At 54.5% G+C, this 115343-nt stretch carries 105 protein-coding genes and 3 pseudogenes (1 of these 108 running past the window's edge); 31 read left to right on the top strand and 77 right to left on the bottom strand.

Annotated elements, in window-relative coordinates:
- The 8 genes from ABIE48_RS32610 to ABIE48_RS32575 form a co-directional block, all read right to left on the bottom strand.
- Nucleotides 1–25, bottom strand: partial view of a hypothetical protein gene (locus ABIE48_RS32610; RefSeq protein WP_192716811.1) — the 5' portion only. 119 nt of this gene lie to the left of the window's left edge; only the first 25 of its 144 coding nucleotides appear in the window; the start codon lies at nucleotides 23–25; its stop codon lies off the left edge, out of view.
- A gap of 21 nt (nucleotides 26–46) precedes the next feature.
- Nucleotides 47–922, bottom strand: a complete 876-nt coding sequence (locus ABIE48_RS32605; RefSeq protein ID WP_192716812.1) for a diguanylate cyclase domain-containing protein — start codon at nucleotides 920–922, stop codon at nucleotides 47–49.
- Nucleotides 923–1127: 205 nt separating this feature from the next.
- A complete protein-coding gene (locus ABIE48_RS32600) occupies nucleotides 1128–1490 on the bottom strand; it encodes a winged helix-turn-helix transcriptional regulator (protein ID WP_192716813.1) in 363 nt (120 codons plus the stop codon).
- A gap of 128 nt (nucleotides 1491–1618) precedes the next feature.
- The gene (gene hxlB, locus ABIE48_RS32595; protein ID WP_192716814.1) at nucleotides 1619–2185 is read right to left on the bottom strand and encodes a 6-phospho-3-hexuloisomerase; all 567 of its coding nucleotides are present in this window, start codon (nucleotides 2183–2185) and stop codon (nucleotides 1619–1621) included.
- 1 nt (nucleotide 2186) lies between these two features.
- A complete protein-coding gene (hxlA, locus tag ABIE48_RS32590) occupies nucleotides 2187–2819 on the bottom strand; it encodes a 3-hexulose-6-phosphate synthase (RefSeq protein ID WP_192716815.1) in 633 nt (210 codons plus the stop codon).
- Between the two features lie 206 nt (nucleotides 2820–3025).
- Entirely contained in the window at nucleotides 3026–4303 is a 1278-nt protein-coding gene (locus ABIE48_RS32585) for a DUF4129 domain-containing protein (protein ID WP_192716816.1), read from the bottom strand.
- On the bottom strand, nucleotides 4300–5391 hold the full coding sequence (locus tag ABIE48_RS32580; RefSeq protein ID WP_260869497.1) for a DUF58 domain-containing protein: 1092 nt from the start codon (nucleotides 5389–5391) through the stop codon (nucleotides 4300–4302). Before ABIE48_RS32580 ends, ABIE48_RS32585 begins: the two co-directional genes overlap by 4 nt.
- Before the next feature lie 5 nt (nucleotides 5392–5396).
- Nucleotides 5397–6371, bottom strand: a complete 975-nt coding sequence (locus ABIE48_RS32575) for an AAA family ATPase (protein WP_192716817.1) — start codon at nucleotides 6369–6371, stop codon at nucleotides 5397–5399.
- Between the two features lie 418 nt (nucleotides 6372–6789).
- On the opposite strand from ABIE48_RS32575, the gene ABIE48_RS32570 reads away from it, so the two are divergent.
- Nucleotides 6790–7419: a hypothetical protein gene (locus ABIE48_RS32570; RefSeq protein ID WP_260869496.1), complete on the top strand. Its 630-nt coding sequence runs from the start codon at nucleotides 6790–6792 to the stop codon at nucleotides 7417–7419.
- A 72-nt stretch (nucleotides 7420–7491) separates the two neighbouring features.
- A complete protein-coding gene (locus ABIE48_RS32565; RefSeq protein WP_105445472.1) occupies nucleotides 7492–7857 on the top strand; it encodes a DUF423 domain-containing protein in 366 nt (121 codons plus the stop codon).
- A 128-nt stretch (nucleotides 7858–7985) separates the two neighbouring features.
- Here ABIE48_RS32565 and rlmN read toward each other — a convergent pair whose 3' ends face one another.
- Nucleotides 7986–9083, bottom strand: a complete 1098-nt coding sequence (rlmN, locus tag ABIE48_RS32560; protein ID WP_192716818.1) for a dual-specificity RNA methyltransferase RlmN — start codon at nucleotides 9081–9083, stop codon at nucleotides 7986–7988.
- A 272-nt stretch (nucleotides 9084–9355) separates the two neighbouring features.
- Here rlmN and ABIE48_RS32555 point away from each other — a divergent pair, with 272 nt between their 5' ends.
- Entirely contained in the window at nucleotides 9356–10420 is a 1065-nt protein-coding gene (locus ABIE48_RS32555) for a bifunctional transcriptional activator/DNA repair enzyme AdaA (RefSeq protein WP_145027784.1), read from the top strand.
- A gap of 112 nt (nucleotides 10421–10532) precedes the next feature.
- Here ABIE48_RS32555 and ABIE48_RS32550 read toward each other — a convergent pair whose 3' ends face one another.
- Together ABIE48_RS32550 and ABIE48_RS32545 are read right to left on the bottom strand one after the other, a co-directional pair.
- Nucleotides 10533–11654, bottom strand: a complete 1122-nt coding sequence (locus tag ABIE48_RS32550) for a DNA alkylation repair protein (protein ID WP_192716819.1) — start codon at nucleotides 11652–11654, stop codon at nucleotides 10533–10535.
- A gap of 159 nt (nucleotides 11655–11813) precedes the next feature.
- Nucleotides 11814–12272, bottom strand: coding sequence for an SRPBCC family protein (locus ABIE48_RS32545; RefSeq protein ID WP_145027780.1), 459 nt, complete (start codon nucleotides 12270–12272; stop codon nucleotides 11814–11816).
- A 579-nt stretch (nucleotides 12273–12851) separates the two neighbouring features.
- Between ABIE48_RS32545 and ABIE48_RS32540 the strand changes: the two are divergent.
- Nucleotides 12852–13370 (top strand): annotated as a pseudogene (locus tag ABIE48_RS32540) (DinB family protein); the annotation flags it as partial.
- Nucleotides 13371–13484: 114 nt separating this feature from the next.
- On the top strand, nucleotides 13485–14006 hold the full coding sequence (gene tpx / locus ABIE48_RS32535) for a thiol peroxidase (RefSeq protein ID WP_145027776.1): 522 nt from the start codon (nucleotides 13485–13487) through the stop codon (nucleotides 14004–14006).
- Between the two features lie 631 nt (nucleotides 14007–14637).
- Here tpx and ABIE48_RS32530 read toward each other — a convergent pair.
- The gene (locus ABIE48_RS32530) at nucleotides 14638–15051 is read right to left on the bottom strand and encodes a MerR family transcriptional regulator (protein WP_192716821.1); all 414 of its coding nucleotides are present in this window, start codon (nucleotides 15049–15051) and stop codon (nucleotides 14638–14640) included.
- 431 nt (nucleotides 15052–15482) lie between these two features.
- On the opposite strand from ABIE48_RS32530, the gene ABIE48_RS32525 reads away from it, so the two are divergent.
- From ABIE48_RS32525 to ABIE48_RS32515, 3 genes are all read left to right on the top strand, one after another.
- Nucleotides 15483–15809, top strand: a complete 327-nt coding sequence (locus tag ABIE48_RS32525; RefSeq protein ID WP_145027772.1) for a hypothetical protein — start codon at nucleotides 15483–15485, stop codon at nucleotides 15807–15809.
- A 99-nt stretch (nucleotides 15810–15908) separates the two neighbouring features.
- Entirely contained in the window at nucleotides 15909–17072 is a 1164-nt protein-coding gene (locus ABIE48_RS32520; protein WP_354520425.1) for a winged helix DNA-binding domain-containing protein, read from the top strand.
- 254 nt (nucleotides 17073–17326) lie between these two features.
- Nucleotides 17327–18220 carry a helix-turn-helix domain-containing protein gene (locus ABIE48_RS32515; RefSeq protein WP_397342502.1) on the top strand — a complete coding sequence of 298 codons (894 nt, stop codon included), beginning with the start codon at nucleotides 17327–17329 and terminating at the stop codon, nucleotides 18218–18220.
- Nucleotides 18221–18259: 39 nt separating this feature from the next.
- Here ABIE48_RS32515 and ABIE48_RS32510 read toward each other — a convergent pair whose 3' ends face one another.
- A complete protein-coding gene (locus tag ABIE48_RS32510; protein ID WP_145027770.1) occupies nucleotides 18260–18637 on the bottom strand; it encodes a winged helix-turn-helix transcriptional regulator in 378 nt (125 codons plus the stop codon).
- Nucleotides 18638–18899: 262 nt separating this feature from the next.
- On the opposite strand from ABIE48_RS32510, the gene ABIE48_RS32505 reads away from it, so the two are divergent.
- Nucleotides 18900–19439 carry an NAD(P)H-dependent oxidoreductase gene (locus ABIE48_RS32505; RefSeq protein WP_192716822.1) on the top strand — a complete coding sequence of 180 codons (540 nt, stop codon included), beginning with the start codon at nucleotides 18900–18902 and terminating at the stop codon, nucleotides 19437–19439.
- Nucleotides 19440–19556: 117 nt separating this feature from the next.
- On the opposite strand, the gene ABIE48_RS32500 is transcribed toward ABIE48_RS32505, so the two are convergent.
- On the bottom strand, nucleotides 19557–20204 hold the full coding sequence (locus ABIE48_RS32500) for a FusB/FusC family EF-G-binding protein (RefSeq protein ID WP_192716823.1): 648 nt from the start codon (nucleotides 20202–20204) through the stop codon (nucleotides 19557–19559).
- 699 nt (nucleotides 20205–20903) lie between these two features.
- Between ABIE48_RS32500 and ABIE48_RS32495 the strand changes: the two genes are divergently transcribed.
- On the top strand, nucleotides 20904–22439 hold the full coding sequence (locus ABIE48_RS32495; RefSeq protein ID WP_192716824.1) for an ABC-F family ATP-binding cassette domain-containing protein: 1536 nt from the start codon (nucleotides 20904–20906) through the stop codon (nucleotides 22437–22439).
- 131 nt (nucleotides 22440–22570) lie between these two features.
- On the opposite strand, the pseudogene ABIE48_RS32490 reads toward ABIE48_RS32495, so the two are convergent.
- The 11 genes and pseudogenes from ABIE48_RS32490 to ABIE48_RS32440 form a co-directional block, all read right to left on the bottom strand.
- Nucleotides 22571–24398, bottom strand: a pseudogene (locus ABIE48_RS32490) (APC family permease).
- A gap of 196 nt (nucleotides 24399–24594) precedes the next feature.
- Nucleotides 24595–26013 carry a hypothetical protein gene (locus tag ABIE48_RS32485; RefSeq protein ID WP_192716825.1) on the bottom strand — a complete coding sequence of 473 codons (1419 nt, stop codon included), beginning with the start codon at nucleotides 26011–26013 and terminating at the stop codon, nucleotides 24595–24597.
- 76 nt (nucleotides 26014–26089) lie between these two features.
- Complete coding sequence (locus tag ABIE48_RS32480) at nucleotides 26090–27064, bottom strand: aldo/keto reductase (protein WP_192716826.1); 975 nt, start codon at nucleotides 27062–27064, stop codon at nucleotides 26090–26092.
- 98 nt (nucleotides 27065–27162) lie between these two features.
- Nucleotides 27163–28032, bottom strand: coding sequence for a DMT family transporter (locus tag ABIE48_RS32475; protein ID WP_192716827.1), 870 nt, complete (start codon nucleotides 28030–28032; stop codon nucleotides 27163–27165).
- Between the two features lie 216 nt (nucleotides 28033–28248).
- Nucleotides 28249–29655: a YfcC family protein gene (locus ABIE48_RS32470; protein WP_145027753.1), complete on the bottom strand. Its 1407-nt coding sequence runs from the start codon at nucleotides 29653–29655 to the stop codon at nucleotides 28249–28251.
- Nucleotides 29656–29659: 4 nt separating this feature from the next.
- A complete protein-coding gene (locus tag ABIE48_RS32465; protein WP_192716828.1) occupies nucleotides 29660–30856 on the bottom strand; it encodes a M20 family metallopeptidase in 1197 nt (398 codons plus the stop codon).
- A 232-nt stretch (nucleotides 30857–31088) separates the two neighbouring features.
- Complete coding sequence (locus tag ABIE48_RS32460; RefSeq protein WP_192716829.1) at nucleotides 31089–31979, bottom strand: LysR family transcriptional regulator; 891 nt, start codon at nucleotides 31977–31979, stop codon at nucleotides 31089–31091.
- A 225-nt stretch (nucleotides 31980–32204) separates the two neighbouring features.
- Entirely contained in the window at nucleotides 32205–33800 is a 1596-nt protein-coding gene (locus ABIE48_RS32455) for a PTS sugar transporter (RefSeq protein ID WP_192716830.1), read from the bottom strand.
- Nucleotides 33801–34140: 340 nt separating this feature from the next.
- On the bottom strand, nucleotides 34141–35814 hold the full coding sequence (locus tag ABIE48_RS32450) for a class I adenylate-forming enzyme family protein (RefSeq protein WP_354520419.1): 1674 nt from the start codon (nucleotides 35812–35814) through the stop codon (nucleotides 34141–34143).
- 80 nt (nucleotides 35815–35894) lie between these two features.
- A complete protein-coding gene (gene fabF, locus ABIE48_RS32445; protein WP_192716831.1) occupies nucleotides 35895–37136 on the bottom strand; it encodes a beta-ketoacyl-ACP synthase II in 1242 nt (413 codons plus the stop codon).
- Nucleotides 37137–37192: 56 nt separating this feature from the next.
- A complete protein-coding gene (locus ABIE48_RS32440) occupies nucleotides 37193–37654 on the bottom strand; it encodes an acyl-CoA thioesterase (protein ID WP_192716832.1) in 462 nt (153 codons plus the stop codon).
- Nucleotides 37655–37922: 268 nt separating this feature from the next.
- Between ABIE48_RS32440 and ABIE48_RS32435 the strand changes: the two genes are divergently transcribed.
- On the top strand, nucleotides 37923–39836 hold the full coding sequence (locus ABIE48_RS32435) for an S-layer homology domain-containing protein (protein ID WP_192716833.1): 1914 nt from the start codon (nucleotides 37923–37925) through the stop codon (nucleotides 39834–39836).
- Nucleotides 39837–39877: 41 nt separating this feature from the next.
- Here the strand turns inward: ABIE48_RS32435 and ABIE48_RS32430 are convergent, their stop codons facing one another.
- From ABIE48_RS32430 to ABIE48_RS32415, 4 genes are all read right to left on the bottom strand, one after another.
- Nucleotides 39878–40660 (bottom strand): GNAT family N-acetyltransferase, encoded by a 783-nt coding sequence (locus ABIE48_RS32430; RefSeq protein ID WP_192716834.1) that lies wholly within the window; start codon nucleotides 40658–40660, stop codon nucleotides 39878–39880.
- Nucleotides 40661–40807: 147 nt separating this feature from the next.
- Nucleotides 40808–41176 carry an LSm family protein gene (locus ABIE48_RS32425; RefSeq protein WP_192716835.1) on the bottom strand — a complete coding sequence of 123 codons (369 nt, stop codon included), beginning with the start codon at nucleotides 41174–41176 and terminating at the stop codon, nucleotides 40808–40810.
- A gap of 17 nt (nucleotides 41177–41193) precedes the next feature.
- A complete protein-coding gene (locus ABIE48_RS32420) occupies nucleotides 41194–41940 on the bottom strand; it encodes a class I SAM-dependent methyltransferase (protein WP_192716836.1) in 747 nt (248 codons plus the stop codon).
- 162 nt (nucleotides 41941–42102) lie between these two features.
- Complete coding sequence (locus tag ABIE48_RS32415; RefSeq protein WP_354520415.1) at nucleotides 42103–42459, bottom strand: hypothetical protein; 357 nt, start codon at nucleotides 42457–42459, stop codon at nucleotides 42103–42105.
- A 678-nt stretch (nucleotides 42460–43137) separates the two neighbouring features.
- On the opposite strand from ABIE48_RS32415, the pseudogene ABIE48_RS32410 reads away from it, so the two are divergent.
- Both ABIE48_RS32410 and ABIE48_RS32405 read left to right on the top strand, forming a co-directional pair.
- Nucleotides 43138–43444 (top strand): annotated as a pseudogene (locus tag ABIE48_RS32410) (antibiotic biosynthesis monooxygenase family protein).
- Nucleotides 43445–43847: 403 nt separating this feature from the next.
- Nucleotides 43848–47513, top strand: a complete 3666-nt coding sequence (locus ABIE48_RS32405; protein WP_192716838.1) for a CheR family methyltransferase — start codon at nucleotides 43848–43850, stop codon at nucleotides 47511–47513.
- Between the two features lie 253 nt (nucleotides 47514–47766).
- Here ABIE48_RS32405 and ABIE48_RS32400 read toward each other — a convergent pair whose 3' ends face one another.
- Together ABIE48_RS32400 and ABIE48_RS32395 are read right to left on the bottom strand one after the other, a co-directional pair.
- Nucleotides 47767–48828, bottom strand: a complete 1062-nt coding sequence (locus tag ABIE48_RS32400; protein WP_192716839.1) for an LLM class flavin-dependent oxidoreductase — start codon at nucleotides 48826–48828, stop codon at nucleotides 47767–47769.
- Between the two features lie 155 nt (nucleotides 48829–48983).
- On the bottom strand, nucleotides 48984–49571 hold the full coding sequence (locus tag ABIE48_RS32395) for an NAD(P)H-dependent oxidoreductase (RefSeq protein WP_192716935.1): 588 nt from the start codon (nucleotides 49569–49571) through the stop codon (nucleotides 48984–48986).
- Nucleotides 49572–49695: 124 nt separating this feature from the next.
- Here ABIE48_RS32395 and ABIE48_RS32390 point away from each other — a divergent pair, with 124 nt between their 5' ends.
- Nucleotides 49696–50133, top strand: coding sequence for a MarR family winged helix-turn-helix transcriptional regulator (locus tag ABIE48_RS32390; protein ID WP_192716840.1), 438 nt, complete (start codon nucleotides 49696–49698; stop codon nucleotides 50131–50133).
- A gap of 84 nt (nucleotides 50134–50217) precedes the next feature.
- Here the strand turns inward: ABIE48_RS32390 and ABIE48_RS32385 are convergent, their stop codons facing one another.
- The 4 genes from ABIE48_RS32385 to ABIE48_RS32370 form a co-directional block, all read right to left on the bottom strand.
- Nucleotides 50218–51234, bottom strand: a complete 1017-nt coding sequence (locus tag ABIE48_RS32385; RefSeq protein WP_163882115.1) for an SDR family oxidoreductase — start codon at nucleotides 51232–51234, stop codon at nucleotides 50218–50220.
- Between the two features lie 87 nt (nucleotides 51235–51321).
- A complete protein-coding gene (locus ABIE48_RS32380; RefSeq protein ID WP_192716841.1) occupies nucleotides 51322–52065 on the bottom strand; it encodes a hypothetical protein in 744 nt (247 codons plus the stop codon).
- 117 nt (nucleotides 52066–52182) lie between these two features.
- Nucleotides 52183–52491 carry a DUF6944 family repetitive protein gene (locus ABIE48_RS32375; protein ID WP_145027721.1) on the bottom strand — a complete coding sequence of 103 codons (309 nt, stop codon included), beginning with the start codon at nucleotides 52489–52491 and terminating at the stop codon, nucleotides 52183–52185.
- Between the two features lie 187 nt (nucleotides 52492–52678).
- Nucleotides 52679–53629, bottom strand: a complete 951-nt coding sequence (locus ABIE48_RS32370; RefSeq protein ID WP_145027719.1) for a bile acid:sodium symporter family protein — start codon at nucleotides 53627–53629, stop codon at nucleotides 52679–52681.
- A 182-nt stretch (nucleotides 53630–53811) separates the two neighbouring features.
- Between ABIE48_RS32370 and ABIE48_RS32365 the strand changes: the two genes are divergently transcribed.
- Together ABIE48_RS32365 and ABIE48_RS32360 are read left to right on the top strand one after the other, a co-directional pair.
- Nucleotides 53812–54309, top strand: coding sequence for an RNA polymerase sigma factor (locus tag ABIE48_RS32365; protein ID WP_313958244.1), 498 nt, complete (start codon nucleotides 53812–53814; stop codon nucleotides 54307–54309).
- A complete protein-coding gene (locus tag ABIE48_RS32360; protein WP_145027717.1) occupies nucleotides 54306–55016 on the top strand; it encodes a zf-HC2 domain-containing protein in 711 nt (236 codons plus the stop codon). The genes ABIE48_RS32365 and ABIE48_RS32360 overlap by 4 nt, the downstream gene beginning before the upstream one ends.
- Before the next feature lie 57 nt (nucleotides 55017–55073).
- Here ABIE48_RS32360 and ABIE48_RS32355 read toward each other — a convergent pair whose 3' ends face one another.
- Both ABIE48_RS32355 and ABIE48_RS32350 read right to left on the bottom strand, forming a co-directional pair.
- A complete protein-coding gene (locus ABIE48_RS32355) occupies nucleotides 55074–55793 on the bottom strand; it encodes an SDR family oxidoreductase (protein ID WP_145027715.1) in 720 nt (239 codons plus the stop codon).
- A gap of 27 nt (nucleotides 55794–55820) precedes the next feature.
- Complete coding sequence (locus tag ABIE48_RS32350; protein WP_145027713.1) at nucleotides 55821–56378, bottom strand: NAD(P)H-dependent oxidoreductase; 558 nt, start codon at nucleotides 56376–56378, stop codon at nucleotides 55821–55823.
- Between the two features lie 169 nt (nucleotides 56379–56547).
- Between ABIE48_RS32350 and ABIE48_RS32345 the strand changes: the two genes are divergently transcribed.
- Nucleotides 56548–56886: a winged helix-turn-helix transcriptional regulator gene (locus tag ABIE48_RS32345; RefSeq protein ID WP_145027711.1), complete on the top strand. Its 339-nt coding sequence runs from the start codon at nucleotides 56548–56550 to the stop codon at nucleotides 56884–56886.
- Between the two features lie 49 nt (nucleotides 56887–56935).
- Here ABIE48_RS32345 and ABIE48_RS32340 read toward each other — a convergent pair whose 3' ends face one another.
- Entirely contained in the window at nucleotides 56936–57925 is a 990-nt protein-coding gene (locus ABIE48_RS32340; RefSeq protein WP_145027709.1) for a sensor domain-containing diguanylate cyclase, read from the bottom strand.
- Between the two features lie 30 nt (nucleotides 57926–57955).
- On the bottom strand, nucleotides 57956–58765 hold the full coding sequence (locus tag ABIE48_RS32335) for an alpha/beta fold hydrolase (protein ID WP_145027708.1): 810 nt from the start codon (nucleotides 58763–58765) through the stop codon (nucleotides 57956–57958).
- A gap of 285 nt (nucleotides 58766–59050) precedes the next feature.
- Between ABIE48_RS32335 and ABIE48_RS32330 the strand changes: the two genes are divergently transcribed.
- Nucleotides 59051–60088: a C40 family peptidase gene (locus tag ABIE48_RS32330; protein ID WP_145027706.1), complete on the top strand. Its 1038-nt coding sequence runs from the start codon at nucleotides 59051–59053 to the stop codon at nucleotides 60086–60088.
- Nucleotides 60089–60207: 119 nt separating this feature from the next.
- Here the strand turns inward: ABIE48_RS32330 and ABIE48_RS32325 are convergent, their stop codons facing one another.
- From ABIE48_RS32325 to ABIE48_RS32260, 14 genes are all read right to left on the bottom strand, one after another.
- The gene (locus ABIE48_RS32325) at nucleotides 60208–61602 is read right to left on the bottom strand and encodes a sugar porter family MFS transporter (RefSeq protein WP_192716842.1); all 1395 of its coding nucleotides are present in this window, start codon (nucleotides 61600–61602) and stop codon (nucleotides 60208–60210) included.
- A 286-nt stretch (nucleotides 61603–61888) separates the two neighbouring features.
- Nucleotides 61889–63238, bottom strand: a complete 1350-nt coding sequence (locus ABIE48_RS32320; RefSeq protein ID WP_192716843.1) for an AraC family transcriptional regulator — start codon at nucleotides 63236–63238, stop codon at nucleotides 61889–61891.
- The gene (locus ABIE48_RS32315; RefSeq protein ID WP_192716844.1) at nucleotides 63213–64694 is read right to left on the bottom strand and encodes a sensor histidine kinase; all 1482 of its coding nucleotides are present in this window, start codon (nucleotides 64692–64694) and stop codon (nucleotides 63213–63215) included. Before ABIE48_RS32315 ends, ABIE48_RS32320 begins: the two co-directional genes overlap by 26 nt.
- On the bottom strand, nucleotides 64691–65686 hold the full coding sequence (locus ABIE48_RS32310; RefSeq protein WP_192716845.1) for a substrate-binding domain-containing protein: 996 nt from the start codon (nucleotides 65684–65686) through the stop codon (nucleotides 64691–64693). The genes ABIE48_RS32315 and ABIE48_RS32310 overlap by 4 nt, the downstream gene beginning before the upstream one ends.
- Before the next feature lie 301 nt (nucleotides 65687–65987).
- Nucleotides 65988–66995, bottom strand: a complete 1008-nt coding sequence (pdxA, locus tag ABIE48_RS32305) for a 4-hydroxythreonine-4-phosphate dehydrogenase PdxA (RefSeq protein ID WP_145027695.1) — start codon at nucleotides 66993–66995, stop codon at nucleotides 65988–65990.
- 2 nt (nucleotides 66996–66997) lie between these two features.
- Complete coding sequence (locus ABIE48_RS32300) at nucleotides 66998–68296, bottom strand: four-carbon acid sugar kinase family protein (RefSeq protein WP_192716846.1); 1299 nt, start codon at nucleotides 68294–68296, stop codon at nucleotides 66998–67000.
- Between the two features lie 39 nt (nucleotides 68297–68335).
- Nucleotides 68336–69298, bottom strand: coding sequence for a 2-keto-3-deoxygluconate permease (locus tag ABIE48_RS32295; RefSeq protein WP_192716847.1), 963 nt, complete (start codon nucleotides 69296–69298; stop codon nucleotides 68336–68338).
- Nucleotides 69299–69475: 177 nt separating this feature from the next.
- Nucleotides 69476–71170 (bottom strand): PrpR N-terminal domain-containing protein, encoded by a 1695-nt coding sequence (locus tag ABIE48_RS32290; RefSeq protein WP_354520405.1) that lies wholly within the window; start codon nucleotides 71168–71170, stop codon nucleotides 69476–69478.
- 211 nt (nucleotides 71171–71381) lie between these two features.
- Nucleotides 71382–71873 (bottom strand): GNAT family N-acetyltransferase, encoded by a 492-nt coding sequence (locus tag ABIE48_RS32285; RefSeq protein WP_354520403.1) that lies wholly within the window; start codon nucleotides 71871–71873, stop codon nucleotides 71382–71384.
- The gene (locus tag ABIE48_RS32280) at nucleotides 71854–72228 is read right to left on the bottom strand and encodes a MerR family transcriptional regulator (protein WP_192716849.1); all 375 of its coding nucleotides are present in this window, start codon (nucleotides 72226–72228) and stop codon (nucleotides 71854–71856) included. Before ABIE48_RS32280 ends, ABIE48_RS32285 begins: the two co-directional genes overlap by 20 nt.
- A gap of 63 nt (nucleotides 72229–72291) precedes the next feature.
- Nucleotides 72292–73032 carry an SDR family oxidoreductase gene (locus ABIE48_RS32275; RefSeq protein ID WP_192716937.1) on the bottom strand — a complete coding sequence of 247 codons (741 nt, stop codon included), beginning with the start codon at nucleotides 73030–73032 and terminating at the stop codon, nucleotides 72292–72294.
- A gap of 64 nt (nucleotides 73033–73096) precedes the next feature.
- Entirely contained in the window at nucleotides 73097–73501 is a 405-nt protein-coding gene (locus tag ABIE48_RS32270; protein WP_192716850.1) for an ester cyclase, read from the bottom strand.
- Nucleotides 73502–73548: 47 nt separating this feature from the next.
- Nucleotides 73549–73899 (bottom strand): ester cyclase, encoded by a 351-nt coding sequence (locus tag ABIE48_RS32265; RefSeq protein WP_192716851.1) that lies wholly within the window; start codon nucleotides 73897–73899, stop codon nucleotides 73549–73551.
- Nucleotides 73900–74013: 114 nt separating this feature from the next.
- Nucleotides 74014–74565, bottom strand: coding sequence for an NADPH-dependent FMN reductase (locus ABIE48_RS32260; RefSeq protein WP_192716852.1), 552 nt, complete (start codon nucleotides 74563–74565; stop codon nucleotides 74014–74016).
- 193 nt (nucleotides 74566–74758) lie between these two features.
- Here ABIE48_RS32260 and ABIE48_RS32255 point away from each other — a divergent pair, with 193 nt between their 5' ends.
- Together ABIE48_RS32255 and ABIE48_RS32250 are read left to right on the top strand one after the other, a co-directional pair.
- The gene (locus ABIE48_RS32255; protein WP_260869492.1) at nucleotides 74759–75529 is read left to right on the top strand and encodes an ArsR/SmtB family transcription factor; all 771 of its coding nucleotides are present in this window, start codon (nucleotides 74759–74761) and stop codon (nucleotides 75527–75529) included.
- Nucleotides 75530–75832: 303 nt separating this feature from the next.
- Complete coding sequence (locus tag ABIE48_RS32250) at nucleotides 75833–76066, top strand: hypothetical protein (RefSeq protein WP_145027678.1); 234 nt, start codon at nucleotides 75833–75835, stop codon at nucleotides 76064–76066.
- Nucleotides 76067–76159: 93 nt separating this feature from the next.
- On the opposite strand, the gene ABIE48_RS32245 is transcribed toward ABIE48_RS32250, so the two are convergent.
- The 8 genes from ABIE48_RS32245 to ABIE48_RS32210 form a co-directional block, all read right to left on the bottom strand.
- Nucleotides 76160–78205, bottom strand: a complete 2046-nt coding sequence (locus ABIE48_RS32245) for a bifunctional diguanylate cyclase/phosphodiesterase (RefSeq protein WP_354520399.1) — start codon at nucleotides 78203–78205, stop codon at nucleotides 76160–76162.
- Nucleotides 78206–78362: 157 nt separating this feature from the next.
- Entirely contained in the window at nucleotides 78363–78788 is a 426-nt protein-coding gene (locus ABIE48_RS32240; RefSeq protein WP_192716854.1) for a DUF1801 domain-containing protein, read from the bottom strand.
- A gap of 70 nt (nucleotides 78789–78858) precedes the next feature.
- Nucleotides 78859–80637 (bottom strand): DUF5050 domain-containing protein, encoded by a 1779-nt coding sequence (locus ABIE48_RS32235; protein ID WP_192716855.1) that lies wholly within the window; start codon nucleotides 80635–80637, stop codon nucleotides 78859–78861.
- A 134-nt stretch (nucleotides 80638–80771) separates the two neighbouring features.
- Entirely contained in the window at nucleotides 80772–81137 is a 366-nt protein-coding gene (locus tag ABIE48_RS32230) for an MmcQ/YjbR family DNA-binding protein (protein WP_192716856.1), read from the bottom strand.
- A 14-nt stretch (nucleotides 81138–81151) separates the two neighbouring features.
- Nucleotides 81152–81817: a YdeI/OmpD-associated family protein gene (locus ABIE48_RS32225; protein ID WP_192716857.1), complete on the bottom strand. Its 666-nt coding sequence runs from the start codon at nucleotides 81815–81817 to the stop codon at nucleotides 81152–81154.
- Between the two features lie 202 nt (nucleotides 81818–82019).
- Entirely contained in the window at nucleotides 82020–84473 is a 2454-nt protein-coding gene (locus tag ABIE48_RS32220) for a carbohydrate-binding domain-containing protein (protein WP_192716858.1), read from the bottom strand.
- Nucleotides 84474–84492: 19 nt separating this feature from the next.
- Complete coding sequence (locus tag ABIE48_RS32215; protein ID WP_145027665.1) at nucleotides 84493–85173, bottom strand: DUF4956 domain-containing protein; 681 nt, start codon at nucleotides 85171–85173, stop codon at nucleotides 84493–84495.
- Nucleotides 85170–85919 carry a polyphosphate polymerase domain-containing protein gene (locus ABIE48_RS32210; protein ID WP_192716859.1) on the bottom strand — a complete coding sequence of 250 codons (750 nt, stop codon included), beginning with the start codon at nucleotides 85917–85919 and terminating at the stop codon, nucleotides 85170–85172. Before ABIE48_RS32210 ends, ABIE48_RS32215 begins: the two co-directional genes overlap by 4 nt.
- A 299-nt stretch (nucleotides 85920–86218) precedes the next feature.
- On the opposite strand from ABIE48_RS32210, the gene ABIE48_RS32205 reads away from it, so the two are divergent.
- The gene (locus ABIE48_RS32205) at nucleotides 86219–86896 is read left to right on the top strand and encodes a response regulator transcription factor (RefSeq protein ID WP_145027661.1); all 678 of its coding nucleotides are present in this window, start codon (nucleotides 86219–86221) and stop codon (nucleotides 86894–86896) included.
- Nucleotides 86896–88290 carry a sensor histidine kinase gene (locus ABIE48_RS32200; protein ID WP_192716860.1) on the top strand — a complete coding sequence of 465 codons (1395 nt, stop codon included), beginning with the start codon at nucleotides 86896–86898 and terminating at the stop codon, nucleotides 88288–88290. Before ABIE48_RS32205 ends, ABIE48_RS32200 begins: the two co-directional genes overlap by 1 nt.
- Nucleotides 88291–88462: 172 nt before the next feature.
- On the opposite strand, the gene ABIE48_RS32195 is transcribed toward ABIE48_RS32200, so the two are convergent.
- The gene (locus ABIE48_RS32195) at nucleotides 88463–88750 is read right to left on the bottom strand and encodes an alpha/beta-type small acid-soluble spore protein (RefSeq protein ID WP_192716861.1); all 288 of its coding nucleotides are present in this window, start codon (nucleotides 88748–88750) and stop codon (nucleotides 88463–88465) included.
- A 137-nt stretch (nucleotides 88751–88887) separates the two neighbouring features.
- Nucleotides 88888–89787: a LysR family transcriptional regulator gene (locus ABIE48_RS32190; RefSeq protein WP_192716862.1), complete on the bottom strand. Its 900-nt coding sequence runs from the start codon at nucleotides 89785–89787 to the stop codon at nucleotides 88888–88890.
- Between the two features lie 157 nt (nucleotides 89788–89944).
- Here ABIE48_RS32190 and ABIE48_RS32185 point away from each other — a divergent pair, with 157 nt between their 5' ends.
- Nucleotides 89945–91036 (top strand): oxidoreductase, encoded by a 1092-nt coding sequence (locus ABIE48_RS32185; RefSeq protein WP_192716863.1) that lies wholly within the window; start codon nucleotides 89945–89947, stop codon nucleotides 91034–91036.
- 56 nt (nucleotides 91037–91092) lie between these two features.
- Here the strand turns inward: ABIE48_RS32185 and ABIE48_RS32180 are convergent, their stop codons facing one another.
- The 4 genes from ABIE48_RS32180 to ABIE48_RS32165 form a co-directional block, all read right to left on the bottom strand.
- The gene (locus tag ABIE48_RS32180) at nucleotides 91093–92571 is read right to left on the bottom strand and encodes a protein adenylyltransferase SelO (RefSeq protein ID WP_192716864.1); all 1479 of its coding nucleotides are present in this window, start codon (nucleotides 92569–92571) and stop codon (nucleotides 91093–91095) included.
- Between the two features lie 295 nt (nucleotides 92572–92866).
- Entirely contained in the window at nucleotides 92867–93076 is a 210-nt protein-coding gene (locus ABIE48_RS32175) for a twin-arginine translocase TatA/TatE family subunit (RefSeq protein WP_076172284.1), read from the bottom strand.
- Between the two features lie 66 nt (nucleotides 93077–93142).
- A complete protein-coding gene (locus ABIE48_RS32170) occupies nucleotides 93143–93703 on the bottom strand; it encodes a RidA family protein (protein WP_192716865.1) in 561 nt (186 codons plus the stop codon).
- Between the two features lie 28 nt (nucleotides 93704–93731).
- On the bottom strand, nucleotides 93732–95336 hold the full coding sequence (locus ABIE48_RS32165; protein ID WP_145027650.1) for a flavin monoamine oxidase family protein: 1605 nt from the start codon (nucleotides 95334–95336) through the stop codon (nucleotides 93732–93734).
- A gap of 280 nt (nucleotides 95337–95616) precedes the next feature.
- On the opposite strand from ABIE48_RS32165, the gene ABIE48_RS32160 reads away from it, so the two are divergent.
- From ABIE48_RS32160 to ABIE48_RS32140, 5 genes are all read left to right on the top strand, one after another.
- Nucleotides 95617–95868: a MerR family transcriptional regulator gene (locus tag ABIE48_RS32160; protein ID WP_076172288.1), complete on the top strand. Its 252-nt coding sequence runs from the start codon at nucleotides 95617–95619 to the stop codon at nucleotides 95866–95868.
- A 32-nt stretch (nucleotides 95869–95900) separates the two neighbouring features.
- On the top strand, nucleotides 95901–96671 hold the full coding sequence (gene tatC / locus ABIE48_RS32155) for a twin-arginine translocase subunit TatC (protein ID WP_192716866.1): 771 nt from the start codon (nucleotides 95901–95903) through the stop codon (nucleotides 96669–96671).
- Between the two features lie 309 nt (nucleotides 96672–96980).
- Entirely contained in the window at nucleotides 96981–97556 is a 576-nt protein-coding gene (locus ABIE48_RS32150) for a TetR/AcrR family transcriptional regulator (RefSeq protein WP_192716867.1), read from the top strand.
- Nucleotides 97557–98057: 501 nt separating this feature from the next.
- Nucleotides 98058–98594 (top strand): NAD(P)H-dependent oxidoreductase, encoded by a 537-nt coding sequence (locus tag ABIE48_RS32145; RefSeq protein WP_192716868.1) that lies wholly within the window; start codon nucleotides 98058–98060, stop codon nucleotides 98592–98594.
- Between the two features lie 290 nt (nucleotides 98595–98884).
- Complete coding sequence (locus ABIE48_RS32140) at nucleotides 98885–100066, top strand: MFS transporter (protein WP_192716870.1); 1182 nt, start codon at nucleotides 98885–98887, stop codon at nucleotides 100064–100066.
- Nucleotides 100067–100175: 109 nt separating this feature from the next.
- Here the strand turns inward: ABIE48_RS32140 and ABIE48_RS32135 are convergent, their stop codons facing one another.
- The 4 genes from ABIE48_RS32135 to ABIE48_RS32120 all read right to left on the bottom strand — a co-directional run bounded on the left by ABIE48_RS32135 (nucleotide 100176) and on the right by ABIE48_RS32120 (nucleotide 105679).
- Nucleotides 100176–101204 (bottom strand): SMI1/KNR4 family protein, encoded by a 1029-nt coding sequence (locus ABIE48_RS32135; RefSeq protein WP_192716871.1) that lies wholly within the window; start codon nucleotides 101202–101204, stop codon nucleotides 100176–100178.
- A gap of 269 nt (nucleotides 101205–101473) precedes the next feature.
- A complete protein-coding gene (locus ABIE48_RS32130; RefSeq protein ID WP_145027644.1) occupies nucleotides 101474–101974 on the bottom strand; it encodes a DinB family protein in 501 nt (166 codons plus the stop codon).
- Nucleotides 101975–102186: 212 nt separating this feature from the next.
- The gene (locus ABIE48_RS32125; RefSeq protein WP_192716872.1) at nucleotides 102187–104289 is read right to left on the bottom strand and encodes a TerD family protein; all 2103 of its coding nucleotides are present in this window, start codon (nucleotides 104287–104289) and stop codon (nucleotides 102187–102189) included.
- Between the two features lie 310 nt (nucleotides 104290–104599).
- Nucleotides 104600–105679 (bottom strand): ankyrin repeat domain-containing protein, encoded by a 1080-nt coding sequence (locus ABIE48_RS32120; RefSeq protein WP_192716873.1) that lies wholly within the window; start codon nucleotides 105677–105679, stop codon nucleotides 104600–104602.
- A 161-nt stretch (nucleotides 105680–105840) separates the two neighbouring features.
- On the opposite strand from ABIE48_RS32120, the gene ABIE48_RS32115 reads away from it, so the two are divergent.
- Entirely contained in the window at nucleotides 105841–106215 is a 375-nt protein-coding gene (locus ABIE48_RS32115; protein WP_192716874.1) for a hypothetical protein, read from the top strand.
- Nucleotides 106216–106413: 198 nt separating this feature from the next.
- Here ABIE48_RS32115 and mqo read toward each other — a convergent pair whose 3' ends face one another.
- A complete protein-coding gene (gene mqo, locus ABIE48_RS32110) occupies nucleotides 106414–107922 on the bottom strand; it encodes a malate dehydrogenase (quinone) (protein WP_192716875.1) in 1509 nt (502 codons plus the stop codon).
- 454 nt (nucleotides 107923–108376) lie between these two features.
- Between mqo and ABIE48_RS32105 the strand changes: the two genes are divergently transcribed.
- Complete coding sequence (locus tag ABIE48_RS32105; RefSeq protein WP_145027635.1) at nucleotides 108377–108868, top strand: pyridoxamine 5'-phosphate oxidase family protein; 492 nt, start codon at nucleotides 108377–108379, stop codon at nucleotides 108866–108868.
- A 105-nt stretch (nucleotides 108869–108973) separates the two neighbouring features.
- Here ABIE48_RS32105 and ABIE48_RS32100 read toward each other — a convergent pair whose 3' ends face one another.
- From ABIE48_RS32100 to ABIE48_RS32080, 5 genes are all read right to left on the bottom strand, one after another.
- Nucleotides 108974–109711 carry a GntR family transcriptional regulator gene (locus ABIE48_RS32100; RefSeq protein ID WP_145027633.1) on the bottom strand — a complete coding sequence of 246 codons (738 nt, stop codon included), beginning with the start codon at nucleotides 109709–109711 and terminating at the stop codon, nucleotides 108974–108976.
- Between the two features lie 70 nt (nucleotides 109712–109781).
- Nucleotides 109782–110564 carry a fructoselysine 6-kinase gene (frlD, locus tag ABIE48_RS32095; protein ID WP_145027631.1) on the bottom strand — a complete coding sequence of 261 codons (783 nt, stop codon included), beginning with the start codon at nucleotides 110562–110564 and terminating at the stop codon, nucleotides 109782–109784.
- A 63-nt stretch (nucleotides 110565–110627) separates the two neighbouring features.
- Entirely contained in the window at nucleotides 110628–111641 is a 1014-nt protein-coding gene (locus tag ABIE48_RS32090) for an SIS domain-containing protein (RefSeq protein WP_192716876.1), read from the bottom strand.
- A 79-nt stretch (nucleotides 111642–111720) separates the two neighbouring features.
- A complete protein-coding gene (locus ABIE48_RS32085; protein WP_192716877.1) occupies nucleotides 111721–113091 on the bottom strand; it encodes an amino acid permease in 1371 nt (456 codons plus the stop codon).
- Nucleotides 113092–113116: 25 nt separating this feature from the next.
- On the bottom strand, nucleotides 113117–113935 hold the full coding sequence (locus ABIE48_RS32080) for a TIM barrel protein (RefSeq protein ID WP_192716878.1): 819 nt from the start codon (nucleotides 113933–113935) through the stop codon (nucleotides 113117–113119).
- Nucleotides 113936–114219: 284 nt separating this feature from the next.
- Between ABIE48_RS32080 and ABIE48_RS32075 the strand changes: the two genes are divergently transcribed.
- Entirely contained in the window at nucleotides 114220–115293 is a 1074-nt protein-coding gene (locus tag ABIE48_RS32075) for a hypothetical protein (protein WP_192716938.1), read from the top strand.
- Nucleotides 115294–115343 lie beyond the last annotated feature (50 nt).

The raw sequence follows: 115343 nt of genomic DNA, 5'->3' as shown, positions 1-115343 counted from the left end.
GTATAAACCACTGGGCATACGACATGCGGGCGCCCCTCCTTTCTCCTTATACATACTCACCGATCAGATCGGTCTCCGTATTGCGCTCCAATGCGGCAATGACCGCATCGATATGTTCATATTCGCTGAACTGCTCCGGCTGGAACACGAGCGCCCCCGTGCGGACGACGAGCTTCAGCGGGCTCCCGCTCCGGTCGACGGCTTCAACATTCATCATAGCCTGCTTAATCCGGGCAGTGAGCTGCTGCAAATGCTCCTGATTCGTCATCGGATACAAGACCACAAAGCGCCCTTGGTCGATGAAAAATTTATAATCCTCGTAGCGGATCTGCTTCTGGATCGTGTGCGATAACTCGAGCAGCAGCCGGGCGTACCGTCTGGAACCGAGCGACTCTTTGACGAGCGGCAAAAATTCGATTTTAAACATCGCCATACAGAAGTCGTAACGCTGCGGATAACGCTTGGCGAGATTGGAGTGTTTGATGACGGCATCCTCCAGGGACAGCTTGTTCCCGAGGGACGTATCGAGGTCCAGCTGCGGGCTCATGTCCTTCAAATCCTCCAGCCGCTCGATCAGTCTCCGGTTGCGGATCAACCCGGAATGAATCACGGAGGCCAGAATCATGTTGGCGGGAACGAGCAGCAGCCAGGAGAAAGATAAGATATCCACATGTGCATAAGTGTTCAGCCACACAAAATAACTCACAAGATAAAAGAAGACGGCCACCGCCGTGACGCCGACCGGCATAAAGAAGCCGATCAGCAGCGCAGCCAATGTCCCCAGACTGAACAGCAGCTCCTGAGTGGTATAAACTTGATCTGCATATACCTTGATAAAAATAAGCAGCTCCTGAATCATGATGACAAACACAAGGATGAGATAGCCTGCTTCAATGCGTCGTGTCGGCGTTTGGTCTTTCATCGGCATCCTTCCTTTACAGCAGCTGCAGCAGCCAGAATTGGAATCAATTTCTAATTATTACCCCATTTACAGGCGATGTCACAAAAAAATACCCCCGCAAAGCGGCGGCTTTTTACTCAGCTGCCTTGGGACTCTGCGAGGGATTGAACTTCATATTTTTTTAAGTACATGAAAAAATCATTCCGATGAAGAGAATGCAGACCTGTTAAAGATCGTCCTTCCAAATGACCCGGTCCCCATAATGACTGCCCCAGTCGTACATCATCTTCAGCACCGGCATCAGCGAGCGGCCGTATTCGGTCAGCGAATACTCCACCCGGGGAGGGACCTCCGGATATACCTTCCGTGAAATCAGCTGATCGTCTTCCAGCTCCCGAAGCTGGTTGGTCAGCATTTTTTGGGTCACATTGGGGATCAGCTTCTTCAGCTCGCCAAACCGCTTCGTCCCCTCAAGCCCCAGATGCCACAATATAATCAACTTCCATTTGCCGCTGATCACGGCAAGGGTCAGTTCCTTCGCGCAATTGATTTCTTTTAAATTGATACGGTCTTTAATTTCCGTTGCCACGCTGCCACCTCCTTCTTATAGGATACTACACGATTCGCTTTTTCGCTTGATGCAAAAAAGAACCATCCCTCGGTCTGCGACCTCCGGGATGGCTCCTGTTTGGATTGGTATCTTTTTCAGGTGAAGCTTTACTCCAGGTTGGCGTGTCTGCCGAACATCTGGGAGGAATCTTGATCCCGCTGCTCCATCAAGCGGAGAACGACGGCATCGTACAAAATGATCAAGGTTTGCTCAAACAGCGATCCCATCGGCTGAATAGTCGCCTTTTCCCCGTTGCCTGCTGCCTGCTGTTCCTTGGGCGTGCCCGGGAGACGGACCGGGAGATCAGACAACCGGCCCAGCGTGGAATCCGGGTGAATGGTTGCGGTGACGACCGCTGCTCCGATATCCTTGGCTTTTTTGGCCATTGTGACCAAGCTTTGCGTCTCGCCTGAACCGGATCCGATGACAAGCAGGTCCCCCGGGCCGATTCCCGGTGTCACCGTTTCGCCGACCACATATGCGGTAATTCCGAGATGCATTAACCGCATGGCCAGCGCCCGGCCCATCAGGCCCGACCTGCCGGCTCCGGCCACAAATACATTTCCGGCTTCAAGAATCATGTCAGCCAACTGGTCCGCTTCTCCATCCGAGATGCGGGCAATCGATCGCTGCAGCTCCTTCGTAATTTCGAGAGCATAATCGGCCGTGTTCATCTTAGACCTGACTGACCAGCTGCTTCATCTGCGATGCCGCAGCCCGCTTGTCATCCTGACCGGTGATTCCCCCGCCCACAATAACCAGATCCGGGCCGGCCGCAATCACCTGAGGCAGCGTACTCAGCTTGATCCCGCCGGCAATGGCCGTTTTGGCGCGGTTCACCACCCGTTTGATCGTCAGCAGATCTTCAAAGGAGCTGATGCCTGCAGCCTGATGATCGTACCCTGAATGCACGCAGATATAATCCACGCCCATTTGGTCAATTTCCTTGGCGCGCTGTTCAATATCCTTCACATTGATCATATCGACCATGACTTTTGTGTTTTGCTTTCTAGCTTCTTCCACGGCCCCGCGGATGGTGGAATCGTCTGAGACGCCGAGCACAGTAATAATGCTCGCCCCGGCCTCGGATGCCTTCATGACTTCGTATCCGCCGGCGTCCATGATTTTCAGGTCTGCCAGCACGCGCAGGGAAGGGAAGGCTTTTTTCAGTTCTTTCACCGCCCGAAGCCCCTCATTGATGACGATCGGCGTTCCGATTTCCAAGATGTCTATATATTCAGCAACCTCGTTTACGATTTCCTTGGCTCCGGGAATATCGACAAGATCAAGTGCCAGTTGAAGTTCCATAGTGCGTTTGTCTCCTTTATGATCGATTTGGTTCGTGAACCACAACCCCATTGTAGTGGCTCTATTTCGCTTGCGTAAGTAGGCACTTTATCGTAATGAAGTTACCTCGGCGTAACTATTGGAAGTCCAAGAGCACAAAAAAGGCCCCCTTTAGGGGACCTTCACGACCAAAAGTGTACGGCATCATGCTGGCCGGAGCAGGGCTTCTACTGCTCCTTTTTCCCGCCGTACCGCACGGCATTATACCGCTCGATGAGCGTATGAACCGCTTCCGGCGCCATGCCGGTGAAGCTCTCTCCCGCCGCAAGCTCGGCGCCGTTCTCCGCAGGCGTCCGGCTCGCCCGGAACGCGAATCCTTTCTTGACCGCACGGCGGATCAGGCTCTCGTAAGCCTGACGCGGGTCGCTGCCGCTGATATCCTGCTCCTTGCGGAAGCGGCGGAATCGGCGGGGCTTCGCGGCAACGCGGTCGATTCGCTCGACCTCATCCACAAAGTCCGCCGCCTCCTCGGAAATGTGCCGGATCTGGCGCAGCAGCCCGAGCCGGTAAGCGAGGCGCCGGACCCAGCTTCGGATGCGCTCCGGAAGCCAGCGTCGGAACAGCTTATAAAGCAGCATCCCCAGCAAAACAAGCGCAGCCAGGCAAAGAATGCCCAGGACGACATAGCCTATGACTTTCAGCCACATCGGGTGCTGCACCGGACCCTGATCCATTCCGGACAGATCGGGCATCATCGGATCGGCCGGTGCTTGCGGAGGCTGTTCCACAGACTGTCCGTCTCCTCCCAAGCCTTGGAGGAGAGACCGGAGGCCGTCCCGCAGGAAGAGGAAGATCGCACCAAGGCCCTTCCATCCGCTGAGCAGGGCGATAACGGCAATGACGATCCACGTCATCGAGCGGTTTGCTGTCAGAATCCGGCCGAACAGCTGACGGTCGGCCTGCTCGGCATGCGAGGCGTCCCGGACCCGCTCGCCGTTCATGCGCAGCAGGAGGGCGAACAGCGTAATCATCGCCATCACGTACAGCGACGTGCGGTGCGGATGAAGAGCGCTGACCTGGCCGGCCGTAATGTAGAGCACAAGCGAGGCGCCAAGGCCGATCAGCGGCAGCCGCTGCACCGCTGTCTTCCACCACTGCTTGCGCCCGGCGATCAGCCCGCGGATGGCAGCCGCCAGCAGAGCCACAGCGGCCAGCGCCGCGGCGAGCCGCAGCCCGAACACGGCCAGGGGCAGCAGGACTGCGGCCGCCAGCGGGATCGGCGTCCACAGGCGGCCGCCCCCGCTGCTGCGGGACTGCTCCCGGCCGGCCAGCACGCCTGCAGCGTGAACAACCCCCGCGAGCAGCCAGATGAGCAGCGGATGGAGCGGCAGCGCATATGCCGCAAGCAGCACGGCCACAGGGTACAGCGAGGCGGACTCTAGCAGCGAGAAGTATAATGCTTCCCCGGCTCCCCGGTAACGGGCTTGCGCTTGCTGACGTATCATACCGCCGCCTCCCTCGCATCCGGCCATTCCGCAACCGATACGCGGTGACCTTTGTTCTCGAGTCCGTGGATGCTCTCCCGGACCGCTTCCGACAGATGGGCCGTTATGAGCAGATAGTCGACCGTCTCTTCCGACTCGCGCTCCGCTTCAAGACGCAGCATTTCGTGGAATGACATCCGCGTCTTCATATCCACACCGGCCATCGCCTCCAGAACGTTCTCCAAATGGGCCGTGCCGTAATCCGGATCGAGCCGGAGCATGGCCTGGCTCTCCGGATTAACCGACGCATTATGGGTGAAACCGGCGGCCATACCCTGGTGGATCAGCGAAGCCGCACAGGTGGCCGCATAGGACAGCGCATCCTCGACCATCTCCGGCCGGGTCACCACGTTCCACATCTGCTCGGACACCTCGATGTTCAGGCAGATCATGACCCGCGGATCGGCGGTATAGCCGTGCTTGTGCACCTGAAGCTCGCCCGTTCTGGCGGTGGCTTTCCAGTGAATCCGGTTCATCGGATCTCCTGCGGCGTATTCCCGGATTCCGGTAATGAGGAATGGATCCTCAACGACCCAGCGCCGCACCGCGAGCTCCCCCTGCCAGGTCTTCCAGGAGGAAGGCAGCCGGTCATCGCCCAGCAGCTCCGGGTAAACGACAAGCCGTTTGCTGAGCGTAATTTGCCGTGACGGGGTGTAGACCGCAAACAGGTCCCCGCCGGTCATCGTGGCCGAGTCCATCCGATAGATTCCCCGGCGGGTACACTGGATTTGATGCGTCCGGGTAATCCGGGTCCGGGGACGGAGCATAAATAAACTCGTATGATTCTGATAAATATTCCCCTCGCTGATCGAGGTTTCCCGGCTGCGCTTAAACATCAGGGACGAGGGAAGCATCGCTTCCAGGCGCAGCCAGGGCACCGGAAACATTTTGCCGTTTTCGATCACCTCGACCATTTCAATCCGGTCCCCCACGTAACAGGTTTCCGTGCTGAAATGGCGCTCGTACGTCAGTTTCCGCAGCGATCCCCTGCCCAGGACCAGGCCCTGCAGCACCAACACGCCGCCGCAGGCCAGAAGCAGCCACAGCATCGCCATTATCTCACGCCGCTTTCCAGTCCCGCTTCACTGGGAACTGCGATGTGATCCAGCACCTCAAGCAGAATGCGCCGGGCGGCCTCATGCTGCCCGCCGTAGCGCTTCTTAAGCACCAGTCTGTGAGCGCAGACCGGCACCAGCAGATGCTTAATGTCATCGGGGAGTACGTACTCCCGTCCATTTAACGCAGCATAAGCCTGCGCCGCGCGCAGCAGCGCCTGGGTTCCACGGGGGCTGATGCCAAGAGCCACTTCCGCATGGACGCGGGTCGCTTCGGCCAGAGATACGATGTATCCCATCAAGTCCTCGCTCACGTTCACCTGCGTGCACAGCTGCTGGGCTTCGAGCACCTCGTCGGCTGTTGCCGTGCGCTCGGCCCGCTCTGCGGTTAAGCCGGCCGGTCCCTGCGTCCGCTTCAAGATCTCCTTCCCTTCCGCTGCGGATGGGTACCCCAGCTTCATGCGGATCATAAAGCGGTCCATCTGGGCCTCGGGCAGCGGAAAAGTGCCCTGGTTGTCCACCGGGTTCTGGGTGGCCAGCACCATAAATGGCCGCTCCAGCGCCATCGTCTGCCCATCAATGCTGACCTGCCGCTCCTCCATACACTCCAGCAGGCTGGACTGGGTTCTGGGCGTGGCCCGGTTAATTTCATCCGCAAGCACGATCCGCGAGAACAGCGGACCCGGGCGAAACTGAAACTCGCCGTCCTTCTGGTTGTAGAAATGGATGCCCGTCAAATCCGACGGCAGCAGATCGGGGGTAAACTGAATCCGTTGAAAGCTGAGCGACAGGGACGCCGCCAAACTTTTAGCAAGCAGCGTTTTACCGGTCCCCGGCACATCCTCCAGCAGCACATGTCCTGACGCCAGCAAGGCCGTTAGCAGCAGCTCCACTTCTTCCTCTTTGCCGACAATGACTCTCCCGATATTCTCTTTCAGTTTCACAGCCAACTCGCGAACTTGATTCACCTGCATTGCATTCCCATCCTCTCCTGTATGACTGCCCGCGCTTTAGGCAAAGCAATCTACGGTTTATGATTAAAGCGTTTACAAGTGTCTTTGATACCCCCGGCAGACTGGACCTTTACGCCGGGAACAGTTCAGCTACAGATCTTCCGGCAGGCCGTTCTCTATGACCGGACGGTTTTGCTATATTTTATCACCGACAGAAGCATTAATCACCTATCCGGTGTAAAATCCGGCTAAATCGATTGAATTAACGTCTTGCATTGATCTACCTGTTATAACAGTCTAATAGAGGCTTAAAACATTCATTTCTTTAGTTCATCCTATATAAAACGCCCTATTTTTTGCCCCTACGAGACAGTTGTCCCTCACAAGATCCGGCAAACATCACTAGGATAAACCATACCACAGACAAAGGATGGTTGATATGAGGAGGTATCTTAAAAGCCACGGCTGCGGTCATGCCCGCCGGCATATGGCAAGACGACTGAAGAGGCACTCTCGTTCACGGTCACAGGGCAAGCTCATCGTCAGCATCGTCCGGGGCGAAAAACGGCTGACGACCAAAGTTCCGCTCCGCAGGTTCGATAAGTTCGTATTTGTCATTAACGATCAATTCACCAACGCCCCGAATACGACGCAGATCGCCAGCGGCGCAGGTCACAGCAGCGCGTCGGGAAGCAACGCGGCCATCGGTTCCCCGAATACGGACCAGCAGGTCAGCGTCGGAGCCGGAGGCACCGCCGATAACATCAGCATCCTCCGCGAGCCCGCCCACGCCTGCCGCGGTAAACGGAAACGCTCGCACCGCCGGAAGAAGGAAGCCATCTTCGTTCTGAATCACCAGCGGGTTCAAATGCCGGAGGGAAGCGAGGAGGCTGCCGCCACCCAAATTGCCAGCGGCTCCGGCACACACAGCACGAGCGGCACCAATTCCACCATCGACAGCCCTTGCACCAGACAGCAGGACTCGGTCGGCGGCGGACCTGGCGCTAGCGGCACGAACAAGTTTGTAAGGAAGAAAAAACGGAGTCACCATATCCGCCGGCATTATTAAGAAAACAGATCAAATCCAAGTCGTTGACGGCCGCCGCGCCAGAACGTATGATGACGCTTAGAGGTGATTGATGTGAACACGCTGCTCATTCTAGGCGGAATCATGATGTTTTTGGCCGTGGCCATCGGTGCATTCGGGGCGCACGCCCTGAAGGAAAGACTCGACGATAATCGGCAGAAAACCTATCAGACGGGAGTCCAATATCATTTGGCTCACGGACTTGGCCTGCTGTTGATGGGCCTCTATGCCCCATCCGCCGCACATGCGGGCACCATCCAGCTCGCAGGATGGCTGCTGTTTGCGGGAATTCTGTTATTCTCGGGAAGCCTGTACGCGCTGAGCGTGACCGGCATCCGCAAGCTGGGGGCGATTACGCCGATCGGCGGAGTGGCCTTTTTGGCGGGATGGGTCGTATTCATCGTGGCTGTGGCTGGCTAACCGGTCGAGGATAGGGATGTTTCGTATAAATGCCCCTAGGCATGACAAAAGCCTGCAGATCTGCAGGCTTTTTCGTGTTATGCATGTTTAAAAAAATGGGGGAATCCCCTGAAAACAGGATGCCGGCCTCAACCGTTTACCGCGCTGGCCTGGCCCGCACCTCTGCCGTTTTCCTTACGGATTTGCTTGCTGCGCAGCTGTCCGCAGGCCGCGTCAATATCGGTTCCATGCTCCAGCCGGACACTGACGCTGACCCGGTTCTTCTTGAGCGTGTCATAGAAAGCCAGGATCGACTCCTGCGCGCTTCTCTGATACTGGCTGTGCTCATCGACCGGATTGTACGGGATCAGGTTGACGTTGACCAGCTGTCTGCGGTCACCGATCAGCTCCGACAATTCAGCCGCGTGTTCCCTGCCGTCATTGACGTCCTTGAGCAAAATATACTCGAGCGTCACTCTGCGCTTCGTTTTCGCCAGATAATAATCCATGGCCCCCAAGACCTCCTCAATCGGATAAGCCTTGTTAATCTTCATAATCCGGGTTCTGAGCTCATTGTTCGGCGCATGCAGCGAAATGGCCAGGTTCACCTTCAAATCGCGGTCGGCAAATTCCATGATCTTCGGAGCCAGTCCGCTGGTCGATACGGTAATATGGCGCCCGGCAATCGCCAGCCCTTTGCGGTCCTTGACCACATTGATGAAGTCGACCATGTTCTCGAAATTATCAAACGGCTCCCCGATGCCCATTACGACAATATGGCTGACGAGGTCGCCCGGCTTGTTCTGGTCCAGGAACAGCTGCACCTTCATGAGCTGCTCCACAACTTCCCCGGCGGACAGGTCCCGGCTTTTCTTCAGCAGTCCGCTCGCGCAGAAGCTGCAGCCGATATTGCAGCCGACCTGGGTCGTCACGCAGACGGAAAGGCCGAACTTATGGCGCATCAGCACCGTCTCGATCAGGTTGCCGTCCTGCAATCGGAACAGAAACTTGACCGTCCCGTCGGCCGACTCCTGCTTTACATGCTCTTCGAGCGTCTGGATAACGTAATGCTCCGCAAGCAGCTTTACGCAGTCCGGATTGGCATCCGTCATATCGGCAAAATCGGTGACCCGTTGTACATATAGATAGTCCCACACCTGAGAAGCGCGGAATGGTTTATGTCCATATTCAAGCAGCCATGCAGACAGCTGATCGAACGTTAATCCATAGATGGATGGTTTGTTCATCGTTTTTCCTCTTTTCAAAAGCTTTAAAATGCATTTAATTCTACTTTACCAGATCCGGCAGGCAATCTGTCTATTATTGTCCCAAATTTTTTTTGTTAAAACAAGGGATGCAGCGGGAATTTAGCCACGGATGGGGGCTGCTGGCTCCGCCATTACGGCGTCCAGTTGAAAAAGAACGATGATTTAAAAATCAGTGCCCGATTTTCGGCGGCGGAGATCTGCAGGGCTGGTCTATAATAAGAGTAAAGGATGATGAAAAAAGGAGGCCGGTCATGATTACGGCTGAACATAAAATGGAGTATTATCAGGCGCTGCTCGATAAAAAGTCGGAGTACGAGGGGATTTTCTATGTCGGGGTCAAAACGACGGGAGTGTTCTGCCGCCCGACGTGCCCGGCCAGAAAGCCCAAATATGAAAACTGTGAATTTTACGAGACCGCACAGGAGGCGCTGCTCGCTTCTTTCCGGCCCTGCCAGCGCTGCCGTCCGCTGTCCCATCCGAATCACGTTTCGCCGGTCGTCCAGAAGCTGGTCGAGGCCGTCGAGACCCATCCGGAAAAACGGTGGAAGGAACAGGATTTTGATGAGCTCGACATCGACGCCTCGACGGCGCGGAGGCAGTTCAAAAAACGGTTTGGCATGACCTTTGTGGAGTATGCCCGCGCCCGCCGCATGGGGCTGGCATTCAAGCAGATCCGGTCCGGCCAGGCAGTGATCGACGCCCAGCTGTCGAGCGGGTATGAATCCGGAAGCGGATTCCGGGACGCCTTCTCCCGCATCATGGGGGCGGCTCCGGCGAAATCCGCAGACAGCTTCATCCTGCGCGCGGCATGGATCGATACGCGCCTCGGTCCGATGGTCGCGATCGCCGACGAGGAGGCGCTGTATCTGCTGGAGTTTGTGGACCGACGGGGCCTCGAGCGCGAAGTAGAGCGGCTGCGCCAGCGGACGAAATCGGCGATCATCCCGGGCGTCACCGCTCCTATACGCTCCATCGAGCAGGAGCTGACGGCTTATTTTGAAGGGGGGCTGTCCGTATTCACCACACCGCTGCATCTGATCGGCTCTCCGTTCCAGAAGTCGGTCTGGGCGCAGCTGGTGCAAATTCCGCCGGGTGAGACCCGTTCCTACTCCGGGCTGGCCGGGGCTCTCGGCAAACCGAAGGCCTTCCGGGCCGTGGCCCAGGCCAACGGCGCCAATCAGCTCGCCCTTGTCATCCCCTGTCACCGCGTCATCAATGCGAGCGGCGACTTGGGCGGTTACGGCGGTGGACTGACGCGTAAAAGCTGGCTGCTTCAGCACGAGAAGCAGTTTCTTTCAAACCAGCGGCCGCACTGATTCGGAGCGTCCCCTGCTAGATTAAAGTATGCCGATAACGAAAAACAGGAGTCCCCTTGAGGTCCAACGACCGCACGGGTACTCCTGTTTGGTTTGTCTTCGCATGCTTCGCCTATGCCTGCTGCTCCCCTCCGCTGTCCGTAAGCACGAGGCTGGCGGAGGCCGCCTCCCGGCCGTTGACGAGCAGCACGATCCGGTGCTCGCCCGGATAATGTCGGCGCGTCGTCAGATCGGCCCAGGAATGGGTTCGCGTCCCCGACAGGCGGGAGCCTCCGGGTACGGTCTTATCCGACAGCAAAAACGCTTTGCGCGATATTTTGCCGCGGGCTTTGACAAAGTCGATCCCGTATTCCACCCGGATATGGGCCGGCTGCCCGTCCCGCACGCGGATCTCGTAGTGAAGCTCTGTGCTGCCCCCGACCGCTACTTCGGACGGCTCTACCGTCAGCGAAGCGGCGGACGCCAGCGGTTCCTCCGCGGATGACTCCGCATAGCCAAACAGAGCCATCGCTTCCGGATGGGACTTCTTGATCAAGGTCCGGCAGCCGTGACGGATAATCCAATCGGTATGCGGATGCGTACCTTTCCAGCGCCGCGCCGTCTCCAGCACCACGTCAGAATGGTCCTTCGCGATGTCGTTCAGGTTGTTGGCGACGCTCTTGCGGACATAGAGCGACGGGTCCTGCTTCAGCAGCTCCAGCACGGGCAGCACCGGCGCCGGATCCTTCTTGAACATCGGCAGGGCCTGTCCCCACGGCAGCCGCGGCCGGCTGCCTTCGCTGGCCAGACGCCGGACATGCTCGTCCGGATGCTGCGCCCAAGCCGTCATCTGGCGCATCATCCGTTCCGGGTCCCGCAGCAGAAAAGGCCTGACGGCAAACTCCGCCGACGATTTGGACGTGAAGCGCTCGAGGGCCTTCATTGAAAGGTCCCAGTGCTCCGGCGCCTGCCCGAACACTTCCACGAAATCGGGAAAGAACAGGTACGGAAACCCCGCACAGTGCTCGTCGATCGCGAAGAGCACCTCGAGCGCCTCTTCATATCGGGCGGGCAAGTGATCGCCCAGCTTTTCGCTGATCCGCCGCATACGGGCTTTCAGTTCAAGTTCCTGCCATGTGTCGTCCATGACATCTTTGACAAACTTATCTGTATCAAACGCGGCGTGGGCCGTATGAACCTTCGCCCCGAATCCGCGCAAAAATTCCTCATTGTATACTGCCTTCAGCTCAGCCATCAGCAGACCTCCTCCTGAAGTTATTATAGTAAGCCGCAGCGGAGGAGGAAATCAACTCTCCAAGTCGTCTTACCGGCCTTACGGCTCCTTCGATTCAATCAAGCGATTCAAGTGGCGGAGTTTTACTCAATGATCAATTCGTTGAGGCCATGCCTTCGATCAGTCCGCAGCCAGCTGCTGCCGGATGTGGTCCGCCGCCTCCTCCCAATATGCCTTCATCTGCTCACGCTGCTGGATATCCGTCAGCTTTTCCTGATGGAAGCTGATCGTCGTTCCGGTCTTGGCCTCTAGCAAGCGGATCTGGACCGTGGAAGGATGGGGCCAGCCGGGCCGCTGCCAGGTCAAGCGGATTTGCTCCCCGGGTTTGACGACCCGAATCTCGCCGTGGTTTCCTTCCTTGGACGTATACGTCGTTCCCGGCTTGAATTCAAGGGCCGGAAGTTTCCCAAGCCATACCATCATACCCTGTGGGGAAGTCAGCAGCGACCACGCCGCCTCCCGTGATACCGGAAACGTTCTCCGGACGCCGACCTGAAACCCGGCAGCGGCGGTCAATCCCACGGGCTTCGCTGCATCATCCGCAATGGGTACCGCCAGCTTGCTTGTTGATTTGCTCATTGTCACCGCTCCTCGCAATGTAAAAATAGTTGCCTGGCCTGGCCCGGCCGATCGAGCAACCATTGCTACGAATCAGCCAGGTAGATGTTAACCCGCTAACATGTTGTTGCCCTCATTGTAGAGCCTTCACCCGGCCTTGTAAATAACTGGTACAAACCCGTTACAAGCCTCAGCTAGGAGCATCCTATTGCGATGATTCGCCCTGCAGCGTCAAAGCCAGGGGCGCGCATTTGCCAGACCTCAGAAAAATACGAAAGTATGCATTGACTTTGACACTGTGTCAACCTTTTAAGATAAAGGAGAAAGGAGATGAGATATCCAAATGAACAAACATTGAAAGGCAAAGTCATCCTCATACTGGCGGCTCACGCGACCATGGCACCGCTACGGTATAAGCGTTTGCCGATCACGGAGTGCGGATGTTGTGATCAGCTATGCGGCCTCTGCCGAAAGCGAGGCTGTCATGGAGAAGCTCATGGGCAAGGGTGTTGGTGCATCGGCAATCAAAAGCGATTAAGCGGACCTTCGTTCGAAGTATAATAAGTTTCCAAATTCAACGAAAAGCAGGGTGATTAGCACATGTTTACTAGTTTGCATCAGTTTATCGATGAGTGGAAAATGGAAGCTGACCTCACACAGAAGGTCCTCCAAGTCCTGACGAACGAGTCTCTTCAGCAACAAGTGGCTCCAGATCATTTCACTTTGGGGAAACTGGCGTGGCATATAACACTATCGGTTCATTACTTTTTGTCCGCAGCGGGGCTGGAATTCCAAGCGGAAGGAAATTGGCTGGAATTCCAAGATCAAGGAAAAGATAGCGATCAGCCAACATCGGCGGCTTCAATCACAGAGGCCTATGATCGGACGAGCCGTGCGATGCTAGATGCGCTGCAGACGCAATGGAACGATGCGACGTTAAGCAAAACCCGGAATATGTGGGGCACGATAGTGCTACCTATTTCTGCAGTGCTGCGTTTGCTGATCCAGCACCAGGCCCATCATCGTGGACAAATGTTCGTGCTCATGCGTCAAGCTGGATTGGTGGTACCTGGCGTTTACGGCCCTAGTCGCGAAGAGCGGGCAGCAGAGAGATCGGAATGCAGGTGCCTAAAGCTTAAGCTCGAATATTTGGGCGAAATGACAGAGCATCCTACTACTAATCTTAGTTAAATACCAACTATATCCATTGAACAATAAGGAGGCACGTATACAATGGCACAAGAGCGTACCGGTGTAGCAACAGCGCAAGGCAACCCGCTTACTTTAGTAGGACCTGAACTGAAGGTCGGCGACAAAGCCCCTGACTTCAAAGTTAGCAAAAATTTGATAGAGCAAGCATCCTTGGCTGATTATGCCGGGAAAGTCAAACTAATCAGTGTCGTTCCTTCCCTGGACCATACAGGTGTATGCGACGCTCAAACCCGGCGTTTTGACGAGGAAGCCGCAAAGCTTGGCGATAACGTGGTTGTCCTGACCGTCAGCGTGGATCTTCCTTTTGCACAATCCCGTTGGAGCCGTGCTGAAGGCATTGACAATGTAATCATCTTATCCGATTATAAAGACCGCAACTTTGGCCAATCATACGGCGTTCTCATTAAGGAAATTCAATTGTTGATGAGATCCGTCTTTGTAATCGATGCTGACAATACCGTTCAATACGTTGAGTATGTAAGCGAAATGACAGAGCACCCTAACTACGAAAATGCAGTTGCTGCCGTTAAAGCGCTCGTTTAATTACAACTTCCATAAGAAAAACGTCTATCGACGTACCTTCAAAGAAGACAGACCGCGTTTTAAAGGTAATTTTTCTTGCAATATCAGGGAGCAATGGCTCTGAAGTTTATACTTTGATATTATAAGAAAACGTCTATCGACGTACCTTCAAAGAAGACAGACCGCGTTTAAAGGTAATTTTTCTTGCAATATCAGGAGGCAACGGCTCTGAAGTTTATACTTTCTGATATTATAAGAAAAACGTCTATCGACGTACCTTCAAAGAAGACAGACCGCGTTTAAAGGTAATTTTTCTTGCAATATCAGGAGGCAACGGCTCTGAAGTTTATACTTTCTGATATTATAAGAAAAACGTCTATCGACGTACCTTCAAAGAAGACAGACCGCGTTTTAAAGGTAATTTTTCTTGCAATATCAGGAAGCAATGGCTCTGAAGTTTATACTTTGATATAAAAAGAATAGCGGAGAAGCCCGGCTTCCCCGCTGTTCTTTTTGCTAAATAAATTAAAGCCTGAACACGAATGCAGCCGGTACATTTTTATGTGCTTCATATCTATCGTTCATTCATCTATCTTATACATGCAAGCCGTTTATCCATATTGTAAATCGGCCCTTCCTTAAACCTTTTTGTTCATGAAGATTGGTTTGATTGCTCGGCTGAGTTGCTCACTGTTCCTCTCAATGTTCTCTGGCGTCTCATTTGTTCAATACGCTGTTCCAATTTCTGTTGTGCTACAGTCAGCGATTGAATTTGCTGTAAGATTTCTGCATGTTTTTCCTCATAGGCACCGAGCAATTCCTCACAGAAATCATCGCTGTCGTAAGCATCATAATTCTCATGACAATTCAATATTCCATTAATTTCCCTCGTCGACAGACCGATGTCTAAATAAATCTGTATCGTTTTGATCCGTTTAACATCAGATTCGTCGAATTCACGATAATCATTATCCATACGTTTTGCTGTCAACAGATTTTTCTTTTCGTAATATCTGATCGAACGAGTGCTTGCACCGGTCGCTTTGGATAGCTGGCCTATTTTCAAGATATCGCCCCTTTCAATGTAGTAAACAAATTCCCCAATTATATAGGATCCCCTTTTCCACTATTTCCCCATTATACCGCATCGTTGTCTACGCAGAGAGCGCCCCACCCACTGCACTGCGATATACTACAAGTCCTTTTGTTCATTGCGTGATTTCAGGTTTATCGGCAATATACCAGCTTTAAAGGAACGCTGGAGTTAAACTCCACTGCCTTTTGCATCACTCCCCAATAGCGTGTTAATGTGGAGACATCTGTCCCAAGGGTACCAATAATTGGATATTGCGCTCATTCCCTGCCCCATTTCCTAAATCGGGAGGGATTTATATTTTTAGGGTTTGTTATGTATTGTGGATAGGCTTGTCTCTGGCCTTGTGCGCTTTCGGCCTACTTGCCTTCTGGCCATGGTACGGTCCGGAGCAAGAGTTTCCCTTGTTTCAGGATATCGTCACGGTCATGCTGTTCCTGAACTCTGTTTCGATTTTGTGCTACTCGCTGCTTCTGCAAGCCGTTTCCAGGTTAGTTGCAGCTTATTGGAAGCTGCGGCCTGGAGTACTGCCGCTTGTATGGTATGTTCTGGTGTCCTGCCTATTGCTGTTCTATCTGAATCATAGAAGCATATCGGCCCGACCGCTGCTGATTCTGCTTCTCTCGGTACCCGGCCTGCTGCACTATTGGATTTCCACCATGCTCCGTATTTTGGCTTCCGTCCCGAAAACCCACAGCGATCCACGGGACGAGGATCACAAATTCCTTTGACCGTACTCTCCAAACCCTGACATATTGTTGTCAGCGTTGATGGCTATACTGAGGATATAAGAACGTATAGACCATGAACCTTAAGGAGGCGCTGCCGTCGTGACCGAGCCGATGCCCAAGCCAACCGATACATCCCTTTTTACGAAAAATGTTCCCAAGGTGCTCAGCCGCCGAGCCTTGAACCGGGCCCTGCTCGAACGGCAGCTCCTGCTGCGCCGGACAGAGATGCCGGTGCTTGACGCGCTGCGGCATCTGGCCGGCATGCAGGCCCAAGCTCCGATTCCGCCGTATTACGGCCTGTGGGCCAGGCTGGCCGGTTTTCGGCACGAGGAGCTGTCCCGGCTGATTGAAACGCGTCAGGCCGTGCGCATCGCGATCATGCGGTCGACGATCCACCTCGTGACGGCCGAGGACGCTCTTGCGCTGCGCCCGGTCATTCAGCCTGCGTTGGACCGCGGCCTGAAGGGAGGCTACGGCAAGGAGCTCGCCGGCCTGGATACCGGCGCGGTCGCCGCAGCCGGGCGGGCCCTCGTGGAGGAGGCCCCGCTGGCCTATGGCGAGCTCGGCGCCCGCCTGCAGGAGCGCTGGCCGGACCGCAGCCCGGCCGCGCTCGCCAACACGGTACGCACGCTCGTGCCGCTCGTGCAGGTGCCCCCAAGGGGCCTGTGGGGCGCCAGCGGCCAGGCCCTGCACACCACCGCGGAGGCGTGGCTGGGCAGCCCGCCCGCGGAAGCTTCCAGCTCCGGACTCGAGGAGCTGGTCCTGCGTTACCTGGCCGCCTTCGGTCCGGCCTCGGTCAAGGACATCCAGGTCTGGTCCGGATTGACACGGCTGAGCGACGTCATCCGCCGGCTCGGGCCGCGTCTCCGGACCTTCCTGGATGAAAAGGGCGTCCTGCTGTACGACCTGGCGGACGCCCCCCTGCCGGCGGAGGATACACCCGCACCTCCGCGCCTCCTCGGCGAATTCGATAACATGCTTCTCTCCTTCGCCGACCGCTCCCGGATTATGGATGAGCGCTACCGCCGCCGCATCTTTACGGTGAACGGCATCATCCGGGCAGCGGTGCTCGTCGACGGCTTCGTTTGCGGCATGTGGATCCTGGAGCGGAACAAGCAATCTGCCGAGCTCGTGATCAAGCTGTTTGAGCCTATCTCGGACGCCGATCAGGAGGCATTGGCCAACGAGGGCCGCCGCCTGCTGGATTTCGCCGCAGCGGATTGCCCAAACCGGGAAGTCCACTTCAATCTTTCCGAGCTCTAACAACGAAGCCTAGCTAGTGGCTGCCGTGGTGTGTCTTCTTTGAACAAAGGGGAGCGCGACGGCCCTTAATTTGTCCGAATTTATTCACCACGTGGACACCGCCCCGCAACTTTCCCGTTCGCAGCCGACGATTCCCACGCCTCCCATATTCCAGCCCGAATGGCCTGCCCATCCCGGGCTTTTTCGCATGTTAGCAAGAACGGTCAAAACGCACCCTCTCCCATCTGCTATGCTGATATCAAAGGAGGGGCACGCTGGTGTATTCAAATCGGATTCAACACAGCATCCGGTTCATGGAGGAACAGCTTCACGAGCCGCTGACACTTGAGCAGATCGCGGCGGAAGCCGGATTCTCGCCGTTCCATTTTCACCGTCTGTTTCGCAGGGAGACCGGGCTGAGCATCGCGGAATATTTGCGAAGCCGCCGGCTGTGTCTCGCCTCGCGGATGCTCCTGTACTCGGAGGAGCCGATCATCGGCATTTCGCTGCAGTGCCATTTTGAGAGCCAGGAGGCGTTTACCCGCGCCTTTAAAAAAATGTACGGCATGCCGCCAGGGCGATACCGGAAGATGTTCAGTCTTCATACCCAGGCCCATGCCGCTCAAGGAGGAGAAAAGAACATGATTGAGGAATCGATGGTAAAAGGCTGGATGCTGAGCGGCAGCCACCCGCATCAGTATGAAATCGGCCTGGACCGTCACAACGTCCATCAAGGGAACGCCTCGGGTTATTTGAAAGCCGTCACCCCGGAAGGCCCGAACGTGTTCGCCACGATGATGCAGCAATTTAAAGCCGATCGGTACCTGAAACGCAGAATGCGCTTCTCCGGCTTCGTTCGGACGGAAGGGGTTACCGAGTTCTGCGGACTGTGGATGCGGGTTGATAATCAAGCCGAAGACGTGCTGCGGTTTGACAATATGAACAACCGCCGAATTGTCGGCGACACGCATTGGAACCACTACGCCATCGTGCTTGATGTCCCGGACAATGCTGCAACGATTTCGCTCGGGGTGCTGCTGATGGGGCCGGGGCAGGTATGGGTGGACAGCTTCCGGTTTGAAGAGGTCGACGAGAGCGTGCCCACCACGAATTTGGAGATCGTCTACGAGCTCCGGGACGAGCCGTCTAACCTGACATTTGAAGAGTGACATCCAATATACAGTAAGGGAGGGCCCTCAGGCCCTCCCTTACATATTTCCGTCCGCTTCGGAGGCGGTATCCTCCTTGGCGGCATTCGCCTTGAATTCCATATGCTCAAAACCCCAGCTGCACATATCGTGGAGCACGGATCTCAGCGACTCCCCATGTTCCGTCAAGGAGTATTCTACCTTGGGAGGAACCTCCTGATATACCTTCCGGTGGATCAATCCATCCTGCTCAAGCTCACGCAATTGGTTGGTCAGCATGCCCTGTGTAATATGGGGAAGTTGTCTGCGCAGCTCCCCGAACCGTTTCGTCCCCTGGTGCAGCAGTATAAACAAAATGAGCGGCTTCCACTTGCCTCCGATCGCCTGCAGCGTCGTGATGATTCCTCCCGTGTTTCCCGTCCCGTGGTCCTTACTCATCTTGCTAGCCCTCCCCTTTCCCACCGAAGCGGCAGTGCTGTCTTTGCTGCCATTGTACCAGAGTACACGGAATGGTGACAGTACTCTTTTAAATCGTACATAGTATGATTTTTCGTACTACTCGGCAATACGCTGTCCTGATCAAGAGTACGGTTTGCAAGACTTAGTCTGTTAAAACTGCGTACTTTTCAAGAGTATCGGCCCTGAACCATACTAGAGGTGCAACATTCATAACGCATACCGCCCGAAAGGATGATTTGAAATGAAAACCATGGTCATTGTATCCCACCCGGATCTGTCCAAGTCCAGAGCGAACCATGCGCTTCTCGAAGCGCTGCCGAAGCATACCAATATCCACGTCCGCGATCTGTATCAGGAATATCCGGATTGGCAGATCGATACGGACCGGGAGAAGCAGCTGCTGCTTGCTTACGACCGGATTGTTCTCCAGTTCCCTTTTTATTGGTACAGCTCACCGCCCCTACTCAAAAAATGGTTTGACGATGTACTGACTCCCGGCTGGGCTTACGGCCCCGGAGGCGAGCATTTAAAGGGCAAAGAATTCATCGTCGTCACTACCGCGGGCGGCACAGTTAAGTCATTTCAGGCCGGAGGAGACAACTGGTTTACGATCAGCGAGCTGTTAAAACCGATCCACCTTACGATTGCCCACTGCCACGGCACCTTCCTTCCCCCGTTCGTGGTGTACGATGCCAACCGGGCCAGTCAAGAGCAACTGAAGGCGGAAGGCATCCGGTACGTCGAGTATATCCAGACGCCTTCGCCTGTGCTGATTCACTAAACCGTCTCCTGATAGCTCAAAGGGAAAATAAAAACGGGCAAGGCCCCTCGGCCTGCCCGCTGTTTATTCTCCCGGGATCAACCCGGGTTCTTCTGCATTTTACGCATGGTCAGCATGTTAGTTCAAGACATCCTTCATAAACCGTTCCAGTTGAGACACATCGGTAATATTCTGGTTGCACTTGGCACTGTCGATGCACATATAATTTCCGACCCGCCCGAAATGATCCAGTGCCGAACCTTTGGCTTTCGTCTGCGCGGTCACGAAGGCCACCTCTTCATGCTTGTTGCAGAGGCAGCAGACTCCCTTCCTGTTCGTCGGGGTGAACCGGCCCTCAATGCCTGTCATTTTCCCGTCCAGGTTGTAGACGATGAACAGTTTATTCGTTGAAATATCGGTCCAGCCGATATAGGTCAGGAAGCGGAAATCGAGCTCGGCCAGCGGTGGGAGCTTCAGCTTTTTAACTTTGGGATAAAGCTTCTTCAGCTGCTGTTCCGTTACCTGCGGAAAGGCCGTAACGTATTGCTCCAGCTCGCTCAAATAAGCCTGGAATTCCTCGGCACGGTTTAGCGTCGGAATCCGGTCGAAGAACCGCTTCTGCTCCTCCGTCGCAGCAGGGAACATCTCTATGACCCGGGTCCAAGTCGTGTGCCGGATCGCGGATATGACTTTCTGGTCGGCTGTGGTCTTGATGTTATATTCGAGGCGCCCCACCAGGCGCTTGATCAAATTATACTCGTGGTTTTCCATAAATGGCGTTAGCATGTGTTTTCCTCCTCATTTCACCAAAAAACGGAGTACCTCAAATAAGGCACTCCGCCGGTATCGAAAAAAATACGATGCGAGAAGTTCCTTGTATTAGGTCAAAAGGGCATACGTATCCCGTGAACGAACTCACGAAATTTTTGCACTTTTGCCGGCTACAAGCAAACAACTGCCACTTATGGATTCCCCTTTCGAACTTCTGCACATACATCGACATTATAAATTCTCATGTCAGCCTTGTAAAGATATCTCCGGGTAAAGGATTCTTAACCGCCTGCAGCGGGTTGAAGAGCTAAGCTATCCCGGGCAGGTGTCCGATTGACAACTGCAGGAAGCCTCGCTTATACTGTGTGGCGTAACGATAAACTTGAATGAGGTGGAAAGGTAATGGAAATTTTGTCTACTGTTCTTAGAAGAGATTTGGCTTGATACGGGAGAAGTCTGCCCTTTTTTAGCCATCTCGAGAACAGTCGATATGATTTCCACATCTTTTCCAGCTTTGACATGTAAGCGGGTAGGGTGTGTTCACCTTACCCGCTTTCTGTATATTAAAGCGGGCTGTAAGATACTTAGTCACCAGGTACAGACCCCTAGGGCCGGAGTATCTTGCAGTATTTACAACCGGATCGTCACGTCATTTCGCTGTCCTCCTGATGGCTTCATTTGTTCGCAATCAATGAAACCTAAGGAGAGAGAACCATGAGCATATTAAATGTCACGAATCTTACGCATATGTACGGAGATCAAGTTACTTTTCGCCATATTGAGTTCCGCCTGCTGCCGGGCGAGCATGCCGGACTGGTGGGCATGAACGGCGCCGGCAAGTCGACACTGTTCCGCCTGCTGACCGGAAGCCTGCTGCCGGAGGAAGGGCGGATCGAGTGGTCGCCGCGAGCCCGGGTCGGCTTCCTGGAGCAGCACATTTCGCTGCAGGAAGGGATGACGGTCCTGCGGTATTTGGAGCGGGCCTTTCAGCACTTGTTTGACATGGAACGCGAAATGAATGAAATCGCGGCCCGATTCGGTGAGGTGGGAGACGGGCTTGACGCGATGCTCAGGCGCTACGGCGAACTGCAGGATGGGCTGGAGCAGGCCGGGTTCTACGCCATTTCCGCCAAAATTGAGGACGTCGCCCGCGGTTTGGGTCTTGCCGAGATCGGCTTGGACACCGACGTAAGCCGCTTAAGCGGCGGCCAGAAGACGAAGCTGCTGCTTGCCAAGCTGCTGCTGGAGGAGCCCGATGTGCTGCTGCTCGACGAACCGACCAACTACCTGGACGCCGTGCATATCGAGTGGCTGACCGACTACTTGAAAAAGTACCCGCACGCCTTTATCGTTGTCTCGCATGACGAGCATTTCCTGAACGAAATCACGAATGTGATTTTTCATCTGGCCCATCAGACCTTGAAACGCTATACGGGCAGCTATGCCGCGTTCCAGAAGCAGTATGCGCTCGCCCAGAAGCAGCAGCAGGCATCCTATGAGCGGCAGACCCGGGAGATCGAACGGCTGGAATCCTTTATTAATATCAACCGGGTCCGCAAGGCGAAGCAGGCCAAGAGCCGCGAGAAAATGCTGAGCCGGATCGAGCGGGTCGAGAAGCCGGGTGACGGCCCGGCGCCCCGCTTTGAGTTCCGGGCGGAAGGAAACCTCAGCGGCTCGGTGCTGATCGAGGCCAGACGGCTTCAAGCGGGATACGCGGTGCCGCTGTTTCGGCCGCTTGACCTCACCGTCAAGGGCGGTGACAAAATCGCCATCATCGGGGAGAACGGCGCCGGCAAGTCCACGCTGCTGAAGACTCTGCTCGGCGGCATCAACGCACTGGGCGGCGCCGTAACCGTTCAGAACACGGTCCGGACCGCCTATTACCAGCAGGAAGACACCCCGTCTTCGGACACGCCGCTGCAGTATGTCTGGTCCTTGCGTCCGGATTTGACGGAGAAGGAGATCCGCCGCACGCTGGCCATGGCCGGCCTGAGCGCCGATCATATCCGCAAGCCCATGCGGACGCTGAGCGGAGGAGAGCAGGCCAAGGCCCGGCTCGCCGAGCTGATGCTTACCCGGAGCAATCTGCTCGTGCTGGATGAACCGACGAACCATTTAGACGTCCGCGCGAAGGAGTCTCTGCAGAAGGCACTGGCCGCCTACCCCGGCACCGTGCTGCTGGTGTCCCACGAACCCGCCTTCTACGAAGACTGGGTCACGGACATCTGGCGGGTGCAGGATTGGAAGTAAGACCAAAAGGCAAGGCGCTCAAGGCTCAATCACAGATGCTGTATGGTTTCGCATCTATTGATCTTCAAGGAAGAAGCTGCCGCACCGGAAGAACCCGGTCGGCAGCTTCTTTTGTGTAACGGGTAAAACGGCTATTTTTTCAAATGGTAAGGCACCGTGGTGACGATGATATTTTTCCGGTAGAGCAAAAAGGCACGGATCAGCAGACTCGACTGGTTATGCAGAATGTTGTGCCAGCTTTTCTTAGGGATAAACTGCGGGATAAGCACCGTCACCCGGTAGTGCGATTCTGAAGCTTTGTACTCCACCGTATCCACGAATTTCGTCAGCGGCTGGATAATGCTGCGGTAAGGCGACAACAGCGTCACCAGCCGAATGTCGGGCTGCCACTGCTTCCACTTCTCCTCCATCTTCCGCTCCGATTCCCGGTCATAGGCTACGTAGACGGCGATGATCTGGTCGGGTGACAGCGACTTGGCGTAATTGATCGAGTTCTCCACCACATGGGTGATCCCGGCGACGGGCACGATCATCACATTGCCTTCGACGGGAAGGGCCGGCTCGCAGGTCGTAATCCGCAGCTGGTCCCCGACGGCCTCGTAGTGCCTCTTGACCGCATGAAATATATAAACGATCAGCGGCAGGAAAATCAGCACAGGCCACACCTGGCCAAACTTGGTGATAAAGAAAATCATCATGACCGTGAAGCTGATCAGCGCCCCCACAAAGTTGATGATCAGCTTGCCCAGCCAGCCTTTCGGCTTTTCACGAATCCATTTGACCAGCATCCCCGTCTGGGCCAGCGTAAACGGAATGAATACCCCCACCGCATATAACGGGATTAAATGCTCTGTGCGCCCTTTGAAGGCGATGATTAGAATGATCGATGCCGTGGCCAGAAACATAATGCCGTTGGAATACCCGAGACGGTCCCCGCGGACGGTAAACATCCGGGCGATGTATTTATCCTTGGCCAGGTTGACGGCGAGCAGCGGAAAGGCGGAATAGCCGGTATTAGCCGCAAGAACGAGAATAAGGGCGGTTGTCGCCTGGATAAAATAATACAGGAAGCTCCTCCCAAAGGTGGTGGAGGCGATTTGGGATACGACCGTTTCTTTTTCATTCGGTACGATCCCATAATAGTAAGCGAGAAAGACGATGCCGGCGAACAGGATCGCCAAAAGCGTGCCCATGGCCATTAAGGTTTTGGAGGCATTGTTCGGCGCCGGGTCGCGAAAGTTCGGAATCGCATTGGAGATGGCCTCCACCCCGGTGAGCGCCGAGCTCCCTGAAGCAAAAGCCCGCAGCAGCAGAAACAGGGAGATCCCTGCTACCGGCGTGCCTATTGGCGCGTGCAGGGTTGGGGGCACCTGTCCGGTTGCGATTTTGTACAAGCCTACCCCGATCAGAATGGAACAGCGCGAGCACGAACAGGTAAACCGGATACGCCAGAATTGAAGCCGATTCGGTAATCCCGCGCAGGTTCAGAATGGTAATCAGAACGACCAGCGCACAGGCGATGACCACATTATACGGGTGAAGGCCGGGAAACGCCGACGTAATGGCATCCGTCCCGGACGACACACTGACCGCCACCGTCAAAATATAATCGACCAGCAGCGAGCCGCCGGCAATCAGTCCCGGATTGATTCCCAGGTTCTTCTTGGAAACGACATACGCTCCACCGCCGTGGGGATAAGCAAAGATGATCTGTCTGTACGATAAAATGAGGGCCAGCAGCAAAATCAGAATGCCGATACCGATCGGGATCGTGTACCAGAAGGCTACTGCGCTGACCGTTACCAGCACGAGCAAAATTTGCTCGGGACCGTAGGCAACGGAGGACAGCGCATCGGAGGACAGGATGGCCAGCGCTTTGGTTTTATTCAGTTTTTGTTCACCCAATTGGCCGGACTTCAGCGGGCGGCCGATCAGAAATCTTTTGACGGCTGACAACATGAATAACACCTCGATCTCTGTCGATAGTATGGTTTCCTTAGGTTATCCCTTTCCCAGCCAAACGACTCCGGGTATATCTAGGAATCCCCTCCCCAAACATTTAAACCGCCGCAGGGCATGAAACAACAAAAAAGCCTTCCGCTTTCGGAAGGCTTTGTGTGAATGGATAGAGAGGGCAGGAATCATCGAAGCCCGGCTATACCAAAAAGATCGCCACGGCCGTGGTCACCGCCAGCCCGATCAGCACGGGCTTCAGGTTCCGTCTCGCCAGCTCGAACGGGCTGACGCCGCAAATGGCCGCGGCGGGAATCAGCGCCCAGGGGATCAGCGTGCCGCCGCCGACCCAGATCGCCGCCACCTGGCCGAGGGCCGTCAGCGTGGCTGCATTAGCATGCGTGGCGGCCGCGAACAGCTGGGCGATCGAGCCGGCGAGCGAAATGCCGGAGAAACCGGAGCCGTCAAGTCCGGTGATGGCCCCGGTGATCGTCAGCGTGACGGCGCCCACCGCTCCGTTCAGCGGCACCACATGCGCCAGCGCGGCGCCCAAATCGTTGACGATGCCGTTCGAGGATTCCGGCAGCACCTTGCCAAAGAGGTCGGTAAACGCCGCATCGCCGAGGTAGAAAAAGGCGGCGATCGGAATGACCGGACCGAATACTTTAAAACCGAAGGTGAAGCCGTCGATCAGGTAAGAGGTCACCTTTTCGAGTCCTTGGTTCCGGTGGGCAAGTAGCGTTACTGCGATCAGGATCAATACGGCCGTGCCGCCTACGAGCGCCGTGGCGTCTCCGCCCTGCAGCTTCAGCACAAACATGGCGGCTACGTCGATCAGGAACAACACCGGGATGATAACGGCCAGCCACACCCTCACGCGTGGAGTAAGCGGCGCTGCCGATTCTTCCGCTCCCCCGCCTTCGCCCGTAAGGGCACCCGCCCCGTTGGACCCGGCGACCAGACCGTCCCGCCATGTGCCGTTCTTCATGTCCCTTCGCATCATCCAGTAGGCCGTCACGGTTGTCACCATGCCCATCACGATGACAAGCGGAACGCTCGCCTCCATGACCTGCGATACGTGAAGTCCCGCCGCGTCTGCGGTCAGCTTGGGCGCGCCCTGAATAATATAGTCCCCGGAAAGCGCGATGCCGTGCCCGAACAGGTTCATCGCGATGGCCGCGCCCAGGGCGGGCAGCCCAACGCGGGCCGCGACCGGAAGCAGCACCGCCCCGATCAGCGCGACCGCCGGCGACGGCCAGAAAAACAAGGACGTGACCAGCATGATGAGTCCGATTCCCCAGAAGGCGACCGCCGGTGTCCGGATGAACCGTGTCAGCGGTGCAACCATCGTCTCGTTAATGCCGGTGCGGATCAACACCCGGCTCATCGCCACGATAATCGAAATGATCATGATGGTGCCCATCAGCTCTTTGGTCGCATAAATAAAAGAATTAAAGACGCCCGACACCGAGCCGCTCAGCGTTTCGGTCGCCAGCCATCCGAGCACGAAGATGCCTGCCACGCAGATCATCGTCGTGTCCCGCCGCTTGATCAGCAGCGCCATAATAAACACGATAAACGCCAAATACACGTAGTGTAAGGCCGTTAAATGAATGACCATACCGGTCACACCCTTCCCCTGCTGCAATTGTGCTATATGCTATGCGGGGGCCTGGGCATGTGTTCATGTCTATGGCTCAGGACAAACGGTAAGTGGCGAACGGCTCACCGTTTCGGAACGGCTCGCTGATGCGGTCCAGATCTTGGATCGTCTCATCGCTCAGAGTCATTTCTACGCTGCGCAGGTTGTCCTCCAGCTGGCTCGTGCGCGTCGCCCCGACGATGACGGTCGAAACGGCCGGACGTCCCATCAGCCAGGCCAGTGACAAGCCGCTTGGCGCTAATTCCAGATCGGCAGCCAGCCGTCCAACCTCTTGGCCAAGCCGGATGTTGCGGTCAATGACAAACCGGCTGAAGTTCGGATCGGTATCGGCCCGGGATTGCTCGGGTGCCCGGTTCTCCAGCGAATATTTTCCGGTGAGGATGCCTCCGGCCAGCGGAAAATAAGGGATGATGCCGACGCCTTGATCCAGGCACATCGGGACCAGCTCCCGCTCCGGCGTCCGGTCTGCAAGCGAGTAGCTGACTTGTGTGGACACGAACCGGTTCAGCCCTTTGGCTTCGCTGATGCCGATTGCCTTCATCAGCTCCCAGGCGGCATAATTGGACGCGCCGATGTAGCGGACTTTGCCGGAGCGGACCATATCGTCCAGCGTCCGAAGCGTTTCTTCCAGCGGGGTATGCGGGTCAAACGTATGAATCTGGTACAGGTCGACGTAATCCGTCCGCAGCCGTTTCAGGCTGTTCTCCAGCTCCTGCATCAGATGGTACCGGGAAGAACCGCGGCCGTTAGGGCCCTGCCCCATGACCAGCCCGGCCTTGGTAGCAAGCACCGCCTCCTGCCGTCTGCCTTGCAGCGCCAGACCGATGATCCGCTCCGACTCGGTTCCGGCATAAATATTGGCGGTGTCGATAAAGTTCACCCCGCGATCCAGCGCGTGGTGGATGATCCGGATGGAGGTATCCTGATCCGCCCGCTTTCCGAAGGCGTTCGTGCCCAGTCCCAGGACGGATACTTCCAGTCCGGTATGGCCGAGGTAACGGTATTTCATCAGTCATTTCCCCTTTACGATAAAGTGAGTATTCAGCGGCACGTCTTGAGTCTTAAGATATTGTGCAGCCCAGGATCATATTTTTTGCTGCCCGGACCCTAGCTTTCCGCCGATGCTTCCGCCTTCGGCTTCCCGCTCCCGTTCACGAGCCAGATCCCCATCAGCACAAGCACAATGCCAACCGCCATGACGGGGTTCAGGCTTTCCTTCAGGAACAGGCATCCGCAGACGACCCCGACGACAGGCACCAGCAGCAGCGAAATCGAGGCTTTGCTGGCCTCCACCTTGGACAAAATGTACGACCACATCACGAACGCCAGCGCCGAGCCGACGACACCCGAGAACACGACATACACGACCGGCATGACGCCCCAGTGGCTCGTCCCGTGCTCGAAGATCGCCGAGTACAGCAGCAGTCCCGCTGCGCCGGCCACCATCTGCCAGGTCGTAAACTGGAGCATGTCGCTGCCCGCAAGCTTTCGCTTGATGAGAAGGTTGGACAATGCCCAGGACAGACCAGAGGACACTGCGAGCAGCAGCGCTCCGGCGCTGCCTCCCCAATGGGCATCCATGGCGATGAAGAGCCCGATGATGCCGATCATAATGCCGGCGAGCTTACGCAAACGCAGCTTTTCTCCCGGAAGCCAAAAATGGGCCATCAGCGTCAGCCAGAGCGGCATGCTGTACGTGAGGACCGACGTCAGACCGGCGCTTAGATCCTCCAGCGATATCTGAATCGCCAGGTTAAAATACATCGTCTGCAAAATGCCGCATACGATATACCACTTCAAATCCTTCCAGCGGGGCAGCGGCACCTTGCGGAAATAACAAACCGCAAGAAGTACGAGCGCTCCGAGCGCAAAGCGGTAGCCGGCAAAAAGCACCGGCGGAAACACGCCATTGGCCAGCTTCATAAAAACCCAATTGAAGCCCCATATTAAACAGAGGAGACCGATCAAACCATTCATGTTCACACCCCGGATGTCTGAGATTGAAACCCCCGCCCGCAGGGTGCAGTCCGGTGAACCCTGCCTGCGGCGGTTTCAGCTATCTTTCATGTTAGTCCAATTTCGGACCCATGAGAAGAAAGAAAAATCGCACCTCCATGCGGTTGGCACGGCGGTACGATTGGATTCCTTGCAGATTTTGGCCTGGCACTTGCACGGCTATCCGCTTCTGCAAGGCTAGTATTTAATGATGTTGGCGATCACGATCAGAATCGCCCCAATAGCGATCCACATGCACATCAGCGGCCAGAAAAATTTCACCCACTTCTGATACGCGATGCCGGATACGGCCAAGCTTCCCATCAGCGCCGAGGACGTCGGCAGAATCATGTTCGTGATTCCGTCCCCAAGCTGGAAGGCGAGCACCGTCGTTTGGCGGGTAACGCCCAGAATATCCGACAGCGGCACCATGATCGGCATCGTCGTCACCGCCATCCCGGTTCCGGACGTAATAAAGACGTTCATCACGTTCTGGAACACGTACATGCCGAGCACTTGAACGGATCCCGGCAGCTCGCCGACCACAACGGCCAACCCGTTCACGATTGAATCGATCACGTCGCCTTGGTCCAGCACGACCATAATTCCCCGGGCAAAACCGATGATTAGTGCGCCGTACGTAATGGACTTGGCGCCTTTGACGAATTCCGAGGCGATCCGGCTCGGACCGTACCCGGCGCAGAATCCGGACACGATGCCCATGGTGAGAAACAGCGCGGCGAGCTCCTCCATCCACCAGTCCTTTTTCGATACGCCCCAAATCAGGAAAGCAAACCCGATCACAACGGTGGCGATGGTCAAATAATGCTTAAGCTGCATGGGAGGCAGCTTGGAGAAGTCGAGCTCCTGCTTGTCCGCATCCTTCTCCAAATCCTGGACAAGGCTGCGCTCCGGATTTTTTCTCACTTTACCGGCGTACCGGACAATATACAGACTGGTAACCGTAATCAGGCACACGAGCAGGATGATCCGCAGCCAAGCGCCTGAAAACATCGGCACCTGGGCGATGGCCTGCGCCAAGCCCACATTGAACGGGTTCAGAATCCCTGCGGTGAACCCGCACGATGCGCCGAGGGAGATCATCGCGGTGCCCGTCAGGGCGTCAAACCCGAGCGCCCGGGCGATGGCGATGCCGATCGGCACGAAAACCATGACCTCGGTCGACATCCCCATCGTGAAGCCGGCGACAGAGAAGAGCGTAATAAAGATCGGGATGACCCAGCGGCCCTTGTTCGAAAACCTTTTGGCGACCCGGCCGGTAATGGCTTCGATCGTCCCCGTGGAGGAAATAATTTCGAAGGTACCGCCGATAATCAGGATAAAGAAAACGACGTCCGCCGAGTCGATCAGCCCGTGCACAATCGCCTTCGGTATGCTGACGATGCTGACCGGACTGGCCTCCACTTGGTGGTAAGAACCGGGAACGACCAGGGATTTGCCTGTCGCCTTGTCCTCGGCCCGGTCGAACTCGCCGGCCGGAATGATGTAGGTGAGCGCCGTGGCCACCAGCACCAGGAAAATCAAAATGACATACGTATGAGGCATTTTTAACCATTTGCGGGATGCAGTATTAGTGGTATTCATCGGTCTATCCCTCGTTTCTCTGCGCTTTCCATTGGTCAAATTCGCTGCGGACCTCGCGCAGCGCTTCCTTGTCGGTACACAAATCGTAAGCCGTCAGCGCCAGCGCCTTGGCCGCACGGTTCAATTCGATCATGCCTTCCTCCGAACCGGCCAGCGCGGCGAATTCCGGCGTATGCGTCGTAGCGTCACCAAGCCGGATATACGGGTGGATCGCGGCGGTCATCTGGCTGACGTTGCCGATGTCCGACGATCCGACCCCGCCTTTCTCCGGAGGGTCGTTCACTTCAATGCCGAGGTCCTCCAGATTGCGGGCAAACAACCCGGCTAGTGCCTTGTTATTGTTGCGCTCCGCATAAATCAATCCCTCGGCGATATCCACGGTTGCGCCGACGCCTTCGGCCGCGCTTCGGACGGCACGGTATACTTTTTCCCTGACTGTCTCCAGCTCCTGAACGGTGGATGCCCTAAGGATGAACACCGCCTCGGTCAGTTCCGGCACGACGTTGGGCGCATGCCCGCCTTTCGTAATGATGCCGTGTATCCGCACGTCCTCTTTCATAAACTGCCGCAGCGAGTTGATCGCCACATACGCGTTCACCAGCGCATCCAGCGCACTGATGCCCTTTTCCGGCGAGGAGGAGGCATGCGCCTGCTTCCCGTGGAAGGTAAAGGTCGCGTCTACGCAGGCGAGCGCTCCGCGCAGCACCATCGTTTTGTTCTGCGGATGAACCATCATGGCCGCGTCAACGTCATCAAAGACGCCGTCCTGGCACATGATGATCTTGCCGCCGCCCTCCTCTTCGGCCGGGGTGCCCAGCACCACGATTTTGCCCGGAAGCTCCGGGCATGTATCCTTCAGCGCCAGGGCCGCTCCGACGGCAGCCGTTCCGATCAGATTGTGCCCGCAGGCGTGGCCGATGCCCGGCAGCGCGTCATATTCGGCGAGCAGAGCGATCGTCGGTCCGCCCGGTGTTCCTTCCCAGGTTGCGCGAAAGGAAGTCTCCAGTCCGGAGATGCCCTTTTCTACGGTAAATCCCGCTTCGGTCAGCGGCTCGGTCAGCCACTGCTGCGCCTGATGCTCATGGAAGCTGAGCTCCGGATTGGCATGGATTCTCAGTGAAATCTCCCGCAGCATATCGTCACGCGCGTCAACCGCCTGAATCAGCTGCTGTTTTGGTTCTGTTCCTTGCTGTGCACTCATGGCTATCCCACCCTGTCGATATAAATGTATTATGAAGCCGTCATAAGTTACGTCATCGTATGTATCGTTTCGTATATTTATGCATTAATATGTATTAAATAATAAGGGCAGCCGCAGGAAGATGTACAATCAAGATTTTTTCGCGCTGGACCTAAAGAATTTTTATGTAGGCGCTTCGTTTCATTCAGATTGGATAAAAAGAAGCCCCGCCCGATACCCAGGCAGGACTTCGTTAAGACGGATGTTCCGTTTTCATAAAATCGACGAACCGGTCCACGATGGCCAGCTCGAGCGATGGCTCCCGGTACAGCATCCAGGTGTTGCGCCGGATCGGCTCCCCGTTCTTTAGCTTAAGCTCCAGTGTGTACAAGCCGTCCTCCGGCGAGACGAACACGCCCGGCACGATGGAATAGCCCAGCCCGTGCTTGACCATTTCCTTGCATGTCTCATACGCATCCACCTGCATGGCGATGGTGGGCGGCGTGTCGTAATGCTCGTGCCACCAGGCCCGGATCGTCTGCCCAAAATGGGAGGACACCTGGCGGGCGGCCTTGGCCTTCGGCTCGCTGTAGTGAATATGCGGCAGCTCTGGCAGGACGGCCAAATCGATCGGCTCCTTGGAGATCAGGCAAATCGGCTCATCATGCAGCAGGAAACGGGATTCCACCCATGGATAATCCCTGCGAACGATGCCCACATGAATCTCCTGCTCCATCAGCGAGTCGAGAATTTCCGGGCTGAGCGCACAGGTGACGCTGAACTGCACCTCGGGATACAGGTCCCTGAACTTCTTGAGCAGCGGCGGGAGCTTGTAAAGGCCGTAATAACTGGCGACCCCGAGCCGGAGCGTCCCCTTCACCCGGCTGCGCATATTCAGGAGATAATCCTTCATATGGTTCAGCTCGTCCTGCGTCTTTTTCGCGTAGGCAGCCAGCGCTTCGCCTTCCGGCGTCAGGTACGTCCCTTTGGCGTGTTTGACGATCAAGGGTACGCCGAATTCCCGCTCCAGCAGCTGAATCCGGTATGTCAGCGCCGGCTGCGTCATGTACAGGCGTTCCGCCGCTTTGGTCAAGCTTTGCTCTTCGACGAGATGCTGCAGGATGGCAGCGTCCTTTTCGTTCATGTGAGTGGCCTCCTTTCCACGGGTCGGTTGTTATTTTGTTTAATCATACCATACCGGCTACGGCGGACCGGCCCCATGTTACCTTGGAAAAAATGGATGTCCTGCCCGGTGACGACGAAAAAGGCCCGGGAAGCTTTGCTTCCAGGACCTATCCATGCTCACACCTGATACTGCATCGTCTCATCCTAACCACACCACACTTACGGCGGAAGGGGCGGCGAAATGTTAGGCTGACGCCTCGATTTCCGGCTTCTGTTCGGACTTTCGGCCCGTTCTCCACGCCTTGTTCGCCACCAGCGTCACCAGCATGGCCAGAATCAGTGCCACGAGCATAGCCGCGGCAAAGCCGACCACGTTGTTGGACAGAAACGGCCCCATAAAGGACGGAACATACGCCGTTCCGCGCACATTAAACAACCCCACCAGTCCCCCGCCGACGCCGGCCGCCCCGATGGCGCCAGCGAAGACGACCTTGTTCGAGAACATAAACGGATACGCCGCCTCAACAAAAGTGCCGAAGCCCATGTTGATCAGAAAGCCTGGCGCGGCCACTGCTGCCTCTCCCCGGTCCCGCGGAGCGATGATGTTAGCCAGGGTGATTCCCGCGGAGACCATCACGAGTCCGACCATGTCGATGGCCCCCAGGAAGCTGTTGCCGGTCTTCTCCATTTCCAGCAGGACGATCGGCAGAATCGCCGCGTGATACACGCCGCCGATAATCGCCGGCCAGATCAGAAGGCCTGCTACCACGCCCGCGATGATCGGATTAAACGAAATCGCCTGATTGATGATGTATTTAATGAACTCACCGAGCTGCAGGGCGAACGGGGCGATCAAATAATACATGATCAATCCGGATATGAGGCCCGCCAATCCCCCGGCCACGATGTTGACCGTCGTCATTGGAAACTTCCACTGCACGCATTTGACGAATAAGTACTGCACCAGCAAGCCGGCGCCAATCCCGCCGATGATGCCCCCGATAATGCCGCCGTTCACCGACAGCACCCCGGCGATGACACCCGCGACGATCGACACCTCGTCCATGTCGGAAATCTGCTTGGCCGCCACGACCGCCAGCACGACCGGCAGCGCCTTGAGCATCAGGTCGAATACCTCGCTGAGTCCCTTCAGCGCCGGGATCTGGCTGATCGCCAGCACGATCGCCATGGCGATGAAGCCCGGCAGCGAGGACTGCATGATGCCCTTCAAGTTGATCCGCCGCAGCGGGTTCCCCGCAGGTGCGGCGGACTTGTCCCCGGCGCTTCCAAGCACCGGGATGTATTTGATCCCCCAGTATTTGCACAGGGACGTCATAAACGAAACGGCCCGCGTCCGGTTCGTCGTCCCGGTCGTGCCCGACGTGGCGATGACGTTCGCCCCCTTGGAGCTGATCATCGCCATCGATGTTCCGCCGGTCCCCACGACGGGAATGCCCGCCTCGGCCGCGGCCTGCACCGCCTGCCGGTTGGCCCCCTGCGGATCGGCGCTCATCACGATCAGCCCGTCGATGCCGCCCGACCGGATCCGGTCTGCCAGCTCCGCATCCGCTTCCGCCGCCGCCTCATTCGTATCTTTCAGCGTCCCTTCGTACCGCTTCGCCAGACGCTGATCATCCTCATTCCATCCGTACAGCACGGCGGCGGTATGGTCCTTGGCGACGTCCATCGATTCGGATGCGGCAATGAACTGCACGAAGCCGATGTCTACGCCTGCGCTTTGACACTGCGCCTTGATCTCCCCGATCAGTTTCTCGGGATCCTTGCCGCCGAGGTTAAACAGGTTGCCTCCGCTGCTGCCTGCAATCGCTATTCGCTTCATCTCGTTCTCCTTGTTGTGTGGCTTTCATTCTTTATCTAATTACCGTATTACCATATTATAAGAGTAAAAGGTTAGGCCGACAACCGTTTTACCTTCAGAAAATAGGCCTCTCTCTGCGTTACTGCTGGCACCCGGTAGTTAAGCCGTATCTGTGGTTCCTCATTTCGGTTTGACGTTCGGTGGCATTTCCAACCGCGATCTACCTTCTCCTTCACCCAAGCAGCTTCGCCTTTCCCCTATGGCTGGCCGAAGGCAGCAAAAAAGGACACCCTGAAGGGTGCCCTTTCACCGAAGCTTATTTTTTAATAACGAACCGTAAACAACGTTTTTCTGCCCATCTTTATTGTCTTTCAAACAATCCGTTCTGCTGGTCCTCCACCGCCATCTGCTTCACGACAAAATGCTTCTTCTTGCCGGTTGCGGTATACGGCAGCTCGTCAATGAACCGGTAGAAGCGCGGTTTCTTGTAATTGGCCAGCATCGGATGATCGCTGCAGTACTTGTTCAGTTCTTTGGCTGTCAGCTCCGGATCCTCCTTGATCACGTAAGCGACGATCGATTCGCCGCGCAGCTCGTCCGGCGCGCCGACGACGACTGACTCCTTCACTTTCGGATGCTGGTTCAGAATTTCTTCGATCTGCACCGGGTGGATATTTTCGCCCGAGGAGACGATCATGTCATTTTTACGGCCCACTACAGTCACGAACTCATTCTCGTCCCAGGTTCCCATGTCCCCGATGTACACCCAGCCTTTATAAAAGACCCGCTCGCTCTCATTCGGGTTGTTCACATAGGCATACGTGGATTTGCCCGGCGACTTGACGATGATCTCGCCGACTTCGCTGCCATCGCGCGCCACGACATCATCCGGTTCCGCCCGTCTGTCCGGGTAGACCTTAACGACCGCGACATCGTCGTCGGTGCAGGAACGTCCGGCCGATCCCGCCATTTCCGGCAGATCGTAAGGACGGAGGAACGTGTTCCAGAACGCTTCAGAAGTGCCGTAGCCATTAAAAATATTCGGTGTCAGCGTCTCCTGGAATTTGATGCAGTCCTCGCGCTCCAGCGGCGCACCCATCGTCACGATGCCTTTTAATTTGGACAGGTCCACAGGGTTTTTCTTCTGGGCGTCATAAAGCATTTTGAGCATAGGCGGCGCCCCGATCAGGAAGGTCAGGTTGTATTTCTCGGCGAGTTCCAGGCATGTTTTCGGATGGAAGTATCGTAGAATGACGATTTCGGCCCCCACATACAGGGATGGGGTCGGTCCTCCGGAATGGAGGCCTCCGCGGTGGAACCAAGGGCTCATATTCATCGTTTTGTCGGTAGGGTTGAGAGGGAAATGCATCGCCACGTCGTGGGCGGACAGGATGTCGTTGATGTTGTTGATTGGAACCCCTTTCGGCTGGCCGGTGGTTCCCGAGGTATAGAGGCGTGTAATTTCATCGTAGATGTGGGATGGCCGCTCGATGTCCGGGTTAAGCTCCGGCTTGTCCTGCACATAATCGCTGTAGGTGATGTGATCCGCAGGTGCCTCTTGATTGCCGTTCATATCGACCATCACGATTCGGCGGGGGCGGTGTTTGGCCATGGCCAGCGCCTGCTCGGCCGTTTCCTTGATTTCCGCATCGTAGATGTAAACCGCAGGCTTGCTGTCATCGAGGATGAACGCGGTTTCTCCGGGGGAGAGCTTGAAGTTGATCGGGCAGTTAATCGCGCCGATTTTTTGCGGAGCCAGATAGCTGAACACGAATTCGGCAGAGTTGAGCAGCTGGTACACAATGACCTCATTTTTGCCAACTCCGTCTCCGAGCAGGGCATGCGCAAGGCGGTTTACTTCCCCGTTCAGCTGGGCATAAGTCCAAGTGCGCTCCCGCACCGGATCAGTCAAGGCTGGACGACCGGCAAACCGGTGCACGTTCCGCATAAATCCGTTGATATACGTAAACTCATTTTCAAATGTATCTTTAAACATCCGAACATCATAGGTAAATTGTTGTTCCATGGTACCCATCTAACTTCCTTCCTTCATATTAAAAATTCAAACCTTTGCGAGACTGCGAAAAGCGGAACCGGGCCCTTTGCCCGTCCGCTTCATGAATTGGTTCCTTCGTATTTCCCGACGATCAGGGACGTATTTTGTCCGCCAAAGCCAAAAGAATTGGACATCGCGATACGGACCTTCGCCGCTCTCGCCTCATTCGGCACATAATCCAGATCGCATTCCGGATCCGGCTGCTCGTGATTGAGCGTCGGCGGAACGATCCCTTCGCGGATCGCCTGAATGCAGGCAATCAGCTCCGTGACGCCGCCAGCCCCCATCAAGTGGCCGGTTGCCCCTTTGGTCGAACTGACCGGGATTCGGCCCGCCCCTTCACCAAACACGGCTTTCAGCGATTTGGTTTCGATCCGGTCGCCAAGCGGCGTGGACGTTCCGTGCGCGTTAATATAATCCACGTCGGACGGAGTCAGCCCGGCTTGTTCCAGGGCCTGTTCCATACACCGCACTTCCCCGGCTCCTTCCGGCTCCGGCGAAGTCACGTGGTAGGCGTCCGAGCAGTTGGCGTGGGCGAGCAGCTCGGCCTTAATGTCGGCTCCCCGGCTCTCGGCCGATTCGAGCCTTTCCAGAATGACCGCACCGGCTCCCTCGCCCATCACGAAACCGTCGCGATTGAGATCAAACGGCCGGCTCGCTTTGGACGGATCGTCATTCCGGGTCGACAGCGCCCGGGCCGACGCCAGGCCGGCGTCCATCAGTCCGCACAGGATGGATTCCGCGCCGACGGCCACGACCGCATCCGCTTGTCCGGACTGCAGGAGCATGGATGCCATGCCGATGGCGTCCGCACCGGAAGAGCAGGCGGTGTTGACCGTATAGCTCGGGCCTTTGAAGCCATATGCGATCGAAATTTGGGCGGCAGCAATGTTGCCGAGGATTTTGGGAACCAAATACGGGCTCACGCGGGCGCTTCCCGTTCCGGTCATCTGCTCCTGCGCCGCCGCTGCCGTCGTGATGCCTCCCAGCGCCGTTCCCAGCACGATGGCCACCCGCTCGGGCTTCGCGTCCAGCTTACTGTCAGCCAGCGCTTCTTGTGCCGCCACCAGGGCAAACTGCATGAAAATATCGGTTTGGCCGGCTAACTTTTTCGGTATGTAGTCCGTAGGGTTAAACGCTTTGACTTCCGCCGCGATCTTGACCGGCAGCTCCGAGGCATCAAACCGCGTAATGCTTCCGATCCCGCTGTGTCCTTTCAAGAGATTGTCCCAGTAGGCCGGCACGCCGATGCCGATCGGGGTTACGGCCCCCATGCCTGTGATCACTACGCGCTCCTTCACTCCGAAAGCACCTCCTCTCTATTTTTGCCGCAAAATATATCGTCTTTACTTGTAGATTATGCTTGGGCCGATGGCTTGCCTGCCAACGCGCCGCTCCATGTGCTGCTGATCTGCTTCCACAACTCCGGGAAACGCTTCTCCACGTTAAAAGGAAGACCCTGGTCATCCACATACGTGTGGGACGTCGTCCCCTCGCACGCCAGCCTTCCGTCCTGCTTCAGCACCTGATAGGTGAACGTCATCCGGCTCCGCGACAGGGCTGTCAGCGACGTGCGGACCGTGACGGGCTCCTCCGGGCGGAGCATTTTTTTATAATCGCAATCTGCTTTGAGACAAACCAGCGAAATGCCTTTACCATGAAAGGTTTCCATGTAAGGAAATCCGTATACGTGCATGAATCTCATGCGCCCGTTCGTGAACCAGTCAAAAGCCTTGGCGTAATAGGAGATTCCCGCCGCATCGCAGTCCCCCCAGGTCACAATCATCTCCATGTCATTGCTGGGAAAAGAATCTGCCAATCTCGCTCCCTCCTTTCGCTCGTGCTATTTTTCACACTGAACATTATACTCCGATTATCAAAAATAAAAAGTAATTTGCTAACTTTTATAAGGTGGCCCACTCTTTACCTGTGATTCCAATCCACCCTTAAGATCCATTGTCCATTCAAGGATTGCCCTGCCGGCATGTTTTCAAACCGCGAAAATTTTGATTGAAATAAGCCTGAGAATCACTACAATTCAGATTAGGCTTATTGGTTATTATTTTATGTTCAATGGGGGGGATAAGTTGGGAAATAAGTTGATGAAAGTCATCACGTCCGCGGCGCTGCTCAGCGCCATCGCTATGCCTTCCGTAAGTGCGGCATCCACCACGTTCTCGGATATCGACGGATCTTTCGCCAAGGATGCCATTAACGAGTTAGTCGAAAAAGGCGTCCTTAACGGAAAGGGCGATGGCAAGTTCGATCCTACCGGAAAAATTGAAAGACAGGACTTTGCCATCATCCTTGCCAAGGCATTAGGTCTGGACGTTTCCAGTACACCAACGTCGCCGACTTTCTCGGACGTACCTTCAGACAGCTATGCCTATGCTTCTGTCGAGGCCGCCGTCAAGGCGGGGCTGATCAAGGGGCAGGGAAACGGAACTTTTGGCACCGGCTCCAATTTGTCGCGCCAAGATATGGCGGTCCTGTTCGTTCGCGCTCTGGGCGTCGATGCACAGGGGAAAGGCTTCATTTTAAAATTTTCCGACGCGAGCTCCATTTCCGACTATGCCAAGGATGCTGTCGGCGCCGCGGTTGAGCTCGGATTGATTAATGGAGGCACCGACGGCAAATTTGACCCAAAAGGGGGTGCGGCGAGAGAAGCTGTGGCTCAGGTAGCCAGCCGGTTTTTTGACGCCAAGGAGGTCATAGACAGCCAGACTTCGACTGCACAGCCGGATCCATCTCCAACCACGCCAATGGAACCGGTCAAGCCGACCACTCCAACCCCTCCGGTAACCTCTGTACCATCTTCATCGGGCGGCAGCAGCAATAGCGGGGGCGGCTCTAATGGGAATAATGGCGGCAGTACGCCTAGCCAGCCGGAAACGTCAGCACCGGCGGTTGAATTGGTCTCTTCGTCTCCATTAAATATTGGAGATCCGATCAAACTGAGAAGCAGCAAAGTAGGCAAAGTGTATGTGGTGCCGTATGCAGCAACTCCAACGAGCAAAGTGGATCTAGATTCACTGGATGATTGGTTTAAGAGTCCAGTTCTTTACACGAATCAGGTGACGGAAATGCAAACATCTTCGTTGACAGCCGGAGAATACAAAGTATATTTCGTAGATTCCGAAGGGCGTATGTCGGCTCCGTCTGCTAAAATCGTTCTACAAGTTAAGGACGAAAAAGGTCTTACGATAGCCCGTGTGAATCAGGGTAGTTCGATCCTTCTTGGAGAAAGCGGGTTTGTTTTAAGGGATACCATTAGTCAAGAGCTTGGACAAGAGATTGATCAAGAGCCTACTCAAGAATTAGACTTGCTTGAAAGCCGGGACATTAACGATCTAATCCAGGTAAAGCAGAACGGCGGTACACTTCACATCAGCTATAATACCGACAGCCGCAGCTTTGAAGTCATTGCGAATCGTATTCCGCTCGCCGAAATTGAGATTCAGCCGACACCAGAATCGTCCGTGTCGGTTGAACCCACAGAGAATGGTTTACGCCTCTTACCGGGAATAGAAGCTACCGAAAGTACAGAAGCGTCCCTGCGATTTACGCTGTATTCATATACTGAAGAGGAAGAAGAAGGGACGGAACTTGGTCAGGTTGATCTGCCAATCCGTTTTGACTTTACAGCCCCGACGGTTACTGGCGTGACTTACCAAGACGGCGTTATCACGGTGACAACAGATCAACAAATGGGTGCTCTCCCACTCGTAAACAGCATCACCTATTCTCCTAGCGGGGCGTTCAATGGCGACGAACATTTTCTTTTAGCCAATGTACCCGTAGTTGCGTTAAGTGAAGATTTCAAGCAATTGACTATAGATATAACTGAGCTACTACTTAACGAACTGCCCTTGAACGAAAATGGAAAATTCCGCTTGGTGATCTCAGATCTTAGAGACGCGGCGGGCAACCTGTCCGACAAGGAAACCCTTGACGTGAACATATCAAACCCTGACCCAAACCCCACTTCCGAAGTCGAATAACGCATCAAAAAAACGGCCAACATCCTTGGCCGTTTTTCCATTTACCCCTCCTGCCCCACAACTTTCATCCTCAGCAGCCGGGTCCGGGTCACCATCCCTGCGCTTTCCAGCGTCCTCTTGGAAGCCTCGTTGTAATACCAACAGCCGCTGAGCGGCCGGATTCCCTGTGCGTGGCACCAAGCTTTCAGCCACAAAATGATGCTTCGGCCTACTCCTTGATGGCGATACGACTCATTCGTAAACATGCCGATACTGGCGGTGCCGTCGATCAAGGCCGAGCGCTCCACAATGCCGACTCCCAGCAGCTCACTGCCCCGATAACAGGTAAAGAGCTCCCCCTTTTGGATGCGTAATGCAACAGAACCCAGAAAGTCCCCGCATACCCGCTGGATGTCCTCCAGATCGGCAAGCTCCGCGGGACGTAACATGCCTGGTTCGGGACCTGGATCATTCGTCAAGTCCGTCCAACTGTCCTGAAAGAAATAGGCCTGCTTGGCGATAGCCATGTCAAGGTCCAGTGCCAAGCTGAGCAGCAGCTCATCTCCCGTCGACACGAACGCCTCACTCACCTGATGCTCTTCCAGCACCTGCCGCAGCAGGACCTGCGCATGCCTCTGGTGAGGCCGGCGCAGGTAAAACTGCGTCAGCAGCTTGTGATCATGAATGGCGTAATATCCTATCGACGCGTTTTCAGACAGGATGATATAAAATTGCGAGGCCAGAATATACTGCTCGTGAAAGGTATCAAACGGCGAAGACAGCCCTTTTATGTACTCCTGCAGCAGCTCTCGTATTTCTTCGATCCCACACGCTCTGGTGTCCATGCTCGAAACATCCCTTCCAACCATCTTTTTCCTTCATTTTACATCGGCTTCCCGCTGGCCGAAACTACAAAAAAAGACCATTCCCACACGGAATGGCCTTGTGTTCTACAGAGCTCCCAGGAGGATCGCATGCTGCTCGCCCCCCCGTTAGATTTTAAAAGCCCCCATCAGCGGCATAATCATCTGCAGCATATTCATGCCCACCCGAATATTCGGGATAATCTGGCCGAACATGCCCATGAGCCCTCCGGATTGGCCTGCAGTCTGACCCTGCGCATTGGGCTGACGGCCGCCGCCAAACAAAGCGCTCAAGATGCCGGATACCTGCACTTCTTTATCCCGTGTCGGCGGGCCTGTCATCTTCGACCGCCCTCTGGCCGCGGACAGTACAACCTGCCCGTTCTCAATACCCGTTACGTAGCCTACATACTGCGTACCATCCTTGAGCACCACCCAAACCGGCTGCCCCAGCAACTGGACGGCTTGTTTAGGATCGACAACATACTCCTGCTTCATGAATCTCACCTCACTTCTCAGCTATCTGATCCGCCCGCCAATCCCTTGCCTCCGATCCATACCGCATAAGACAATACATCGCCGAACTCTTCGTAGAACTGATGATTCCTTTGCAGCAGCTGCAGTGCTGCCGGATCGTCCAGCCACTCCATATCAAACATTTGGTATGGATCAAAAGATATGCTCACTCCCTGCTCCTGCAGCGAAGCCAGACGGTCCGAAGGAAGCCGCGCGTCCAGACTGCGGAAACCCGCCTGCTTCAATAGCTGCTCCCATTCTTCCAAGGAAGGAATGTCCAGGGCACCGTATAGCTCCTGGGACGCTTCCTTGAGTCCCGGATGGTCCTGCTTCCGGACCATTTCCCGGTCGTATAACAATCCGCCGTCCTTGAGCACACGGTGATATTCCTTCAAGGCAGCCGGAATGTCCACAAATAAGGTAACCGATTCGACAAAAACGACATCGAACCCGCCGGCTTCAAACGGAAGTGAGGCGGCATCCGCAATCCGGAAGTCGACATCCACCTCCATGGCCTCGGAACGCCGGCGGGCTTTTCCGATCATGCCATGATGTACATCTACGGCGGTTACCCGGTATCCCATTTTCGCCAAGTGACAGGCCGTTCTCCCGGTTCCGCAGCCTACCTCCAGAATATTCGCCCCAGCCGGTATGGCATCGCGCTCAAGGAGTGCCAAGGTGCTGTCAAAGCCGCCCGGATGAGCAGCCCCTTCACCCAGCGCAGCCAACATATCAAAGTACTTCAACGTTTTTCCCCTCCATCAGGCACTCCGTCCGGTCCTCGGCCCGCCATGGCGGACGGACAGGTCTCCCGTTATCCATTTAAAAAAAGACCCCTGCATTCCCTATCGTCTGCAGAGATCAGTTCACATCCAGCGAAGCGCCAGTATATATATCGTCTATTCTATTTAGATGAAGAGGAACGGTATCAGGAATAATAAAGCAATGGAAGTCCAGGCTAAAGCCCCGTATCCCGGCGGGTAACCGTAACCATAGCCGCCGCCATAGCCGCGGCCGTAAGGACCGTATCCCGGGTAGCTGGATGTCTTAGCTTTTTGCTGCAGCTCGCTTAGCTGCTTGCTGGCTTTTCCGGGGTTCGTGGACAGGATGGTCGCACGGGGAGCGGCGTCGCCGAGCTCCAGTCCATGATCCGAAACTCCCTTAATCGTGCCATAAACTTGCGTACCGTCCTTAAGAACCGCACAGACGTGCTTGCCGACATGCGATCTGCACGTATCAGCCGATGGTGATTGGATCAGCATCATGCCTATTCCTCCTTCCCACTTCATTCCTTTATCCTATTCACCTGCATCCGAAGTCGAAAGGGGAATATGACCATTTATATGGGGCCCTCGCCAGAATGGCCGCGGAACCAATATTCTCAGGATATGGGCTCCGTTTTCGTCATGCCATCCATGTTGCGGTTATAAAAAAAGAAACCCGCGTCTCCTAAAGACAGGTAGACAGGGCTTCTCCTCAATGCTGACAACCGCCCAGTCGGGCGGCGCTCCAGCTTCAGCTTCATTTTGTTAGACCAATAATTGTTACAGCGATACAGCTCATGTGCCAGTTCATCTGCCGGGCCAACGCTTGCCGGCCTGCGGATAACCTGCCGCCGCATCCTGCAGCGCCCGGTCGATCTGCTGCTTGATAATGTCCGCATAGACGGTTTGGCTGGTTCATCTGCAGCAGGCTGGGATACAGCAGATCCACCAGCTGTATGGATATATCACTAGTCATATATCAGTCTTATATACTATCATCCATACGAACAGAAAGGAATGTAGATTCAATGCAGGTTTTGTCGAATTTGACGACCTTGGGCCTGTTCCTCTACGATGAACACAAATAAAAATGAAAGACTTGAAAACTTTGGGAGATTATACCCATGATCTTTATTATAATATAAGTATCCCTCATCCGAGAGGCAAGGAGGAACATGCATGTATATCGTTCACTCAACTGTCGTTGTCCCCGCCGAATAAGGCCGACGAAGTTATCCATATTTACAACCACAGATCCAAGTTGGTGGATCAGGCTCCAGGCTTCCACTCTTTCATGCTGCTGCAGAATGAACGCAAGCCTCATGAGCTGACGGTACAAATCACATGGGAAACCAAGGAGGATTACCTCCGCTGGGCCAGGGGAGAAGATTTCAAGCGGGTTCATGAGCTGGAGAAGCATTATCCGGATCAGGAGCTGGCAGCAATCGTCCCACAGGTCAGCAAGTACAAGGTGGTCGCCCGATGAAACAAGCCGGCACTTACGAACGATTAATCGATCGGGTGACGCAGCTAATTTACGAAGCCGACCCTTCACTCATAGACCGTACGGCGAGAAAGGAGTGCAGAAGTGCAAGGATGATAATGTACACCACATGCGTCATCTGGAAACGGCACTCGAACTTGACGATTCACGGATATTTAGCGATTATGCCGTTTGGCTGAATGGTATTCTGAACACCTACGGCATGGAAACGCGTACGCTGACGGATAACTTCCGATACCTTCAGCAATCTCTTTCCACAGTGGATGAATTGGACCGAACCCACCAAGCGGGCCTTCGGCCAGTACCTGACCGATGCGATACATCGGCTTGAGGCAGATCAAGATTGATTGCTTTTCAAGAATGATAACGGAAGGGGTAGACGCGGATGAACGGGAATGGACGTAATGAACTGCAAGCTGCAGCACCGGTATCGACACAAGAACTGACGCTCGTGAATAAGGATACACAAGAATTGGACCCCAGCTTTGTAGTGGGTCTGGGTGCATCAGCCGGCGGACTGGAAGCATTGGAGACTTTCTTTGACCAAATGCCGACAGACACGGGGATGGCCTTCATTGTCGTTCAGCACCTTTCTCCGGATTACAAAAGCCTGATGGACGAGATTTTGCGCAAATACACTTCCATGCCCATTCGCGAAGCCAAGCACGGCATGAAAATCAACGCGAATCATATTTATTTGACCCCTCCACGTAAAATCCTCACCGTTATGGAAGGACGTCTGCAGCTGACCGATTCCATTCCGCCTGCAGCCCTGCACCTGCCGATCGATATGTTTTTCCGCTCACTTGCCATGACTTACGGCACCAAAGCCGTAGCCGTGATTATGTCCGGGACCGGCACCGACGGTTCACGGGGAATATATGACATTAAGGAAGCCGGGGGACTCGTCATTGTTCAAGACAGTCAATCGGCTAAATTTGACGGGATGCCCAGCAGTGCGAGGCTGTCAGGCAACGCCGATGTCGTGCTGGCCCCCAAAGAAATGACAGAGAGGCTAATGCAGCACGTGCATGGCGCAGAATACGAGAGCATGGCGATGGTCCGGGAATCCATAACGACCGAGCAATACATTCAGCTTATTTTTGAGAAAATCCGCCAAGACTGCGGCGTGGATTTTACCTATTACAAACGAAACAGCGTGCTGCGGCGGATCGAACGGCGGATGGCCATCCATAACGCCCCCTCCATGGCGGCTTACATGACTTATTTGGAGGAACACCGCGAAGAGTTGCAGGCACTGCGGAAGGATCTTCTGATCGGCGTCACCAATTTCTTCCGGGATCCCGAGGCGTTCCACACCATTTATGACAAGGTGCTCCCGGAAATTTTCGAGCGCAAAAGCCTCTCCAAGGAAATCCGCGTATGGGTGGCGGGGTGCTCAACAGGCGAGGAGGCCTACTCGATAGCGATGCTGCTGCGCAAATATACGGATACGCTGGACGAACCGTATCTGATTAAAATTTTCGCTACCGATCTGGACAAGGAATCCATTGAATACGCCAGCCAGGGCATCTATACACAAAGCAGCATCAGCCATCTTTCGGAAGAAGACCAGGAGCGTTTCTTTAATAAAGACGACGATATGTTCCAGGTGAGCATAGACATCCGCAAGATGGTCGTGTTCGCTCCGCAAAACATTATCAAGGACCCTCCGTTCCGGAATCTTGACCTGATCACCTGCCGAAACATGCTGATCTACCTCCAGCCGGAAATGCAGCAGAAAGTGCTGTCCCTGTTTCATTTTGCGCTGAATCCGGACGGCTTCCTGTTTCTCGGGCCAAGCGAAACGATCGGGCGATTTGCGGGACAGTTCGATTTTGTGGACCGGCGCTGGAACATTTTCTCGCACAAGAACGGTAAAGGCGAAACGGAATCGCGGCTGTTTTCACTCGAAGGACGGATTTCGCAGACCCAGTCCTACCGCAAAACCACGCCTCCCCCGGCTGCCGTCCGCGACCCGGCATCGCCTAAGCGTCTGGACGATCTGCAGGGGGCGCTGGTCGAGGAGCATATTCCGCCCGGCATGATCGTGGACCAGAATAATGATGTCATTCACCTGAATGGAGCGATCAACGATTATCTCATGCTGGTCCAGGGTAAACCCAGCTGGAACTTGTACAAATTGATCGACCCGAACGTATCTGTCGCTGTATCGGCTGCCATCCAGAAAGTACGGCAGGAGCGGCGCGGCGTCGTCTACCACTCGCTCAGCATCGGCACCAACGCCGGCGAAGCGGTGGTGGACCTGCACATTCGGCCGTTCTCGCTGAAGAATAAAGCGTTCGATAAATACGTGCTTATCCTGTTCATGGACCCCCAGGAGCCGGAGGCCGCCGCGCAAATGGTTTTGGAGCCGTTCGAAATCGACCGCAACGTCAGCTCCCGGATCATCGAGCTGGAGCAGGCTCTCCTGAGGGCCGAGGAATCGCTTCAAGCCACCGTCGAGGAGCTCGAGACGTCCAACGAGGAGCTGCAGGCGACCAACGAGGAGCTGCAGGCGAAGAACGAGGAGCTGCAGGCGAAGAACGAAGAGCTGGTGGCCGCGAACGAGGAGCTGCAGACGTCCAACGAAGAGCTGCAATCCGTGAATGAGGAACTGGTGACCGTCAACACGGAATACCAGTTTAAAATCCAGGAGCTCACCGACGTGAACAACGACATGAACAATTTTCTGGTCAGCACGCGCATCGGCACCATTTTTCTGGACAAACGGATGTGCATCCGCCGCTTTACTCCGGCCATCACGAAGGAGATCAACCTGCTGGAGGTCGATTACGGCAGGCCGATCGAGCACATCTCCCACCATTTTAAATACGATACGCTGGTGGCCGATGCGAAGCAGGTGCTGCAAACGCTCGTTCCTTTTGAGAAAGAAATCCAGAGCCAGGACGGCACCTGGTACAGCATGCGCATCCTGCCGTACCGTACGGAGCAGAATTTCATCAGCGGGGTCGTGCTGACGTTCGTGAACATCACGGATCTCAAGGCGGTAAATGAAGAGCTGACCAAGCTCAGCTACGCCGTCGAGCAAAGCCCGAGCATAACCGTCATCACCGACGTCGGCGGGTCGATTGAGTACGTGAATCCGAAGTTTACCGAGATTACTGGGTTCAGCCTGTCCGAGTCGCGGGGAAACAGCCTGAAGGCTTTTTGCAAGACGTCCGAGGGGAGTCCCACGGTCGATCTGATCATGGAGACGGCCAAAAACTGCGGTATCTGGAAAGGCGAGCTGAACAGCACCAAGAAGAACGGGGAATTGTACTGGGAATCGGTGAAGCTCATTCCGATTAAGGACAAGAAGGGCGAGATCATTCACTTCGTCAAACTGTCCGAGGATATCAGCGAGCGCAAGCAGGCGGAGGAGATGCTCCGCAAGACCGAAATGCTGTCAGCCGTCGGCCAGCTGGCTGCAGGCATCGCCCACGAAATCCGCAATCCGCTGACCGCGCTGAAGGGCTTCACGAAGCTGATGTCCAACAAAGGGACGGGCAACGACTCCTATATAGGGATCATGCTGAACGAGCTGAACCGCATCGAGCAGATCGTCAGCGAGCTGTTAGTGCTGGCGAAGCCGCAGGCGGTCGATTTTGTCCAAATGGACCTGGAGCCCATCCTGCATGACGTCATCATGCTGCTGGAATCGCAGGCCAACATGAACAACGTGGAGATGAACATCGACCTGAAGCCGGGCATGAGGGTGGTCTGCGTCGAGAACCAGCTCAAGCAGGTATTCATCAACGTGCTGAAAAATGCGATTGAAGCGATGCCGCGCGGCGGCGAGGTGAACATCCAGGCCAGCCTGAGCGACAACCACAACATCATCGTGCGGTTTGCCGACAACGGCTCCGGCATTCCGGAGAGCAAGCTGGCGAAGCTGGGCGAGCCGTTCTATTCGACGAAGGATAAGGGAACGGGCCTCGGCCTAATGGTCAGCTACAAAATCATCGAAAATCACCAGGGATCGATCCGTTTTGAAAGCGTTGAAGGCGAAGGAACGACGGTCACCATCACGATTCCGGGCGTAGCGTAAGGGGACGTGTGGCTGGCAGCCTCAACCTGAGCATAAAAAAAGAGGGGGACAAAACCCCCTCTTTGTTGTGATTATTGAAATGTGTGTACATGCAGCAGCTGGTGGCACTAAAGCGCTGCGTTAAACCGTTTGCTCAGGGCACCCGTGTGCCCGCGGCTTGCTATCACGCCTGAGCACACTTGCCCGCTGCACGGTTCACCAGCCACGTGATTCCTTCCGCTCTCGCATACCCGCGAGCCCCCGGCTGCAGGCCTTACTCCTTCGGCTCGCCCGCGGCTTCCCATTTCGCAATCTCCTCACGCACGAGCGGCGCCACCTCGGTTCCGAGCAGCTCAATAGCTCGCATCACGAAATGATGCGGCATAGAGCCGACCGGCACGTGCAGCATAAAGCGCGTGACGCCCACATTTTTGCGGAGATGGATGATCTTCCGGGCGACCGTCTCCGGATCGCCGACGTACAGCGCGCCTTCGAAGCTGCGGGCGTTGTCGAAGCTGTTGCGGTCATAATGGCCCCAGCCCCGCTCCCGTCCCAGCACATTCATGCTGTACTGGGTGGAAGGGAAGAACAGGTCGGCGGCCTTCTCCGTATTCTCGGCGATAAAGCCGTGCGAATGGGAGCCCACCGCCAGCTTCGACACGTCGTGGCCCGCGTGGGCAGCCGCCCGCTTGTACAGCTCCACCAGCGGCGCAAACTGCGTCGGTCTGCCTCCGATAATGGCCAGCACCAGCGGCAGGCCCAAGAGGCCGGCACGGATGACCGACTCCTGGTTGCCTCCGCTGCCGATCCAGACGGGCAGCGGATCCTGAACCGGGCGCGGATACACGCCAAGGTTGTGAATCGCCGGGCGGTGGCGGCCCTCCCAGGTCACCTTTTCCGAAGACCGGATTTTGAGCAGCAGCTCCAGCTTCTCGTCAAACAGCTCGTCGTAATCGTTCAGATCGTATCCGAACAGCGGGAACGATTCGATAAAGGACCCCCGGCCCGCCATAATTTCGGCGCGTCCGTTCGATATCCCGTCGACCGTGGCAAAATCCTGAAAGACGCGCACCGGGTCGGCTGATGACAGCACCGTGACCGCGCTGCTGAGCCGGATTCGCCGGGTCTGCGGCGCAGCTGCCGCCAGCACGAGCGCCGGCGAGGACGCGGCATAGTCCTTCCGGTGATGCTCGCCTACTCCGAATACGTCCAGCCCCACCTGATCGGCAAGCACAATTTCCTCCACTACTTCGCGCAGACGCTGCGCGTGGCTGATGACCTCACCCGTCTCTACGTCCGGTGTCGTTTCCACAAAGGTACTGATGCCTATTTCCATGGGATCCCCCTAGTTCAATAGATTGGTATACTCTAACCGACCACCGCAGCGGCCCATTTTTTCTTAATTGCGTATATCTTTATATTGAACTATTTTCTGGTCCATTTCAAGCCTTCCCGCAAAAATCCCCATTCGCCTTCCTGCTCCATCCCCGGTCAACGCGCGACGGTTCTAAAATACCGATACACCCGGTCCAGCTTCGCCTCATGCTTGCCCTTGGGACTTTCCATATTTCCGAACTCAAAAAATTTGACCCGCTTGATGCCCACGAACCGGAACAGTGCCTTCCGCATCAGCACTTTGTGTGCATTATTCAGCCACAACAGAGGATATAGCGCTGGCCCTTTCATGGAGGAGATGCATACGACCGATCTGCCCTTCAACAGCCCTTCCGGCAGCAGCCCTCCCTTGTCCCTGTAAGCGAAGCCCGAAGCAAACATCTGGTCGATGAATCCGAGCAGCATGGCCGGCGGCCGGCCCCACCAAATCGGGTAGACCAGGACGATTTTATCCGCCCACAGCAGCATCTTCCGATACTTCTCCAGCGCTGGGTCCGTGTGCATATCCCGTCTCCGTTTGGTCTCATTGAAGATCAGAACCGGATTAAAGCCCTCTTCATAGAGGTCGAGCGTCCGGATTTGCGAAACCGCCGGATTCTCACGGCTGCCTTCCAATACTTTCTGCAGAAACGAGTAACTTAAGCTTTGATGATTCGGATGCGTGTAAATGACCAGTACCTTCATCGTGCCACCCCATTTACTTATCATTTGATAACCAAATCCTACCACGCCGGCAATTTAGTTGTCAAATGATAATTGTTTATTGATAATAATTTTGATATGTTCGTGTTGAAGAGGTGGTGACATCATGGATGAAAATAAGCTTTTTGACAAGTTGATTGCTTTTACTGCAGCCGTACATCAGGTCAAGCACGAAATGACTCAAGGCATCAAACCCGAGGGTATTACGCCGGTCCAGTACAGCATGCTCGAATACATCGCCGTAAGCCAGCCGGTGACCTTGAGCCAAATCAGTGACTGCCAGCAGATGTCCATGCCGAATACGAGCCGGGAAATCAAGAAGCTGTGCGATAAGCATTTGTGTGAAAAATACGATGATCCCAGTGACCGGCGCAAACAGTACGTCCGCCTGACCGGCGAAGGGGAGCGTGTGATGAAAGAGGCCTTCGGCCACATCGGCGCGCGGTTCCTCACCCGGCTGCAGGACGCTTCCGAGAAGGACCTTCAGCAGATCATTCATGCGATGGACGTGCTGCACTCCCGGGTATTTTATACGGATAAATGATGATGTGACGCGAAAAAGGCGCCTGTTTCCAGGCACCTTTTATAAACGAAGTATATGTTCTCGGCAAGTCTGCTGCCTCCTGCCTTACCCTTTAATCCGCTCAGCCGCTTCCTGTAGGGCTTGAACTACCTTGTCGCACCAGCTGTCGAACTCAGGATCCTCGGTCTGGTGCTCCGGATGGGCCAGAATATACTGCACCGTCTCCTTAATACCCTGATCCACCCGTGTGGTCGCCACAAAATCGGGAACGAGCCGCTTCAATTTGGCATTGTTAAAGACAACCGTATTGGCCTTATCTCCCAGCAGGCTGCCTCTGAAATCCTCCTTGCTGCAGGCATCAAGGAACTCGGATGCAACATGGACCGCATTCAGCTTCACGCCCAGAGCGTCGGCGATGATCTCGTAAATCTGGTTCCAGGTGACCGATTCATCCGATGTAATGTGCACGGACTCGCCGATCGCATGGATGTTGCCCATCAGGCCGATAAAGCCCTTGGCAAAATCCCGGTTATGCGTCATCGTCCACAGCGACGTACCGTCTCCATGAATAATGACGGGCTTGTTCTCCAGCATCCGTTTCGCCACCTGCCAGCTGCCCTTGCTTCCGTGTACGCCAAGCGGTATCGAGCGCTCGTCGTACGTATGGCTAGGCCTTACGATGGTGACCGGAAAGCCCTGCTCGCGGTACTGCTTCATCAGGTAATCCTCGCAGGCGATCTTGTTCCGGGAATACTCCCAGTATGGATTGGATAGCGGAGTTCCTTCGGTGATGAGGTAATCGGATAAAGGCGACTGGTATGCCGAAGCCGAGCTGATGAACATAAACTGCTTCGTACGGTCCTTGAACAGGCGGTAATCCCGCTCCAAATGCTCCGGCACAAAGGCGATAAAGTCGGCCACGACGTCAAACTGGAGATCGGCGATCAGGCCGGCCACCTGCTCCTCGTCGTGAATATCGGCCTGGATGATATGAGCCCCTTCCGGCAGGGCATCATTCCGGTGTCCGCGGTTCAGCAGGTACAGCTCGCAGCCCTGCGCCAGCAGCTGCTTCGTAATGGCGGTACTGATCGTTCCCGTTCCTCCAATAAATAGCGCTTTCATAAAAAGACACCTCCATCAAGATGGTCTAGAAACTTTTGGATTCCTTAAGCCCATCCTAACGATAACACGGGAAGGCCTGCCAGACAATCAAGAGAAGTAACGATGTAGGCTCTTTTTCATCTCCGCTTTCCGTGCGGCAAACTGTTTGTGCCGATGGCCGTTGGCCCCCGAAGGGTGGGGAAAGCCCCATAGGCACTGCCCGGCGTCCAGCACTCCCTGCTCGGCCAGAAGCCGGAGGATGCTTTCCACGGCTATTCCAAGCGGAATGATGAAGGGGCGATCTGGAAAAACGCTCAGCTCTTCGGTGATACTGGCTAGAGCCATGTCCCTTAGGCTTGGAGTCCCGAGCAGGCTCGGGCGGCTGCCGTTGTAATTGGCCCGGTTGACAAAGACGGGATAGCGGAGTACCGAACTGGTATGCAGCAGCTCGCGCTCCGCGCCAAATAAAGCTTCACTCGTGCGGAGCCCCAAATACTCCGGCATCCTCAACTCGTCCAGCATGGAGATCAAGTTACCCCGCAGACTGCCGGCAAAGCTGGCCGCCTCCTTCGCCTTCCGGCACACCGCCTCATCGCCCAACCCTTGATCCATGGCATGCCGCACCGCTTCATAAGCGATTCTCATCTGTGTAAAGCCCGGGGTCAAACCCACGATAAATAGGCCCGCGGATGAATGAACATAATCATTATGCGGAGCGTAAAATGTCTCTACAAGGCCATCTGCCGATAGACGCAGTTCCGGAATCAGAAGGTCCTCCCGGGTGAGCCGCCCGTCTGCCGGCAGTGACCGAATGGCGCATCGGAACGTGCTCAAGGCGCTTGATAACAGCAATATCATCTCTCCTGTCGTTCTGTTTCGCGGGGATATGTTCGCGTGCAGCGCATACCTGATCCCAATCGTTTTCGGAAGCGGCTCCCCCGCTTGTTATCCTTATCCTTGCCCCGCCAATTAGGACCCATCCCCTGCGATCACCTCCAGCGAGTTCCCCAGGGACTGCAGCAGGTTGCCGGCGACCATCATGTCGTTCACTTCTTTGCTCGATGCAGAGCTTCTCAATCTGGCGGTTAGTTCTGCCTGTGCGGCATTGGCAATCGCCTGCATCGCATTACCGATAAGCTGCAGCTTCTCTCCTTCCTGCTGCTGCTTTTTGCGGGATGAGAGCACTTTCGTCTGGCCAATGGCTGCAACGTTGGTCCCCCAAGCCTGAAGCCAGGCAAACGCCGCAAGCTGCTCCTGAATCTTCCTTTGTTTTGCCATCTTTGAGCCCATCGTATCCCTTCTTTCAATCTACAATCTACTATGAAAGGTATCTGCTGCTATAACATACGCTTCTCTAGCACGGCCCGCCGATGGCGTATGTCCTTCCCGATGCGGCGCCTGTCCGATTTCTAAGGAAAAAGAGGCTTGTCACATGGACAAGCCTCCTGCAAGTTCTAATATTGTCTTACCGATTCTTATCCATCTCCGCCTGCTCATAGCGCCGGGCGAACCAGGTGGCCAGGAGCGAGCCGGAAATGTTGTGCCACACGCTGAATATTGCGCTCGGCACGGCGGCGACGGGGTTGAAATGAGCCGCGGCGAGCGTCGCCCCCAGGCCCGAATTCTGCATACCGGTCTCAAACAAGACCGCTTTGCGTTTGCTCAGGTTCATGCGGAAGAGCTTGGCAAACAAATAGCCAAGGGCATACCCGAGCAGGTTGTGAAGAATGACGACCGCAAAAATCAGCAAACCGCTTTCGATGATTTTGGTGCGGCTGCCGGCCACGACGATCGCTACAATCAGCACAATGGCCAGGGTGGAGACGAGCGGGAGTGCCTGAGCGCTGGCTTCCGCCTGCTTTTTAAACAGGGACTTAACGATAACCCCGAGCACGATCGGCAGAATGACCACCATCAGAATGTCCTTGATGAGCGCACCGGCATCGACCGGCATCCAGCGGCCGGCCAGCAGGCTGATCAGCGCGGGTGTAGCCAGCGGTGCGATAATGGTAGACACGGAAGCGATGGATACCCCCAGCGCAACATCTCCTTTCGCCAGCAGCGTCATCACATTGGACGAGGTACCGCTCGGGCAGCATCCGACGAGGATAACGCCAACGGCGATATCCGGCGGCAGGTTTAGCACCAGCGCCAAAACATAGGCCAGCAGCGGCATAATGATGAAATGGCCAACCACGCCGATCAGCACTTCGAGCGGCCTGCGGAAAACTTCGCGAAAGTCGGCGGAGGATAAGGTCAGCCCCATGCCGAACATGACGATTCCCAAAAAGATCGAAATGTAGCCCTTTAACGGGATAAAGACATCAGGTAAAAAAAAGCCCAGACAAGCAAACAGAATGACCCAAACCGAAAACGTGCCACCGACAACCTTGCTCACTTTTGCAACAGCATTCATCTCTCCGAACCTCACTTCTTGTGTAATAAAAATCATTCTACGACAAAAGCTGTGAATCGTCTACGAATTCCGGAGAATTGGAGAGGGTTACTGTTGCAGGAATGTACTGGGCAAGGCGCCTTCATTTTTTTGTATAGCGTGTAACGAATCCTGTTGATCGGGGTCTTATAACTGACAAGGAGGTGAATCGCCTGGAGGATCTTCAACAAATCTACGATCAATATTTTCAAGAGGTATACCGTTTTGTACTCTCGCTCTGTCGGGATGAACATATTGCCGAAGAGATCACCCAAGAGACGTTCTATAAAGCGCTCAAGCGGATCGACACCTTTCAGGGGACATGCAAGATCAGCGTATGGCTGTGCCAAATCGCGAAGAATACATATTTCTCGTACTGGGAAGGGCAAAAGCGGTATCCGCGTGCTGAACCGGAGACAGATCCCGTGAGCCAGCTGAATGTGGAACACAAGGTTATCCTGGATTCGGAAGCGCTGCGGATTCACCGCATTTTGCACGAACTCGGGGAGCCCTATAAAGAAGTATTTACGCTAAGAGTATTTGGCGAATTACCCTTTGCGGACATTTGCAGCATATTCGGCAAGACGGAGAGCTGGGCCCGAGTGACTTTTCACCGGGCTAAACAGAAAATTCAGGATCGCTATCAAGAGGAGGAACAATGAACAAACCTTCTATATCATGCCATGTAATTCAAGACCTGCTGCCGTTATATCACGACGAGGTATGCAGTCCAAATACCCGCGAGCTGGTCGAAGACCATATCGGGCTATGCCAGGAGTGCCGAGCTGCTTTAGACAAATTGGGGGACGAGCTGATGCTGGGTACAGACGCCACCCGCGAACACCAAACTCAGGCAAGCAGCCTACGCCGGATCGCCGCGTACTGGAACCGCTCCAAGGCTGTCGCTTTTATTAAGGGACTAGTCATTGCTACCGCTGTTTGCGGGGTGCTATTCGGAGGCTACCTGTTATTAACCGGTTGGAACATCCGGAGCGTGCCTACCAAAGTGATCGAGGTTACCGACGTTGGCCTGATGAAAAACGGAACCATCGCGTATCACGTCAAAATGACCGATGGCTATAACGTGAAGCAAGTCAGCTATCATCTCGATGAGAACGGAAATTTTTATATGACTCCCCTTCGCCCTGTCATCAAATCGAAGGCCTTTGCCGATATCGGCCTGGCGAATACGTATTACCGGATCAACCTCGACGAGCAAAAAGCAAATCATGACCCTAACGGCACCGGAACTGGGATCCAAGCGGTTTATTTGGGCACCCCGGAGGATCATATTCTCATTTGGAAGAAGGGCATGACGCTGCCACCCGCCAGTGAGGCGGCAGAGGACCAGCTAGCTTCGGACGAATGATATCCATGGCATAGAAACAAGCCGTCCCTCCCTGGGATGAACGGCTTGAACAGCTCTTTATATCAAAGTATGACCGCCCTCAACATGAAGAACCGTTCCCGTGACGAACGAGTTCTGAATGAGAAAAAGCACGCCTTGTGCGACTTCCTCCGCCGTGCCAACGCGCTGCACCGGGAGCTTGCCTCCAACTGCCGCATAGAACTCACGGCGGGCCTCATCCGGCATTTGGCTGCGGGAAGGCGTATCAATAATCCCCGGCGATACGATGTTTACCCGGAGAGGAGCCAGCTCCAGGGCAAGCGTCTGGCCTAGATTAGAGACTGCCGCATTGACGGCGCCAAGCACTGACGAACCGGGCATAGTTTTGTAGGCGACGACTCCGGAGAACAGCGTTATGCTGCCTTTGGACCTGATGTGCGGAGCCCCATATTTCGCTGCGTAATACTGTCCCCAGAATTTGTTGTCAAACAGTTTCCGAGCCTGCGCGGTCTCCGTGTGGAGGAAAGGGCCGCCGGATGTTTCCGCTGCGGTAACGATCAGATGATCGAATGGGCCTACGCCTTCAAAGAAGGACCGCACCTCCTCTTCCCCGGTGATATCCAGCATGTAACCTTCGGCCGCTGGCCCCAAATCCTCTTTTGCCTTTTGCAGTTTTTCCCCGGAACGGCTGGCAATAACCACTTCGGCTCCGGCATCTGAGAGCAATTTGGCCGTCTCCAATCCGATGCCTGAGCTGCCGCCAATAATTACAGCTTTTTGATGATGTAAGTTTAACATAGGGGTGCCTCCTAGAATGAATTTTATTTAGATGGTCTGCAGCGCCTCTCTTAGATGAGCATCCAGTTTCAATAAAAACAAATCGATCTTCGGATGTTTAATGACGTCGTAACAAGCGAAGCTCTTTAATCCTTGCATGCCCAGAAATTCGTGTGCCCGATGAAGATGCGCCAGCACCTCATCCAAGCCGGCCCCTCCGAAAAATTGGCTGGTGTCCTGAAATGCCGACTCTGGCGCATTCCAGGTCGTGGACAACATGTACTTTTTACCGGTTAACAATCCACCCCGTCCATAGGTGTCAGCCCCCTTGAAAAACAAGCCGTAGGCATAAACTTCGTCCATATAGGTCTTAAAAAGCCCTGGAACGCTGAACCAATAAATCGGGGTCTGGTAAATAACCAGATCCGCCCACAAAAACTTGGTTCTCTCCTCCTCAATGGTATAACCTTCCTGAATGATGGTCGTCTGCACAGCATAATCTTGCTCCTGTAGTATCCCCGCCATGTGATCAAACAGCGTTCGGTTCAATCTCCCCTCCGACGACCGGTATGATTGATGACCGTTAATCATCAGTACATTCTTCACGCCGCACCCTCTTCCTTTTGTCTGAGTTCAAGCCTGTTCCGCTTTCTTGGCTATTATAACGATATTAATTTCCCTAAAGGAAGTAGTGTATTTATTTTCATATAGTTTCCGAAAGTATAGTTTTTTGATATGATGGGATAAAATAGTTTAACAATGAAAGGATGATCCCATGCCGCTGAATGAACCGGTGGAGCTCACCAAAGGAACGCCGGGAGAACTCTGCCCCATCGCCAAAACGCTCGACGTCATCGGGACTAAATGGACGTTTCTGATCATCCGGGACCTGCTGATCGAGGGAACCCTTCGCTTCAGCGACCTGCAAAGATCGCTGGAAGGCATCAGCCCCAAAACTCTTGCCCTACGCCTTAGAGAGCTTGAACATCACGGCGTTATAGCAAGAAAGGTGTACCCCGAAGTCCCTCCGCGCGTTGAATATTCGCTGACGGAGAAGGGAAGCCGCCTGGAGCATATCTTTATCGAGTTAAAAAGGTTTGGGTTGACACTGTAGCTGGTGAAGCTTCAAAGTTCGTTCTTCCAACGAAAAAAAGCCTCCTTCATCAAGGAAGCCTTCCATTCAGTTCGTTATAGTGGGTCGTCTGATTCCGTCCATGCTTCTTGGACGCATAAAGCGCCTCGTCGGCCTTTTTCAGCAGCGTGGCCTCCGTGTCCCCGGCGGAAGCGGTCGCCACTCCCACACTGACCGTAATCCGCCCGACCGGCCAGTCCGCCTTCTCCGCTGCGGCCCGAAGCCGCTCTGCCCGCTCCGAGGCTTCCGGCGCATCGGTATCCGGCAGAATGAGCACGAATTCCTCGCCGCCCAGCCTTGCCGGAATATCCCCCTCCCGGGAGCAAGCCGTCAGCACTTCCCCTAGCCGGACCAGCACTTCATCCCCGGCAGGATGACCCCACGTATCATTCACCTGTTTAAAATGATCGATATCGAGAATGGCCAGGGAGAGAGGCCGGCCCGATTCAGGTTCGCCTGACAGGCGGCTGTCCAGCTGTTCCTGGAAGTACCGCCTGTTCTTGAGCCCGGTCAGCTTGTCCGTCACCGACAGCTCCACCAGTACCGCGTTCATCTCCACAAGCTGGGCCTGCTTATGTTCGATTTCCTGATGGATCCGCTGCAGCTCTTCGAGCGCCTGATCCTTTTTCCAATATGCTTCCTCCATTTGCTTCTTGGCGGCGCGCAGCTCCTGTTCATAATCGAGGCGCTTCTTCATCTGCACCAGAATGCAGTCAATCGTCTCTACCCCGTCCTGCTCAAACCGTCTGCCGTTCAGAATGAAGGGAACCGCTTGCCCCCTGCCGTTCTTTAAACTGATAAACAGCTCATTCACATGGCCGTCCAGGTGAATGTACGGGTAGAAATACGAGTGAAAAATCAGCTTGTTGGCCGTGGACATGATCGATTCGATATGCCTGCCCACCAGGTCCTCCTCCCGGTATTCCATCATATCCAGAAAGGTTTGGTTCACATCCACGACCGAACCTTCACGGGTGATGGAGACATAACCACAGGGAGCGTAGTTTAACCGGTTATCCATGTATCCTGTAATCCTTTCCATACTCGGTGCTCAGGAGAGCCCCGGTGCCGCCAAATATTCCCGAATGACGGCAATCGTCTCCTTCGGGTGGCTGATATGCGGATAATGACCCTTGGCCTCCATCAGCCGGAAGGTGCTGTTCCTTAAATGCCGGTGCAAATACGCGCCGACTTCGATCGGCACTACGCTGTCTTCCGAGCACTGCATAATGAGGGCCGGAACCGATGCCTGCGGCAGATCCTGCCGGTGATCCGACATAAACGTCACCCCGGCGAATTCCCTGGCAATGACCGGGTCGGCCGAGATAAAGCTCCGCTCCAGCTCCTGGCTGAGCTTCGGGCGTTCCGGGTTGTTCATGGCCAGCGGAGCCATGAAGCTGGCCCATCCAGCAAAATTCATCTCCATCATGTCCAGCAGCTCGGTAATATCCTCCGGATCAAAGCCGCCGAAGTAATCCACATCATTTAAATACCTTGGTGACGGACCGATCATCACCAGCCTATCAAAGCAGTCCGGACGCTCCAACGAAGCAAGCATGCCGATCATGGCACTGACCGAATGCCCGATGAACGTTACCTTGTCCAGCTTTAGCGCATCTATAATATCCAGCACGTCCTGCATATAGCCGCGGAGCGTGCCGTATTTTTCAGACGTGTACGCCGTCAGATCCGACTTGCCTGAACCGACGTAATCGAAAAGCACGATGCGGTACTGGTCTTCGAATGCAGGCAGAATATACTGCCACATGCTCTGGTCACAGCCAAATCCATGGGCAAAAAGCAGCGTCCGCACGCCCTCTCCGATCACGTTCACATGATTCCGATTCACGACATCAACCATCACCGTATCCCCTATTCTGTCCCATTGGCTTATCTCCCCATTGTGAAGGGAGCCCCGGTAAATTTCAAGCAAATGATGGAAAAGATGCCAGGTTAAATACAGGATATCCACTTAGAGCATAACCATTTCATATATTTACCAATGCTGAAGAACAAAACCAATCGCCCTCCCTCTCGTCCAACTATACAGGGACTTCTTGGTAAAGATACCCGCCGGGAGTCCCTGTTCCTATGCCGGTTCATCATCCACGAACCGTCAATCCAGTTGAAACAAGGTGATGATAACATGATGAGAAAAAAAGGGGCGGTTCTTGCCGGCCTGGCCGCTGCCATGATCGCAGGCACGTCGGTCTATGCGGATGCCGCTCCGGCATCCTCCAAGCCGATCGCCGTCTATCTGGACGGCCAGCAGCTGCAGACCGAAGTGCAGCCGCTGAATGTCGGCGGCACGGTACTCGTGCCGATGCGCGGCCTCTTTGAGCGCCAAGGGGCCAAGCTGGCGTGGGATAATGCCACGAAGACGCTGAAGGCCACCAAGGGAGGCACCACGCTGACCTACCGGATCGGCGAACATACCGCAAACCTGAACGGACAAGCCCTCGAAGTGACGGTGCCCGGCCAAATCTCCGGCGGATATTCCCTCGTGCCGCTGCGCTTTGTGAGCGAAGCGCTGGGCAGCGAGGTCGCTTGGCAGCCGGATGCGCACACGGTACGGATTACTTCCAAAGTTTCGCTTGAGACTTCGATCCGCTGGGGCGTGAACCTGCGGAGCAAGCCGGATTCAGCGAGCGATGCGACGTCACTCGGCATGCTTGCCGCCGGACAGAAGGTGCATGTCATCCGCGAGATGAACGCCCTCTGGCTGGAAGTGGAGACGGAAAACCACCAAACGGGATACATATCGGCCAAGCCGAAATATACCGACTATGCCAGCGCCTCGCTTGCCGACATGCAGGCGGACGAGCTGATCGCTTACGGTAAGAAGTTCCTCGGCACTCCTTACGAATTTGGGGCTTCTCCGGACCAGACGAAGACATTCGACTGCTCTTCCTTCGTCAAGCGGGTTTACGAGGATGTGCTGTCGGTCGAGCTGCCCCGCGTGTCCTACGACCAGGCGAAGGCCGGCAAGGAAGTGTCCTTAAGCGATCTGCGCAAAGGGGACCTGCTGTTCTTCAGCGCCCGCGGGCTGGATATCGGCCATGTTGGCATTTATATGGGCAATAATCAAATTCTGCACACGTACTCCAAAGAGCTCGGCGTTCACGTCGAAGCCTTTGACGGCCAGTGGAAAAAACGGTTCGTCACGGCGCGCCGGATTCTGTAACCCGGATCGCAGGCTGAAACCGGTGGATGTCGGTAGTCCATACCCGGTTGTATCAACACACAAAAAAGGGGAGTTTCCCAGGTTCATCGACCCGGGAAACTCCCCTTTTACATTTCGTATTATTTTCCTTGCGCCCACATAGATTCCATTTCCTCCAGGGACTTTCCTTTGGTTTCCGGTACCGCGCGCCAAGTGAACACGAGGCAAATCAGCGACATGACGCCGAAGATCCAGAAGGTAGCCGCCGGACCTGCCGAAGACAGCATCGGTGGGAAGGCTTGGGATACGACGTAGTCGGCGATCCACAAAGCCATCGACGCAATGGCCGTCGCGATGCCGCGGACCCGGTTCGGGAAGATCTCCGAAATGAGGACCCACACCACCGGTCCGAGCGAGATTGCAAAAGCAGCTACGTAAATCAGAATAAAGATCAGGACAAGCGGGCCGGAGGTATGTCCGGTTTGGAACGCCGTTCCGATGACGGCCAGACAGATCAGCATCGCGGCCGATCCGACCAGCATCAACGCTTTCCGCCCCACTTTATCGATCAGCCAAACGGCCAGGATCGTAAGCAGGAGATTGATCACGCCGACAAAGATCGTTTGAATAAGCGCCGCGTTCGTGCCGGCACCGGTCTCTTTAAAGATCTCCGGCGCATAATACATGACCGCATTGATGCCGGTCACCTGCTGCAGAATCGCCAGTCCGACGCCGACGATCAGCGCCATGCGCAGCCCCGGGCTGAACAGCTGGCGGAACGATCCTTTTTCCTGGCTAAACGACTCCTTGATATCCCGCACTTCCTGCTTCGCCAGCTCTTCGCCGTGAATTTTGAGCAGGATCGGCAGCGCTGCGGCTGCCCGGCCTTGCTTGATCAGCCATCTTGGGCTTTCCGGCACGAAGAACAGCAGCACAAGGAACAGTGCGCCTGGAATGACGCCGAAGCCAAACATCCAGCGCCAGGCACTCGACACGTCCCAAGCGTCGTCACCCATGCCGGCGATCCACAGATTGATGAAGTATACGAGCGAAATTCCTGTAACCGTTGCCAGTTGGTTTAATGCGACGAGGCGGCCACGGTATTTGGCCGGGGCGATCTCCGCATTATACAGCGGACACAAGGTGGATGTAATGCCGATGCCAACGCCGCCGATCATCCGGGCGATGATAAACCCGCTGAACGTATTCGGTATGGCCGAGCCAATGGATCCGATGATAAAAAGAAGCGCTGCCGCAATGATGACTTTTTTCCGGCCGAACTTGTCGCTCAGCATGCCGGAGAACAGGGCTCCAGGGATACAGCCGATGATCAAGCTGGAAACCGCCCAGCCTGTCTGGAAATCGTTCAGGTTAAAGCGCTTTTCCATGAAACCGATGGCGCCCGATACAACAGCTGTATCAAAACCAAACAGCAAACCGCCTAAAGCAGCTACGATGGACACCAGCGTCACGAACTTCATGCTGATCTTCTGGTTATCCTGCTCGCTGCTATGTTCCAAAGTAATAGAGCTCATATATTATCCCTTCCATGTCATTAATTTGGATAGAATGACCTAAAGTTCAATGCAACACTTCTTTAGTTCAATCTATTTGGATCGATGAAATCCAAGAAATCATCACTAAAAGCCTACATCCATTGTAACATGGGGGACCTTTGCATCCGCTTTCGATTCCCTTCACTTATTTGCGGTAGATCAGCATAAAATCGCTCCGTCATTCGCCTGTTAAGCCTGGACTAGCACAAATTCGGCTTGCATCACAAATAAGTCCATGCCCGCATGCGGCATGGACTTTTGTCTCTCATTGGTGCTGCACTCTGTAGTCGGACGGCGTGAGGCCCGTCACTTTTTTGAATACCCGGCTGAAATAATTCGGATCCTTATACCCCACCTGGTAACAGACCTCCTTCATGCTGTACCGGCCGTCTTTCATCAGCTCCTTGGCTTTGTCGATCCGCAGCCGGGTCACGTAGTCGATAAAGGTTTCCCCGGTCTGCTGTTTGAATACCTTGCTGAAATAGTAAGGATTCAAGTGGACATGCTCCGCCACATCCTCGAGCGACAGCTCCTCCTGAAATCGGCCCCTGATATACAGCACCGCCCGGTCCAGCATATTAGTGGTCCGCTGCTCCCGTTCTTCACGGATTTGGCGGATCGCCAATTCAACATAGGCGCTCTCTCCGGCATCGCTGGATCCGTTGATCAGCTTCTCTGCATGCGTTCCGCCGGCGCCCGAAGCCTGCACAAGGTCTTCAAAGCGGCAGATGCCGCTCCCTTCCTGATCATACCTGGAGGCGAAAACCGCCTCGTAATAAGACCGCTTGATTCCTTCCGCCCGATTCTGGACGGTTCCGATGCCGACCGGCACGGCCATCCCGCACTGCTCCCTCAGCACATCAGCCAGCCGTGTGCCGAGCTCACGGGCGCCTTCGGCCAGCGCCGAGTCGCCAGTCTGCCTCGTCCCCAGCAGGAACAGGGCCATATGGCTGTGAATGAGCGAGCTGACGACCGTGCCGTAGCCGTCTTTCGGAGCTGCGTGCGCCGCCGTTTTTACGGTGTCGTACACTTTTTTCTTGGCGTCCCCCATTTCGGACAGTCCCAGCACCAAAGAACAGCCTTTGTCGACCGGGAGCTGCAAAATATCGGCAAGATGGCCTGTCTCCGTCTCATTGACATGGCCCGACATCAGATGCAGCGCGATTTCCGTCTCGGCCAGCGGCAGCAGCTGAAAGAACTGCTCGCGCACCGCGAGCTCCTCATCGCGCTTGTGCTGCTCCTCCTCCAGCTCCTGCACCAGCCGGCTTAGCACGGCAACGATCTGCTCCCTTTTGGCCGGCTTGACCAGATACTCGTGCACGCCGAGGGTTATCGCCTGCTTGGCGTATTCAAAATTTTCATAAGCGGTGATGAGTACCATTTTGGCCTGCGGATTTTGGGCTTTAATCTCTTTTAATGCCTCCAGCCCCTGAATGCCCGGCATTCTCACGTCCATCATGACGATGTGCGGGCGGTGCTCTTCCGCCTTCTGTATGGCCATCCGGCCGTTCTCCGCATGGATCGTTTCAAACGTATCCGGCATCATCCGGTTCACAATCCATTCGATACCTTCCCGCTCCAGCGCTTCATCATCGGCGATCAGCAGACGATACATGGCCGTCCTCCTTTCGTGCGGCAGGGATGTTCAAAAAGACCGTCGTCCCCTTCCCGGGCTCGCTGACAATGTCAATCAAATCCTTTCTGTCATAAAACAGCTCCAGGCGCTTAAACACATTGCGGGTTCCGAGGCCCGTCGAGTGCCCTGCGGGGTGCCGGGCTTCTCCGCCTCCCTGATCTCGCAGCCGCGGTGCATCAGTATCCAGCAGCGACCGCCGGACCTCCTCGCTCATCCCGATCCCGTTATCGGAAATGGCAATCCGTGTCCCGCCCGGCACGGCAGAAACGGCAAGCCGAACCTCGGCCCCCTCTTCCATACCTTCGATGCCGTGCACGAACACGTTCTCCAGCAGCGGCTGCAGCGTGAGCACCGGCACGAGTACATCCAGAGCCTTCTCGTCGATATCCGTGACGAACCGGATGCGGTCGCGAAAGCGGGCCTGCTGAATCGTAAAATACTCCTTCGCGTGCTCCACCTCATCGCGGAGCGGCACGGGCCGGTCCAGCTGGCGCAGATTGTAACGCAGCAGATTGGACATCGTGACCGTGAGATCGCTCGTCTTCTCGGCCCCTTCGATCAGCGCCAGCTTGGACAGCACGTTCAGGGAATTGAACAGGAAGTGAGGATTGATCTGGTTTTGCAGCACCTCGAGCTCCAACTCCTTGACGAGCCGGTCCTTTTCCAGCCCTTCTTTTTCCTTGCGGATCAGTGATTTCAAATTGTCCTGCATCTGTACGAATGCCTCGGACAGAATCCGAAACTCGTCGCGGCTCTTCATCACCGGCGGTTTCACCCGCAGGTTGCCGTCCGAAATTTGCCGGGCTGTCCGGGCCAGCTGCCGGATCGGCCTGGTGATGCGGAGGGAAATCCAGTAGGCCAGCAGCACGCTGATCAACGTGCTGAATATAAACAAGGCGACGCCCCAGTGGTTCATCCGGTCGGTCTGCGTCAGAATGCTCCGGTAGAGGGGCTGATAATAGCTCAGCTCCTGGTCGATCAGCCGATACGCCTCTTCCTGGATGAAACCGGCCGTCTTCTCCGCCGCCGCATAGGAATTGGCGTACGCCAGCGGGGTCTTGCCGCTTAACGCCTGCAGGATGCCGGATTCCTGCGCAAGAAACGTCTCCAGCAGGTTGCGGTAGCTCCGTACGCTCAGCTCCGTGGTCGGAATGGCGTCCTGGGCGTTCAGTTCCGTCTGCAGCTTTCGCAGCTGACTCTGATGCTCCTGATAGATTTGCCGGCTCCGCTCGCTTCGGTCCGTCAGATACACATTGACGGCGCTTAAATTGCTGCGGGTCTCCGCATCGATTTGTTTGTATAGTAATACCCGGTCCAGCATCATATTATAGCTCTGCTGAACGGTTCGTCCGCTTTGAAAAATAAAAAACGATACCGCGTTCGTCAGGACAAACAAGGCAGGGATTACAATGAGCAGCATCCGGCGCATGTTCATGGGCCGGCCACCTCCAGCTTCAGCGCCGCCTTGTCCAAGACGCTCGTCGGGATAAAATGCTCGGCCGCAAAGGACTTGCCGTGAAAGTGCTCGTTCAGGAGGCCGATCGACCGGGCCCCCATTTCTTTCGGCGACTGCACAATGGACGCCGCGATTTCGCCCTGCTCGATCCCCTGCCGGGTCATGGCCAGGTCGTCAAAGCCGTATACGCGGATTCCCGTCCTGCCCGCAGCCTGGATGCCCTCGACGATTCCGGCCGCGTCCAGAGAACTGAAGCCGACGATCGTCTGGATATCCGGATGCTGCTTCAGCATCGCCTCGGCCTGCTTGGCCGCCCCGATCCGCGAGATGTTGGACGCGCGGACGTCCACAATAGCGTAGCCCGGGGCCGCCCAAATCACCGAGCGAAATCCTGCCAAGCGCAGCTGCATATTTTCGGCCCGTTCGCTTCCGATCATGACGCCGATCTTACCTTCGCCAGCCGCTTCCCTCAGCACCAATTCGCCCATTCGTTTTCCCGCTCCCAGGTTGTCGGTTCCCACATAAGCCAGGCGGGAGCTGCCTGGTTCGTCTGCATCCACAGTGATTACCGGGATCCCTTGCCCTGTGGCTCTTTGGATCAGCGCATCGTAGTCCGGATCCACGATTCCCTGCACGAGGATGCCGTCGGGTCCGGATGCAATCGCCCTTTCCAGCAGCCTCATCTGCTCGGCGGGATTGATGCGGATCGGGCCGGTATAATCAATCCGCATCCCCAGCTTGTCCGCCGCTTCCTCCGCCCCCTGCTCCATTTCCCGCCAGAACGGGTTGTCGAGCTCCTGGGCGATCAGCACGACATGCTTAACGGACGGATCGTCGGCCCGCTGTAGCCGGATCTGTCCGACCAAATCACCGATGGTCATGGACGCGAGGAAGAACCGGACCAGAATATACGCAAAAATGAGAACAAGAACAATCAGCCCGAAGGGCCAGATTCGTTTGAGCACGAGCATCCCTCCTTAGCCCAAATGAGATGTATACAACGTGATCGGACCTTTTTCGTAAATGCTTCCCGGCCCAATACAGCCCTATAATATTCATTTCTTTAGTTCATTCAATTTTTAGTATGCGGAAAACCAGCCGCCCCTATCATTGTTAAGACGTAAGTCCGGGAGGTTCCCATTACAACAGTATAGCATTTGAATGAAAAGCCGCTGAATTGTTTCCGAATATTTTCTGAACGATAATCGAGGGAACCTGGGAAATAAAAAAGATGGCCCCCATCTAAGGAGCCATCTACTTCTCAAGCTTGATTTATGGTTTCTTCGGCGCCAGCTCAACCGCCTGGCGGATCGCTTCCATCATGCTCTTCTCTTCCACGATCCCTTTTCCCGCAATGTCAAAGGCGGTGCCGTGGTCTACGCTTGTGCGGATAATCGGCAGGCCGACGGTGATGTTCACGCCTGCATCAAGGCCGAGCACCTTGACCGGTCCGTGGCCTTGGTCATGATACATGGCAACGACGATGTCGAAGTCGCCACGGACGGTGCGGAAGAACAGCGTGTCCGCAGGCAGCGGTCCGACGACGTTGATGCCCTCGTCCTGGGCGCGCTGCACGGCGGGCACGACCTTCTCCTCTTCCTCGCCGTAGCCGAACAGGCCGTTCTCGCCCGCATGCGGATTGATGCCGCAGACAGCAATGCGCGGCTGCGCGATGCCGGACTTCGTCAGTGTCTCATGCGCCAATTGGATGACGCGGTAAACACGCTCCGGATTGATCATTTTCACCGCATCGATCAAGCCGACGTGAGTGGTGACGTGGATCACCTTGAGGTTCGGCGCGGAGAGCATCATGGAAAACTCGCTCGTTCCCGTCAGATCGGCCAAAATTTCCGTATGCCCCGGGTATTTGTGGCCGCCTTTATGCAGGGCTTCCTTGTTCAGCGGAGCGGTGCAGATCGCGTCGATCTGCTGCTTCTTCGCCAAATCGATCGCTTTGGCTAAATACTCGAACGCCGCGTGGCCGGCTTCGGCCGACACCTGTCCAAGCGGAAGGTCTTCGCTAAGCAGATTCAGGTCAAGGCAGTAGACAGTGCCGTGCTCATAGTTCAGACTGCCGAGCTGGTCCTCAGTCACCGCTTCAACGTTCAGGCTGCTGTTGACATAAGCCTTGGCCCGGTTCAGAATTTTGGCATCCCCGATCACCAGCGGATGGCACAGGTCGTAAATCTCCTGGTTCTGCAGGCTCTTCAGAATAATTTCGGGTCCGACTCCGGCTCCGTCCCCCATCGTAATGCCAATGACAGCTTTGGTTTCGCTCATCTTCATTCATCCTCTCCACTCATATAGATCAACGCATTCATCAAAGAACGCTCGTTACCAAATCCTCCGGCCTTCGTTACGGCCCAGTACTCTCTTGTATCCGCTCCGCCGCGCAGCTTCCCGAGCGGAAGCCCGGCCTCCACTTCGGTGCAGAGCTGCATCTGGTTCATGTTCAGCTGATTGCATACCGCCTTGGCGGTATCGCCGCCGGTTAGAACCAGGCCGTTAATGTCCTCGTATGTGCCTAAAACCTCCCGGGCGATCGCCCCGAGCTCTCTGGAAATCGTCTCGCCGATTTCGGTTTTTCCGATGGAGAGTTCGGCTTCCAGCCGCCTCGTCGCTTCTCTATTGTTGACCGACGAATCGACAAACAATACAAAATGCTTCTTGTCCGCTTCCTTGGCCAAGGAAGCCATGACGTCCGGCATAGCGTACGTGCGCTTGATCAGCTCCACCGGGTCCAGCTCCACGAAGCAGGTGTCCGGCATCGACCGGACTTTCTCCAGCTGCTGCTTGGTCACCTGCGACAAGCTGGCGGACACGGTCAGCGTCTTGGCGACCCGGAGCCGGTCCTTCGGACGGTCAGCGGTTCGCTCCAGCTGAAGCGCCTCCGGCAGGTACTCGATCAGGCCGGCCGAACCGGCCCATACTGTCTTTTTACCCGCCCGGGCAAAAACCTCGGCGATTCCTTTCAAATCTTCATCCGTCGCCGCGTCGCATATAAACCAGGTCCGCCCCAGTGCGGTATGTTCCTCGATCGTCTGCATCAGCCGTTCCGCCGGCCCGTGCAGCTGCGCAAGGTCGATCAGGACGATGCTCTGCTGACCCGCATACGGCCGAAACAGATTTGCGATGAAGCTGTCCTTGACCGGCGTTTTGGGATCGCGACCGAATTCGGTCTCCGAGACGCGCTGCCCGTGGACATGCTGATAACCGTCAAGGGTTTGACGGTTCATCTTCGGATACGCCGGAGCAATCACGACCACTTCCGGCTGATGAACGGAAACGACGGCTGCCAGCTCGGCAGCCACGTTCCCCCGTAAGGTCGAGTCCATTTTTTTATATACTTGATGATACCCTTGCTGATAAAACAAAGTGCTTGCTTTAGAAACGTTGTCGTATGCTTCCTGCTCACCGGCAGCCCGGGTGTCCGTATCGATAATGGCAACATCCCCGTTCGGCTTGGCCGGAGCAGCTTGGGAATCGAGATACACGGTTGACGTGATCCCGATCTTGGACAGCTGCACGCCGGCATCGTTAGCTCCCGTCAAATCATCTGCGATAATGTACATATGCTGCATGTTGAACGACTCCCTTACTTGATTCCTTGTCCATGCCACTTACGCCTGTGAACTCCGCCGCTGCGCCCTTCTTGCGAACCAGGTCGTCAGAAGCGGGGTCAGAATCGCCGTCACAATGACGCATGCCGTTACCTGGAGCGTTGCATCCGCAGCAATGCTGCTGTAGCCGGAGTACACTGCGGCAACCGCCATCGGAACTGCCGAAGCGTTACCCGCTGTAGACGACGCCGCGATCCCGGCCACGCCGTCGCCGCCAGTCAAGCGGTCGATCAGGAACAGGACGATGCCCGTGATCACGACAACACCAATCCCCAGAATGACACCGGAGAATCCGGCTTTGACCACATTGGTTAGGTTAATGCCGGCGCCGATCGCAAGCGAGAAGAGCGGGATGATGACATCCTGTCCCTTGCTCAGAAACTCGCGCATCTTCTCGTCGAGGTTCCCGAGGATCATGCCGAGCAAAAGCGGCAGAAGGGCAAAGACAAATGCCATAATCGGGAAGCTGGCAAGGCCGGCGACACCGAGAATGAGCATCGTAAAGAACGGGCCGGATTCAAGCGACATGATCGAATACGCGGCGACGTCTTCCTTTTTCTTGCCGAGCTGTCCCATTAGCGCCATGTACAAGCCGCCGTTGGTGTCGGAGAATGCCGCGATGATGGCCAGAGCCGACAGCCCCAGGAACAGATTGTTCTGATCCGGGAAAATCGCTTTGATCAGCAGGGCGATCAGGAAGGTCGTACCGATTTTACCTACCCAAAGGCTGACGCCCTTCTTCAAAATGTAACCGGTTGCCTGAAACCGAATCGTCGATCCTAAGCAAATATAAAAGGCGGCAAGCAGCGCGGATGTACCGGTCAATAGACCGCCTGTAAACGAGCTCTTAAATTCCGGCATATCGAATACTTGCGGAAAGAACGTCCGAATCAGGGCGCCGATCAGCAATGGGATCAACATCATCCCGCCGGGGACTTTGTCAATGGCTGCCTTTATTTTCATGGCTGTGTCATCTCCTGTGTTGTAAATTTAAACAGTTCGTTTTGTAAAAGCGATTACATAAAACGATTACATCGATTATGATAAACGTTTACAAAAAATAATGCAACACTTTTTAGCTAAATAAAATTCATTTAACCAAAAGTGTTGCATATTTAAACAACAATGAAGAATCCAATATCAGTCCTTAAGCTTTCTCCACAATGTCGACCGGTTAATGTTCAGGCGCTTCGCCGCTTTGGTCTGGTTAAAGCCCTCCTGCTCCAGCACCTTCTCAATGATCGCTTTCTCAATCTGTTCCAGCGTGCCGTTCAGCAGATCTCCGCCGATCGCTCCGGCAGCCTCGCCTTTTTGCTGCAGCAGCTGTTCGATCAAGGCGTGCTCGATGACGTACCCTTTTTCCAAAAGTACCGCCTCCTGAAGCAGCGCCCTCAGTTCCGATACGTTGCCCGGCCAGCTGTAGTCCATCAACAGGGCCAGCCCTTTGTCCGTCATTTTAATGGCCGAGGTGCCCTGCGTTTGGTTAAAATACAGCAAAAACGAGGTGACCAGCTCCCGGATATCCTCTTTTCGCTCCGCCAGCGCAGGAACATGAATCCGGACAATTCCGTCCTCATAGGCTCCCCATAAATGCTGCTCTTCAACCATCGAGAAGATGAGGGTGATTCCCTTTCCCTGAAAAGCGTCCATTCTCCGCCACAGCTCGGCCCTGAGGCTGCTATCCATCATATCGAGCGCGTGGATATGCAGCGTCCTGATCTCTGCGTCGACTTCGTCGGGCTCCAGGGCCAGCATATCCGCAGCCTGGACGGAGGCGAGCAGGCCCTCCCCGCTGAACTTGCGGTCATGAATATAACGCGCGATCAACTCCTTGCCGGCCCCCCTCGGCCCGATCAGGACGAACCGGGATGCAGAAAGGCATCGGTCGATCATCGACAAACAAGCGTCCATCGCTTCGCTCTGATGAATGATCAGCGGCGGCGTGCCCGTCTTCACCTGCAAAACCGCCTCGGCCGGCGAATTCATATGGACGCGCGAAAATTCGCACACCAAATAAGCCCCACTTTCCACCGTGACCCGGGTTTTGACGATCTTCAGCGGCCTGCCCTCAGCATCGCTCGCATGGCTGGTCTCCCGAACCGCCGCCGTCTCCCGGAAAGCGTGGTGATCCAAGCCGACATGCGGAACGGGACGGGAATCGAAATGCTTCCACTGCTCGTACACGACCTGCCCGTTCTCCGACAGAACCATCACATCCCCTGCCGTGACCTGCAGCACAGCTTTGAGCCTTTCGATTTCCAGCCGGTTCTTCATCATCCACCGGGAGACGGTCTTCGCCTCCTGAAAGGCATCGAAAATCGCTTCGCGCCCGGACTGGATCAGAATACCCACAAGCCCCAGCCGGGACGCCGTTTCGAAGGTCACCACATCCCCCATGATCAGCTGGTAGCCTTCCTCCTTGAGCTTTCTGAGCAGGCTCTCCGTTTCATCCTCGTCATGGATCGTGAAGATATCGATCGGAATTTCCAGCAAATCGATGATGGCCTTGGCACCGAGGGTGATGGCGGGAAAGCCGACAATCGCTTTTTTCCGTGGAAAATCGTTCGCCAGCGTCAATACCCGCAGCATGTCATAACCGGATACATGCACGTCGACGACGGGGATATCGACGGCCTCCCCGATCAGCTTGGCCGTTCCGCCGCGGCTGATGATGACGTCGACCCCTTCGGCCTCCGCCTGCTTGGCGATGGCAACCCCCTCTTGAAGATTTCCGACCCGGATCTGAAGGTCCAGATCCTTCTCTTCCGCACGGCACGTGTCGATCAAGTTTTCCATGGCTGCATATGGAGCTATAAACAGGGCTTTTATTCTCATCTGATCCCACACCTATATTCCTTTAAGATTGTAGTTCAGTCATAGCATATAATCGGGTGGTATGCAATTTTAGTCTTGTCTGCGGGTAGTTTGGTGAAGGCGACACCAGGAAAAGGTCATTTTATGGAGGAGGGAATTCAGAGCCAGCAGCTGCAGTCGCGCTTAAAAAATACGGCGCAAGCCAATGGATCAGCCTGCGCTGCAAAGTACTTTATGATATCCCGAGTACCAGAATATGCTGCGGACCCGCCGGCCCGATCCGGGTGCGTCCCTCATCTCGGAAACCCGCTTTGAGATAGACATGACGCGCGGCAGCGTTTCTCATATTAACGGCAAGGACTACTTCATCGGCCGCCGGGAAATGCTGTTTGACAAACTCATTCAGGCCGAGCAGAGACAGCGTCGCGTACCCTTGTCCCTGGTGCCTGTGATCGATGGAGAAGGCCCGCAGCAGCAGGGCATTAGGGTTGTCCGAGTACTGCTTCCGGTCTTCCCCTGCATCCAGAATGAAAAAGCCGACCGGCTCTTCATCCCCCAAAATGACGATCGGGTGCCGCTCCTCCCGCTCCAGTGCGTTCTGTATGACTTCAAACGGCAATGCGGTGAATTCATGCTGCTCCTCCGGCAGCGTAAAAGCTTCAAGTCCAGCCTCGTGATCCCGGTGATATAAGGCGAGCCGGACGTTATTCATGGTGTTTTTCATCGGAGTCTCCTTGGGCCATGTCTTCATAAAGGCCGATTTTGCGATTCAGCATAGCCTCGTATTTCTTAAACCGGGCCATTTGCTCCTGGACGTTCTGCCGTTGTTCCCGAAGCCGCTCCAGCCGCTCCTGAATGGTGGTCGCGTGGTTGACGAATTGTTTAATGTCAGCGATGCCCATCCCCGTTTCCCGCAGGCAGCAGATAAACTCCAGCGCTTCGATATCTTTCGTTTCGTACAGGCGGATACCGCTTTCGTTGCGCTGAACGCCCGGCATGATGCCTTCTTTTTCATAATACCGCAGCGTATGGATTGACAAACCTATTTGGGCCGACACTTCCCCGATCGAGTAACTCATGCCTCCAAATCCCTCCTAAGCGAAAAAGCCCACCTGACGACAGGTGAGCCATGGTTATTCGTATTATAATTCCTGCCTGGTGGGCCTTACAATGATTTCATTGACAGCCGTTTGCGGGGGCTGGGATATGGCGTAGGCAATAGCGTGAGCGATGGCCTCCGGGGTTAAGGCGATGTCCATGGAAGCTTCGATGTCCCGCTTCACTTCTTCGTTCGTAATCGTGTGCACCAGCTCGGTATCGACGCCTCCCGGACAAATAATCGTCGTGCGGATGTTATTGTGCGCTTCTTCTTGGCGCAGTGCTTCGGTTATTGCCCGAACGGCGAATTTGGTGCCTGAGTAAACCGCCCACGTTTTGCGGACGATGTGCCCGGTCACCGACGAGACGTTGATGACGTGCCCCTGCCGGCGCTCCCGCATATGCGGCAGCACAGCCCCGATCCCATAGAGCACACCTTTCACGTTTACATCGATCATCCGGTCCCACTCTTCGATCTTCTTCTCGTGCAGATAAGACAGCGGCATGATCCCTGCATTATTCACCAGCACGTCGATTTGTCCGTATGTGTCAAGGGCGAGCCGGGCCAGCTCCTCCATCTGCGCCTGCACGCTCACATCCGTCACTTGGTAGACCGCCGTACCTCCTTCCTGCTCAATCGCCGACTGTAGCTGCTTGAGCCGTTCTCCGCGCCTTGCTGCGAGCACCATTTGGGCTCCGCTTCGGGCGAGGACCCTGGCCGTTGCTTCTCCGATACCGCTGGAGGCTCCTGTTAAAATAACCACTTTTCCTTGCACCGCGTCCATGATCATGGGTACCATCCTTTCTTTACGGGTAAGATGGTTCCCAGTATAGAACCTTGAGCGCGCTCTAGGTCAAGGCTTGAATTTGGCTCCACATCGTCACCATATCGATCCAGCCGCGATGTTCCGCGATTTTGCCGTCCCTAAGGCGGTACTGGCGGTACAGCGTCACATTCATCTTGCGTCCAGTCGGTGCGGTGCCGAAGAACACGCCCTGGTGGGTGCCCCGGACCGTCATCCGAACGAGAACCTTGTCGTCCTCGGCGATGATTTCCTCTACCGTATACTGCTTATCCGGGAAGGCCTCCAGGATTTTGGCGGCAAACTGCTTCAACCCTTCTTTCGTTTGATAGCTGAGCTCCCGGTAATCTTCAGTCGTAAATGTATCCGCTGCACTCAGATCGTTGCTGTTCCAGAACGCCTGAATAAAAGCTCCAACCACCTCGGTATTTTTTTGCTCCAGCGTTGTCATAGGGTCCATCTCCTCTAATTTATATTTGCCGTATCATACAGGTCATGTCAGGCACCAGCTTGCAGCTGGGGGAGCAGCGTACCGGTGTCATACCATCCGAAGCGATGAACGATCCGCCCATCGTTCACCGTGAATTCGTGGAACTGCGTGATCCGTACCGTTTTTCCCGTAGCGGGAATTGCTGCGAATATCCCGGTGTGCTTGCCGATGATGACCACCCTTGCAATGACCTTCTCTCCCTGGACCATAACCTCATCCACTTCGTATTGCCGGTCCGTAAATGCCTCTTCCAGTTGACCGATAAATGCTTGCCCCGTTTGGCTCAGCGTCCCTGCCTTCCATGCCTCTTCGATCCATTTTACTGCCGCTTCCACCTGCTGCTGCCGCGTTGTGTTCATAACGATCCGTCTCCTTTTTGTTGGTCATATTCAAAATACTCCGGCGCACTCGTCTAATGGTTGCAAATCATATCGTTACCATTTGGTCACATATTGTGCAAAAAAATATGCTGTCTATCCGGTCACCCCTGCCGTCTCTGCGGAAAGCAGCCGGGTCATCTTTATAAATGGTCCAAGAACTGTAGTGACCCGTTCTCTCACTCCTGCATCCAAAGGCGCGCCATCCGGGCCAAATTCGTTCGAACCGTACCCTACGGAAATCCATTCCGGGCAATTGACGCCATGCAGGTTGCGGATGATCGTCTGCAGATGGGTCAGCGAGCTGATGCCAAGCGGTCCGCCTGCCGAGCTTACGGAAAGAACCGGCTTGCCTTCCACATGTCCCGGCGTCAAATAATCCAGGGCATTCTTCAGCGCACCCGAGATAGATCCGTGGTATTCCGGTGTGGCCAAAATCAGCGCATCTGCATTAATGATCTCATTTTGCAGACGTATAGCCCCCGGATTTTGCCCTGCTTCCGGCGAATACAGCGGGAGCTGAAGCTCTCTCATGTCCACGAACGAAACCTTAATTCCGCTGCTGGCCAGTTGGCTTTCCAAATAACGAAGGAGCCTGGTGCTTACGGATCCCGCATAGTTGCTTCCGGCAATCAAAGTCATTTTCATTTCCTACATCCTCCTTTGGACTCCCCGGCGCTGCATCAGCACTTAAACACCTGCCGGCTGACAAACGATTTGGGGTATGATAATATGTGACTATATTGTCACTCTTGATGAGATTATAATACGTTACTATATGGTAACATGTCAAGGGCATTGCTCCACTTTTTTAATGCATGAGGTAAAGGAGGTGTTACGATTGGAGGACAATCTAATATTTAAAGCCCTCGCCGACCCCACGCGCCGCACCCTTCTGGACCTGCTGCAGGCGCATGACGGACGGACGCTGAACGACTTGTGCGCCCCGCTCGACATGTCCCGGTTCGGCGTGATGAAGCATTTGAACCTGCTGGAGGAAGCCGGACTCATTACAACTAGGAAGGTCGGCCGGGAGAAGCTGCACTACCTTAACGCCGTGCCCATCCGCCAGATATACGAACGATGGGTCAGCAAATACGCCGAACCTTGGGCGGCAGGATTAACATCACTTCAATTCGAATTGGAGCGTGAGACGCAAATGGAAACCAAACCGAAGCATGTCAACCGGATTGCCATTAAATCGAGTCCCGAGCAGGTGTGGCAGGCGATTACCGACCCGGCCAAAACGTCAAAGTTTTGGTTCAATTGTGCCATTCAATCCTCCTGGGAAATCGGCTCTTCCTTTGAACTGCTGGGCCCGGAGGGGGAAAAGAAGGTCAAGGGGGTCATCCTTGAATTGGATCGCCCGCATAAGCTGGCCGTGAGCTGGCAGTTTGTGAATCTGCCCGGCACGGAGAACGATGCGCCTTCCCGCGTCACGTGGGAGATCGCTCAGCATGCGGAAATCCCCGGCGTCACGCTCGTTACGGCCGTCCATGACGATTTCGAACAGGCGCTCCCTACCGCGGGCGTGCTGGAGAACGGCCTGCCGTTCGTCCTTTCCGGATTGAAAACGTTCCTGGAAACGGGGTCTACGCTGGCGGATATGTAAGGTGTTTCAGCAAGCAGCGAAGCGGCGTACAGGTATCACGAAAGCAGATTCCGCCTCGTATTGCCGGAATTAAACATAAAGCATTCTTAAGGCCCAGTCGCGACTGTCTGCGAGTGGGTTTTCGTGCTCTTATCTTCGATCTTTTCAGGCCTATAGCAGAACTTCTCCACACTTCTCTAACTTTTGTGCTTCCAAGGCGTTGTTATAAATAGATGTCAACGAGCGTCCTTTATAAGCTGTGTGAACTCCACCCTGCTTATATAGCAGATAACTGATAGCGATGGAGAAGGGAGATGAAATGTTATGATGAGTGCTGTTGGCGTGGGGGGCCTGGTAGCTATTCTGGTAATGTGGGGAGTTATTGCGGCAATTTTCTTTTTGCTGGTCCGGCTGGCCGTGGACAAATCCAATATGCGTACCGAGCTGCGGCATTTACGCCGGGAGGTCCGAGAGCTGAAATCCTTGGTTCAGAACCAGCGGAACGATTCTATCAACCATGTTGAGAATTTCACCTATAGCCATCCCGAAGATGATTAAGTTATCGAAATATCAGAATCTTCCAGGTCACCAAAAATAAAATAGCCTGTAAAAAAAGGATGCCAGCTACAACCGGCATCCTTTTTATTTTATTCAAACCAACGTTTCTCCGAGCGGCCTGCCCGCATTCTGCAGCAGCCACTCGTCCATCTGTTCGATATTCATCGGTTTGCCGTAGAAATATCCCTGCATCACGTTGCACCCGGATGCGCGGAGAAAATCGATCTGCTCCCTCGTTTCGACGCCCTCAGCCACCAGCTCCAGATGAAGCTTGAGCGCCATATCGATGATGGCGCCCACGATCGCCCGTTTGGAGGGTGAATCGCTTTCCCGGACAAACAGCTGATCGATCTTGATCGTGTCGATCGGAATTTGATTCAGGGATCCGAGCGAGGAATACCCCGATCCGAAATCGTCCATCGATATCCGCACTCCGATCTCGCGCAGCTCATTCAGCTGCCGGATCATATCGGGCACATCGTACAGCATCGTCGATTCGGTGATCTCCAGCTCCAGGTACCGGGCCGGAAGCCCGGTCGTCCGAAGCGCATGTTCTACCATGTACAGAAGGTGCTGGCTTTCGAACAAGCGCACAGACACATTGACCGACACGATCATCGAAGGCATGCCTTTGTCGAGCCACACCTTGTTTTGGCGGCAGGCCTCTTCCAGGATCCACCGGGTCATCGGGATAATCAGTCCGGTTTCTTCGGCGATGGGGATGAATTCATCTGGTGAGACGACGCCGAATTTGGGGTGCGGCCAGCGCATCAGCGCCTCGAGTCCGACGGGAGTATCCGTCTGGGCATCCCACTTCGGCTGATACACGACATAGAACTCCTGGCGTTCCGACGCTCCACGCATATCCTTTTCCAATTCCAGCCGGCGCAGCAGCCTTTTATCCATGTCGTCATCAAATACGCAGTACCGGTTCTTGCCGGCATTCTTGGCATTGTACATGGCCGTATCCGATGTTTTCAACAGTGACGCCCGGTCCGTTCCATGCTTGGGCGCCAGACTAATGCCAATGCTGGCCGTAATGTACAGCTCATTGCCCTGCAGGACAAACGGTCGGGTGACGACCTCCAAAATGCCGGACGCAAGCTCCTCTGCCAAGGCCTGACCGCAGTTTTCCGCAACCACGAGAAATTCATCACCGCCTAGGCGAAACACCTTCTGGCCTTGCTGCAGATACCCGCTTAGACGTCTTCCCACCTCCTGAACCAGCATGTCGCCGATGTCATGGCCCAGCGTATCGTTGATCGTTTTAAAGCGATCCAGGTCGATAAACAAAACGGCGGTTTCCTTCGAGGTGTCGACTCCCTCGCCAAGCAGCCGATTCAGGTCATGCCGGTTAGGCAGCCCGGTTAACGGGTCGCTGTAGGCCATTTTCTCCAACACGTGACGGTCGAAAAACATCGCTCCCCACGAAACCATCAGGATAAAAAACGTCGTGATCGTCACACCGGCCAGCAGTAAAAGGTTCATTTCCCCGGCATCGGTAGAAACAATCGCATTCGGGTTCCCGCACCAAAAATCGGCTGCCTTCATGCCGGTAAAATGCATGCCGCAAATGGCCAGTCCCATGATCAGAGCCGAAACCCACTTCCACCAGCTGACCTCGGTATGATCGCGAAAGCGGAGGAACAGCAGCAGCGCCACGTAAGAAGCCGCCAGTGCAATGGCTGCCGAGAGCAGCCAATAAGACCGGTCATAGATAATCTCAGCCGGGAGGCGCATGGCGGCCATCCCGGTATAATGCATCGCCACGATGCCGCTGCCCATGCAGAACCCGCTCAAGGCAAACTTGCCCCAGTTCACGCCTTTGGACAGCAGCATTTGGAATGCAATAAATGACGCCACAATGCTGCACAGCATCGATAGCAGCGTAATCGGAATATCGTAATTCACAGGCACGTTCAAATGGAAGGCAAGCATACCGACGAAATGCATGGACCATACCCCGCTGCCCATGACGCAGGAGCCGGCTACCAGCCACCATTTCTGCGTCCTGCCCCGCGACCTTGATATTTTGGCCGCTAAGTTGAGAGCCGAATAGGACGCAAATACGGCGATGATGAACGAGAGCATAACGATCCATAAATTATATGATTCATGTAGCAGGACGATGGGGCTCACTCCTTGTTGTCAGCGCAGTAAAACTCATAGAGCAAGTATAAAGGAGCGTCCCGCCAAAACGAAAGAAGTATTTTAGCAAAATTCGCTAATTTTCGCCCACCTTCTGCACGAGTTTTACCGCCTATCGACACGGCTCTGTGACCCCGATAGCCTGCTGTCACTCCCCAGCCGGATAGGTTTCTTGCAAATGCTTTACCGACTGCCGGATCAGCGCCTTCAGCACGTCTGCATCGATATCCGCAACCTTGTTGATATAGACGCAGCCTTTGCCGGAGGTATGCTTGCCCAAGTCCTTCAGGAGGGCTTCACGCTGTTCTTCACCAGGGGCGAAGTAGAGGCTAATCTTGGCTTTGCGGGGTGAAAAGCCGACGAGCGGCGCATCCCCTTCGTGACCTGACGCATACTTGTAATGGTACGAACCGAAGCCGATGATGCTCGGCCCCCACATTTTCGCAGGATACCCCGTCGTCTCTGTAAAAATGTCCAGCAGCCAATACGCATCCTGCTTCTTGCCGGGATGCTCCACCTGTTCGATGAAGTCGAGCACACTGTCATCGGTTTCTTTCGTTTTCAGCTCATACATGGTCACCACTCCTTTTTGCAGGAAAATAAAATGGCCTGCCCGTTTACCCGGGCAGACCAACGGAATCGGTTTATTTTACCGAATAAACCCCTTCCTTGTAGGTCAAGGTGTACACCAAACCTTCATCCGTAAGCTTTGCCGTTTGGATCCGGTCGGATACCAGACGGGTGTTCCCCTTCCCGTCAATCTTGTATATTCCAGGATCGTAGCCTTCCGACAGGTAGTAAATCGTATTCTTTCCAATGTAGTAAGAGCTTACCGGCTTGTCGCTGCGCTTGATTTCCTTGCCAGTCGCGAAGTCATATTGGTACAGGATGCCCGGATCGTAGGAACTACCGGCATCGTTCGAGGTATAGTACAAGCTGCCATTCAACAGCTGGGCATTAAGCACCTTTCTGGAAATCACGGTTTTTGGCTCCGCTCCATTCACGTCGGTCTTGGCCAAATAACCGGTCGCACCGTCCACATAATAAATCTGGTTATCCACCATCCAGAACGGACCGGCGGCAGGAGTAAGCTTCACCTGCGTCTGGTCAGACGGGTTGACTTTGTACACCGAGCCCTCATCCTTCGGGTCGTTGTCTTTGTAACCGAGCACGTACACAAAGCCCCCTTTGACGTAAATGGCGTCATTAACGCTGTAGCTGGTCCCGCCCCCGTCATGCTGCTTCCGGTTGATGGCATAAACGAAGTCGTCCTGGCCGATCGCTTTATTCTCCCCAGTCTTGAGATTAACCCGGCTTAAGTTATCGACCGTTTTGCCCATAATGTTAAAATCGGCATGATACAGGAAATCACCCGATTTGACAGGACCGATTATGCTTTTGGCACCTGTCACCTCTTTCAATGAGCCATTCTGAACTCGATACAACGTCTCCGATCCAATCGTGAGATCGCCGCTGTGTAGGTTCACGTACAGCTCATTGTCAATCATCGAGACATTCTGCAGCCAGCCGTCCGACGGCTTCCAATCTGCGAGCGAGCTCACTTTCCGAACTTTATTGTTGGTCAGGTCCAAAGCATACAGAACCCCTTGGTTGCTCACCGTCGATACGAAATACAGATCGTGCCCGATGACCTTAGCACTGTGCAGTGCCGGCTCCCCCGGAATGTTAACCTGAACTTCCTTTTTGCCGTCAGCCTTCCGATATAGCCGTTCTAAGGTGCCGCTGCTTTGATAGATCTGCTTATAATAGTACAGCGCGTCTCCGTATTTAGTGATCGGCGTCAGTACCTTTTCATCCGTCACCGGCTTCCGGGTGTCCTTTAGTTGGGTTAAAATGCGGTTTTTGACAGCCAGTGTTTCGGCACTCTTCTCGTCAACGACTTCGTCTCCCATCACGATCAGACCGTCCAGCCACTGGATATTTTTGCCCAGCGCCTCCGCTGCGCTTCTTAGGGGCAGAACGACCCGGCCACCGATTTTCTGCGGAGCCACGTCCATCTTTTTGGACTCGTTATTCACCAGCATTGTGGTGCTGTTCACTTTGAACTTGATCGTTTTCTTCAGCCCATAGTTCACAAAAGTAACGTCATCCGGATTTTTTGCTTCCCAAATCGTTTGCCACTCACCCTGGGAGCGGAACTGCGAGGCCAGCGTTCCCATGAGGCGGATCGGCACCAGAACCCTTCCGCTGCGCTGGACGATGTCATAATCACCGTAAAGGTCGGTCTTCTCCCCGTTAATAAAAGCTTTTCCGTGATAATCATAAGGAATGATGACCATCTTGTCGAAGGTTTGGCTTAGAGGCTTGGGAGCCGCCGCCTTCTCCGCGGCAAAAGCCGGTACCGCCCCGCATACCAAAGCCGCAGACAGCAGCAAACTGGTTAACTTGAATTTTGTCGACATCGAAACTTCTCCTTACCCTCAGAAATTTAATCTCATCTCAGACGAACCTAGCTCAATTGATCTGCCAGGGACCGCCTAGATTATAGACGTCCGGAGAAAGGAATATGTTTCTAGTTCTGTGCTAAACTCCAAAATTATGCGCCTTCGATGACCTGCTTCACCAACCGTTTGGGCGCCGCCAGCAGATACGCCTCCTTGATCAGCACGGCCAGCTCGTTCCAGTCCGGGACGGATGATTTATCCACGGAAACCCAGCCGTGGTGTCCGATATAAGGCGTTTTAACGTAGCCTTCCTGCTGCAGCAGCAGATACTGCTCTTCCTTGGTCGATTTGAACGAAAGGCTCGGAACGCCCTCGTTCTCCCCCATCATGACAAACGTTTTGCCTCTGACTTTCATGACGTTGTGGCCAAAGCCGTCAACAATCTCCTCCACCTCCGGTAGCGGACGGCAGATGCCCCTCACCCGCTCCAGCATGTCCAAGCCCTGCATTGACTTCATCCCAAGCCGCCTCCTTATCTTCTCCGATACAGGTCCATCGTTTTATAGCCCGCCGCCAGAGCCGTTTTCATATCCTCGCGCCGCTTCTCCCGGGTCTCCTCTTGTACCGCGCTGTAAATGTACCGGGCCCAATCCCGGCGGTATCCCGGCGTGAGGGACTGGTAGAAGACAAGCACCTCCGGAGTATCCTGCAGATCCTTCTCCACCTCCGGAATCAAGGCTTCATAATCGCCAACGGATTGGCTCGGTTTGGAGGACGGCTGCTTTTTGCTTGGCTTCTCCGCTTTGAGGCCGACGACCGTAAACACGTCGTTCAATCCGACCATACGCGCAAATTTGATGCTGCTTGTCCCAATAAATCCATTCTCATCCGCGCCTAACCCTTCCAGAAGCTCGTCCCTGTGAATATAGGTGGAGTACACCTTGTTTCCCTTTTTCGGATATGCTGCGTACAAATATCCCCCTTCGTTCAGATGATTGCCGTCAATCACCTTCCGCACAAGCCCCTGCAGTGACTCCATATCGAGCACAAAGGCGAAAATCAGATCGTAACCGCCGTCCTTCAGCTCGGTATCATACGACTCCAGACCGGCCAGCAGATCCTCCCCTTCCGGTTGATGCAGTACCGCCGTCTTATTATATTTTTGCAGGTTCAACTTCTCCACGATCGTTTTCACCATTCCCAAGGACCTCCGTAAATCAATCTATTATATATAATATTCTGTACTTTTTTCGTATATAGTAAAGCGAACATTCGGGGAAAATGCAACCTCCCTTCGGCAGCACCCAGCCACACCACGGCAAAAAGAGCCCCCATTAAAAATGGGGGCTCTTCGTTACCCGTGCATATCACCGCATATTCTCGTTACTTCGTGCCGGTCATTAGATCGAGGATGTGCCTGTAGCAGCATTACCCGAGCTGCCGGAGCCCGACGTTCCGGACTGTCCAGTACTGCTTGTTCCGCTGCCGGACGTGCTGCCGCTGGTACCGGATGCGCCGCTTTGACCGCTCGCGCCCGATCCGCTGCCGTTCGCTCCTCCTCTGCCTCCCGGACCCCGGCCGCCGCCGCCGAAGCCGCCGCCGCCAGTGGTCACGCCGGACTCGTTCACATACGTGACCGTGTCACCGAGCTTGAAGCTGACGACCTTCGTGCCGCCGGTCAGCTTGCCGCCCGTGTACAAGCCGTCCTTCAGCGTGCCTTTTGAGGTGCCGCCCGTATAGAAGGAGTAGGTCTCTCCGGACTTCAGATCCGGCGTGGAAATGACGATGGTCTGGATGTCTTTAGCCGGTGCAAAGCTCAGGACCGGTGTGCCTGCGCTGTCGGCCAGCGCCACCAGCGTGCCCGCCTTCACCGTGCTCGGGAACGTCATGAGCACCGAGCGCTGCGACGACGATTCGGATGGCGCTTGGGCCATACCGGCACTGCCCGCGGCAACCAGCAGACCGCCGGACTGCTCGAACGTACCGTCATAATCAAGGGCGCCGTTGCCGCCCGATGTCGGACCGTTCACGATCGCGGTGCCGCCGGTCATCGTGATGGAGCCGTTGGCGTCCAGACCGTCGCCTTGCGCATTCACCGTCAGGTAGCCGCCGCCGATCGTCAGCTGTGCGGTGCCGGCGCTTCCGCCAGGGCCGCCAGGCATCCCTTGGCCATCCGGACGCTGCTGGGCGCCGTTCTGGTCAGCCGAGCCGCTTTGCGCCGCCTGGCTGCCCGCATTCGCCTGTGCATCGGACTGCGCCTGATCGCCCGTCTGTCCTTGGCTGCCGGCCGCTTGGTCCGGCGCCTGTCCCGGCATGCCTGCCGGCGGTTGTCCGCCGAACATGCCGCCCGGCCCTTCCGAGCTGCCGCTGCCGTCGGAAGCATTTACGCCGTCATCGCTCGCGACGACGTTCACTTCGCCGCCGGTAATGCTGATATCCGCGGCCTCCATACCTTCGTAGCTGTTCTTGATGTTCACTTTGCCGCCGGAAATAACGATCGATACGTCGCCGTGAATGCCGTCATCACCGGTCGTGAGATCCAGCTGACCGCCGGAAACGAGGATGCTGCCATTGCTGTGCACCGTATCGTCCGCCGAGTCGATCGTGAACGTGCCGCCCGAAACGGCGATGCCTGCCTCTGCCTTGAGCCCTTTCGAACTCGTGGACTCGCTGTCCTCATCCTCCGTCTGCGCCGCATCCGCGTCTGTTCCACTGCTGCTGTTCGTACTCGCAGCGGTGTCATCCTTCACCTGGGATGCGGAATCCTTAGCCGATGCCGATGCCGAGGTGCCGTTCACCGAATCCGCAGCCGCACCGCTGTCTGTGTCTTGGGCACCGGACTCACCTCCCTGTCCGTCCGCTCCTGACTGGCCGCCGAAATCAGGGCGCTGCAGCGGCATTTCTTCCTCATGCGGTTCGGCGTTCGCGCTGCCGCCGCCGGTCACGACATCATAAGTGCCTCCAGCGATCAGCAGAGAAGCCGCTGCCTGAAAGCCGTCGCTTCCGGATTCAACATGGAACGTGCCATCCTCGATAAGCAAATACCCTTTATCGGTCTTGTCCCCGTCATAAGTCGTCTTGAAGCCGTCCCCGCCGGCGTTGACGTTGATCGTGCCCGCTTTGACGGCGGCCAGATCGCGGCCGATGATGCCATCGTCGGCTGTGTTGACGCTCAGCGTGCCGCTGACGATTTTCAGATCGTCCTTGCTTGTGATGCCGTCCTTGTAGTTCCCCTGCACGGTCAGCTGGCCGGTGCCGTTAATCGTCAGATCGTCCTGGCTGAACAGGGCCGCCGTCGGCGCCTCTTCCGACGTATCCGCATACTTCGTGCCGTCCGACAGCGTATTCTGCGTCCCTTCCGGCAGCGTCAGCACCATTTTGCTGGCTTGCTTAACCTGGATCGCCGGGCCGTCCGAGCTCGCGATTTGTGCTCCGTTCAGCACCAGACGCACGACGTCGTCTTTACCCGCATCGACCAGAATGCTGCCGCCTTGCAGCTTGCCGCTGATCACATACGTTCCGGCAGAGGATATTGTTACATCGCCTCCGCTGGATTTTGCGCCTGCGCCCGTCACGGTCGCGTCCGTCCCGTTCAGCTTGATGACCGTGGAGTCGCCAGCTGACCAATCTACCGTGGTATCGTCTGCGTCATACTCCACCAGATCCTTGATTTTCAGACTGGCCAGCTTCGCGTTCGCTTCGCTCGCATTCACCGTCGTTGTTTCCGTCGCCTCGGTCGCCGTGCCGTCCGCCGCTGTCGTCGTATTGCTCGCCGCATTGGTCGTGCACCCGGAGGCCAGCATGGCCGACAGGATCAGAATCGCGGCAAATTTCGTTTTATAGGAATGTTTCATCGGATCAACCTCGTTTCGTTTAATATTCCTGCACCGCTGGGTTCATTGTCAGCGTAATGTCCAGATTGCCGTTGCGGGTCCGGATCGCGTCCAGAAAATCCTTCTGGTTCGTCTGCGGCCCCATTTTCACCGAGTAGACCACCTCATAGAGGCTGCCGAGCTCGGTGGTCTTCACCTTTTTCAGCTCATACTCGACATTGTGCTTGCGGAAAATCTCCTCAAACGCCTCCTCATAACCGAGGTTTTCAGGAATGGTCACCTTGAGCGTTTTGATCGCGTCTTTGCGGGTGCCGAATTTGATCAGCTTCAATACGTACATCAGCGCGCAGAGGATCACTGTAAACAGCACCGCATACCCAAAGGCACCAACACCGGCGGATAACCCTGCCGCCATCGAGAACAGAACATAGGAGATGTCCTTCGAATCTCCCGGCGCACTCCGGAACCGGATGATCGAGAAGGCGCCGGCCAGGCTGAACGCCCGGGCGATGTTGCTGCCGATCAGCATAATAATGATGGCCACGATCGCCGGCAGCACCATCATCGTTAGGGTGAAGCTCGGCGAATAGGCAGGCTGTGTTTTCATGTAAGTGAAGCTGATAATGGCACCCAGCACGATGGCGATGGCCAGCGTCAGAAGCGCATGAGATAACGATAAGGTCGTGTCCGCAGCGGACGAATTCAAAATAGAATCGATCATAAAACAACTCTCTCCCTTTCCACAACTGGTGCATTAGCATAGCGTATCGATTTCTTATACTCGTTCCCGTATTTGGAGAAGCTTGTACGGTACATCTGATGCTCGGAGAGCATTTTGGACAGCCAGACCGGAACGGTCTTCTCGGCCTTGACCTCCATCAGCCACTGTCCCCGCTCCATCAGCTGATCCCCGTAATCCCCGGCCTCTAGCGCAAGATCGTAACGCCGCGAGCGGATGTTGGTGTCGAAGGTAATCCGCAGATCCCGGTTCCCCTTGCAGAACAAGGCAATGCGGTCGTATGCCAGATACACCATCGGTTTCAGCTCGTACCGGCTCAGAAAATACTCGATTTCGCTGACCACCTGGCGGTTCATGCCCTTCCGGAACTCCGGCGGCACCCCTGTACGGACGAATTCGTATGCCTCATGAAGCTTGAGCGAAGTTCTTCTTTTGTTCACCAGGCCGAACACCTTCTTCTTCAGCTCCAGATATACCTTGGCATCGCTCTCCGGCACGCCGTACGACCGGATCCGCAGCTTTTCCCGGTACTTGGGCTTGGCCAAACTCGTTCGGATGAGCGTATGATGCTCCGTATCGTAGTACAAGTTGCTGATGGTGTAGAACCTGTTGTCCTTGTTGTTTTCATCCGGTTCCATATATGCCATCAGGTCGTTGTAAATGTTGTAAAAAGCCTTGGTGTCCATCAGATACTTGTTCTCGTACCGGTTAAACACTTCAATAGCCATCGTCATGTCGCTCCTTTCGTTTATGCAGATTCACCCGGGCTCATCGCCCTTCATGTTTGTAGCTTAATGGCTTAACCTTTAACGAATCTTAAACATTGCGATAACATTCCGTTTACATACCGATTACAAAACGAGTTCACCATTGTACAATAAGGGACAAGCAAAGGAGCTGAAGTTCAGGTCCGCCCGGCCGCAGCCCAAAAGGCTGCCGTTCAAGGCGTTAAAGGTTGATTAAAGGTTCGCTTCTTATAATTAAGGGACAATAACGCTGCACTAGAGGTATGAAGGAGATTACGATCATGCGGATATTAATTGTGGAAGACGAGGTTAACCTGGCCGAGGCACTGACTCAGATTTTGAAGAAAAACCATTACTCCGTCGATGCCGTCCACGACGGCCAGACGGGACTGGATAACGCCCTCAGCGGGATCTATGATCTGCTGCTGCTCGACATCATGCTGCCCGGGATGGACGGAATCACGCTGCTGAAGACGATCCGGGCCGAAGGCGTCGCAACGCCGGTCATCATGCTCACTGCCAAGGGCGAAATTTCGGACACGATTACAGGGCTGGACTGCGGAGCTGACGATTATGTCGCCAAACCGTTCTCGACGGGCGAGCTGCTTGCCCGGATCCGGGCGGCGCTGCGCCGCAAAGGCGAGGTTGTCCCCGAGGATGGCCTGAAATTCGGCGATATCGAGCTGAACACGTCCACGCTCAAGCTGAGCTGCAACGGGAAGGAATTGAAGCTGATTTTGAAAGAGTGCGAGCTGCTCGAACTGCTGATGCTGCGAAAGTCGGCGGTGACGTCCAAGGAGCAGATGATCGAGAAGCTGTGGGGTTTTGACTCCGATGCGGAGCACAATAATGTGGAAGTGTATATTTCGTTTCTGCGGAAAAAGCTGGCGTTCCTAAACGCCTCGGTTCGGATTAGCACGATCCGGGGCGTCGGCTATGTATTGGAGGCGACTTCTTAATGTTCAAGAAGCTGCGCAACCGGTTCCTGCTGATGAACATGGTCATCATCACCATCATCATGCTGGTCGCCTTTGCCACGATTTACGTCATTACCTATCAAAACGTGCGCCGCGATATCGGCATGGAACTGGAGCGTGTCTCCGAGTTTTACCACAAGGACGGCGGGCCCGGAAAACAAAGCCCGGGGAAAGGCTCCGGGCAGGGCGGGGCTTCGCTGGCTCAGACCGGAAGCGGCGGCAAAACGGGCAGCCTATCCGGCACGGGCGGCAGCGCCGCACAGATCCAGGGATCCGGAGGCATCGGTGGAGAGCTGCCTGCCACGGGAGATACCGATCCACGCCACCCCCGGGAAGGCGGGCAGATCCCCCCGCCGGAGCTGTCGGTATCCTTTGAGCTGAAGACCGACCGGGAGTGGAATCTCCTGTCCAAGAATACGAGGTTTGATATGGAGGATACGTTCTATGAGACGGCCAAAGAAGAGGCGGCTTCCAAGCCCGTCCGCAACGCCCAGTTCACCCTCGAAGGAACGCGATGGGCTTACAGCGTGCAGCAGACTCCCAGCGGCTATTCCATCGTATTCCTGGACGTGACGGCACAGCTGAAAATCATCACCAACCTGATCTACACCTTTTCCATCGTGGCGCTGGTCATGCTGGCGGTCATCTATCTGACGAGCCGATATTTCGCCAACCGGTCCATCGAGCCGGTCCGCGAAGCCTTCGACAAGCAGAAGCAGTTTATCGCGGACGCCTCGCATGAGCTGAAGACGCCGCTTGCGGTCATCAACACAAACGCTGATGTCCTTCTGGCCAACAGCGACGAGACGATCCGGTCGCAGTCGAAATGGCTTCAGCATATTAAATCAGAGACCGAACGCATGAAGACGCTCACGAACGATCTTCTGTACCTGACCCAGATGGACGATGCCCGGGGACATATGATCTTCGTGCCGTTTGATCTCAGCGAAGCCGTCGAAAGCGTCATTCTTACGATGGAAGCGGTCATATTCGAAAAAGAGCTGTCCTTCACTTACGATATCGAGCCGCGTCTGACTTTGACTGGCAGCAGCGAGCAGATCAAGCAGGTCGTCATGATCCTGCTGGACAACGCCGTCAAATATACCAATCCACGGGGCTCGATCCATCTGAGCCTGAAGAAGCAGCATAACCATCTGCTGCTGCGGGTAACGAATACGGGCGAGGGCATCGCCCCAGAGCATTTAGACAACATCTTCGACCGGTTCTACCGCGTCGACGCCTCCCGCTCCCGCAAGCACGGCGGATATGGCCTTGGCCTGGCGATCGCCAAATCGATCGTCGAGCAGCATAAAGGGAAAATATCCGTGAAGAGCGTGCCGAACGAGAAAACAACGTTTGATGTGCAGCTGGGGTGAGCAGTACAGCCATTGAACAAGGGACCGGTAAGCGACCGACTGTAACGATAGCGAGATAGAATAAAGGCACCCGTTAGGGTGCCTTTATTACCTATAAAAAAGTATAAGCTTCGGAGACTCCAACGCAATCCTTGCTCACTAAGAGAAGCCGCCATGTCACAGCCTAATGCCGCTACTTCTGCCCGTCCTTCTCCGCCAACTGCTGCTGGGCCAGCCGGATCATCTCGCGGACCATCGAGCCGCCGATTTTGCCCCCGACATGGCCGACCGATTCCGTCGTGAGCTCGCCGTTGCCGCCCGGACTGAGCGGCACGCCGAGGTCCTTGGCCACTTCATACTTCACGTCATCCGGCCGGTTCGGGTCCACGTCATACCCTTCGCGCCGCATGACTTCTGCTTTAAACGTCTGCATGTCCCTGGCAACCCCTGGCACCGCGTATTTTCGGTTTCTTCTGGACATCCTAGCTTCATCTCCCCACTTGTTTTCCCTTAACATGCCCGGAGACAGCAAGGTCCATCCTCCCTAAGTGCTGCCTGATCCTGCCTTCCTGTATGAAGGCTTTAGTATGGGATCAATCCTGAAGGTATCTTTTACGCTTAAACATTTGCATAGCCTGCCAAGTTAAACCGCTGTCCTGCCCTTTTCACACATGCGGCAAAAGCAAGGAACGCTTGGCTTTGGAACTGCTCCTTCCGGGACACCAATCGCGTGGTCACAAATTGGTATTGTTCGGGGACCGAATACATGCGAACACCATCTTCATCCGCAGTCGCAGTCACAGCCATCCGGGTCAGAAACGCACTGCCGATCCCCGCACGAACACAATTTAGCATTGTCTCCAAAGTGCTGACCTCGATCATATTCATACATTGTTCCTCTTTGCTATGGAACCAATCTTCGTTCGCAGCACGCAGTGGGCAGCCCTTCGGAAACACGACCCATGCAGGATTCCCCGTCTTAGCAAATGCTTCTGTTCCTTGACCTGCAGGCGATAGGAGCACCACTTCTTCCTGTATTTCAAAGGCGATCTGCAGTGAGGACAGTTCAAACTCCCCAGTCAAGAAGGCGCCGTCCAAGCGCCGATCCAGAACTTTCTCGTAATTTTCCTTCGAAGTTGCAGTCACCAAAGACAAGCTCACCTCAGGGTATTGGGTCTGAAATTCGGACAGCGCCTGAATAAATGGGGCCGTTGAAGCTATCGTCTCCACCACGCCGATCGACAGTGGACCGCAAGGATAGTCAGGCTCCTTGACAGCCTTGGCTGCCTCCTCGGCCAGCATGAGAATGTCCGAGGCATATTGATACAAAACAAGTCCTTTCTCGGTGGGGACGACCCCCTTCGGTGTCCTAAGAAACAGCTGCGCCCCCAACTCCGATTCCAGCTTTCGCACCCTTGTAGTGAGGTTGGACTGTACATAGCCCAGCTTCTCAGCTGCGCGGGTAATGCTGCCTTCCTTAACGATGGCCATAAACACTTTCAAGTCGGTTAGCTCCATCCCCAAAACCTCCGGTTCAATCCCATCAATTTTTTTAATGAGCTCATCTATAGCAATCATTTTACGGTATTGAACAGGCAGGATACAATCATCTCAGGTCAACAACCTGGTGTAACAGAAGGTCCGCTATTAAAAAAATAAAGGGAGGTTTTCAAATATGAAGCAGTATCCGAAGCTTTTTAACGGTTATATGCTAGGTACCCTACCGCTTCCGAATCGGGCGGTTCTGGCGCCGATGACACGCACCAGTGCGGAGCCGAACGGAGTGGCTAACGATCGTATGGCACGTTATTATTCCCGTTTTGCAAAAGGGGGATTCGGCTTGATCATCACGGAGGGCTTGTACCCGGATGAGGAATTCAGCCGGAGTTATCATCATCAGCCCGGTATCGCCAGCATAGCACAAGCCGATTCGTGGATACCCGTCATTCAGGCCGTGCACCGGGAAGGAGGAAAAATCATTGCCCAGTTGATGCATGCAGGCGCGTTAGTCCAGCATCATGCTTTCACTCCGATCGCACCGTCTGCGGTGCAGCCTGTTGGAACGATGCTGGAGGATCACGGGGGCAGCGGCGAGTTCGCTGTTCCAAAGGCTATGACGCTGGCAGAGATCCGAAGAACGATCGAAGGCTTCAAGCAGGCCGCTCTCCGCGCCAAGTACGCCGGATTTGACGGTGTGGAGATTCATGCCGCCAACGGCTATCTGCTCGACCAGTTTATTACGGATTATACAAACCGGCGCACGGATGATTATGGCGGCGCGACAAGCCGGCGTATCCGCTTCGTAGTAGAAGTCCTTAGAGCCATCCGCTCCGCCGTTGGCCCGGATTATTTGGTCGGCGTTCGCATTTCGCAAGGGAAGGTGAACGATTTTGACCACAAATGGGCTCATGGAGAAGAAGATGCAAAAATCATCTTCGGGGAATTGGCCGAAGCTTCCGCCAGTTACCTTCATACGACCGAGTATAAGGCATGGATGCCCGCCTTCTCGGATGGGGGGCCGACCCTTGCAGAGCTCGCCAAACGATACAGCGGCCTTCCCGTAATCGCCAATGGAAAACTGGGTGATCCTGAAAGGGCCGAACAAATGCTTATTGCAGGAGCAGCCGATCTGATCGCCGTCGGAACCAGCGCACTGGCCAATCCGGATTGGGTGAACAAGATACGGGAGGGGGGCACGCTGCGAGCTTTTGATCACCGTTTTCTCCAGCCGATGGCCACATTAAAGGAAGAGGAAGTACTGGGCTAAGACTTGTTCCTACAAAAAAAGGGCCAGCTCCGCTGGTCCTTTCTCATGATCTTATATCAGGTTCCGCAGTAGGTCCGATACCGGAACGTCGACTCCGGTACGACGGCATACTCAGCCTGTTCCGGCGTATGCGCGTAAGGATCGGCCAGAACCTGCAGCAGCTGGTGCATCACTTCGTAATCGCCGTCCTGCTCCGCTGCCTCCAGCGCTTCCTCCACCCGGTGGTTCCGCGGAATGACCGCCGGATTGCTGTCCCGCATCAATTGATGCGCAGCCTCTTTGGTTTCGGGCTGCCGCTCAAGCCTTGCCTGCCAGCGCGCATGCCAGGCCTCGAATTCTTCGATGCCATGCAGCGGCGTTCCCTCCAACCGGTCAAACGTTAAGGCAAGAAACGTATTGGTATAGTCGGCGCGATGCGTCTTCAGGAGCCCCAAGAGTTCTTCGATGAGCGACTCGTCCTCCGGTTCTTCATGGAAGATCCCAAGCTTCGCCCGCATCCCTGCAAGCCAGTATTCATTAAACAGACCGGCAAAAGTCCCGACCGCGGTCTCCGCCATTTTAACGGCCTGCTCCTCGTCCTCATGCAGCAGCGGCAGCAAGGCTTCCGCCAATCGGGCGAGATTCCAGGAGCCGATGTACGGCTGGTTGCCGTAGGCATACCGGCCCTGTGAGTCGATGGAGCTGAACACGGTGGCCGGATCGTAGGTATCCATAAAAGCGCACGGACCGTAGTCGATCGTTTCCCCGCTGAGGGTCATGTTGTCCGTATTCATGACGCCATGGACGAATCCGACCAGCTGCCATTTCGCGATCAGAGCGGCTTGGCGCTTGATCACTTCCTGCAGCAATATAAGGTAGCGATTTTCTCCGGAAGCAAGGTCTGCATCGGGATAATGCCTCTGCAGGGTGTAATCGGCCAAAGCCCGCAGGTCATCCGTCGTGCCTGCTCCCCGCGCGAACTGAAACGTGCCGACGCGGATATGGCTGGCCGCCACGCGGGTCAAAATCGCGCCCGGCAGCTCTTCCTCCCGGGTAATCGCCTGGCCGGTGGACGTCACCGCCAGGCTGCGGGTCGTCGGAATGCCAAGGCCATGCATGGCCTCGCTGATGATGTATTCACGCAGCATCGGCCCCAGGGCCGCCCGTCCGTCGCCACCACGGGAGTATGGCGTGCGGCCCGCTCCTTTGAGCTGAATATCCACTCGCTTGCCCTCTGGCGTGACCTGCTCGCCCAGGAGGACCGCCCGCCCGTCGCCCAGCATCGTAAGATGGCCGAATTGATGCCCTGCGTATGCCTGAGCGAGTGGCTGCGCCCCTTCCGGAATGCGGTTTCCCGCCAGTTCCGCAGCTCCTTCATCGCTCATGAGCGCCTGAGCGTTTAAACCGAGCGACGCCGCCAGCGGCTCATTGAATGCCACGATCCGCGGCGAACGCACCGGCACCGGATCCTGCCGGGTATAAAATAGATCCGGCAGCCCAGTATAGCTGTTGTCTAAATGCCATCCCGCCTCCAGTTTTCCTTGTGTATCCGTCATAAATGTCTCCTTTTTCAATCCTAGTAAAATCATTCTTCGCATGATGACAGCCTGATTGTCTTATGGCCAAGGCCGGTTCCACTGCTTCATATCCTGTGCCGTATCTAATTTATTATGCGGCCCCAGAACTTCAGCGGCCAAACTATGCCTGGTTCTTCCATTATAAAAGAACACAGCGGCGGAGGCCATGATGCGCTTCAGCCGGTTCAACGCAAACAGCCCCGCCATTCGCGTTGAATGACGGGGCTGGCTATACAGGGTGGCCGTTGATCGGCGGATACGTTGGTCCTACCCTTTAACCTTTGATTTTAATGATACCGGACTCTCGCTCACGCTCTTTGTCTTCTTCTTTATCCTCACCGACCAGGTCCCTGGCGGACGACTTGAATTCGGAGAGCGTGCGTCCCACCGCACGGCCCAGCTCCGGCAGCTTGGAGGGCCCGAACAAAATCAGAACGACGACCAGAATCATCATCAAACCGGCAAATCCTACGTTTTGAAACATAGCCAATCAGCTCCTTCTCATTTGTCATGGAGAACATTCCGCCTTAGCGAAATCAGTGCTCCTGCCTCACTTCTTCTTCGAATCCGGCTTCACGGCCACCGCTTCGACCTCGATCAGCCAGTCGGAACTCACCAGGCTCGCCACGCCTACCGTTGAGCGGGCCGGCTTTACCGGATTGGCTTCGGTATTAAAGAACTGCGCATAGGCATCGAACCAACCCGTATAGTCAAACGTGCCGCCCTTCTGGGCGTCAGGAGCGATGTATACCCGCAGGTAAACGACATCCTTCAGGCCAAGGCCCTGCTCCTTCAACTGCTTTTCGATTTCCTTCAAAATGCCGATACCCTGCGTTTTCGTATCCCCATAGCGTTCATAGACCGTCTTGCCGTCCTTGTTCAGCACCGGCGGGACGGTGCCGCTCGTGAACAAGTACGATGCGCCTTCGGGAACGACCACACCGCTGGATATGGACGACGACGGACTGCCGTAAAATGCCGGTGCCGGTGCCGCCTTGACCGGCTTGACCGGTTTCGCAGGGGTATGGGCGGCGCTGTCGGCATATGCCGTGACGCTGACGGTGCCAAGCAGAACCGTCATCAGCAGCGCCGTTTTCATTTTTCTCATCATAAAATACCAGCCCCTTCTAGATATGGATCTATGATTTCATGACACGCTGATGGATATCGGTGACCACCTCGCGGGCGGACTCGATCGCCCCGGCCTGCCAAGCGGTAATGTAGCTGATATGCTCACCGGCCAGGTAAATCCGGTTGTCAGGCTTGCACAGTGTCGGATAGTACGTTTTGCGGTCGTTTGCTGAGTAAGAAACCCATCCGCCTTCTTGATACTTGATCGTTTTCCAGTTGATCGAATAGGAGGATTCGAACTCTTTTGGATATTGCGGATGGATCTTGGCCCCTTGTGCCAGCGCCAGCTTCTCCCGCTCCGCGTACGACATGGCTCCGAGTTTGTCGGCAACCCCACCGTAGGTATAGTAGCCGAGCAGGACTCCCTTTTTCCCGAAATAATCGGTCGGCGGGTAATAAATCTGCGTAATGTCCATATTCGTCAAGCTACTGCCCCCGTACAGGTGCTCATCCTCTTCCCAGAAGCGCCGCTTAAACTGCAGCCCGATCTTTCCGGCAGAGGCGTAGTTGATGCTCTGAATCGCCTTGGACATTTCGGGGGAAAAATCGGCGGGGATCTTCTTCAGTACGGATAACGGAATAGTGCAGATGCAGTAATCCCCTTTGACCTCCTGCTCCCGGCCGGATGCCATGTCGGTGTACACGATTCTCACGCCCGACGAGGACTGGCGGATCTCCTTGACCTCGGCCCGGAATTTGATCCGATTGCCAACCCGCTTCTCGAACGCCTTCGCAATAGCGTCCATCCCGCCGATCGGGTGGAACATCATCATCTGCTGGTCGTATTCGTACTCATTGCTGAAATACTTGCCGAAGCCGGAGTTGATGATCGACTTTAGATCGAACGGATCGCGGAGAACCCCGGCATCAAGCCGGCTCCCCGGCTCATCCTTGTATCCGCCGCGCTGCGAGCCTTTGTAGAACAAATCGGGGTTCAGGTCCCCCTCCACCTTTAAGTAATCGACGAGCTTCATCTTCTCTTCAGCCGTGAGCGGAAGATCAAGCGCGTTCTGGTCGACCGCCTTGGCGAGCATTTCCGCGACGTAGCCGCGTACGTCCGCTTTGGCCGCCCGTTTCGGCACCTTTTGACCGGATAAAGCGCCGACGTTTTCGTTGTAGTAATAGCCGCTTTCGTTCACGTTGTTGAACGGTTCGATCGCAACGCCGAATTTCCGGCAGTACTCCAAGGTGACATGGAACTGCGGAATGCGCATTGGGCCGGCATTGAAATACAAGCCCTTATCGAAGCGGGACGTTTGGGTACCCGAACCGATTTCCGCCTCTGACGTGCCGCCGCGAACAGTCCAGCATCGGCCGCCAGCCCGGCTTTTTGCCTCGAGAATCGTGCAGTCGTACCCGGCCAATCCCAGTTCGTACGCTGCCGTCATGCCGGCGATTCCGGCGCCGAGAATGATGATTTTTTTGCCGCCCCGTCCGCTTAAGTGCAGATCATTCGGGCCCGGCGGCTCATATTCGGCGGCCTTCATCGTCTCCGGCGACAGCAGTCCCATCGTTCCCATCAGGCTGAAGACGGCAACGGATCCCCCTACTTTGCCGACGGTCGACAGAAATTGTCTGCGGGTCATCTCTTTCGGTTGCTCCTTGATTGTCACCTCGATCACTCCTTCGCTAGTGGAATGGAACCTCTTGAGGCGATCTTAGCAAAGAAATTTAGTTTTCGGTGAATTTGTGTAAGGATTTCTTACAGAGATTTTTTTATTTTTAAAAACCGATTGCATTTTTAATGGGTTTTCCTTAAAATCATGTCATAATTCCTTCCATAAACATCTGTTTGTGTGTTTCTTCTCTTTGTTTTATCTTCTTCTAGGTTTCAATCCTGGCTGTTTCTGCAATGGTCCGGGGTTAACTATACTTGCACAGGAGGTAAATAGCATGGAGAGCAAGGTGATGAGCATTGGAATCGTCTGCGAGCTGACCGGCTTGTCGGAACGCCAAATCCGGTATTACGAGGAACGAAAGCTGATCTTCCCGGAGCGGACGAAAGGAGGTAACCGCCGATATTCTTTTGAAGACGTAAAGGCCATTCAGGACATCTATCAAAAAATGCAGGAGGGATTTAATACGCTGGAGCTGAAGGAAATGAAAAAATCGAAAACGCCGCGCTGCACGCCGGCCTTCCGGTAACGGATATGACTTGGGAGGAGTGATCTTCGCCTATGGAAGCGAAAAATACGATGACCCTGCTCGGGCATATCGCCGAGCTTAGAAAACGGCTCCTTCGGATCGCCGCCGTATTCATCGTCAGTATGGCAGCTGGCCTGTTTGCAGCCCCTCATATCCTGACGCTGCTGCGGACGCATTCCCCGCTACATGTCGCATGGAACGTCTTCTCGCCATGGGACGGACTGCGGATTTATATGAGCATTGCCGTGGTACTATCGCTGCTGCCGACCATACCCTTTGGCATGTACCAGATTTGGCGGTTTGTCAGCCAGGGACTCAAGCCTGGCGAGCAAAAGGCGGCGGTCCGCTACATTCCGTTCGCTGCATCATGCTTTCTGGTGGGCGTGGCCTTTGCGTATTTCGTCGTCTTTCCGATGAGCCTGCGCTTTACAGCCGGCATCAACCGTCAGATTGGCCTTGTGGAGACCTATGGGGTATCCCAGTACTTCGGGTTTATGTTCAATATCATGATCCCGCTCGCTATTGCCTTCGAACTGCCCGTGATCGTTATGTTTCTGGCCCGGATCGGGATCTTAAACCCGTCGATCCTAAAAGGAATGAGGCGTTACGCGTACGTCGTTCTGGTTGCCGTGGCTGCACTCATCTCGCCGCCTGACCTCGTCTCCCATCTCATGGTGGCTGTTCCGCTCATCGCCTTGTACGAAATCAGCGCTTGGCTGACCGGTTGGGTACATCGCAAGAAGCAGCGTGCGAAGGAGGCATTGGAGCATGCCGTCACGGATGGCTCCTATTCGGCAACCTAAAAGTACGAGAAATGGAATTGCCCCTATGATGTAAAAAAGGAAGCTGTCTTCCTGCGAGGGGGCAGCTTCCTGGTAATTTCTTTGGCGATAGGCCGGAATTTACCCTCGCGCTTGAGCTGTATTCGAACTTGTTAGTTTTTACCGGCTAATCGACATGAACATGACCATCGCAGGGAAGACTACCCCGTGGAGAAACTTGCCACTCATTATTCACTCTATATAAACTGTGATAAAATTTATTTATCTCCTTCCAACAGTTAAGTAGATACTGAATTCCGATCAGAAAGAAATCATAAAGGATGTGTCGAGATGTCGAAACTCCAAGATATTATTACGACTTCCAGAAGAATTATTTATTATAAAGGCTACCAAGCTACATCGGTCAATGATATTTTGGACGAGGCCCACATCGGAAAAGGCCAGTTCTATCACTACTTTTCGTCCAAACGCGACCTCGGCCTGGCCGTCGTCGATGATCTAGTCAAAGAATGGGACAGGGATGTATTCGAGGGCATTTTCGCAACCGATCTTGATCCTATCGCGAAACTAAATAAGATGCTTGACAGGATGTTGACCATCCATACGGATGAAGATGGGAAATCGGGTTGTCCCGCGGGGAACCTCGCCATCGAGATGAGCGAACATGACGAGACGTTTCGGCTAAAAGTCCACTATATTTTCGACCGATGGATTTCGTCCATCGAAGGTGCGCTCAACGAGTTGAAGGCAAAGGGGCATCTAGCTTCGGACATCGATGCTAAACAGCATGCACAAGCCATCGTATCTTTGATCGAAGGCGCCATTTTATTAATGAAAAGCCAAAAGGAAGTCAGCTTTCTTACAAACGCTATCGCGATCATTCGGGCGCAATATCGGCTTTCTTGAGCCCTATACTTCCGTTTTTTTCTATTGCGCATGGGAAGAGATTTTGTTATGATCCCTCTGTACCGAATGGTAGGTACAATTTTAAACAAGGCATAAAGGAAGGGGTACCCAGATGCTTGGCGATCATTTTGTTTGCCGATTCTGTACCGACAAGTAGGTACAGAATTTGAGAAAACAGTTTCACGGCAAGTCATGCCGTATGAGTCCATATAAGAGACGAGGAAACGATGTAACCGGATAGCTTATACATCTTCAAACAGAAGACTTAGCCAACGGCACGTTCGTTATTGGGGAAGTTTGAGATGAAGCCCGTTATCGTTTTCATTATGTCCTGGAGATGTTGCAACACAATTTGACCTTGTCTACTCTTCCTTAACAATCCGGAATAGATCAAAGTGAAGCCGGTGGGCCGCTCTTGTGTGAAGCAGGTAAGCCATCTTTATGCCAAACGCGGCATTTTTGAAAAACAACTAAACTTACTCGATGAATGGAGCAAATCACATGAAAATATTAGTCATCGTTACGCACCCGAATATCGAATCGTCCGTCTGGAATAAAGCATGGGTAAACGAATTAAAAAAACATGATGAGATCACAATTCATGAATTGTACAAAGAATATCCTGACTTGAACATTGATGTCCAACGGGAGCAGCAACTAGTCTCAGCCCATGACCGGATTATTTTCCAATACCCGCTTTATTGGTACAGTGTGCCGCCGCTACTGAAAAAATGGTTCGAAGACGTGCTTCTGTACAACTGGGCATACGGTCCGGAAGGGACGAAGACAACCGGCAAAGAAATCGGGGCCGCGTTCTCGTATGGCGCTCCTGAGGATGCGTATCAACCGACCGGTTCCAACCGCTTCACGCTGGAAGAGATTTTGGTTCCCATCCAAGCCCTTGCCAACTATATCAGCGCCGAGTACCTGCCTCACTTTGCGTACAACACGTTGGATTTAACTCGCTTGGAACAAAGCAGCAAAGATTATGTACGGCATATTACGACGGTTAAGCCTTTGGTTGTACGAAACAAGTAATTATTGACGTTTACATCGATAAGATTTGTCCGTGGTGCAGAATGGAAATGCCAGTCTGCATACCGCTCTGAAACAATTGCCGGAAGTCACGAATACCGAGGTTCGCTTGAACCTCGGCATTCGTAAGATAGATCTGAAAGTAGAAACTGTTTGCCATTGGCTATCGAATTTCGCCGGCGGAACAGTTTACCAATGGATTAACAAAGGTCGACGCCAGTCTAATTGTTAATGATCTCTCTTTCGCCGCAGATTCATACATGCAAATAAATGTAACAGGGAGATGATTGACATTGGGTACTATAAATAGAAATCCATGGCTTGCTATTATTGCAATTACATTAGGTGCTTTCTCCATTTCTCTTGCTGAGTTTTTGCCGGTTGGCCTACTTTATGAAATTAGCCGAAGTTTTGATGTATCGGAGGGTACTGCCGGTATAACAGTGACGTCAACTTCTATATTGGCGGCCCTTGCCGGTCCGATTCTTACGATAGCGATCGGACGTCTGGATCGACGGGTGGTGGTCCTCGGATTGTCGTTGCTGCTTATTGTATCTAATGTACTTTCGATGATTACAACCCATTTCTTTGTGCTAGTCGTTGCGCGAATCATCCTTGGAATAAGCGTTGGAGGATTCTGGGCTGTGGCTATGACTGCCCAAGCTAAGTTAGTTCCGCAAGAGAAGGTAGCAAAAGCAACCTCGATTGTCCTCGGAGGATTTGGGATTGGCACGGTCATAAGTGTTCCATTAGCGTCTTTTATGGCTGCACATTTTGATTTGAGAATCGTTTTCATAGTAGGATGCATACTTGCGATTGTTGTTTTTATCATCCAGCTCATACTGCTTCCGAGAATTCCGATGGAACAGGGGGTTCGTGGAAGAGATTACTTGAAACTTTTGAAAATGAAGAAGGTAATAATGGTCTTTGTTATTGCGATTCTCGCTGTGGGTGGTCAATTTGCAGCCTACACGTATATAACACCCTTTTTCCAGCAAGTGACTGGAATCGGCCCGAATCTGCTCAGTGCTGTACTGCTCGTCTACGGGATTGTTTCCTTCCTAAGCAATTTTGTGGCTGGTTTCATAGCTGGACGCAGCCTCAAGGGTTTGTTAGTGGGAACAGTATCTATCTTCTTAATTTCATTACTGGGCATATCACTTTTTGGACATAACGTTGTGATTTCCATCATAGCTTTCTTAATTTGGGCGATTGCCTGGGGAATGGCTCCCTTGGGACTGCAGCTTTTGGTTTATTCAACCGCTGGAAATGCTATAGATGCCATGGGTCCGATCTATGTAGGTATTTATCAGTTGTCTGTCAGCTTGGGAGCTTTAATAGGCGGTTTGGTAGTCGATACGACCAATGTAACCGGCGCGATGTGGCTCGGGACGTTCTCGTTCGCTTTGGTGCTCATTCTTCTTACGGTTACCTCAACAGTCAATAACCGTTCTCTGGTCAGTCAAACAGAATAACACAAAAATAGCTGAAGGCGGTCGTGCCTAAATCCTTAGGGAAACGCGACCGCCTTAATAAATGTTTTATCCGCTCACACGCTCACAATGCCTTAACTGCCTCTGAGCACTAGGCGTTGATCAGTCCGCGAACAAAGGCTTCGAAATCCGGCGCGAGCCGGGTGATCTTACGCCCGTTTGCCTGCTCCACATGCATAACCTCGGGCTCTCCGTCGTTGCCGGAGCCGCGGTAATCCAGCATGACCACACCGGACTCCTGCGGGCAGTCGCAAATGACGACGCCGAACTCCGGATAACCTCCGTTCTCTATGATGGACCGGCTGCCGGAGGCCCCGCAGAGCGACTTGGCCTTGTCCCGGCCGATGCCGAACATGCCGTTAATCCGGACTCCGCCTGGTGCTCCATCTGCGGCTTCACCCAGCGGGAAATACCGGCTGAGGGGAATGCCCCCGTTATGTATTCTCATCATCTGTACATAAAACGCCGGAAGCTTGAACACCAGTTCCTCCTGAACGGAATCGATCAGGTCATCTGTCGGCGGAGCCGAAACATACGATTCCGAATCGGGATCGGCGTCGTTCCATAAGTTGTTGATATCGAAACCCTCATTTGGCGAGCCATACTGCACATCTAAATTGGCTTCGTCCGATGGGATGGCATTCACCGAAGCCACGGCCGCCGCGGCACCGTCCGTTTCATCGGTTTCCCCGGCTTCATCCAAGCCGCTATTGTCTTCCGCCGAGTCATCTGAATCCAAATGATCATCCGTCTCTTCCTCGAATTCCCCGGCCTTCTTGGCACGGATCCATTCCAGAAACTCCAGGGTATCCTCATCCCCCGGCTCCAGCTCATCGGCACGGGTAAACTCCCGCTCGGCGTCATCGTACTGCTCCAGGTAATAGTAGGCCAGTCCAATCCGGTAATGCCAGAGCGGATCATCCGCACCTTCCTCGGCAACGGTCAGAAACTGCTGCACCGCCTCCTCGTAGCGCTCCAGATTGTTCAGCGCCCGGCCCAAATGGCCGACCAGCTCATAATTCCGCTCCTCCGCGGGAATTTCCGTTACCGCCTCTACGATGCGTTCGTATTCATCCTCTTCATGCCATGTCTCCAGCTGTTCCAACAGATCCTCGCTCATCCTCATTCCCCCTGCGATATACTCTTGCTGTGATTATAGCATTTTCCGAAGGCGGTTCTCCAGGCCGCGGCAGCATCGAGGAGTTGCATAGCATTTATGAAAAAAGCGTCTATGATGTTAGACACGGGTTTCGGCCATGATTTGTTGTCGAGGTTCTCATCCCATACAAAAAACCTACCGAAGGTATGTTTGAATGCATTCTACATACCGACTGTAGGTCCGTCAATACAATTTTGTCATTCACAATGGTAAAATGGCGCCCAATGATTTTACAGCGGCGGCTGCTGTACCCCCAGCTTCACCCATCCTTCCTTCGATGGCCCGTAGACGGCCGGTATGCCCAGTCCCGCTTGACGCATCAGGACCGTTGCTTGACCCCGATGATGCGCAATATGCTTGATCAACCCCATCAGGATGGAGGCATTGGATTCCATTCGCCCAAAAGCATTCTGTTCCTTGCTAAGAGATTCGTCGGTCCACTGCTCTTCCAGTGCCTTGGCGGCTGCCGAGCTGACCGTCCGGAAGGTATCCGCAATCTCTTTAGCGGAAGGGACTTCGCCCGGATTTGCGACCTTATCCATCTTGATGCCGAATTCATTCAAATAGTCGGGGATGTTCGAGACAAAATGCCAGGCGATCCTGCCCAAAGTCCGTCCTTCCGGATAGACCTGCTGCCCCAGCGATTCATCCGTCAGCGCATCCAGAACCCCCTGCGTCAATTCGGCTTCCTTGTTCCATTCCTTAATAAAATCCTGTACCGTCACATACATCACATCTTCCTCCTTTTGATGGTTAAAGTTTCTTACGACCAGCCTCTGCTTCCTTTCGGCCTTTCATACGTCCATCTTAGCCCATATTGGTGACAGGGTTTGTCATAGTTGCGAATTTTATTAAAAAAAATCACGAACGCAAAAAACCGACGCATGATCGCCATGAGTCGGTTATCGGTTAATCTCCTTTACGTTTTTCGGTATATCCGAATCTATACCATATATTCCGCCATAATTTCCTCGATATCATAAGGAGTTACCCCTTGCTCCACAGAGAACAACGCATCGGCCTCCCCCGGAGTTTCGGTCAGCACCCCGCGGGCCTTGGCATGGAGCATGAACAGATCATACAGATCCGGTTTCCGCAAAGTCGTCATCGCTTTGCCCATCAGGACCATTCCTTTTTGGTTCCCCTCGACGTTGTTGTAGTAGTACGGATGCCGGGTCAAAGACAGGTCCGTCCAGATCACCGTGCGTTCCACCAGATCCAAGATTACGGGGATGGCAATCTGCGTATCGGCGGTGACATCGATTTTGTTCGCAACCGTACCAGGCTCAAAAATTTCGCCGGACCCGGGCTTCTTCCGCATCATCCAGCCCGTAAAGCACTCCGGCAAATCGCAATACGGCTGGCTTGTGAACGAATGCAGCGTCGCCACAATATACCGTCCGCCATAATCGACGATGGAAGGAATGTGCAGATCGATAAACTCGCACGCGCCTTGAGGGGCCGTTACGATATCTCCGCTGTGCACAGCCCGGTACTTGGACGACCGTAAGTTCGTATACGAAATATGCTCCACATACTGCCAGTCGCGGTCGTACATTACGGCGGACAGGTCGATGTCCACGCGGCCCGTCGACTTGCCATCCACCAGGCCCTCTTTCCACCAGCTGAAGAACCGGATCGTATCTCCTTCCGCCATTGGCACCCGGCTGCCGCGTACGATCGTATGCAGCGCTTTGCTCGCAGAGCGCCCGGAGAACGGCACGAGGTAGCTTTCGAGCCGCTTATCGACATACACCTTCCCGAGCGGCGGCAGGGCAGAAAAGCGCCCGATCAGCGCCTGCTCGCATAGCTGTACGATGTCCTGGCATGCCTCCTCGTCAATCTCGGGAAGGTTGTTCCGAAGGGCAAACGCTTTGGCGACATTCCCTTTTGGAAAAAAGACGCGCAACTGCTGCCGTTCCCGGCGGCGGGCAAAATGGTTCTTCACCTGCAGCAGCACCGGCGTCGACACTTCCTTAACCACCTCGCCAAAGGCCAGCACGACATACTCCGTATGCTCGGTGGACCGGAGCAGATGATCGAGCCTTCTCGCCAGTTCGCCCGGGCGCTGCATCAGGAGATCGATCAGCGTCCAGACGTTCCGGAATTGGAAGGCCAGCTCCACACTTCCGTTAAAGGTCGTGAACGGCTTGTCGTTGCGCAGGACGTCAAAGGCTTCCTCGCACCGCCGAAAGCGATGCTTATATTCGGAAGGATGCAGAATTTCACCCAGCCGAATCCAGCGCTCCTTGTACCGCAGCATATCTTCCGTGATGGATGGGCACTTCTCGAGCAGCCCCAGCAGCAGCCGTCGCTCGCGCCGTTTGAATTTGCGGAAGCGCGTCGCCTCGGCCAGACTGACGTCGCCGTCCGACCATGCGGCTGCCAGCCGAAGGACATCGGTCGCTGTCCGAAAGTACCGTCCGATCTGCTCCAGATTGGCTTTGTCATGCTTCATCAAGGATGCTGCGACGAACCCCGCGTTTTCCTTGAACGGGATGTCGTCCGGAAGAAGCATTTCCATATCATCCGCACCGGTAAACGCAATGACGTCATCAATATCCTGTTTGTCACGATCGGAGATGGAGCCTTTGGCTTGAATCAACCGGGAGATCAGGCTCATGAATTCCGCACGGCTCCCCAAACCAATCACTTTCAGGTTACCTACATCCTCCAAGGGCAGCCGGTCCGCATGCCCATACGCCGGTACATCCAACGTCAGGTAATGATAAATCGCATTCAGATACAGCTCGGCGTCGCTATGCTCCATGATCTGCATTGGAAAATCCGGGTACATCGGTTTAAACTTCACGTGAGCCCCGACCATAACCTGTAAATCCGCAACCAGTTGTTGGTATAATGCTTCAAACTGCACTTTAGATAAGTCCTTTACCGCCCGCAGCAGCGCATGCGAAAACGTATATCCCAGCGCTTCGATATTTTTCAGGGCGGATGCCAAATAGCCCTTCAGGAGCGGCTCGCCCCCCTGCCCTTGTTCCACAATCAGATGATTGGCTCTTCGTAAGTAGATGGTATTGATATTCATATTAAAGATTCCAGGAAACCCATGCCCCTAATTTTTCATAAAGGTTAAAGAAGGAAGGAGCATGATAGCCTGGACGCCTCCTCTCTGAATCGGAATCCTTCAGGGAAGCGGCGGCCCTATGTTCGCCAAATGAAGTTAGAAGGAAGGACCGCCATAGCCTGAAGGTCAAGGGCTTCGGGTTTTGCTGAACCCGAGCCTTTGATGTCCCCATCTTCCCATACTCCGCAGCGCGCCAACAGGGCGAAAGTATTACGATATACGAAAAATCATCCAGATTCGTCCGGATCATCCTCAGGCACCATTCCAGTTTCTACAGCTCACCCTCCAGAAAACGAATAAGATACGTAACGGGCTGCTCGAGGAACTCTCCCAAACGGCACAGGTCCGAGTAGTTGTCATGCTCGACGTCATAGCAGCCGATCCATCCTTTTTTCTTCGGATTCCACATGAGCTGAAGATCGGAATAGTTGTCTATATCTGCCGATAGGCGCAGCAGCTTCTGCCGCCCGACCTTGATCGGGATCGTGTCGGTCAATGTGAAGAAGTCGATATGCCGGATATCGTACTCATTGGGGGCTAACTCAAGGCGCAGACGGTCACCGGTTAACAGATCGACCAGCTCCTCCGGTAATTTATACGCTCTCAGTTCATACTTCTTATTCGCCACGTCATGAAATTCCGGCGGTTCCAGCGATTTTAAATAATCGGCCAGGACTGCGTTCTTTTGGCTGACGGCGATCGTATACGGCCGTTCACCGTCCTTTTCCGCTAACGTCATATCCGCGCCCCGCTCGACCAAAAACTTGACCATGTCGAAATTCCCCATGCGCGCGGCCACGGTTAACGGCGTCGCTTCGTAAGGATAGACTTGATCCGGCTGGTTGTAGTTGATGTCCACCCCCTGATCGAGCAAGTAATTGAGGGTCTTATAGTCATGATCGGACACCGCCTGGCGAAGTACAGCCCCGCCGTGCAGCTTAATATCGAGGCCCAGCTCCTGAATGAGCGGGATGTTGCTTTTGTTGCCATAGTAGGCCTGCGAATACGCTCCGGAGCCCACTGGATTAAGCATGTCCATTCTGGCACCCTGCTCGGCGATGTAGCGCACCATCTCCTCTTTTCCATAACGGACAGCCCGCAAAAAAGCCGGACTCTGTGCGTCATTGAGATTGACGCCGTGCTCTACCAGCAGCTTAACGACATCCAGCCGTTCCGCGATCACGGCAAGGTCAAGCGGACTTAACACGGTATACCGGCTAAGTACGATACCCTCCTCAATATCCCAACCCTCCGCGAGAGCATCCCGCAAAGCCGGAATATTCCCTTGATAGATGTGCACTGCGATTTCTGGAAGCTCCTCGAATTTCCCAATATCTTTCAACTGAAACATGGTTTCCTCTCCCCTGACCGTAATCAAACTTAGTTCCATCTATGTAGATCATTTATTTGTAAATTCGTAGACGGATCCCCCTTAGCTGCATTAAGCTTAATATATATCACTTGGGGTCATTTACCTGAATTATATTAAAAATGGAAACGAGGTGCATGCCATTGACGACGATTGTTATGATCATCATTATCTTTTCGTTACTTACCGCCTCACTGACGGTCACTTTTGCCATCAGAACGGTAACCCGTCAACGTAAAGGGCTATCGCAGCGCAAAACCATCCTCACAAACGGCACATCCGCGCAAGCCGTCATCCATTCCATTCAGCAAACGAATGCGCAGCTCGATAATCAACCGGAGGTTCTGCTTGATTTAACCGTCACCAAGCCGGATGGCGAATCTCTTCACACCGTCGTAAAAACATTTATCCCGATCGTAAATATACCCTCCTTTCAGAAAAGCTGCGTCGTTGAAGTGAAGTATATGACGATCGCAGGCGAGCCAAAGTTTGAAGTCGTCGGTGCTTACGTACCTTGACCGGTGTCCTCTGCAAATGCAAAACGGCCCTCATCCCTTGAAGCTCAGGGTGAAGGCCATTTTATTTAAGATTATAGAATTTATAAATTTCAGCGAAGCTGAACCATTCTATAATCGCAAGAAAAACTTCAGTTAAACGCGGTCTGTCTTCTTTGAAGGTACGTCGATAGACGTTTTTCTTATCATATATCGCTATATTTACATCACGTTGGCCGAATGCAATCCACGGTTGAGACCGAGCGTGCGTGCCGTCGACGTATGAATTTCGCGGATCAGCCCCGGATTTTTCATCAAAGGCGCGCCATAAGACGGAATCATTTCCCGAATCTTCGGCTCCCACGCCTTCGCATGCTGAGGGAAGCATTTTTCGATGACCTCGAGCATGACGGAAACGGCGGTGGAGGCCCCCGGAGAGGCCCCCAGCAAGGCAGCGATGGATCCGTCCGAGGCGGTCACGACTTCCGTACCGAACTGAAGCGTGCCCTTGCCGCCAGCTTCCGTATCTTTGATGACCTGCACGCGCTGGCCGGCCACCAGCATATCCCAATCCTCGCTCTTGGCGTTCGGGATGAACTCACGCAGCTCTTCCATCCGTTTTTCCTTCGACAGCATCACCTGCTGGATCAGGTACTTGGTCAGCGACAGGTTTTTGGCGCCTGCAGCCAGCATCGTGAGCACGTTGTTCGGCTTGACCGAACCCAGTAAATCGAACATGGAACCGGTCTTCAGGAACTTTGGCGAAAAGCCCGCAAACGGCCCAAAGAGCAGCGACTTCTGATTGTCGATAAAACGGGTGTCCAAATGAGGAACCGACATCGGCGGCGCACCTACTTTGGCCTTGCCGTACACCTTGGCATGGTGCTGCGCTACCACTTCCGGATTGTTGCACACCATAAAGAGTCCGCTGATCGGGAATCCGCCGATATGCTTTCCTTCCGGGATGCCGGATTTCTGAAGGAGCGGAAGGCTTCCGCCGCCACCGCCGATAAAGACGAACTTCGCCGTATGGCGCTCGACGCTGCCGCTGCTTAAATTGCGTATTTTCAATTCCCACTCGCCATCGCTGGTGCGTTTAATATCGTCCACACTGTGCTTGTAATGAATACCAACGTCTTTGCTCTTCAAGTGCTCAAACAGCATACGCGTTAAAGCGCCAAAGTTGACGTCCGTTCCCGAGTCCATTTTGGTAGCCGCGATCGGTTCATCCGAGGTCCGGTCCTTCATAATGAGCGGAATCCATTCCATCAATTTTTTCGGATCGTCGGAGAATTCCATCCCTTGAAACAGCGGGTTTTTGGACATCGTCTCAAAACGTCTCTTCAAAAATGCCACGTCTTCTTTCCCCTGAACCATACTCATATGGGGGAGCGGCATAATAAAGTCCTGCGGATTGCGAATCAAATTACTTTTGACAAGATAAGACCAGAACTGCATGGAAACCTGAAATTGCTCGTTGACGCTAATCGCTTTGCTGATATCTATGGATCCATCCGGTTTTACGGATGTGTAGTTCAGCTCGCACAGGGCGGCATGCCCCGTTCCTGCGTTGTTCCATTCGTTCGAGCTTTCCTCTCCCGGGCTTGCCAGCTTCTCAAACACTGTAATTTTCCAGTTCGGTACTAATTCTTTCAACAGTGTCCCCAAAGTCGCACTCATGATTCCGGCACCAATTAAGATAACGTCTGTATCGGTTTGTCTGTTGCTCATAATTACCGTCCTTACACGCTAGTATTTGAAGAAAAGATGTAGGCGCTCTCAAGAGGCAAGCCAGAGTGCGACCCGGTTATCCACCTTTTCTGATGAATGATTACTTAATTTATAGTATAGCACTATTCTCTGGAGTGTTAAATGATTGTCGTGCGAACAACTCGGAAATAAACAAAAAACCAAAGGCCACCGCCCGGGAGCATACCGGAATCGCGGCTTTGGTCAAGGGATAGTCTCCTAATCTAATGAATTTGCCCACTCCTCTGCGGTAAGCCGCCCGGCCTGCTTCGGAAAAACCTTCTCGGTCAAGACGCAATGAACCTCGGGGTATAAGTATAGGCCTGCTCATAAAGGGATTCAAATCAGGAGTGGAATCAGCCAAATTCTCTTGGTTTGGCAGAGTATAAATAAGTGTAATACTAATAAAAACACACACTAGGAAAAGGTGAACAAAATGACAAATCAAACTCCGGATAACCAAGAAGCGATCGAGAAAGTACGCGATTTGATTAAGGGCATCGACACGGCCATGCTGACGACCGTTTCGGAAGAAGGGCTGGTTTCGCGTCCCATGAAGACCCAGGACATCGAATTTGACGGCGACCTGTGGTTCCTGACCAAGAAAGACACCGAAAAGTTCCATGAGCTGCTGCAAAACCGGCAGGTCAATGTGGCCTATGCCGGGAAGTCCTTTGTCTCCATCCGAGGTGAAGCCGAGCTGGTGAACAGCACCGAAAAGCTGAAAGAATTGTGGAACCCCGTTTATGAGAAGCTGCTGGAAACGAACTATGACGATCCGAATCTTGTTCTCATCAAGGTGCAGGCCGAAGCGGCCGAGTACTGGGACGCCGGCAACAAGTTCAAAATGGCCAGATTCCTGTTCCGCAGACTGATGGGTAAAAGCAACGAAGGCACCAATATGAATCGAACTGTGGAATTGGATTAGGATAAAAAAACGGACGCCGGTTCTTAAAACCCGCGTCCGTTTTTATTTTCAGATCACAGTGCAGTCTCCGCCCGTCCCTGTCCGCACGAGCGTTCAGCCCTAAGTCTACTGCCCCTGCTTCGCCCGGTGAACCGTCAGCGTGACCCGGTTGGTCTCACACATGAAGGTAGAGAGATGCACCGGCTCATCCTTGGCGTCAAAGGCCACTTTTAAAATTCGGAACAGATTTGCCCCGATGTCGCATTCCAGCAGCTTGGCATACTCCTTTGTCGCGCCGATCACATCGATCTCTTTATCGTTGCTCACGATTTCCGTTCCGTAATCGTCGGACAGAATTTTATACGTCGATTCATTCGTAGTAATCTTCTTCTCCAGGTCGGGAAAGCGGGTCAGCGAATAATGCGCGATGTCGTAAAACAGCGGACGGTCATTGACGTACATGAGCCGCTCCAGCTCCAGCACCGGGCTGCCCGCATCGATGCGAAGATGCCTGGCCACGTCTTCGGTCGCTTCGATCACGTCGCTCCTGAGAATCCGGGAATTCGGAATCATCCCAAGCTGATGGCTGAATTCGGAGAATCCGCTTACAGACAGCAGCTCATTATGGAATTTGTTGGAGGCCACGAACGTCCCCCGCCGTGGAATCCGGGTCAGCGCCCCTTCCCGGACCAGCTCCTCGATCGCCTTGCGGATCGTAATCCGGCTCACGCTATAAATATCGCAAAGCTCGGCCTCTGTCGGGATCTGCTCATCCGGTTTGTAGCGCCCCTGCTGTATATCATTCTTCAACATTTGCCTGATCTGCATGTACAGCGGCTGAGGGGTTGAAGGATTCAAATTCATTGAACATTCATCCTTATCCATCAATGATCAAATTTGTATCTCTCTATTATACATTGATGGCTACGTCCAGTCACCATGCAGCAAAGTAGCTGATCGTCTTTGCGGCTTTATTGGCGCCCTGCTCCAGGCAGGCTGCGATCGAAAGCCCTTTCAGAATGCCGTATATAAATCCGGCGATAAATGAATCACCCGCTCCCAGCGTGTCAACTACCTCAACATCCGTAATTCCGTGCTTGTAGAACCGTTCTCCATCGTAGGCCAGGGATCCATTCTCTCCAAGCGTGGCTACGACGATTTTGGAGCCCCGGTTCTTGATCTCTCTCATGAGGCGGCGGATATGCTCGTCATCCTGTGTATAGGACAAGAACGGATAGTCCACGTAAGGCGTCAGTGTCGTCACCAGCTCATGATCCAGCTTATCGGCAAAGTCGAAGGAAGTCAGCAGTCCTTTTTCCTTAAAACTAGCGAAATACGAGTCGGCATGACCCCAAATCGCGGAATGCACCAGCTGGAATGACTCCGTAAAGCGCAGATCCTCGGAGTTCAAGGCAAAATCAGCCATCACGCCTTCTTCATAATCGCCCAGCTTTCTTTCGCTGCCTACCATATCGACATAGGTCACCGCCGTGCGGCCTTCTTGGACCGAGACCCTGGACGTATCTATGCCCTTGTCCCGAATCGCCTGAACCATAATCTCCCCATACTGGTCGTTGCCCACCCAGCCGATATAGGCTGTCTCCGCACCCAGTTCGGTCAAATAGACGGCCACGTTTACCGGATTTCCTCCGGGATAGGCTTTCCCTGAGGATCGGTAGACATCCATACAATTGTCTCCGACTGTAACGATTCGCATCTTGTCTCACCTTCCCGTGTAAGGAAGGAGCTCTGCCGGGATGGGCAGCGCTCCCCGTACGTATTAGTATTCCATCTTGCGATAGTATCGTCTCAAAGTCAGCGGATGGTTTCTTTCGCGTTCCAGATAGACGCTGATCCGGCTCAGCAACGCCCAGTTGATACTCACGGCAAAATGCTTCCGGAACTCATCGCTGATCCCTTCCATCGCAAAATCCTTCGTGTCGATCACCGTCAGCCGTTTGGTGACCTTCTCGGCAAATCGTTCCACACGGTCCGCCAGCGGTCTCGTTTCATCCTCACCCTTCAGTAGAATGACACTTGTATCTTCTACGACAAGCTCCAGGGTGCCGTGGAAAAACTCAGCCGCATGGATGGACTTGGCGGGAATCCACTGCATCTCTTCCAGCACGCACATGGCATAGGAATAGGTGTTGCCCCACAGGTTCCCCGAGCCGACCATCATATGGTAGTTCGTATCTTTATGCTCAATAGCAAAGGCCTCGGCCCGCTTGTCAAACGCTTTGACGGCATCCAGGATCGCTTGCGGCAGCAGGGCGACTTCCTTGGTGAATTGCTCATACTGAGGGAACTCGTTATTGTTATACATGAACCGGAATACGACCATGTACAGCAGCATGAAGAACGTATCGAAGGAATGCTTCTCCGACCCGGTCGTAATGCAGTGATCGACCAGCTTCGTGATCGGCGTGTCGGGCTCAGCCACCAGGGCAAAGGTCGTTGCACCCCGCTCTTTGCAGTACTCGATCGCCTCGATGGTCTCCTTCGTCGTTCCGGATACCGAGGTGAAGATGCACACGGAATCCTTGCTGAAATGTTTGTTGTTCATCACCAGAAATTCCGCGGCGATTTCGGCGTGCACGTCGATCTTGGAGCTCGATTTCAGGATATATTCATACGGATACATCATCGCGATGGTACCGCCCGCGCCAATCATGAAGATGTTGCTGTAACCTTTGCTGCAGATCCCGTCGACGATGTCCTCAATCTGGCTTCGGTAAGCGAGGCCTTCCTTTTCCACCAATCGTAGAAACAGCTCTTCGTCAAAATTAAACATGTAGCGTTCCCTCCTGTGCTGGAGCGGTTGCCGCCCCTCTATTTGTTATGTCTTGTATTATAATCAGATATTACTAAACTTACAATTCTTTTTTTGCTGGCTGGGCCATCATTGGGGGGCTGCTTTCCTGGTTTCGATGGCGTCCGTATTTCTTTTCCCAATAGTAATAGACAGGCAGGCCGGTGACGATGACGATCAGCGCCGCAATCATCCCCTCGAGCGGAGCCCAGGTGAAGGTTCCCCACGCCAGCCAGGCTGCGCCCAAGATCGCCAGCACCGTTGTGATTCTCCAGAAAGGCATGCGGTAGATCGGCTTGTAGTCCTCTCTTTTCCGGCACTTATAAATCGCAGCAAAGTCCAGGATGTTAATCACCAGCTGAATCAGTGTAAAGTAACCCAGCAGTGCGGTTAAATCGCTGAAAAATACGAGAATGCAGGCATACGTAACTTGGGCCAGAATCGAGAAGCTCGGCGTTTCATACTTGGGATGGACTTTCGCAAAGCGCTGAAAGAACAGTCCGTCCTTGGCCATGGCATACTCGAGGCGCGGCTGAAACATGATGCATGAGCTTAACGCGCCGAGGATGACGATAATGGCTGTGACCGCCACAAAGGACGAGGCGATGCCGGAGAACCCCGGAATGTAGCTGACCGCATCGGACACGGCGGCGCTGGAGCCCATCAGCTTGTCAAACGGCATTAAGCCAGTAATGCAAACGGACAACAGCGTGTAAAGACCAAGAACGATCAGCACCGAGCTGATGAGTGCCTTCGGCAGCACCTTCCCCGGATTCCGGATTTCCCCAGCCATAAAGCAGATCGACGCCATTCCCGTATACGCCCAGGTTGTGGCCGATACTCCTCCGATCAAGCTGCCGCTGTGCGTTCCCGCCGCAGGAGTATACGAAAAGTGATCATAGTTCATATACATCAATCCCAGCACGATGACGATAAGGAACGGAATGATCTTGAGCAAGGTGATGATGACTTGAAAGCGGCCGCCCTCCTTTACGCTGCGGTAATGAATGGAGGTAATGAACAAAATAATGGCAATGCCCAGGAGCTTGCCCGCAATCCCGCTAAAGAACGGGAAGAAGCTTGCCAGATAAGTGACGATCGCGAGTGCCATGATCGAGATGGACGGAGGATCGAGCGCCCAAAACGTCGCCCATCCGTACAGGAAGGCAAGCGGACGCCAACCCGCTTTGTTCAGATACACGTAACCGCTTCCATTTTCCGGGTAGGCAGTAGACAGCTCAGCCAGCACCATGACCTGCGGGATGGCAATAACGCCGCCGATAATCCAGGCCAGGATGGACATGGAAGGCAGACCCGCAGCCCTTGCCACATCCCCGGTCGAGACGAAGATTCCGGAGCCGATCGTTGTTCCCACCGCTAAGGCCAAGGCTGACCAGAAGCCCAGCTTTCTTGTAAGTGTGCCATTACTCATCGTGAGTTCCTCCCAATCCGAATGATCAGATGCCCAGTTCCCTAATTTTTTGAATGGATTGCTTAACCGTCTCGTGCGGGTTTTGATAATAACGGTGTCCCATAATCTCCAGCGTGCAGGTCCCTTGGTAGCCCCTGCTTTGAAGGTCGGTGACATACCCTCTCCAATCCAGTGTCCCGTCGTCCAGAGCCAGATGCGCATCCGAAGTTCCGTCTCCGTCGATCAGATGAAAATGACACAGGTCCGGCAGTAAGGAGAAATAATCCTCCGGCGTTTCGCCGGCCAGATGCATGGCTACCGAGTCGATCATTCCCTGAAGCGCCGGGGACCTTATCTCATCCAGCAATTTCCGGATTCCCTTGACGTCCGTCATCAAGTTCGACTCGAAGCGGGTCAAGGGCTCCAAAGCAAGCGTCACGCCTTCCTGCTCCGCCACTCGGGTCAGTCTGCTGATCGAATCGGCCGCGTAAGTCCATGACTGATCCTCGGGCAGATGGAAGTCTCCGATCCCTGAGGTGACCAGCATCATGCTGCAGTCCAATTCCAACGCGGCGTACATATTTTCGATAAAATAATCCACGCTCTTCTGCCGCAGATCCGGGTCGGACGCCGCCAGATTGTAAGGGTACACGCACTGTTCCGGCGTATAGCAGACCACCTTCATCAGCCTGGAGCGAAGTTCCTGACGGATTCGCCTTACTTGGCTGAGACCGCCCCGATACACATAGAAATGCGGCTCACCTGCCCACAGCTCGATGCGATCCACCCCGAGCTCCGCCATAGAATCGAGAAAGTGTTCAAAAGGAAAATGCCTGTAAGTAATATTCATGCCTGCAAGATCCATCGCTTCACCTCCAAAATGATAGCGCTTTTAATTGTTATGTCTTGTATTATAATTAAGTAATACATAATGTCAACCCATTCGTTAAATTAAAAAAATCCCGCTGTGGCACACGTCCTAGAAAGGGGGTGCTGCGGGATATTTATGGGTTCCGAGCATTTGAATACGTTCAGGCTGAGGATTTTCGCAGAAGGTTATGCCCGCTTCACGTCGAACCTCTAAAGCAGCGTGTCAGCGGCCAGCAAGCGAATGCAAGCAGAATGATTAAGGAACCGAGGGACAGACAAATGACACTTCAATCGCTATATAACGAATATTTGAACATCAAATTCAATAGAGGATTCGAGCTTGAGCAAACGGAGGGCTTTGAATACGGCCTTTTCGAGGATGGCAGCGTCGAATTATTTTTTGCCGGTCATGATGACAAACCGTTTATGGAATGGGCAGACGCATTACAGCCGAAAGATCCCCGGTACACGGCTGACCCCGACTGGAACCCGCTGCTCTCTGGTTACTTTCCGGACCTCGATGTCTACGATGAGCAGATCTTTTATTTTCTCCTGTATACGATCAATTCGACGACGTCCTTTGCCAGTCCCCATCCTTACCGTGCAATGAATGACTTCATGAAACATTACTGCTTTTTTCAATTGGGACAGTTGACAGATGCGGCCCGGTTGAATGATGTGCAGAAAGAGCAGCTAAGGGACTTTTTCTTCTTTTTCTACCTTTATGCCCACCCGGTTAACGAGGAAACCCTGTACGGCTTTTCTTTCCGCGGCCGGGATTTGGTTCATACGAAAACGGGTATCCGCGTAGAGCACTATTTTTCCTTATACCACGATTACCACTGCGACAAGCACGATAAGTATAAGGATCGATTGCTAATCACTCCTCACGAAATTCAGGCCGGTAAACATCTCACGCTGGAGCTGCTAAGGTCGATTGAGGGTAAATCATCCAGGCTGCTTATGCCTCCGGAAGAAGGTTTCGAGACCGTACTGCGGCTGATCAATGATGTGGATGAGCTGCTCCGGATTCACTCGGAACATCAAACAAGATTTTTTGATTTGCTGAGAGACGCTCTCTTGGATGCCGGAACCAACCCGTATCGAGAGTACGGCTTCCGCATGCTGCTTCAAAATTATGTTTGTTATATCCTCTATTTTCAGTTTGATGACATTCATGATTTGGTCGATCATCTCAAGGACACCCCGTTAGCGTGCGAAAAAATCGTCAACATGCTCTTTGCGGACGCCATTTTTATTCAGAAAATCATGCGGCAGCACCGGATCGATATCGCCGAGTATCAAGACGTAACCGGATTTTTTGGTGAAGAAGCCCGGGAAATGTATTTGTAAGGCAATTGCTTTTTCCATGAGCATGGATGAGAGGCTGCCAAACTTTCAGG

The sequence above is a fragment of the Paenibacillus sp. OAE614 genome (genome assembly GCF_040546645.1).
Lineage (GTDB): Bacteria > Bacillota > Bacilli > Paenibacillales > Paenibacillaceae > Paenibacillus_AQ > Paenibacillus_AQ favisporus.
This window is presented reverse-complemented; position numbering and strand designations above follow the sequence as displayed.

Bases quoted from the DNA above. Each gene is read 5' to 3' on its own strand.
- ABIE48_RS32170 (WP_192716865.1), bottom strand. From the start codon at position 93,703: ATGATGAGAAAAATGAAAACGGCGCTGCTGATGACGGTTCTGCTTGGC.
- ABIE48_RS32135 (WP_192716871.1), bottom strand. From the start codon at position 101,204: ATGAGCGAGGATCTGTTGGAACAGCTGGAGACATGGCATGAAGAGGAT.
- ABIE48_RS32085 (WP_192716877.1), bottom strand. From the start codon at position 113,091: ATGAGTAATGGCACACTTACAAGAAAGCTGGGCTTCTGGTCAGCCTTG.
- ABIE48_RS32370 (WP_145027719.1), bottom strand. From the start codon at position 53,629: ATGAATGCTGTTGCAAAAGTGAGCAAGGTTGTCGGTGGCACGTTTTCG.
- ABIE48_RS32270 (WP_192716850.1), bottom strand. From the start codon at position 73,501: ATGACAACGCTGGAGCAAAAAAATACCGAGGTGGTTGGAGCTTTTATT.
- ABIE48_RS32200 (WP_192716860.1), top strand. From the start codon at position 86,896: ATGTTCAAGAAGCTGCGCAACCGGTTCCTGCTGATGAACATGGTCATC.
- ABIE48_RS32500 (WP_192716823.1), bottom strand. From the start codon at position 20,204: ATGCTAACGCCATTTATGGAAAACCACGAGTATAATTTGATCAAGCGC.
- mqo (WP_192716875.1), bottom strand. From the start codon at position 107,922: ATGAGCAACAGACAAACCGATACAGACGTTATCTTAATTGGTGCCGGA.
- ABIE48_RS32375 (WP_145027721.1), bottom strand. From the start codon at position 52,491: ATGGCAAAACAAAGGAAGATTCAGGAGCAGCTTGCGGCGTTTGCCTGG.
- ABIE48_RS32235 (WP_192716855.1), bottom strand. From the start codon at position 80,637: ATGTCGACAAAATTCAAGTTAACCAGTTTGCTGCTGTCTGCGGCTTTG.
- ABIE48_RS32415 (WP_354520415.1), bottom strand. From the start codon at position 42,459: ATGATGCTGATCCAATCACCATCGGCTGATACGTGCAGATCGCATGTC.
- ABIE48_RS32550 (WP_192716819.1), bottom strand. From the start codon at position 11,654: ATGGCTGAGCTGAAGGCAGTATACAATGAGGAATTTTTGCGCGGATTC.
- ABIE48_RS32130 (WP_145027644.1), bottom strand. From the start codon at position 101,974: ATGTATGTGACGGTACAGGATTTTATTAAGGAATGGAACAAGGAAGCC.
- ABIE48_RS32160 (WP_076172288.1), top strand. From the start codon at position 95,617: ATGGAGAGCAAGGTGATGAGCATTGGAATCGTCTGCGAGCTGACCGGC.
- ABIE48_RS32355 (WP_145027715.1), bottom strand. From the start codon at position 55,793: ATGTTAAACTTACATCATCAAAAAGCTGTAATTATTGGCGGCAGCTCA.
- ABIE48_RS32345 (WP_145027711.1), top strand. From the start codon at position 56,548: ATGCCGCTGAATGAACCGGTGGAGCTCACCAAAGGAACGCCGGGAGAA.
- ABIE48_RS32555 (WP_145027784.1), top strand. From the start codon at position 9,356: ATGATTACGGCTGAACATAAAATGGAGTATTATCAGGCGCTGCTCGAT.
- ABIE48_RS32250 (WP_145027678.1), top strand. From the start codon at position 75,833: ATGATGAGTGCTGTTGGCGTGGGGGGCCTGGTAGCTATTCTGGTAATG.
- ABIE48_RS32285 (WP_354520403.1), bottom strand. From the start codon at position 71,873: ATGAAAAACACCATGAATAACGTCCGGCTCGCCTTATATCACCGGGAT.
- ABIE48_RS32100 (WP_145027633.1), bottom strand. From the start codon at position 109,711: ATGAATTTGAATCCTTCAACCCCTCAGCCGCTGTACATGCAGATCAGG.
- ABIE48_RS32205 (WP_145027661.1), top strand. From the start codon at position 86,219: ATGCGGATATTAATTGTGGAAGACGAGGTTAACCTGGCCGAGGCACTG.
- pdxA (WP_145027695.1), bottom strand. From the start codon at position 66,995: ATGAGCGAAACCAAAGCTGTCATTGGCATTACGATGGGGGACGGAGCC.
- ABIE48_RS32320 (WP_192716843.1), bottom strand. From the start codon at position 63,238: ATGTATCGTCTGCTGATCGCCGATGATGAAGCGCTGGAGCGGGAAGGT.
- ABIE48_RS32105 (WP_145027635.1), top strand. From the start codon at position 108,377: ATGACAAATCAAACTCCGGATAACCAAGAAGCGATCGAGAAAGTACGC.
- ABIE48_RS32340 (WP_145027709.1), bottom strand. From the start codon at position 57,925: ATGGATAACCGGTTAAACTACGCTCCCTGTGGTTATGTCTCCATCACC.
- ABIE48_RS32545 (WP_145027780.1), bottom strand. From the start codon at position 12,272: ATGAGCAAATCAACAAGCAAGCTGGCGGTACCCATTGCGGATGATGCA.
- ABIE48_RS32180 (WP_192716864.1), bottom strand. From the start codon at position 92,571: ATGACGGATACACAAGGAAAACTGGAGGCGGGATGGCATTTAGACAAC.
- ABIE48_RS32400 (WP_192716839.1), bottom strand. From the start codon at position 48,828: ATGGAAATAGGCATCAGTACCTTTGTGGAAACGACACCGGACGTAGAG.
- ABIE48_RS32395 (WP_192716935.1), bottom strand. From the start codon at position 49,571: ATGAAGGTACTGGTCATTTACACGCATCCGAATCATCAAAGCTTAAGT.
- ABIE48_RS32090 (WP_192716876.1), bottom strand. From the start codon at position 111,641: ATGTTTAATTTTGACGAAGAGCTGTTTCTACGATTGGTGGAAAAGGAA.
- ABIE48_RS32585 (WP_192716816.1), bottom strand. From the start codon at position 4,303: ATGATACGTCAGCAAGCGCAAGCCCGTTACCGGGGAGCCGGGGAAGCA.
- ABIE48_RS32325 (WP_192716842.1), bottom strand. From the start codon at position 61,602: ATGAGCTCTATTACTTTGGAACATAGCAGCGAGCAGGATAACCAGAAG.
- ABIE48_RS32605 (WP_192716812.1), bottom strand. From the start codon at position 922: ATGAAAGACCAAACGCCGACACGACGCATTGAAGCAGGCTATCTCATC.
- ABIE48_RS32310 (WP_192716845.1), bottom strand. From the start codon at position 65,686: ATGCTCGTGCTCAAACGAATCTGGCCCTTCGGGCTGATTGTTCTTGTT.
- ABIE48_RS32385 (WP_163882115.1), bottom strand. From the start codon at position 51,234: ATGAAAGCGCTATTTATTGGAGGAACGGGAACGATCAGTACCGCCATT.
- ABIE48_RS32465 (WP_192716828.1), bottom strand. From the start codon at position 30,856: ATGAGTGCACAGCAAGGAACAGAACCAAAACAGCAGCTGATTCAGGCG.
- ABIE48_RS32240 (WP_192716854.1), bottom strand. From the start codon at position 78,788: ATGTATGAGCTGAAAACGAAAGAAACCGATGACAGTGTGCTCGACTTC.
- ABIE48_RS32225 (WP_192716857.1), bottom strand. From the start codon at position 81,817: ATGGTGAAAACGATCGTGGAGAAGTTGAACCTGCAAAAATATAATAAG.
- ABIE48_RS32220 (WP_192716858.1), bottom strand. From the start codon at position 84,473: ATGAAACATTCCTATAAAACGAAATTTGCCGCGATTCTGATCCTGTCG.
- tpx (WP_145027776.1), top strand. From the start codon at position 13,485: ATGGCACAAGAGCGTACCGGTGTAGCAACAGCGCAAGGCAACCCGCTT.
- ABIE48_RS32360 (WP_145027717.1), top strand. From the start codon at position 54,306: ATGAACAAACCTTCTATATCATGCCATGTAATTCAAGACCTGCTGCCG.
- ABIE48_RS32215 (WP_145027665.1), bottom strand. From the start codon at position 85,173: ATGATCGATTCTATTTTGAATTCGTCCGCTGCGGACACGACCTTATCG.
- ABIE48_RS32335 (WP_145027708.1), bottom strand. From the start codon at position 58,765: ATGGTTGATGTCGTGAATCGGAATCATGTGAACGTGATCGGAGAGGGC.
- ABIE48_RS32430 (WP_192716834.1), bottom strand. From the start codon at position 40,660: ATGGACACCAGAGCGTGTGGGATCGAAGAAATACGAGAGCTGCTGCAG.
- ABIE48_RS32300 (WP_192716846.1), bottom strand. From the start codon at position 68,296: ATGCAGCATATGTACATTATCGCAGATGATTTGACGGGAGCTAACGAT.
- ABIE48_RS32120 (WP_192716873.1), bottom strand. From the start codon at position 105,679: ATGTTTCAGTTGAAAGATATTGGGAAATTCGAGGAGCTTCCAGAAATC.
- ABIE48_RS32450 (WP_354520419.1), bottom strand. From the start codon at position 35,814: ATGGGTACCATGGAACAACAATTTACCTATGATGTTCGGATGTTTAAA.
- ABIE48_RS32575 (WP_192716817.1), bottom strand. From the start codon at position 6,371: ATGCAGGTGAATCAAGTTCGCGAGTTGGCTGTGAAACTGAAAGAGAAT.
- ABIE48_RS32390 (WP_192716840.1), top strand. From the start codon at position 49,696: ATGGATGAAAATAAGCTTTTTGACAAGTTGATTGCTTTTACTGCAGCC.
- hxlA (WP_192716815.1), bottom strand. From the start codon at position 2,819: ATGGAACTTCAACTGGCACTTGATCTTGTCGATATTCCCGGAGCCAAG.
- ABIE48_RS32230 (WP_192716856.1), bottom strand. From the start codon at position 81,137: ATGAAGTCAATGCAGGGCTTGGACATGCTGGAGCGGGTGAGGGGCATC.
- ABIE48_RS32480 (WP_192716826.1), bottom strand. From the start codon at position 27,064: ATGAAATACCGTTACCTCGGCCATACCGGACTGGAAGTATCCGTCCTG.
- ABIE48_RS32195 (WP_192716861.1), bottom strand. From the start codon at position 88,750: ATGTCCAGAAGAAACCGAAAATACGCGGTGCCAGGGGTTGCCAGGGAC.
- ABIE48_RS32145 (WP_192716868.1), top strand. From the start codon at position 98,058: ATGAAAATATTAGTCATCGTTACGCACCCGAATATCGAATCGTCCGTC.
- ABIE48_RS32080 (WP_192716878.1), bottom strand. From the start codon at position 113,935: ATGGATCTTGCAGGCATGAATATTACTTACAGGCATTTTCCTTTTGAA.
- ABIE48_RS32290 (WP_354520405.1), bottom strand. From the start codon at position 71,170: ATGAGAATAAAAGCCCTGTTTATAGCTCCATATGCAGCCATGGAAAAC.
- ABIE48_RS32580 (WP_260869497.1), bottom strand. From the start codon at position 5,391: ATGCTGTGGCTGCTTCTGGCCTGCGGCGGCGTGTTGGTGCTGCAGGGC.
- tatC (WP_192716866.1), top strand. From the start codon at position 95,901: ATGGAAGCGAAAAATACGATGACCCTGCTCGGGCATATCGCCGAGCTT.
- ABIE48_RS32280 (WP_192716849.1), bottom strand. From the start codon at position 72,228: ATGAGTTACTCGATCGGGGAAGTGTCGGCCCAAATAGGTTTGTCAATC.
- ABIE48_RS32125 (WP_192716872.1), bottom strand. From the start codon at position 104,289: ATGAATATCAATACCATCTACTTACGAAGAGCCAATCATCTGATTGTG.
- ABIE48_RS32190 (WP_192716862.1), bottom strand. From the start codon at position 89,787: ATGGAGCTAACCGACTTGAAAGTGTTTATGGCCATCGTTAAGGAAGGC.
- ABIE48_RS32295 (WP_192716847.1), bottom strand. From the start codon at position 69,298: ATGAAAATAAAGGCAGCCATTGACAAAGTCCCCGGCGGGATGATGTTG.
- ABIE48_RS32210 (WP_192716859.1), bottom strand. From the start codon at position 85,919: ATGGCTATTGAAGTGTTTAACCGGTACGAGAACAAGTATCTGATGGAC.
- ABIE48_RS32260 (WP_192716852.1), bottom strand. From the start codon at position 74,565: ATGAAAATGACTTTGATTGCCGGAAGCAACTATGCGGGATCCGTAAGC.
- ABIE48_RS32460 (WP_192716829.1), bottom strand. From the start codon at position 31,979: ATGAACGAAAAGGACGCTGCCATCCTGCAGCATCTCGTCGAAGAGCAA.
- hxlB (WP_192716814.1), bottom strand. From the start codon at position 2,185: ATGAACACGGCCGATTATGCTCTCGAAATTACGAAGGAGCTGCAGCGA.
- ABIE48_RS32510 (WP_145027770.1), bottom strand. From the start codon at position 18,637: ATGAGTAAGGACCACGGGACGGGAAACACGGGAGGAATCATCACGACG.
- ABIE48_RS32185 (WP_192716863.1), top strand. From the start codon at position 89,945: ATGAAGCAGTATCCGAAGCTTTTTAACGGTTATATGCTAGGTACCCTA.
- ABIE48_RS32075 (WP_192716938.1), top strand. From the start codon at position 114,220: ATGACACTTCAATCGCTATATAACGAATATTTGAACATCAAATTCAAT.
- ABIE48_RS32275 (WP_192716937.1), bottom strand. From the start codon at position 73,032: ATGGACGCGGTGCAAGGAAAAGTGGTTATTTTAACAGGAGCCTCCAGC.
- ABIE48_RS32475 (WP_192716827.1), bottom strand. From the start codon at position 28,032: ATGAATGGTTTGATCGGTCTCCTCTGTTTAATATGGGGCTTCAATTGG.
- ABIE48_RS32265 (WP_192716851.1), bottom strand. From the start codon at position 73,899: ATGAACACAACGCGGCAGCAGCAGGTGGAAGCGGCAGTAAAATGGATC.
- ABIE48_RS32150 (WP_192716867.1), top strand. From the start codon at position 96,981: ATGTCGAAACTCCAAGATATTATTACGACTTCCAGAAGAATTATTTAT.
- ABIE48_RS32470 (WP_145027753.1), bottom strand. From the start codon at position 29,655: ATGAATACCACTAATACTGCATCCCGCAAATGGTTAAAAATGCCTCAT.
- rlmN (WP_192716818.1), bottom strand. From the start codon at position 9,083: ATGAACAAACCATCCATCTATGGATTAACGTTCGATCAGCTGTCTGCA.
- ABIE48_RS32485 (WP_192716825.1), bottom strand. From the start codon at position 26,013: ATGGTCATTCATTTAACGGCCTTACACTACGTGTATTTGGCGTTTATC.
- ABIE48_RS32505 (WP_192716822.1), top strand. From the start codon at position 18,900: ATGAAAACCATGGTCATTGTATCCCACCCGGATCTGTCCAAGTCCAGA.
- ABIE48_RS32315 (WP_192716844.1), bottom strand. From the start codon at position 64,694: ATGAACATGCGCCGGATGCTGCTCATTGTAATCCCTGCCTTGTTTGTC.
- ABIE48_RS32570 (WP_260869496.1), top strand. From the start codon at position 6,790: ATGAGGAGGTATCTTAAAAGCCACGGCTGCGGTCATGCCCGCCGGCAT.
- ABIE48_RS32425 (WP_192716835.1), bottom strand. From the start codon at position 41,176: ATGAAGCAGGAGTATGTTGTCGATCCTAAACAAGCCGTCCAGTTGCTG.
- ABIE48_RS32455 (WP_192716830.1), bottom strand. From the start codon at position 33,800: ATGAAGCGAATAGCGATTGCAGGCAGCAGCGGAGGCAACCTGTTTAAC.
- ABIE48_RS32175 (WP_076172284.1), bottom strand. From the start codon at position 93,076: ATGTTTCAAAACGTAGGATTTGCCGGTTTGATGATGATTCTGGTCGTC.
- ABIE48_RS32330 (WP_145027706.1), top strand. From the start codon at position 59,051: ATGATGAGAAAAAAAGGGGCGGTTCTTGCCGGCCTGGCCGCTGCCATG.
- frlD (WP_145027631.1), bottom strand. From the start codon at position 110,564: ATGCGAATCGTTACAGTCGGAGACAATTGTATGGATGTCTACCGATCC.
- ABIE48_RS32495 (WP_192716824.1), top strand. From the start codon at position 20,904: ATGAGCATATTAAATGTCACGAATCTTACGCATATGTACGGAGATCAA.
- ABIE48_RS32405 (WP_192716838.1), top strand. From the start codon at position 43,848: ATGAACGGGAATGGACGTAATGAACTGCAAGCTGCAGCACCGGTATCG.